The following is a 111,337-nucleotide window of genomic DNA, read 5'->3' on the forward strand; positions in this document are numbered from 1 at the left end:
CGCATGAGCCGGGCGGGAGCAAGGAAACGCGGTGCTGGCATTCCGGCCGCCGACTGAGCTGCCATCGTTCCCGCGATGCGGCAGGGGATGCGCCCCGGCACTGGTGGCATAGGCCCAAAACCCCGGCCGGCCGGCGAGGCGTGAGCCTCTTTCATCTGCGGACTACCGCTACGGGGCAAACGCCTCGCCGGTCCCGCTTCGTTCCCCACGGGGAACGGCTCTTTGAAACTCCGAAGCCCCTGGGGCTGTCGGATGCAGCGGGTTGTCCGGTCGTGAGCGGCCCCCTCAGACCTCGCCACGCCCTTGCCTATGACAGCAAAACCCCCTATATGCGCGGCGCGTCCGGAAAACCGGGCGTAATTCACACGCGAGCGAGGCGCCGCGGCACTAAGGCCGATGGTTCCAACCGGTGGCGGGACATCCCGTCGCAAACGCTCGCGGAGGCAAAACCGGTAAAGGAGCCATTTCATGGCATTGCCCGACTTTTCCATGCGTCAGCTGCTCGAAGCAGGTGTTCACTTCGGTCACCAGAAGCACCGCTGGAACCCCAAGATGGAGCGCCACATTTTCGGCGTTCGCAACGACATCCACATTCTCGACCTGTCGCAGACCGTTCCGGCCCTGCAGCGCGCGCTGCAGCTGATCTCGGATACCGTCGCTGACGGCGGTCGCGTGCTGTTCGTCGGCACCAAGCGCCAGGCCGCTCCGGTCGTGGCCGAGGCTGCCCGTCAGTCGGCCCAGTACTACGTCAACTCGCGCTGGCTCGGCGGCACGCTGACCAACTGGCAGACCATCTCGAACTCGATCGCGCGCCTGCGTGAACTCGAGGCGCAGCAGGCCGAAGGCGGCCAGGGTCTCACCAAGAAGGAGCTGCTGCTGCTCAGCCGTGAGCAGGAGCGCCTCGAGCGCGACCTCGGCGGCATCAAGGACATGGGCAACCTGCCGAACCTGCTGTTCGTGATCGACACCAACAAGGAAGCGAACGCCATCAAGGAAGCCAAGCGCCTTGGCATCCCGGTGATCGCGATCGTCGACTCGAACTCGGATCCCGACACTGTCGATTTCGCCATTCCGGGCAATGACGACGCGGCTCGCGCCCTCGAGCTTTACTGCTCGCTGGTGTCGCGCGCGGCCATCGACGGCATCGGCCGTTCGGCCGCCGGTCGCGGCGCCGACCTCGGGGCCTCTGCCGAGGCTCCGGAAGAGCCGGCGCTGAGCGCCGAAGACGCCGACACGTCGTCTGCCGCCAACTAAGTCCGGCTCGCCGGACTGAGAATTCCGAACAAAGGCGCGGCTCCGGTGCGGGGCCGCGGAAAGGTGATATCGAAATGGCTGTTACCGCTCAGCAGGTTAAAGAGCTCCGCGAACTGACCGGCGTGGGGATGATGGACTGCAAGAAGGCGCTCGAGGAGACCGCCGGCGACATGGAAGCCGCGGTCGATTGGCTGCGCACCCGTGGTCTCGCCAAGGCCGCCAAGAAGGCTGGCCGCGTTGCGGCTGAGGGCCTGGTCGGCGTGTCGATCGACGGCACCCGCGCCGCGATCGTCGAAGTGAACTCCGAGACCGACTTCGTTGCCCGCAACGACCAGTTCCAGTCGATCGTCAGCAACATCGCCAAGCTCGCGCTCGACGCGAACGGCGACGTGGGCAAGCTCAGCGAGATGCCGTACCCGGGTTCGGGTCGCTCCGCTTCGGCCGAGCTCACCGACGCGATCGCCAAGATCGGCGAGAACATGAACCTGCGCCGCACCGGCACCCTCGTGGTGAAGGATGGCGTGATCGGCTCGTACGTGCACAACACCGTGGCGCCGGGCCTCGGCAAGCTCGGCGTGATTGTCGGGCTCGAGTCGACCGGTGACAAGGGTGCGCTGAATGCCCTGGGCAAGCAGCTCGCTATGCACATCGCCAACACCAAGCCGCTGAGCGTGTCGCCCGACGACATCGATCAGGACGTGGTGGCCCGCGAGCGCGCCATCTTCACCGAGCAGGCCAAGGAATCCGGCAAGCCGGCCGAGATCGTCGAAAAGATGGTCGAGGGCCGCGTGCGCAAGTTCTACGAGGAAGTGACCCTGCTTTCGCAGGTGTTCGTGATCGACGGCGAGACCAAGATCGCCGACGTGGTCAAGAATGCCGAGAAGGATGCCGGCGCTCCGATCAAGGTGACGGGTTTCGTCGCCTATGCGCTCGGCGAAGGCATCGCCAAGGAAGAGACCGACTTCGCCGCTGAAGTTGCCGCCACTGCCGGCGTGAAGTAAGACGCGGGATAAGTTTCGGACGGGCTGGTCACCGGCCCGTCCGAATATGCCATAACCGCCTGCGATGCCCTGAGATTCGGGCACCGCTGCGCACCTCGGGAGACTGACGAATGGCCAAATCCGCCTACAAACGGATTCTGCTGAAAGTCTCCGGCGAAGTGCTTGCCGGCGACCAATCCTTCGGCATCGAGCCGAAATTCCTCCATGCCATGGCTGACCAGATCGCGGAAGTCGCCAAGAGCGGCGTCCAGGTGGCGATCGTCATTGGCGCGGGCAACATCTTCCGCGGCATGGCCGTGGCCGCCAAGGGCGGCGACCGGGTCACCAGCGACCTGATGGGCATGCTGGGCACCGTGATCAACTCGCTCGCCCTCGGTGACGCCATCGAGCAGAAGGGCCTGAAGGTCAAAGTCTATTCCAACGTGCCGATGGAAACCGTGGCCGACACGTTCACCGCCCGTGACGCGAACCTCGCGCTGGCAGACGGTTACGTCGTGGTGTGCGCCGGCGGCACCGGCAGCCCGTTCTTCACCACTGATACGGCTGCTGCGCTCAAGGCGATCGAACTGCGCTGCGACGTGCTGCTCAAGGGCACCAAGGTGGATGGGGTCTACTCGGAAGATCCCAAGAAGAACCCCAAGGCGCAGCGCTACGAGACGATCAGCCATGAAGAAGTGATCGCCCGGGACCTGCGCGTCATGGATACGGCGGCCTTCGCGCTTGCCCGCGACAACGGCTTGCCGATAATTGTTTATGCGCTCGACGACAAGGAAGGCCTAAAAGGCGTCCTGGCCGGCCGGGCGAGGAGTACGCGCGTCGGCTAAGACGCGGATATATCGAGGAGTTTACTATGGCTGAGGCTTTTTCTCTGCCCGCACTCAAGGACCGGATGCAGAAGACGATCGCTTCGCTGCGAGACGAACTCGCCGGGCTTCGTACCGGACGCGCCAGCGCCAGCCTGCTCGAGCCGGTTCAGGTCGAGGCCTATGGCGGCAAGATGCCGCTCAACCAGGTTGCGACCGTCACGGTGCCGGAATCCCGCATGCTCAGCGTCCAGGTGTGGGACCGTACCCTCGCCGGGGCCGTCGAGAAGGCCATCCGCAACTCCGGTCTCGGGCTCAACCCGGCGGCCGAAGGCGTGGTCATCCGCGTGCCGCTGCCGGAGCTCAACGAGGAACGCCGCCGCGAACTGACCAAGGTCGCGCACAACTATGCCGAGGGTGCGCGCGTTGCCGTGCGGCATATTCGGCGCGACGGCATGGATCTCCTCAAAAAACTCGAAAAAGACGGCGATATCAGTCAGGACGACGGACGCAAGCTCGGCGAACAGGTACAGCAGGCGACCGATGCCGCCGTTGCCGATGTCGACAATGTGCTCGCCGTCAAGGAACAGGAAATCATGCAGGTCTAGTATAGACCTGTAACGCGCTGCCCCTGGAGGGCGTCAATGTCCGCCGATACTGCCGTCGCCACGACGCTCAACGAGAAGCCTGGCCTCAAGATTCCCGCTCACCTGGCGGTCATCATGGATGGCAACGGCCGGTGGGCCAAGGCACGCGGCAAGGTGCGGACCGAGGGGCACGTCGAGGGCGTCAAGGCCCTGCGACGGCTCGTCGACCTCTCCATTCGGTATGGCGTCAAGCATCTGACGGTATTCAGTTTTTCATCGGAGAACTGGAGCCGACCGCGCGACGAGGTCAACTTCATCTTCGGCCTGCTTCACCGGTTCGTCGCATCCGATCTCGCGACCCTGCTCCAGAACAACGTCAGGGTGCGGATCATCGGGACCCGAGCGGGCCTCGACGACGCGCTGAAACGGCTGATCGACGAGGTCCAGTCCAAGACCGCCCGCAACACCGGTCTCGAGCTGATCGTCGCCTTCAACTACGGCGGCAAGTCCGAGTTGACCGAGGCGACGAGGGCGATAGCGCGAGCCGTGGCCTCGGGGGAACTCCGCGTCGAGGACATCACCGAGGAGACGATAGAGCAGGCGCTCTATACCTCGGGTATCCCGGATCCTGACCTGATCATCCGCACCAGCGGCGAGCGGCGGGTGTCGAACTTCCTGCTCTGGCAAGGCGCCTACTCGGAGCTGGTATTCGTCGAGGAGAACTGGCCAGACTTTGGCGAGCAGGTGTTCCTGAAGGCGCTCGACGAATACTCATCGCGCAGCCGGCGCTTCGGCGGGATCGAGTCGAGGAGCCAGTGAGCGCACCGGAGGACCAGCGTCCCCAGTTCAATCCGCTCGCCCGCCGGTCCTGGACGGACCTCGGCCCCCGCATCGCTTCGGCGGCCGTCCTGCTGCTGATCACCGCCGTTGGCCTCTATTTCGGATCCTACATTTTCGCCGCGCTCGTCGGGGCCGTATTCGCGGGCTGTTACCGCGAGTGGGAACGGATGGTCACGTTGCGGCCGCTTACCTCGATCGGTGGCGCCTTGATCGGTCTTCTCGTCCTGGCAGCGCTGATCTACCCGGCAGCCGGACCGCTGGCGTCACTTGCGGCCGTCGCCGTGGCGGCCATCGTCGCGGGCTTCGGCGCTCAGGGAACGCGGCTGTGGCGCGTCGCTGGCGTGGTGTTTTACGGCATCGTCATCATCGTGCTGATGATCATCCGGGGCGACGCGACGTGGAACCAGCCCGGCGTCTTCGACTCGGGGCTGTGGGCCGGGGTGCTGCTCGGCTCGGTGATCTGGGCCACGGATACCGGCGCCTACTTCACGGGTCGGCAGGTCGGCGGCGAGAAGCTGGCACCCGATATCTCGCCCTCCAAGACCTGGTCGGGAGCAATCGGCGGCTTCGCTCTCGGTACGCTGGTCGGGTTGGTGGTGTGGCTGCTGGTGGTGCCGCAGTCGCCCTGGTGGATCGGCCTAGTGCTATCCGCCGCGCTCAGCGTTCTCGGCCAGGTAGGGGATCTAGCCGAGAGCGCCATCAAGCGCCGGTTTCGGATCAAGGATTCCGGCGACATCATTCCAGGTCACGGTGGGCTGATGGATCGGCTCGACAGCCTGACCTTCGGCTCGCTTTTCATGTTTGCCGTGGGCGTGCTTCACGCGGGGTTTGGTGCCGTCGCTGCAGGCTTCCTGTTCTGGTAGGGCTGCGACGCTGCGCCGTATCGCATTCTTAACGCATTCGGCCCCTAGGTTCTCACAACTGCTGGGGCGCGCTCGGAACCGACGACATGGACTTTGCTTTCTGGCTGCTCTCGTACGTCGTGCCGTTTTTGGCGGTGCTGACCATCATCGTGTTCGTGCACGAGATGGGGCACTACCTGGTGGCGCGCTGGAACGGTATTGCCATCCAGGCCTTCTCGATCGGTTTCGGTCCCGAGCTCGTCGGTTTCAACGACAGGCACGGTACGCGCTGGAAACTCTCGGCAATTCCATTGGGCGGCTATGTCCGCTTCGTCGGCGACATGAACGCCTCGAGCATGCCGGATGAGGCTTTCATCGAGCGTGCCGGCCCGGAACTGGCCGGCCAGCTGTTCGTCAACAAGAACGTCTGGCAGCGCATTTCGGTGGTGGTCGCGGGTCCGGTGGCCAACATCATCTTCACCCTGCTGGTGCTTTACGCGCTGCTGCTCGGCTATGGGCGCTACACCATTCCAGCCGTGCTCGACACCGTTCCGGTTGAATCGGTCGCGGGGCAGGCGGGGCTTGCCGATGGCGACCTGATCCTGTCGGTCGACGGCTATGCCGTCCGCGGCTTCGAGGACTTTCAGCGCCTGATAGCTACGGCCCCCGAGCGTCAGGTGAGCATCACCTTCGAACGGGCAGGGCGTACCGAGACGGTCACGGCAGTACCAGAAGCGGTCTCGACCACAGATCGGTTCGGCAACGCGCATCGGATCGGCCGGCTCGGCGTGACGAAGAACGTCGAGCAGTCCGACGTGGTGCTCTACCGGCCCAACCCGGTCGAAGCGGTCGGCATGACCTTCGAGGAGGTCCGCTTCATCGTCGATCGCACGGTAGCCTTCCTCGGCGATTTCTTCGTCGGGCGCGGCGACGTCGAGCAGTTGGGCGGGCCGGTGAAGGTGGCCAAGGTTTCCGGTGAGGTGGCGAGCCTGGGCATTGTCGCGCTGATCAACCTTATGGCGCTGCTGTCGCTGAACATCGGCATTTTCAATCTCTTGCCGATTCCCATGCTCGATGGCGGACACCTGGCCTACTATCTCGTGGAAGCGATCCGCGGCCGCCCGCTGAGCCAGAAGGTTCAGGAGATCGGCTATCGGTTCGGCCTCGTCATCGTCTTCAGCCTGATGGCCTTCACGCTGATCAACGACCTGTTCTGATCGAATCCTTCGTTGGCCGGTACGCCAAACCGATCTGGTCACATTCCTGCCGCCCCTCGGACGCATTTGCCCGAATACCCCCGGGTGCCTGTTAACCCTTGGATAAGCTTAGTTTTCTAGGTGTTGCAGGAATGCACGAGGGCCAATCTTTCGCTAACCTCGAAGGCTGTCGCGGCTTGTCCGTGGTTAAAATTCCAGTAAAAGCTTTTGATGGAGTTAGCTGGGGACGCTGTGCATGGCGATTCCCGGCGTAGGTCGCACGAGGCAATAAGAATCATGACGAACCCGAAAAAGCTGATGCGCGGTATCTATCTGGCGCTCGCCCTCGTGGTGGCGGCGCCGCTTGCCGGCATCGGCGGTACATTCATCGGGGTCGATGCGGCCCAGGCCCAGCAGCAACGCCTCATCTCGGCGGTGCTGTTCGAGGGTAACAGTGGCTTCTCAGACGCTCAGCTGCTGGCGATGGTCAACGTCGCGGAGCAGGGGAGCTTTACCGAGGCCGGTCTTGCTGCGGATGCCGAGTCGATCCGGCAGGCCTATGTCGGCAAAGGCTACATGGGCGTGACGGTAACGCCGCGGGTCGAGCAGACCGAGAACGGTCGCTCGCGCATCACCTTCGTGGTCAACGAGGGTCAGCGTACCGGCATTGCCGCGATCAATTTCACTGGCAACAATGCGATCAGCTCCGGCACTCTGAAGTCCATCATCCGGACCCATGAGACGAGCCTGTTGAGCTGGCTGTTCCGCGACGACTCGTACAGCGAGGATCTGCTGACGATCGACCGCGGCCTGATCGAACTCTACTACATGAACCACGGTTACCCGGATGCGCAGGTAACGTCGGCAGTCGGTGAGTTCGACGCGGCCCGCAACGCGTATTTCGTGAACTTCACCATTTCCGAAGGCGAGCGCTATCGCTTCGGCGAGATCGGCGTCGAGACGTCGATCCCGGGGCTCAACCCCGATGCGCTGACGGGCACGATCCGCACCGGCAAGGGCGGTACCTATTCGCTCGCCGACCTGCAGAAGTCGCAGGAAGAGATGGCGTTCGAGGCGACGGCTCAGGGCTACGCCTTTGCAGACGTCCGCCCGCGTGTCGATCGTGACGTGGCCAACAGCACCTTCAACGTCACCTACCTGGTGGACGAAGGCGCACGCGTCTATGTCGAGCGCATCAACATCAGCGGCAACACCAAGACCCGCGACGCGGTTATCCGTCGTGAGCTGGATTTCGGCGAAGGCGACCCGTTCAACCGCTCGATGGTCCAGCGCGGCAAGTCCCGCATCGAAGGCCTCGGCTTCTTCAAGGTCGTCAATCTCGACCTGCAGCCTGGCAGCGCGCCTGACAAGGTGGTGATCAACATCACCGTCGAGGAGCAGTCGACCGGTGACTATGGTCTGACCGCGGGCTTCGACTCGAGCGCTGGCCTGCTGGGCGAAGTGTCGGTCACCGAGCGTAACTTCCTCGGTCGCGGTCAGTATGTCCGTGCCGCGGTGAGCGCCTCGGAGTCCGGCCAGAGCTTCGACTTCTCGTTCACCGAGCCCCGCTTCATGGGCCTGCGTGTCTCGTCGGGCTTCGACGCCTACTACAAGGTCGTCGGTGAGACCGACAGCAACATCTACGGCACCACCGCCATCGGCGGCCAGGTTCGCCTGGGGGCGCCGATTACCTCGGACCTCAATGGATCGGTGTTCCTCGGCCTCGAGCAGAAGACGATCGCAGACGTTGAAGGTACGCCGTCGGAAATCGTCGCGGACGGCGAACAATACGAGAAGGCCTGGGTTGGTTATTCGCTGGTCTACAATACTCTGGACGATACCAAGCATCCGACCGAAGGCCTGTATGCGACGTTCACGCAGCAGTACATCGGCTGGGACTACAACTTGCTCAAGAGTGAGGCCAAGGCGCGCTACTTCATGCCTCTGATGTCCGACTGGAATGTCATTGGCAGTGTCAAGGCCCAGGCAGGGTACATCACCTCGCTGGACAATAGCGGCGTGTTCCCCCTCGAAGCGTTCCGCAGCGCGGGTTCCCTCGTTCGTGGGTTCCAGAGTGGTGGCATGGGTCCGAGGACCACGGTCTCGGGCGAACGCCTGGGGTACACCGCTTATGTTGGTGCATCTGCTGAGATCGAGTTCCCAATTCCGGTGCTGCCGGAGACCTATGGCGTGCGTGGCGCAGTTTGGGCCGACGCGGCGCTGATCGACGGGAACGGGTCGTTTGACGCCCCGACCACGATTGCCGCCGGTAGTATCGACGACAACTTCAAGTCGTCGGTTGGTGCCTCGATCATCTGGGACAGCCCGTTTGGTCCGCTGCGTGGCGACTTCGCCTACGTGCTGAACAAGGCGACCGACGACAAGACTCAGGTCTTCTCGCTGACGCTGCAGCAGCTGCTGTAAATCGGTCGGCCGGCGCTCTGCGCCGGCTTCCCTCTCGGTATAGAGGCCGCGGCGCGGTTGCCCCGCGGCCTCTTTGTTGTGTAATGACAGCCATGGTCGACACGCGCTTCCACACATCGTCCGGTCCGATCGCGCTGAACGCGCTGCTGCGAACGCTTGCCAATCCGCCGACTGTCGAGGACGCGCGAGCCAACGGCTTGATAGTATCCGGTGCCGAGGAGCTTCATCTCGCCGACGGGGGCGAGCTGGCATTGGCCGCTCAGGCGAGCTACCGCGACGCCCTGGCGAGCACCGATGCCGGTGCGGTGATCGTTCACCCAAGCCTCGCGGCCTTCGTTCCAGAGACCGCTATCGCGATCGTCGACCCGCGGCCGCACGAGCTATTCGTCGACCTGCTCACCCGGCTTTACCCACTGGGGGTACGCGGAGAGGCCGGCGGGATGCTGGACGGAGCTGGTCCCGCACCGCTGGTCGAGGAGGGCGTGCGCCTCGGTGCCAATGTCGTGCTCGGCTCAGGCGTGGAGATCGGGCGCGGAACCGTCATCGGTGCGAACACCGTGATCGGAGCCGGCGTCACGATCGGCCGAAACTGCATCATCGGCGCCAACGTCAGCATCGAATTCGCGCACATCGGCAACAACGTAGTGCTGCATGCCGGCGCGCGGATCGGGACCGAAGGTTTCGGCTGGCTCGATCTCGGCCGCTCGAACCGCAAGATCCCGCAACTGGGCCGCGTGATCCTGCAGGACGCTGTGGAGATCGGCGCCAACACCACCGTCGACCGCGGCGCGCTGGGAGATACCGTGGTTGGCGAGGGCAGCAAGATCGATAATCTCGTGCAGATCGGCCACAATTGCCATATCGGCCGGCACTGCCTGATCGCCGCGCATTGCGGTCTCGCCGGATCGACGATACTGGAAGACTCGGTGATGCTGGGCGGGCGAGCTTCGTCGGCGGGGCATCTCACCTTGGGGCGCGGCACCATCGTGCTGGCGGGCTCAGGCGTGAACCGGGACTTTCCCGCGGGCTCGCGGATTGGCGGCAATCCAGCCCAAGATGCACGCAGGTGGTGGCGGGAAATCGCAACGCTAAGGCGGCTAGCGAAAGGGGACAAGAGTGGACGTGAAGACTGAGGCACCACCGGAGTCGGCCCATGAGCTGACGTCGATGGACATCCAAGACATTCTGCAGCACCTGCCGCACCGCTATCCGTTCCTGATGATCGACCGGATCATCGACGTCGATGGCGACAATTCGGGCATCGGCATCAAGAACGTCACCTTCAACGAGCCGATCTTCCAGGGCCATTTCCCGGGCGAACCGGTGTTCCCGGGCGTGCTGATCATCGAGGGGATGGCCCAGACAGCAGGCGCCATGGCAATCGCGGCGGGGGCCGACGGCGGCCAGAAGCACATCGTCTATCTGCTCACCGTGGACAAATGTAAGTTCCGCAAGCCGGCAAAGCCGGGCGACCGGATCGAATATCACATCAAGAAGCTGCGCCGTCGCATGACGATGGGATGGTTCGAAGCTAAAGCAATCGTCGATGGCGTGGTCATAGCCGAGGCCGAGGTCGGCGCTATGGTGAGCCTGTCAGACCGGTAATGGCGATCCATCCAACAGCGATCGTCGAGGCGGGCGCACAGCTCGGCGCGAACGTGAAGGTAGGGCCATTCTGCGTCGTCGGCAGCGACGTGGTGCTCGGAGACGATGTCGAGCTGGTCTCGCACGTCGTCGTGGTCGGGCGCACAACCGTCGGATCGCGCACGCAGATCTATCCCTTTGCCTCGGTCGGTCACCGGCCGCAGGACCTGAAATATGCAGGCGAGCCGTCGACGCTATCGATCGGCGCCGATTGCGTCATCCGCGAGCATGTGACGATCAATCCGGGGACGGCCGGTGGCGGCATGAAGACGGTGATCGGCGACCACTGCCTGCTGATGATCGGCTGCCATATCGGTCATGACTGCGTCCTCGGCAACCACATTATTCTCTCGAACAACGTTGGTATCGCCGGGCATTGCACCATCGACGACTACGTCATCATGAGCGGGCATTCCGGCTCGGCGCAGTTCGTCCACGTCGGCGCCCACGCCTTTATCGGCGGCATGACGAAGCTCGAGCGCGACGTCATTCCCTACGGCACCGTGCTCGGCAACCCCGGTAGCCTCTCGGGCATCAACCTCGTCGGGCTGAAGCGCCGCGGCTTCGATCGCGAAGCGATCCACAAGCTGCGCACCGCCTACCGGATGATCTTCGCCAGCGAGGGCACATTGCGCGAGCGTGTCGATGACGCAGCGGCGCTGTTTCCGGACGATGTACTCGTACAGGACGTCGTCAAGTTCATCACCAGCGCGGAGCGTTCGCTGACGCTGCCGACCAACGTCTTGAGCGACGACTGATGCCGAGGCGGCTCGCCGTGCTGGCAGGCTCCGGCGGGCTGGTCGCGCAGGTCGTCGAAGCCGCGCAACGGGCTGGCGATCGAGTGCAGGTGCTCACTTTCGAGGAGCGAGAGGCTATCCCCGGCGCGAAAATGGCGCGGGCGGATATCAGCAACCCGCTCGGCATCGTTTGGTCGCTGAAGACCTTTCGTGCCACGCATGTCGTGATGGCTGGTGGGTTGCATCTCAGTGACCGGCAACGCGAGGGGCTGGCGAAGTTCGCCACCGGTGGTGAGGCATCCGCCGCGCTTGGCGATGCGGCGCTGTCTGGCCTTGCAGGGGCGGTGAAGAAGTTCACCGGCGCCGACCTCCTCGGGGTGCACGAGATTGCGCCCGAACTCCTCGCCGAGGCCGGCTTGATCGCTGGTCCGGCGCCCGATGAGGCCGCCATTGCTGCGGCGCGGCTGGCAATAGCGGCGGCGCGGGAGGTGGGCAGGCTCGATATGGGGCAGGCGGCCGTAGTAGCCGGTGCGCGCGTCGTCGCGGCAGAGGATGTCGGCGGCACTGCGGAGTTGCTGAGCCGCGTGGCGGCGTATCGCCGGGCCGGGTTGATCGGCGACGGGCAGGGGCCGATTGTCCTGGGCAAGACCAGCAAGCCGCAGCAGCCGGCCTATGTAGATTTGCCCGCCATCGGTCCCGACACAGTGAGTGAAGCCGTCGCGGCGGGCGTCACCGTCATCGCGGTCGAGCCGCTCCGCACCCTGCTGATCGACCGGCTAACGCTGATCGCCGCGGCCGAGGCTCAGCGCGTGACTATCCTCGGCCTTGCACCAGATGCCTGAGGCCGTGCGGCTGTTCATCCTGGCCGGCGAGCCTTCGGCTGATCGCATCGGGGCCGACCTGGTGCAGCGGCTGCGGCGACGCACCAGCGTCGAACTCAGCGGTGTCGGCGGGCCGGAGTTGCGGGCCGAAGGTCTCGGCAGCCTCTTCCCGATGGAAAATCTCTCCGTCATGGGCTGGAGCGACGTGCTGAAGCGGCTGCCGTTGCTGCTGTGGCGCGTTAGGCAGACCGCCAAGGCCATCATCAGGCAGCGACCTGAAGTGGTGGTTCTCATCGATTCCCAGGTGTTCTCCAAGGCTGTCGCCAGTCGTGTGCGTCGGGCCGGTCTCGATATGCCGATCCTGCTCTACGTCGCGCCAACCGTGTGGGCGTGGCGCCCCGAGCGCGCTGTCGAACTGAAACCGCTATACAACGAAGTGCTCGCGGTGTTGCCGTTCGAGCCCAAGGTGATGGCGGAGCTCGGCGGGTCGCCGACCAGCTATGTCGGTCACCCTGCCATGGCTCGTTTCCCGATGCGGCCGGCGCAGCCGGAGCGCGGTCCGCTGCTACTGCTCCCGGGCAGCAGGGTTGGCGAACTGCGACGACACCTGCCGCTGATGCGCCAGGCGGCGGGGATGCTGCAGGCACACCCGCGCCTGACCGGCTTTGTCATTCCGACGCTGCCCTCGCTTGCCGATCAGTTGCGCGCCGAAGTGGCGACCTGGCCGGTGCCAGTGGAGATCGTCACCGGCGAGGCCAGGCAGGAGGCCTTCGCGTCCGCCTATGCTGCCTTCGCAGTAAGCGGCACGGTGACATTCGAGCTGGCGATGTCAGGCGTCCCCATGGTGGTCACCTACGTCGCCGACGCACAGCAGGCGAAACGCTATCGTGCGCTCGGGAGACGCGTGCAGATCGCGTTGCCGAACATCCTGCTCGGTCGCGAAGAGATACCGGAACTGCAGTTCGCGCCGGACGATGTGCGCTCACTTGAGCCGCTGGCGGCGCTGCTCGATAACCCTGAGATCGTGGCCGGGCAGGTCGAGGCATTTCACCATATCCGGACCCTGATGCAGAAAGGGGCGCCTGAGGCGCCCCTTGTCGATCCCGCCGAGCGGGTTCTGGCTCACACCGATCAGCGGCCGCTGATCGGCTCGTAGTCGCGGACCGGCGAGCCGTTGTAGAGCTGGCGCGGGCGGCCGATCTTCTTCTGCGGGTCGGCGATCATTTCCTTCCACTGCGCGATCCAGCCCACGGTGCGGCTGAGCGCGAAGATGGCGGTGAACATCGAGGTCGGGAAGCCGATCGCGTCGAGGATGATACCCGAGTAGAAATCCACGTTGGGATAGAGCTTCCGATCAACGAAATACTGGTCGGAGAGCGCGATCTTCTCCAGCTCCTTGGCAACCTGCAGCGTCGGCGACAGGTTGTCGGCACCGAGCTGGGCCAGCACCTCGTTGGCGGCCTGCTGCATCACCTTGGCGCGCGGATCGTAGTTCTTATAGACGCGGTGACCGAAGCCCATCAGGCGGAAGCCGGAGTTCTTGTCCTTGGCCTTGGCGATGAACTCGGGGATGCGGTCGACGGTGCCGATCTCCTTGAGCATGTTCAGCGCCGCCTCGTTGGCGCCGCCATGGGCAGGGCCCCAGAGGCACGCAACGCCCGCCGCGATACAAGCAAACGGGTTGGCGTCGGACGAGCCGGCGAGCCGGACCGTCGAGGTCGAGGCGTTCTGCTCGTGGTCGGCGTGGAGCGTAAAGATCAGGTCCATCGCACGCGCGACGACCGGGTTCACCACGAAATCCTCGGCCGGGACCGAGAAGCACATGCGCAGGAAATTCGACGCATAGTCGAGGTCGTTGCGCGGGTACACGAAGGGCTGGCCCACCGAGTACTTGTAGGCCATGGCGACGATCGTCGGGATCTTGGCGATCATGCGGATCGAGGCGATCTCGCGCTGCTGCGGATCGTTGATGTCGATGGAGTCGTGATAGAACGCCGCCATGGCGCCGACCACGCCGCAGACGATGGCCATCGGGTGCGCGTCGCGACGGAAGCCGCGGTAGAAATAGTGCATCTGCTCATGCACCATGGTGTGGCGGGTGACGCGCTGCTCGAAGTCCAGCATCTGCGCCTTGTTGGGCAGCTCGCCATAGAGCAGCAGGTAGCAGACCTCGAGGTAGTTCGACTTCTCGGCCAGCTGTTCGATCGGGTAACCCCGATACATCAGCTCGCCCTTGTCGCCATCGATATAGGTGATGGCGCTGTCGGTCGCGGCGGTCGAAGTGAAGCCCGGATCGTAGGTAAACATGCCGGTCTTGGCGTAGAGTGAGCGGATATCGATGACATCCGGCCCAACCGAGCCCGATAGCACCGGGAACTCGAAAGTCTGGTCCCCGATGGTGAGTTTGGCGACGGTATCGCTCATCTTCGCACTCCATGTTGGCCTTCTAGGGGCCCGCGGAAGGTGGGAGCGGGCAAGGCCGGATCGTCGTTAAGAGGCAGGTTCGGTTGGCGTAACCCATATACCCCACCTCTGCAACAGGTGGGTGAACAACGCTGACCTAATCAGTTTTCTCAATATGCATCAGCTGGCCTGATCGCCCAGTCGTGCCAGTGTTTCGTCGCGTCCGATCAGCACCATGACCTCGAAAATGCCCGGCGAAATGGTCCGGCCGGTCAGTGCTGCCCGCAGTGGCTGCGCCACCTTGCCGAGCTTCAGCCCACGGGCCTCGGCGAAGGCGCGAGCCGCTGTGTCGATTGCTTCCACCGACCAGTCGTTGAGGCCCTTGAGGATGTCTGCGAAGGCGCCAACGTTGGCGCGCGCGTCAGCGGTCAGCTGGTCGGCGGCTGCCTGGTCGATGGCGAGCGGGCGTACGGCATAGATGAACTGCGCCAGGTCGATCAATTCGAGCACGGTCTTGGCGCGCGGCTGCAGCTCGGGCAGGGCGGCCAACACCGTGGCCTTGTTGGCGGCAAGGCCATCCATGTCGAAGACGCGGTTGAGCTCCGTCGCGGTCTCCAGCATCACGTCATAGAGCCGCTGCGGCGCCGCCTCGCGGATGTAGTGGCCGTTGATGTTCTCGAGCTTGACGAAATCGAAGCGAGCCGCCCCCTTGTTGAGGGCATCGAGCGTGAACCACTCGACCATCTGCTGGGTGCTGAACAGCTCTTCATCGCCATGGCTCCAACCGAGGCGAGCGAGATAGTTGCGCAGCGCCTCCGGCAGGTAACCCATCTGGCGGTAGGCCTCAACGCCGAGGGCACCGTGCCGCTTCGACAGCTTGGCGCCGTCAGGGCCGTGGATCAGCGGGATGTGCGACATCTCCGGCACGGACCAGCCCATCCCGTTGTAGATGACGATCTGGCGCGCGGCATTGGTGAGGTGGTCGTCACCGCGGATGATGTGGGTGACGCCCATGTCGTGGTCGTCCACCACCACCGCCAGCATGTAGGTCGGCGTGCCATCGGAACGCAGGATGATGAAGTCGTCGAGGTTCTCGGCCTTGAACACGACCTCGCCCTGCACGTGATCCTGCACCCGGATCTCGCCCGACTGCGGCGCCTTGATGCGGATCACCGGGGCAACGCCGGCGGGCGCCTCGGACGGGTCGCGGTCGCGCCAGTAGCCGTTGTAGCGCGGCGGCAGGCCGTTGGCGCGCGCGGTCTCGCGCATCTCGGCCAATTCCTCGGGGGAGCAGTAGCAGTAATAGGCCTGGCCGCGCGATAGCAGCTCGTTGGCGACCTCGGCATGCCGGGCAGCGCGGGAAAACTGCATGAACGGCTCGCCGTCCCAATCCAGCCCCAGCCACTTCAGGCCGTCGAAGATCGCCTTGACGGCGCCTTCGGTCGAGCGTTCGCGATCGGTGTCCTCGATGCGCAGCAGCATCTTGCCGCCGGTATGACGCGAGAAGGCCCAGTTGAACAGGGCCGTGCGGGCGCCGCCGATGTGGAGGTAGCCGGTGGGCGAGGGGGCGAAGCGGGTGACGACTGGAGTAGCCATGGGTCGGTGAAACATCCCGGAGAATTGGCGTTTGGCGGTGTGTAAGCACCCCGGAGCCGGAGCGCAAGGGCGGCAGTTGGCATGGCGCCCACGCCCGGCTAGCATCCCCGCCGTGATCGTGCAGAGCGGGGGCTCGGCGGGTGACCGTGACTGTCGTGGAGGCGGTGTCTGAGCGACTGGTTCCGGTACCCGCCGGACCGGATGCGATGCGTGCGTTGCCTCTGGCGCTTCGGCCGCGCGTATCCCGGTGGCACCAGTTCGCGGCCAGTATCGCCACGGCGCTCGAGCAGCGGCGCCTGTTCCTGCTCTGGCCTTATGCTGTCATCGCCGGACTCATCGTGTCGTTGGCGACGCCGACAGCGCCGGACCCAATCGTATTGGGACTGGTAGGTGCGGTTTTTGCCGTGGGCCTGCTGTTAAGCCGCCGCCAGCTTGCCATCTTCCGCACTCTGACCATGGCCGGTGCCTTCTGGGCCGGGTTCTCGCTGCTCGCGGTCCACGCCACCCTGTTCGGCACCACGATGCTGGCGCGACCCGTCTATGGCACGTACGAGATGCGCGTCGACGAGATTGTCTCCGAGGCTGAGAGCGGCGTGCGCGCGATCGTCTCGGCCATCACGCCAACCGGCACGTCACGCACAGTCCCTATGCGTCGAGCCCGGATCGTCGTGGCTGCTGGTCCGGCACTCGGGCCCGGCGACATCATCCGGGCGCCAGTGCGCTTCTACGCGGTTCCGGGGCCCATGGTGCCAAATGGCTTCGACACGCAATTCCATGCCTTCTTCGACGGTGTCGGCGCCTATGGGAACACGACCGGCACCGTCGAGCGGGTCAGGTCGGGAGACAGCTCGGCGCCCGAGCGCATCATAGACGCCGTCCGTCGCGGCATCGCCGCACGCATCGATGCCGACCTGCGGCAGCCGGCTGCCGGCATTGCCCGGGCGCTGATCACCGGCGACCAAAGCGCAGTCTCGGATGAAGCACGCGAGACGATGGCAGCCGCAGGCCTGGCACACGTGCTTTCGGTATCGGGGCTGCACCTCACCATCGTGGCCGGGCTGGTGCTGGTGACCCTGCGAGGCGGCCTGGCGCTGGTCGGCAGCATCCACCGGCTGGTCTCGGTGAAGCGGGTCGCGGCGGCGGGGGCCGTGCTCGCGTCGTTGGCCTACTTTGCCATTTCGGGCGGCAACGTCGCCGCACTCCGTTCGACCATCATGCTGGTGCTGGTGCTCGGCGCTATCGTGTTCGGCCGACGGGCATTGACGATGCGGAACGTAGCGATCGCCGCGTTGATCGTCATCGCCACCGATCCCGCCAGCGTCTTTCGTCCCAGCTTCCAGCTGTCATTCGCCGCCGTGGTGGCGCTTATCGGTGCCTGGGAGCTGATGCGACCGCCGGAGGGCAGGGAGCAATCGCTGCTGGCGCGCACCGGCGGCTACCTCTGGGGCATCGTGCTCACCAGCCTGATCGCCGGCGCGGCGACACTCCTCTTTTCGGTCTACCACTTCCAGCAGACCTCGCCGCTCGGCGTCCTTGGCAACCTGTTCTCACTTCCCTTGGTCGGCTTCGTCATGATGCCCGCCGCGGTGCTCGCGACGCTGGCCATGCCGTTCGGCTGGGAGGCGCCCTTCGTGGCCGTGATGGGCTGGTCGATTGACCGGATGCTCGATCTCGGCGGGATCGTGGCGAGTTGGAGCAGCGCCCTCGACTACAGTCCACTGCTGACGCCTATGGCCCTATTGCTCGGTCTCGCGGCGCTGGCGTGGTTCACCTTTATCCCCACGTGGCACCGGCTGATCGCGCCGATCCTGCTGCTACCCGCAGTGTTGATGTTTGCACTCGATCAGCCACCCGATGTGCTGATCGCGGACACCACGCAGGCGGTGGTGATGCGTAGCGAGACCGGGCTGGGACTGGTTGCGGGAAAAGGCAACAGCTTCGCTGTCGACGTGTGGCGGGAGACCTATGGCGAGCCGATCGAGGCGATCTCGCCGCTCGGTTGTGACAGCGTCGGATGCTTCGGAGCCAGCACGCGCGGCTTCACGATCGCCATCGTCCGGGATCCGGCCGGCTTCCATGAGGATTGCGGGCTAGCAGACTTGGTGATCACCCACCGAACTGTGCCGGCCAGTTGCTCGGCAAGCGCCGTCGTCGATGCGGATACGCTGGTACGGGGCGGCGTGCATTGGCTGCGCTGGGATGCGGCGCGGGGCGGTTTTGAGATCCGCCCCGCCATCCCGCCGCTCAGCCGGCCGTGGCGAGCAGTGCTACGGTGACGCCTGCAGCTTCGATCTGGGCGTTGCCCAGCACGTAGCCCTTCTCGTCCGGAGCAGTGGTCAGGTTTGCCGCGGTGTCGCCGTAGTTAAAGTAAACGCGCCATTTACCACGCGTCCGGCAGCGCACGCCGGCAGGCAGGTTCAGCGTCGGCACCTCAGCTTCGGCAAGCAGGTGGTCGATGATGCGCTGCATCAGTGCCCGATCGCCGCTCGCGGCGAGGTAGTTGAGCTTTCCCTGCGCCACGAGCACCGGGAAATCCTCCTCGTCCTCGATGACGATCTGGGCGCGGGTATCGAGCCGTTCGCGCCAATGGCCGACGGCCCCGCCACCCTTCACCGAGACGGTGCGCCGCGGATCGGTGCTGTCGACGCGGGCTACCTTGGCGTCGAGCAGGTTCTGCGGCAGGTCGGGACCGAGGCCGGCAGGGATCGAGAAGTTCTGGGTCTTCGAGCCCGTGCGCGGACCGATCAGCAGGTGGCCATCGAAGTTCTCGATTGCCGTCCGCAGGGCATCGTTCCAAGCGAACAGCGCCGGGATGACCACCAGGTCGTAGCCTGAGAAGTCGGTGGTCGAGGGCGGCAGGATGTCGACGTCGATGCCGCGCTTCCGCAGCGGCACGTAGACGTTGCGCACGTGCTGGTGGTGCGTGAAACCCTTGGCTTGCGGCTGGATGCGCCAGGCCCACTCGCTCTGGTAGTCGAAGACGATTGCGACGCGGCCTTTCCGCGCCTCGCCATCGAAACCCAGCTCCTTCAGCTCCCGTGCCACCTGCTTGGCTTCATGGTAGCCGGGCGTCGGCACGCTATCGGGCCGCAAGAGCCCGGCATGCATCTGCTCCTGCGCGAACGGGGCCTGCCGCCAGCGGAAGTAGCTCACCACCTCCGCCCCGTGCGCGAAAGCCTCCCAGGCCCAGAGCCTCGCCATGCCGGGCAGGGGATCGGGGTTGTAGTCGGCCCAGTTCACCGGTCCGGGCTGCTGCTCCATGATCCACCAGCGGCCATGGCCCACGGCGCGGTAGAGATCATGGTGCAGTCCAGAATTGTCGGGGTCGCCCTGCCGGAAGTACGGAATCTTGCTTTCCTCGGGCTCCGGAACGCCCTCCAGATGTCCCAGCGGATAGGAGTCCCAGCTCGCGACGTCGAGCGTCTCGGCCAGTTCGTAGTGGTCGAACTCGGTCGAGCGCGACATGAAATTGTGGATCACCGGCAGGTCTGGACGCGCCGCCTTCATCAGGTCGTACTGCGTCTTGTTGAACGCGGCGACCTGCGCCGACGAATAGCGGCGAAAGTCGAGGCAGGCAGCCGGCGCGGCCTCGGTCACCGTGAGGTTCGGCGGATCGATCTGCTCGAAGTTGTTGTACTCCATCGACCAGAAGACATTGCCCCAGGCGACGTTCAGCGCCTCGATGGTCTTGTACTTGTCCTTCAGCCAGAGCCGGAAACCCATGGCTGCGGCGTGCGAGTAGGAGTGTACCGTGTCGTGGCAGCCGTACTCGTTATCGGTCTGCCAGCCGGCGAGTGCCTTGTGCTGGCCGACATGGTCGATCAGCAACCGGGTGATGCGGGCGCATTCGCGCCGATAGCCCAGGTGCGAGAAATCGTAGTGCCGGCGGGAGCCGAAGCCGCGCGGCCGGCCGTCGCGATCGACCGCCAGCATGTCGGGCATCTTGTCGATCAGCCAGCGGGGCGGAGTCGCCGTGGGCGTGCCGACGATGACCTTGAGCCCGTGCTTGTCGAGCACGTCCATTGCCGCAACCAGCCAGCCGAAATCCAGCTCGTTCGGTCGCGGCTCGAGGCGGGACCAGGCAAACTCGCCGATGCGGACATATTCGATGCCGACCTCCGCCATGCGGCGGGCGTCGTCATCCCATTGCTCGACGGACCAGTGTTCGGGGTAATAGCAGACGCCGATAGCGGGAAAAGACACGTTAGACTCAGAGTTTGAGGAAAGGTTCGGCGATGCCGGGGACGTCGAGCGCCACGGCGAAGACGCTGCCGGCATGCGGCTCGACTTCGAGTTGCTCGGGCGTCATATGCTCGCGCGCGGTGGTGATGTAGAGGGTCTTGAGGTCGCTGCCGCCAAAGGCGGGGCAGCTCACCTGGCTGACGCCGGGAACCTCGACCACCTTGTCCAGCTTGCCGTCAGGGGAGATGCGGATGACCTTGCCGCCACCCCAGCGGGCGTTCCAGAGGTAGCCTTCGGAATCGACCACCGAGCCGTCGGCGCCGCCCGGCCCTTCCATGGTGAAGAAGTCCTCCCATGGTCCCGTCGGCTGGCCGGTTGCCGGATCGAGGGCGCAGCGGACAATCATCTTGCCGGCGTCGGTGAAGTAGGCCGTGCGCCCGTCGGGGGAGAAGCAGATCGAGTTGGGGATGCGGATGTTCTCGATGACCTTGGTGGTCTGTCCGGCGCGGTACTGATAGACGCCACCGACCCCCGCCTCGGCCTTCCGGCCCATCGTGCCGATCCAGAAGCCCCCGGTGCGATCGACACGGCTGTCATTGGTCCGGTTGGTCGGAACGTCCTCCTCGATCTCGGCGATCACGGTGCTCGTGTCGGAGGCAAAATCGTAGCGGAGCAGGGCGCCCGACTGCACGATGCCGAGCGTGTCCTTGTCGATCACGGCACCGGCGCTGACCGTGTCCTTGAAGGTAATGCGGTCGACGATGTGGCCGTCGGTGCCGGCGCTCAGCATGGTCTGGTTGAGGATATCGAACCAGAACAGGCGTTCGAGCAAGGGGTTCCAGAACGGGCCTTCGCCCAGCTCGCAGCGGCTATCGACGAACAGTTCGGCCTTCGAGTTCATCGTGGTCTTCCCTGATCATAGGCGGCGACGGCGGTGGTGGCGCGCGATGCCACATCGGCGGCCGACATGCCGGGCTTGAAAATGTAGGTGCCGAGCCCGAAGCCGGCGCAGCCGGCCGCGAAGTACTCGGCGAAATTGTCGGGGTTGGCGCCTCCGACGGCGTAGAGCGGGATAGCCGGCGGCAGCACCGCCTTCATCGCCTTGATGCCCTTGGGGCCAAGCACTTCGGCGGGGAAAAACTTGAGGCCTGTGGCGCCGGAGCGGATAGCGGTGAACGCGTCGGTGGGCGAGAACACACCCGGGTACGAGGTCATGCCGCGCTCGATTGTGGCGCCGATAACTGCCGGGTTGGTGTCCGGCGACACAACGAACCGGCCGCCCGCATCGGCGACCGCGTCGACATCGGCGCGGTTCAGCACCGTGCCCGCACCGACCAGGGCGCGACCGTCGAAGGCCTTGGCGGCGTCTTCGATCGAGCGCAGCGCTTCGGGCGAATTGAGTGGGACCTCGATCATGGTGATGCCGGCGAGCACGAGGGCGTCGCAAACTTCGAGGGTTTCGGGAGGCGTGATGCCGCGAAGGATCGCGATGATGTGGCGGTGGTCCATGAACTTCTATGCCTGTCTTGCTGCCTTGAGTCCGGCGAGGGTGGCGTCGGTCGCATCGACGATGCGGGTCCGGGCGCCGAGCCGTTCAAAGCCCATCTGGTACAACCCGCAAAGGCCGACACTGCCCACCAGCGGAATCTCCGCCTCGCCGATCCAGTCGCGCTGGCCCCCGATCTCGGCGCCGATCAACAGGCCCGAGAGGAAACCGGCACACCATGCCGGGCTGCGGCCCGACAGCAGGGAGCCGGCGCGGACCTTGAACAGCGTCGCGGTCAAGCGCTGGGGGCGCTCGAGCCCCTGGTCGAGACCGGCAGCGAAGCCGACATCACGATCTTCGCCCTCGAGCTCACCACCGAGCGAATGGCGCAGCACCGAGTGGGTGCGCAGCAGCTCGAAGATCTCGCCGGTCATAGCGCTGGAGAAGCGCTCCAGCTTGGTGCCGGAAAGCAGCGCCCACTTGCTGTGGGTGCCCGGCATAACCGCGAGGCCGGAGAAGTTGGGGATCAGTGCCGAGAGCCCAAGCAATTGGGTTTCCTCGCCGCGCATCACGTCCTCCGCACCCAGATCGCGGAGGCAGACGCCAGGCAGGATGCGCGGGTTGTGCGGGCCGGGCATGTCGGGCGCAACGGCGCCGGCAGCGATGCGACCGAGTTCGGCGGGGGCGTCGAGATAGGGGGCCTCGATCCAGCCCTGCCGCGCGCCCGCCATGCCGCAGATCAGTACGTCCTCGACGTCATCGGCGACGCCGTTGAGCAGTGAGGTCAGCACATCGGGGTATTGCTCGCGACTGAGACGGCCCATGCCGTCCGGCGATGAGCGGGAGAAGGCGATCTCACCGGCGGAATCTATTCCCCATGCCCGCAGATTGGAGGTGCCCCAATCGACGGCGACCCATTCGACCTGTCCTGCCAAAACCCTCTCCCTTGCGCCGCCAGTTTGCCGCGCATCAAGCCATGCCGCTACATCGCAATCGGGAAGGTGGTCCACTCTCCTGGTATGATCGCGAAAGCCGCTCGCAGGCGGCGCCTCAGATCCGATGCGCCACTTGCTGCCAGCGGCGCGGAACGTAACGTCTTTGCCAGCCCAGCCCTAGTGCAATTGTTGTCCGCAGCGTCCGGATTCATAAGAAAAAGGGCCGGCTGAGGCAGCCGGCCCGAAGACCCGATTGGCGGCAGGTCAGGAGTTCAGTACTTGCGGAGCAGGCCAACCAGGCGGCCCTGCACCTTCACCCGGTCGGGCGGGAAGATGCGGGTTTCGTAGGCTGGGTTGGCGGCCTCGAGCGCTACCGAGTTGCCGCGACGGCGCAGCCGCTTCAGCGTCGCCTCCTCGTCATCTACGAGGGCGACGACGATCTCACCGGTCGAAGCGGCGTCCTGTTTCTTGATGAGCACGGTGTCGCCATCGAAAATCCCGGCATCGATCATCGAATCGCCGCGCACTTCCAGGGCATAATGTTCACCCGCACCGAGCATCTCGGGCGGCACCATGATGGAATGGCTGTGGGTCTGGATGGCCTCGATCGGAGTGCCGGCGGCGATCCGGCCCATCACCGGGACGGTGACCGCGCGGTAGGCGTCGGCGTTGGCCACCTGAGCCGCGGGGCGTGCCGGCGGGGTCGCGACCCGGCCAAGATTACCCTCGATGACGCTCGGCTCGAAGCGCGCCTTGCGGCCGCCGAGCGATGGATTCATCGAGTCCGGCAGTTTGATCACCTCGAGCGCCCGGGCCCGGTTGGGCAGGCGCCGGATGAAGCCGCGCTCCTCGAGCGCAGTGATCAGCCGGTGAATGCCCGACTTGCTGCGAAGATCGAGCGCATCCTTCATCTCGTCGAACGAGGGTGGGATGCCGGATTCTTTCATCCGCTCGTGGATGAACATCAGAAGTTCGTGTTGCTTGCGCGTCAGCATGGCGGCCCCGTGAGCAGAATCGGAACAAAGACTGAACGTGTTATACGTGTTCCAGTTATGTTCTGCAATCGGACGATGAATATTGCGTTACGATGGCGCTCCTGACGCGCCGAAAGAGAGGACGCGTGGCCGCGAAATCCTCTCGACGTCGAGGCCTTGCGTTTCGTTGACCTGCTGTCCACCAGGGCATACCGTCGAGAGATTGGCGTGTCGAACCCGCACACCCCAACCTTCTCAGCTGGAGCTGTGCTCGTTTCCACGGGCCAGTGAACTGGACTGTTTCTGAGGAGGAAAACATGTCTATGAAGTCAAGCCGTTATGCCATATCCGCAATGATCCTGGGGATCTTGCTCAGCCCCACCGTGGCGGCCGAAATGACCGATGCGGAATTGGTCGCCAACGCGCTGTCGGCAGCGCCGGTGGCGGTGGGCCAGAATGCCACGGTCGTGAACTTCGATGCTCAGATGCAGATGAAGACGCTCAAGGAGGGAACGAACGGCTTTACCTGCATGCCGGACAACCTGGCTTCGCCCACCAATGATCCAATATGCGTCGATGCCGGAGGCATGGCGTGGTTGACGGCATATAGCGAGAAGAAGGACCCACCCGAGGGCGTGGTCGGTTTCGGCTACATGCTGCAGGGCGAGTCGGCGCCCGACAACGTGGATCCGTTCGCGACCGCGCCGCCTGCAGGTCACGACTGGATGGTCGATGGGCCGCACGTCATGATCTTCAACGTCGCAGACGAGATGCTGGCCGGCTATCCCAAGGAAGAACATCCCGACCACACCCAGCCCTATGTGATGTGGCCAAACACTCCCTATGCCCACCTGATGATCCCCGTGCACTGACGACGGGATTGACTGGCGCGTGCCGGCGCATTGGTCGGCGCGCGCCACGGCCGGACTATTGCGGCTCGGCCGGTAGGGTAAGCTGCACGCTGAAGCCTTTGCCAGGCTGCGATGCAACCGTCAGTTCGCCACCGAGCAGACCCGCGATCTCTTCGACTATGGGCAGCCCAAGGCCGGCTCCGGGCTTGTCGCTGTTGCCGCGGCTGAAGCGCTTGCGCACTGCCGCCAGCTGCTCGGCGGCGACGCCCTTGCCGGTGTCGGCCACCTGCAGCACCACCACGCGGTCCCCTGTGGCGACGCCAACCGTCGCTTCAGAACCAGGTCCGGCGTAGGCGATGGCGTTCTCGATGAGGTTGCTCAGCAGTTCACCGAGCAGCATCGGGTCGCCGCGGACCAGCGCCGGTCCTTCGCCCTCGAGGCCAAGATCGATGTCGGCGGCATGGGCCCGGACGACATAGTCGCCTGTGCGCTCCCGGGCGAGCTCGAACAGATCGACAACCTGGAACTGCAGCCGATCGGACGCAGCCTCGTCGATCCTGGCGAGGAGCAGCAGTTGCGCGAGGACGCGCTCGGCGTGCACCACCGCGGCATCGGCGGTGCGGGCCGCCTCCCGTGCCGCGGCAGGGCTATCGGCGCGGAGCGCCAGCGCCAACTGAGTGCGGATGATGGTGAGCGGCGTGCGGAGCTGATGGCTGGCATTGCCGGTGAAATGGCGCAGGGCATCGAGAGCTGACGACAGCCGCGTCATGAACGAGTTGATCGTGTCGACCAGGCCCTGCACCTCGCGGGGAACCTCCTGTTCGATGGGGCTGAGGTCATCGAGGGCCCGCCGCGAGATGGCGTCGCGGAGGCGATAGAGTGGGGCGAGCGAGAAACCGACGGCCAGCCAGAGGATCACCGCGGCGGCGAGGATGAGCAGCGCAAGGCGAATGGCAGAGCGGAGGAGCAGGGTCTGGGTCAACTGCGTGCGGGCGATGGTGGTCTCGGCGACAGTGACCGTGAACGGGATGGCGCTGACGCCGGAGGATGCTGCGCGTCGCAGCACGGCCACGCGGATCGGCTCACCGCGGAAGCTGGCGTCCGAATAGGCGATGTCGGCCGTCGCTGCATCAGAGGTCGGCAGGGTCTGATAGCCCGTGATGAAGCCCTCCGGACCGTCGACGCGGTAGAAGACCCGGTCCTGCGCCGCCGAAGTCAGCATCTCCAGGGCGACATAGGGCACGTCGACCTCGAGCGCGCCATCCTCGGTGACGATCACCCGCTCGGCGATGGCGAGGACAGAGCCGGCGAGGACGCGGTCCGAGAGCGAGGTTGCGGTGTCCTTGGCCTCGCGCCAGGTATCGACCACCGCGAGCGCGGCGACAGCCAGCAACGCGATCATCAGCCACAGCAGCAGGCGCCGGCGCAGCGAGTAGGGGCGCACCATCAGTCGGCGATCCGATCGAGGTAATAGCCGAGGCCGCGGGCGACCCGCACGGTGAGCGCATAGGGAGCGAGGCGGCGGCGCAGGCGCGAGATGTACTGTTCCACGGCGTTCTCGCTGAGGTCATCGTCGAAGGCGGCCAGCGATTCAATGATCGATTGCTTGGCGACCACCTTGCCGGCCCTGCGCAGCAGGGTCTCAAGCACGCTGAGTTCGCGGGCCGGCATGTCGAGGGTCTGCCCAAACGCCGAGAGGGTGCGCGACAAGGTGTCGAGTTCGATGTTGCCGAAGGCGATGCTCGAGTTGTGCAGCCCGGCCTGCCGGCGCAGCAGCACGCGGATGCGCGCTTCCAGTTCCGACACTTCGAACGGCTTGGTCATGTAATCGTCGGCACCGAGGTCGAGGCCGCGCACCCGCTCGTCGAGGGCGCCGCGAGCGGTGAGGATCAGTACGGAGGAGGCGTTGCGACGGGCCCGCATGCGGCGCAGGACGTCGAGCCCGTCCATTTCGGGCAGGCTGAGGTCGAGCACGACGAGATCGAATGTTTCCGTCGACAGCACGGCATCGGCGGAGATGCCGTCATGAACGACATCCACCGCGTAGCCGGCGACCCGCAGGACGACGGCAAGGCCGTCGGCCAGGGTCCGGTTGTCTTCGACCACCAAGATGCGCATCATTGGCTCCCCGACCGCACGGTAGTTTGACGGCGCGGCGTTGCCCATAGCCCTTGTGGAGCGGGCAGGGGGCGGGCATGGTCCGGAAATGCTCCGACTTCTCGCCATTCTCGTCCTCGTCGCAACGCCCGCCTTGGCCCAGGAGGCGAAGGTCTATCCGGCGCTCGACGATGCGGTCGGCAACCGGACTGTCACGGTCTACTCGTCGCTCGACGAGCCGCTGGCTCGGCCGATGATCGCGGCGTTCCAGGCCGCCAATCGCGACATCGCAGTGGCCTATGAGGACCTGCAGACCGTCGACATCTACGATCGCGTGGTGGCCGAGACCGATGCCGGTGCCCCCACTGCAGATTTCGCGTTCTCTTCGTCGATGGACCTGCAGGTCAAGCTCGCGAACGACGGTTATGCGCAGGAGAGCAGCCTACCGCTGTCAGCCAGTTGGCCGCGCTGGGCCAACTGGCGCAACACGGCCTACGCGCTGACCTATGAGCCGGCTGTGTTCATCTACCACAAGCCGAGCTTTGCCGGATCGAAGCCACCCTCGACGCGGGCGGAGCTGATCCAGTACCTCAAGGCCAATGCGGACACGATCCACGGCCGGATCGGCACTTACGACATCGAGCGATCCGGCGTCGGCTTCATGTTCTTTTCGCGCGACCAGGAGCAGTATTCCGACCTCTGGACGCTTGTCGGGGCCATGGGCGCGGCCGGCGTAAAACTCTACTCGACCACCTCGGCGATCGTTGATCGCGTGGCCGATGGCCGGTTCGTCTTCGGCTACAACATTCTTGGCTCCTACGCCGCCGAGACCGCGGCCCGGAACCCCGATCTCGGCATCATCCTCCCCGCCGACTACACCATCGTCACCTCCCGCATCGGGCTGGTGCCGAAGGCCGCGGCCAACCCCGATCTCGGCCGCCGCTACCTGGCGTTCTTCATGTCGGCCGAGGGGCAGACGATCATGGCGCAGCAGCTGCAGATCGCCGCGCTCAACCCCAACGTCACCGGCGACAACACCGCCAATGCCATGCAGCAGGCGCTCGGCAACCAGTTGCGGCCCGTGCCGGTGAGCCCCGGGCTGATGGTCTATCTCGACCAGGTGAAACGCGCCCGGCTGATCCGGCGCTGGAACGACGCGCTCAGCATCCAATAGGCAGCGACAGGTTCGCGACAGCTTCGTGTGGTCTGGTCCACGCTAGCCGAGGCGTAAGAGCGTCCGGCTGAGGAGTCTGGGAGGACCCCGCAGTTTTGATCAGCGTTGCCGCAACCGCGCGGCAGCCCGCGGTGTTTCATCGCGGGGCATTCCCCCCAGGTTGAGATAACGCCGGTCGGCAACGCTTCGACCGCAATGGAGGACAACAAATGAAGCATCTCGTAGCGACTGCCCTGCTGGCCGGCGCCCTGGCGCTGCCCACAGCGGCGTTTGCCGCCGACTACTCGATCATGGCGCCTGCCGCGCCTGGCGGCGGCTGGGACCAGACCGCCCGCTCGATGCAGGAGGCGATGACTGCCGAGGGTATCTCTGGCAACGTGCAGGTTACCAATGTGCCCGGCGCCGGCGGCACCATCGGGCTGGCGCAGTTCGTGCAGGAAGCCAATGGCAATCCGAGCAAACTGATCGTCGGCGGTTACGTGATGGTCGGCGCCATCCTCACCAACAAGGCGCCGGTGACGCTCGATGCGGTGACGCCCATCGCGCGGCTGACCGGCGAGTACGAAGTGATCGTGGTGCCGGCAGCGTCCGATATCCAGACGCTGGCCGATCTTGTCGCCAAGCTGAAAGCCGATCCGGGTGCGGTGTCGTGGGCCGGTGGTTCGGCCGGTGGCACCGACCACATCACGGCGGGCTTGTTCGCCAAGACCGTCGGCGTCGATCCGAAGCTGGTGAACTACGTCGCCTTCTCGGGCGGTGGTGAAGCGCTCGCGGCCGTTCTGGGCAACCAGGTGACGGTCGGTATCTCGGGTTATGGCGAGTTCCAGTCGCAAGTCGAGGCCGGCGCACTGCGCGTCATCGGTGTATCGGCGCCTGAGAAGGTGGCGATCATCAACGGCCCGACCTTCAAGGAAGGTGGCGTGGATCTCGTCGTGCAGAACTGGCGCGGCGTGTGGGCTGGTCCCGGCCTCAGTGCCGAGCAGACGACTGCCATTGGCGCCGACATCGAGAAGATGGTGAACTCGGAGTCGTGGAAGAAGATCCTCGAGACCAAGGGCTGGAACAACACCTACCTCCCTGCCGACGCGTTCAAGACCCAGCTGGCCACCGAGATTGCCTCCACCGAGGCAATTCTCAAGGACGTCGGTCTCGTGCAATGATCGAGCCCATGGCTCAGGCAAACAAGCAGCGCCGCCCAGACTGGGCGGCGCTGGTCATCGCTGCGGGTCTGCTGGCTCTCGCGCTGCTGGTCGCGTGGGATGCCTCGCGGCTGGGCAGCGGCGGCGCCTACGCCCGCATCGGCCCTCAGACCATTCCCTATGTGATCGCCTTCTGTCTCGCCGTCCTTGCCGTCTCCACCGTCATTGCGGCGTATCGGCATAGCTTCCCGGAGCGCGACGAGCAGGATATCGCGCCGGTACTGTGGATCGTCGGCGGGCTAGTGGCACAGATGGTGCTGATCAAGTTCACCGGCTTCTCGATCGCCACCGGCATCCTGTTCGGGATGACGGCGCGCGGCTTCGGCGCGCGGCGGCTGTGGTTCTCCATTCCCGCCGGCATCCTGATCGCCGGCGTCGTCTGGCTGATCTTTGCCCGCGGGTTGTCGCTGACCCTGCCGGCTGGCCCGCTCGAGGCGGCGCTGACTGGTGTCCTGCAGACGCTGGTGCAGTTCGTCGCGCTGGTCATTACCAGCATTCTCGGCTTCTTCCGGAGCTTTGCCTGATGGATACGTTCATGCTGCTCTGGCAGGGCCTCGCGGTGGCCGTGCAGCCGATCAACCTGCTGTACGCGCTGGTCGGTGTAACGCTCGGTACCGCGGTCGGCGTACTGCCCGGCATCGGCCCCGCAACCACGGTCGCGCTGCTGCTGCCGGTGACGTACAAGCTCGATCCGGCCGGCTCGCTGATCATGTTCGCCGGCATCTACTATGGCGGCATGTATGGCGGCTCGACCACGTCGATCCTGCTGAACACACCCGGCGAGAGCGCCTCGATCGTCACGGCGCTCGAGGGCAACAAGATGGCCAAGGCGGGCAGGGGTGGTCCGGCTCTAGCCACTGCCGCCATCGGCTCGTTCGTCGCCGGGCTCATCGCCACCATCGCGCTGGCGTTCCTCGCGCCGTGGGTGGTGAAGTTCGCGCTCGCCTTCGGGCCGCGTGAGTATTTCGCACTAATGGTGCTGGCCTTCGTCACGGTGTCGGCGGCCTTCGGCGATTCCGCCCTGCGCGGGCTGACCTCGCTGTTCATCGGGCTGACGCTTGGGATCATCGGCATCGACCTGCAGACCGGCCAGGCGCGACTGAGCTTCGGCATCCCCGACCTGCTCGACGGCGTCGAAGTCACGACACTGGCCGTCGCCATGTTCGCCATCGGCGAGACGCTGTTCGTCGCCGCGCAGGGCAAGCGGGCGCCCGAGACGGTGGAGCCGGTGCGTGGCTCGCTGTGGATGAGCGCCAAGGACTGGTCGCGCTCGTGGAAGCCATGGCTGCGCGGCACGATCATCGGCTTCCCCATTGGCGCCATGCCGGCCGGCGGCGCCGAGATCGGCACGTTCTTTTCCTACGCCGCCGAAAAGAAGCTCTCCAAGCACCCCGAGGAGTTCGGTAACGGCGCCATCGAAGGCGTCGCCGGCCCCGAGGCCGCCAACAACGCGTCCGCCGCTGGAACGCTCGTGCCGCTGTTGACCCTGGGCCTGCCGACCTCGGCGACCGCGGCCATCATGCTCGCCGGCTTCCAGCAGTATGGCCTGCAGCCCGGCCCGCTACTGTTCACTTCGAACCCGCAACTGGTCTGGGGCCTGATCGCCAGCCTGTTGATCGCCAACCTGATGCTGATCGTCCTCAACCTGCCGCTGATCGGGCTGTGGGTGAAGCTGCTGACCATCCCGAAGCCGTGGCTCTATGCCGGCATCCTGCTGTTCGCGACGCTCGGTACCATCGGCGCCAACCCGTCGGTGTTCGAACTCGGCATGCTGCTGGCCTTCGGCCTCCTTGGGTATGGCCTTCGCCTTTTCCACTTCCCGATCGCGCCGGTCGTCGTCGGACTGATCCTCGGTCCGATGGCCGAGCAGCAGTTGCGACGGGCGCTCGCTATCTCGCAGGGCGACGTGATGGTGCTGCTCACCTCGCCCATCTCAGCGACGCTGCTGACGCTGGCCGCCCTGGCGCTGATCGTGCCGCTGATCCTCAGGGTGCGCGGCAAGGGCCAGGTGTTGGCGGAGGTGGCGTCCGACGGGGACTGATGTTTGCGTCATGCGCATGGCTTGCCTGCCCTCGGCCCCTCTGCCGAAGGCAGGCGACGCTTCCCACATCAGGAGCAACGAAAGGCGCTTCCGATGACCCGCAAATCCAGTCTGCTTCGTGACTTCTTCACGCTGTTTGGTGCAGCCAATGCCGCTGCCGCGGCCACCCACGAAAGCCGCAGCCCGAGGGCTCGCGACCTTCGGGTGCTCGGCATCAAGCCGGAACAGTTCCGGTCAATAGGCCGCTAAGCTAGCCCCAACTGAGTGGGATGACGTCGACGATCTCGCCGGGCGGCACGCCGGGCGATTCCTCGGGCACCACGATCAGCGCATCGGCGAGCGCCAGGGACATCGAGTGGCTGGAGTCGGTCTCGAAGATCGGCTCGACCTGCATGTACCCGATGTCGTTACGGCTGAGACTGGCGCGCATGTAGTGGCGACGCGGGCCGTTTGCCGGCAGGCCGAGCAGGGTAGGCACGCCGATGCGTGGCCAGAACGGATCGATGTGGCCCGTCATGGCGCGCAGCGCCGGCTTCAGGATCACCGTCGCCGTCACCAGCGCCGACACCGGATTGCCGGGTAGTCCGAACACCAGCGTCTTGCCGCGCGTGCCGAACATCAGCGGCTTGCCAGGACGCATCCTGAGCTTCCAGAAATCCAGCTCGACGCCCAGGTCACGCAGCACTTCCTGCACATAATCGCGCTCGCCGACGCTGGCGCCGCCAGTGGTCACCAGCATGTCGACACCCTGGTCGAACGCGCCAAGCAGCGCCGCCTCGAGCTTGGGCTTGTCGTCGGCGACGATGCCGAGATCGATCACCTGGTCGGCCCAAGGCGCGAGCAGCGGGATCAGTCCGTACGAGTTCGAGGCGATGATCTGGTCCGGGCCGAGCACGCCACCGGGGGCTACCAATTCGTCGCCGGTCGCCAGCACCGCAATCTTCGGGCGCCGGTTCACGGTCAGGCTGGGATGGTTGGCCGAAGCCGCGAGGTTCAGCATGGCCGGGGTGAGTGCAACCCCTGCCGGCAGCAACTCGGCGCCGCGCTTGAAGTCAAAACCCTGCTTGCGGACGCTCTGACCGACAGGCGGCGTCTTCGCGAAGCTGATCTGGTTGCCTTTAGCCGTCGCTTCTTCCTGCATGATCACCGCATCGGCGCCGATCGGCAGCGGTGCACCGGTGAAGATGCGGACGCATTGGCCGTGCTCCATCATGCCGACGAAGCGAGCACCCGCCTGCGAGGTGCCTGCGAGCTTCAGTGGCCTGCCGGGAACGACTTCGGCGGCGCGTACAGCGTAGCCATCCATGGCGCTGGCGTCGAAAGGCGGCTGGCTGTGCCTCGCAATCAGCGGCTGGGTCAGCACCCGGCGATGCGCCCGGGCAAGCGGCACGCTCTCGCTGCCGAGCACCGGCAGCTTCTTGAAGATCCGCTCGATGGCCTCGTCGACCGGCATCATCGGTGGAAATCACCCGACTTGCCGCCCGACTTTTCCTCGAGCTGGATGGATGTCACGCGCATGGCCCGGTCATGCGACTTGGCCATGTCGTAGAGCGTCAGTGCCGCGACCGATGCTGCCGTCATCGCTTCCATCTCGACGCCAGTCTGCGCCGTCGTCTCGGCGGTGGCGGTGATGAGCAGGGCGGGGCCATCGCCCACGATCTCGACGCTCACCTTGGTCAGCGGGATCGGGTGGCAGAGCGGGATTAGTTCCGAGGTCTTCTTCGCCGCCATAATGCCGGCAACGCGGGCCACCGCCAGGGCGTCGCCCTTCTTCAACTCGCCACCTAGGATCAGCGCCACGGTCTCGGGCTTGGCCTCGAGGCGTGCGGTCGCAACGGCCCGTCGGCGCGTTACCGCCTTGTCGCCGATATCGACGATATGCGCTTCCCCCCGCTGGTTGAGGTGGGTGAGCGCCATGTCAGCCGCGCAGCAGCTTGATGGTCGCGGCAGTGACGTCGTCCTGCCGCATCAGGCTCTCGCCGACGAGGAAGGTCCCGATGCCCGCCTGCTCGAGCCGCACCAGATCGGCATGCGTGTTGACGCCGCTTTCGGACACCAGATGCACGCCCTGCGGCACACCGCCGGCGAGGGTCACCGAGGTGTTGAGCGTCGTCTCGAAGGTGCGCAGGTTCCGGTTGTTGATGCCGATGAACTCGGCGTTCAGCCCAAGCGCGCGGTCGAGCTCGATCTGGTCGTGCACTTCCACCAGCGCGTCCATCCGCCATTCTTCGGCGGCGTCGAGCAGGTAGCGGGCCGTATCGTCGGTCACTGCGGCAAGGATCACCAGGATGCAGTCGGCACCCCAGGCGCGACTCTCAGCCACCTGGTAGGTCTCGAACAGGAAGTCCTTGCGCAGCACGGGAAGCTTCGTCGCGTTGCGCGCCTCGATCAGGTAACCCGGCGCGCCCTGAAAGCTCGGGCGGTCGGTGAGCACCGACAGGCACGCGGCGCCGCCAAGCTCGTAGGCCCGGGCGATCTCGGCAGGGTTGAAGTCAGGACGGATTAGACCCTTGGATGGGCTGGCCTTCTTCACCTCGGCGATCAGCGCAAACTGGTTGTCGGCGCGCTTCTTCTTCAGCGCCGAGAGGAAACGGCGGACTGGCGGCGCGTCATGCGCTTCGGCCACCACTTCGTTCCATGGCCGGAGGGTCTTCGCCGCGGCGATCTCCTCACGTTTGTAGACTTCGATCTGCGAGAGGATGTCGGACATGGATCAGCTGTTCGAAACGGAGATAAGTTTGTCGAGGGTGGCCTTGGCGCGGCCGGAGTCGATCTCGCGGGCGGCGAGGTCGGCACCCAGCTTCAGCGTGTCGGCGCGACCAGCGACGATGAAGGCGGCAGCGGCGTTGAGCAGCACGATGTCGCGGTAGGGGTCCTTGACACCATCCAGCAGTCCGCGCAGCCGCGAGGCGTTGTAGGCCGGGTCCGCGCCTTTGAGGTCCGCCATGGTGGCGCGCGGCAGGCCGGCGTCCTCAGGGGTGATCTCAAAGCTGCGAAGGTCCCCGCCCTTGATAGAGGCGACGAAGCTCGGCCCGGTGGTAGAAAGCTCGTCGATGCCATCGGCACCGTGCACGACCCAGGCGGAGATAGCTCGGTTGGCGAGCAGCGCTGCCGCGACCGGCTCGACCCATTTCTTGTCGTAGACGCCGAGCATGTAGCGGCGTGCACCCGCCGGGTTGGACTGCGGCCCCAAGAGGTTGAACATCGTGCGGGTGCCCATCTCCATGCGAGTGGGACCGACATGCTTCATCGCCGGGTGATGCGCCGGCGCGAACATGAAGCCGATGCTGGCTTCGCGGATGCACTGGCTGATCTTGTCCGGCCCGATATCGGTCTTGATCCCGAGCGCCTGCAGCACATCCGAGGCTCCCGACCTTGAGCTCAGCGCGCGGTTGCCGTGCTTGGCCACCGGGACGCCCGCGCCCGCCACGACGATCGAGGTCGCGGTTGAGATGTTCAGCGTTTCCGCGCCGTCGCCGCCGGTGCCGACGATGTCGATGATGCTGTCCGGCGCATCGACCGCCACCGGCACCATCTTGTCGCGCAGGATCGACACGGCCGCGGCGATCTCGCCCACCGTCTCGCCCTTAACCCGCATCCCCATCAGGAACGCGCCGATCTGGCTGGGAGTCGCCTCGCCATCCATGATCGTGGTCATCACCGAGCGCATCTCTTCGCCTGTCAGATCCTGGCGCGACGCGATCTTGTTCAGAGCCCCCTTGATGTCCATCACGCGGCCTTCCTGAGGTTGAAGTCGCGGGCGATGTTGAGGAAATTCTGCAGGATCGCATGCCCGTTTTCCGACGCGATGCTCTCGGGGTGGAACTGCACGCCGTGGCTCGGATAGCGCCGGTGCTGCATGCCCATGATCAGTCCATCATCGGTGGACGCCGTAACCTCGAGCACGTCGGGCAGGCTTTCCGGCCTGACGATCAGCGAGTGGTAGCGCGTCGCCTCAAAGCCGGAATTGAGGCCGCGGAACAGGCCCTTGCCGCTGTGATTGATCTTCGACGTCTTGCCATGCATCAGGTGTGGCGCGCGGATCACCTCTCCACCCATCGCCTGGCCAAGCGCCTGGTGCCCGAGGCACACGCCGAGGATCGGTGTCGTCGGGGCAAACCGGTCGATCAGGCTGAGGCAGATGCCGGCCGTGTCAGGCGTTGCCGGGCCCGGTGACAGCACGATGGCCTCAGGCGCCAGCGCGTCGATTTGATCGAGGGTGATCTTGTCGTTCCGCCACACCTCGGACTCGCCGCCCAACTCGCCCAGGAAGTGGACGAGGTTGTAGGTGAAGCTGTCGTAGTTATCGATGACGAGGAGGCGCATGTCTCAGGTTCCAGGCTCGGACGTTATGTAAAACACCGGGTCATTGCCGCGAAAGCGGAAATGTCAGAATCAGAGCTGCCCCCGCCATCGTAGATTGCTCATTGGCCCACCCGCGCTTCGCCGGCGTAGCGGAGCGCCTCTTCGGCCGCGCTGAACAGGGCACGGGCCTTGTTCTCGCACTCGAGCTGCTCGAGCTCGGCCTTGCTGTCGGCGACGATGCCCGCACCGGCCTGCACGTAGATCTTGCCGTTCGAGACGATCGCCGTGCGCAGCACGATGCAAGTGTCCATCGTTCCATCTGCACCGAAGTAGCCGACGCAGCCGCCATAGATGCCGCGGCGCGATTTCTCCAGCTCGTCGATGATCTCCATCGCCCGCACCTTCGGCGCACCCGACACGGTGCCGGCCGGAAAGCCCGCCGCCAGTGCGTCGACGAAATCGTGCTTCGGGTCGAGGTCACCAACGACGTTCGAGACGATGTGCATGACGTGCGAGTAGTACTCGAGGAAGAACTTGTCCGTAACCTCGACGCTACCGATCTTGGCGACCCGGCCGACATCGTTGCGGCCTAGGTCCAGCAGCATCAGGTGTTCGGCCAGTTCCTTCGGATCGCTCAGAAGTTCGTCAGCCAGTTCCTTGTCGCGCGTCGGCGTGGCGCCGCGCTTGCGGGTGCCGGCTATCGGCCGGATGTTGACCTTGCCGTTTTCGACCTTCACCAGGATTTCCGGGCTCGAGCCCGCGACGGCGAAATCGCCGAAATCCAGCATGTACATGTAGGGCGAGGGGTTGGTGCGGCGCAGCGCGCGATAGAGCGCCGTCGGCGGCAGCGTGAACTCCGCCTCGAAGCGCTGGCTCAGCACCACCTGGAAGATGTCGCCCGCCCGGATGTACTCCTTGGCGTCTTCGACCATCCGCGCGTACTCGGCGACCGAGGTGTTGGACTTTACGGCGATCAAATCGATGTCCGGCGGCGTCGAGGTGTAGGGCAGGGTGCGCCCCATGCGGCCGACGGCATCGTCGATCCGGCTTTGCGCGCCTTCCCAGGCCTGCTTTGCGGTCACGCCGGGCCGGATGTAGACCGGCGCAGTGAGATACAGCTCGTCCTTCAGCGTATCGAACACCGCGAGCACGGTCGGACGCATCAGGATCGCTTCCGGGAACCCAAGCGGGTCTTCGTGACGATCCGGCAGCACCTCCATCAGGCGCACCATGTCATAGCCGAGATAGCCGTAGATGCCGGCTGCAGTGGACGGCAGGCCCGGCGGCACTTCCGCCTGACTCTCGGCCACCAGAGAGCGCAGCACATCGAGCGGCGGCTCGCTGACCGGCACGAAAGCGTCCGGCGTCAGCCCGGCATTGCGGTTGATGCTCGCCTGGCCTTTTTCGACCTTCAGGATGATGTCCGGGTCGAACCCGATCATCGAGTAGCGGCCGACCGTCGCGCCGTCCTGCACGCTTTCGAGGAGGAACGTATTCTTCCGCCCCTCGGCGAGCTTCAGGTAGGCGCCGATCGGCGTCTCCAGATCCGCCACGACGCGGCGGAAGACGATCTGAGCGCGACCAGCGTCGTAGCCGGAAGCGAAGGCCCCAAACTGGTCGTCAGTGGTCATTTCAGGGCGCCGGTGTCGGTAAGCTGCCTGAGCACCTGATCGTTGATCCGCATGCCGGCCTCGGACTTCAACCCGGTCAGGAAGTCGGCATACAGGGCGTCGCGTCCCGACTCCTCGACATACTTCTTGATGTCGGCCGGGGCCTCGGCGACGCCGGCATTCACTTCGACCACCTGGAACACCACGTGGTCGCCGTCGCCGTTGATGGCAGAGCCGAAATGCGTCGGCCCGCCGTTGAAGATCTCGTTGGCAACGGTCTGGTTCAGCACCGAGGTTCCGTCGCCCGAACGCTTCAGCGGCTGGCTGAGGATCGGGAACTGGCCGATGCCCGTGGCCACGTCGGCAAACGGCGTGCCCGCCTTCAGCTGGTCCGTCAGCTTGGCAACTTCAGCGACGAGCGCCTCGTCGGTCTTGGCGTTGGTCCAGGCGGTAGCCACGGCATCGTGCACTTCGGCCAGCGTCTGGTCGCGCGCATCGTCTACCTTCTTCAGGTCGAACCAGACATTGCGGTTGGAGCTCAGCTGGATGGTAGGGGCAAGGTCGCCCAGTTCGGCCTTGAACACGGCGTCGGCGATGCGGGTCGCATCCTCGGGCGGGATATCGGGGCTGGTGGCCAGTTCGGCGCCGCCTTCGGTCAGCGGGACGCTGAACGTGTTCAGCCCGAAGCGAGCAGCAATCTCGGGGAGCGGCTTGAAGGCGGCCCGCAGCTCCTCGATCTGGTCCAGGATGTCCGCGTACTCATTGCGAGCCTGGGTCAGCGCCAGTTGCTTGGCGATCTCGGCCTTCGAGTCCTCAAGGCTGATCGCGCCGCCCGGCTCGATCGCCGAAACGGTGATGGCGCGCTTCGAACCGATGCCCTCGATGATCACGAAATCGTTGAGCGCGAGGCTGAACGCCGCGTCAGCGAGGCTGGTGTCCGTAACCTCATTCTTGCTGAGGGTCCCCAGATCCTGCGCCGTGGCGCCGGCCGCGGTCAGGATGTCGGCGAATGGCGTGCCGGCAGCCTTGCCGTCGGTAAAGGCTTTCTCGAGTTCGGGCGTCGTCAGCGCGACCTGCTTGATGGTGCGGCGCTCGATCTTCACCCGGCTGTCCTTGGTGCGCTCGTATTCGGCGGCGACCTCTTCGTCCGTGATCTTCTTGGTGGCGGCGATTGCATCGGGCGACAGCGCCAGCAGTTCCACGGTGCGGGTCGCCTTGGTGCGGAAGTCGGCCTGGTGGTCCTTGAGGTAGGTCGCCAGCTCTTCTTCAGTCGGCTCGGCAACCGGGGGAAGGGCCTGGGCGTTCAGCACAAAATAGTCGACGGTTCGCGTGTCGGACGAAAATCGCGTCAAGAGCTCAGTCGCCGCGGCCGGCGAGGGCGAACCCGCGAACAGGCCGCTTGCCAATTGCTGGCGCCGCGATGCCTTGGTCTGGAGGTCGAAATACTCAGCTTCGGTAAGGCCGTTCTGCTGCAGGACGCGCAGGAAGTTGTTGCGGTCGAAGGCGCCCAGCGTGCTCGAAAAGCTCGGGTCCTCGCGCAGCATCTTGCCAAGACGGTCGTCGGATACTCCGAGCCCCATATCCTCGCCGAACTTGTTGATGGCGGCTTCACCGGCCAGCCGATCCAGCACCATGCCCGGCACGCCGAACGTCACGGCCTCCTCGGCCGTCGGCACCCGGCCAATCTGCTGGGAGACCGCGTTGAGCTGCGTGTCATAGGCGCGCTGGTAGTCGCGGACCGAAATGTCCTGTCCCGCGACGGTGGCGACGGTGTTCGATCCAAAGCCGGTGATGACGTTCGAAATACCGAACCCCGCCAGGCCGACGATCAGAAAAGCACCAAGAATCTTGCCGAACCAGGTCTTGGTCAGGTGGCGAAAGCTATCGAGCATCGAGACAAATCCAACAACAGCCGCCTCCCCGGCGGGCGGCGGATACTAGACAGGGTCGAGTTTGTGCCGCAAGGCACATGGAACGGGGGTTATGGGAAACTCCCACAATAGGCAAGTAGAAGGAGCGTCAAGGTGACGGCAGAGATCACGCCGCTGATCGCGGGCAACTGGAAGATGAATGGCACCACCGCCTCACTGGGCGAGGTGCAGAAGCTCGCGAGCCTCCTGGCACAGGGCGGCGGCCCGCGCTGCACCGTGGTGATCTGCCCGCCGTCAACGCTCCTCGAACGGCTCAACGAACTGGCCTCTCCGGCAGGCATCGTCACCGGCGGTCAGGATTGCCACCCAGCCGCCAGCGGCGCCCATACTGGCGATGTCAGCGCCCAGATGCTCTCCGATGCGGGGGCGCAGTATGTCATCGTCGGACATTCCGAACGCCGGACCAACCATGGCGAAACCGATGAGCTGGTGCAGCTCAAGGCACTGGCTGCCCATGCAGCGGGGCTGGTGCCGATCATCTGCGTAGGCGAAACCGAGGCCCAGCGCGATGCCGGCGAGGCGGAGAGCGTCGTCGCGGCCCAGCTCGCCGGGTCCATTCCCGACGATTGGGCGGGGCATCAGATCGTCGTCGCCTATGAGCCGGTCTGGGCCATCGGTACCGGCCGCACGCCCAGCTCAGCTGACATCGCTGAGATGCACGACGCCATCCGCACCCGCCTGGTAACCCGCTTCGGCGAGCACGGGGCCGCGACCCGCATCCTCTATGGCGGCTCGATGAAACCGTCGAACGCCAGCGAGATCCTGCGCATCTCGAACGTCAATGGCGGGTTGGTCGGCGGCGCCAGCCTCTTGGCAAACGACTTCCACGCCATTATCTCCGCTGTCTAGAACAGGCATCCGGCGCCGATAGAAAGGCGGCGGATGGCGCTGGCATTTGTCTTGGCGCGCGTGTAGAAGGCGCGCCAACCCGATATCGAAAGCCTGAAGGTCCAATGGCCAACGTCCTGATCGTCGCCTATCTCCTAATCGTGCTCGCGCTGATTGCAGTCATCCTGCTGCAGCGGTCCGAGGGCGGCGGGCTCGGCATGGGTTCGAATTCCAACGGCTTGATCTCCGTTCGCGGCTCGGCGAATCTGCTGACCCGCACCACGGCGATCCTTGCGGCGCTGTTCTTCGCTTCGGCGATCGCGCTCACCGTGCTCTCCTCGGTGGACCGTGGCACCAGTTCGATCCTCGATCGCGCCAGCCAAGGCGGTGAGACGCCGACGACCGTGCTCGACGCCATCCAGCAGATGCAGCAGCAGACGCAGGGCGACCTGCCGGTGCCGGCCGGTGGCACTACCACTGCGCCCGCGACGACGACCACTCCGTCGACGACGACCGAGGGCACGACGACCGCCCCGGCCACCGGCTCCGATCTGCCTGTGCCGACGGAAACGGCTCCGGCCACCGAGACGCCGGCAACGACAGAACAACCAGCGGCGCCCGCCAACTGAGGCCGCCGCGACAGCGAACCAAAGAAGGGGATGGCAACATCCCCTTCTTCTTTTTGTGTGGGGCCATGCCAACATGATCGGCATCGCCCTTGAGAATCAGAATTTCGACCGCTTAAGGTAAAAGCCCATGGCACGGTACGTTTTCATCACCGGCGGCGTGGTTTCCTCATTGGGTAAAGGCCTCGCTTCCGCGGCTCTCGGCGCGGTTCTGCAGGCTCGTGGCTATAAAGTCCGCCTGAGGAAACTCGACCCTTACCTCAACGTCGATCCGGGCACGATGTCGCCCACGCAGCACGGCGAGGTGTTCGTCACCGACGACGGCGCGGAAACCGACCTCGATCTCGGCCACTACGAGCGCTTCACCGGCCGCCACGCCAACAAGCGCGACAACATCACCACCGGCCGCATCTATTCCGACATCATCGCCAAGGAACGCCGCGGCGACTATCTCGGTGCCACCGTGCAGGTGATCCCGCACGTCACCGACGCCATCAAGGACTTCATCCGCGAGGGCAACGAGGACTTTGACTTCGTGCTCGTCGAAGTCGGCGGCACCGTCGGCGATATCGAGGGCCTGCCGTTCTTCGAGGCGATCCGCCAGTTCGGCAACGACCTGCCGCGCGGCCACGCCATCTACGTCCACCTGACGCTGATGCCGTTCATCCCGTCGGCGGGCGAACTGAAGACCAAGCCGACCCAGCACTCCGTCGCGACGCTGCGCTCGATCGGCATCGCGCCGGACATCCTGCTGATCCGTTGTGACCGCCCGATTCCGCAGTCGGAGCGCAAGAAACTCGCGCTGTTCTGCAACGTGCGCGAAAGCGCCGTGATCCAGGGCCTCGACGTCGCCTCGATCTACGACGTGCCGCTCGCCTACCACAAGGAAGGCCTCGATCGCGAAGTGCTCGCTGCCTTTGGCATCGAGGACGCGCCGGCGCCTGATCTGCAGGCCTGGGAAGATGTGTCGTCCCGCCTCCACAATCCGGAGGGCGAGGTCAACATCGCCATCGTCGGCAAGTACACCGGCCTCAAGGACGCCTACAAATCGCTCAGCGAAGCCTTGGTGCATGGCGGCATCGCCAATCGCGTGAAGGTCAACCTCAACTGGATCGACTCCGAGATCTTCGAGCACGAGGACCCGGCGCCCTATCTCGAGCACATCCACGGCATCCTGGTGCCGGGTGGGTTCGGCGAGCGCGGTTCAGCCGGCAAGATCCAGGCGGCCCGTTTCGCGCGCCTCAAGGACGTTCCGTATTTCGGCATCTGCTTCGGCATGCAGATGGCGTGCATCGAAGCTGCGCGGAACACCGCCGGCATCAAGAACGCCAATTCCACCGAGTTCGGCCCGACCAAGGAACCGATCGTCGGCATCATGACCGAATGGGTCAAGGGTAACGAGCAGGTTACGCGGACCGCGGAAACTGATCTCGGTGGCACCATGCGGCTCGGCTCCTATCCCGCGCAGCTCGCCAAGGGCAGCCGCGTGGCCGATATCTACGGCTCGACCCGGATCACCGAGCGGCACCGCCACCGCTATGAAGTGAACATGAACTACCGCAAGGTGCTCGAGGCTAACGGCCTGCTGTTCTCCGGCGTTTCGCCCGACGGCAAGCTGCCGGAGATCGTCGAGCGGACCGATCACCCGTGGTTCATCGGCGTGCAGTTCCACCCGGAACTGAAGTCGAAGCCGTTCGAACCGCACCCGCTCTTTGCCAGCTTCATCGAAGCGGCGAAGGAACAGAGCCGGCTGGTCTGATGGAAATCGGCACGGCGCGGCTGGTGCTGCGCCGCCCACGGCCCGACGATCTGGATGCCTTCTTCTGGATCATGTCGGATACCCAGGGCATGCGCTACTGGTCGACGCTTCCACACGCCGATCGTGAAGTCACCCGCATCTGGCTCAATCAGAAGATCGAGCGGACGGCAGCGGGAGGCCAGGATTTCGCCATCGAGTTCGACGGCCGCGTCATTGGCGACGTAGGCGCCGGGCGCCTGCCGGATTTCGGATTCATGATCCACCCCCAGCACTGGGGAAAGGGAATAGCCACCGAAGCGTCGGCGGCCTTCATCGACCACGTATTCTCGAGCAAGCTGACCGACCAGTTGCTGGCCGATGTCGATCCGCGGAACGTCGCGTCACTCCGGGTATTGGAGAAGCTCGGCTTTGCCCGGACCGGCGAAGCCAAGAACACCTTTCTCCTCGGCGACGAATGGTGCGACAGTGTCTATCTGGCGCTGCCGCGCCCAAGCTGAGCCGACGGGAGCACGCAATGGCCGAGATCATTTCCCTCTCCAAAGCGCGCAAGGCCAAGGCTCGGCTGGCGAAAGAGCAGACTGCGTCCGAGAACCGCGCCAAGTTCGGGCGCACCAAGGCCGACAAGCAGCGCGATACGGCAGAGGCCGCGCGCAAAGGCAAGGGGCTGGACGGTCACCTGCTGAAAGATGAGTGATTCCGCGGCAATCGTCGCTGTGGAGCGCGCCATCGCCGCGGCGCATATGAGCCTCCACCTCAAGCCTAGCTGGTCCGCCGGTACATGAGGAAGCCGTAAGAAAACTAACGGAAAAGCGACTGGACGCGACCATACGCGAGGAATAGGGCAGGGGCGTTGCCGCTCTTCCCCGGAGTATTACCGTGACCGTGCTTTACGATTTTTCCGCTCCGCTGCTCGGCGGGGCCGAGCAGCCATTGTCTGCCTATCGCGACAAGGTCGTCATGGTGGTCAACGTCGCCAGCAAGTGCGGCTTCACTCCGCAATATGCCGGTCTCGAGAAGCTCTACGAAACCTACAGGGATCGCGGCCTCGTCATCCTCGGCTTTCCGTGCAACCAGTTCGGTGACCAGGAGCCGGGCACCGAGAGCGAGATCGCGGCGTTCTGTGATCTCAACTACAACGTCACCTTCCCGCTCTTCGCCAAATCCGACGTAAACGGGCACGATGCGCTCCCGCTCTACAAGTGGCTGAAGCGCAAGGCGCCAGGGCTGCTCGGGCTGCAGAAGGTGGCCTGGAACTTCACCAAGTTCCTCGTCGATCGCAGCGGCAAGCAGGTGCAACGCTTCGCATCGGCTGTGGAGCCGGCCGACCTCGCCGGTCCTATCGAGAAGCTGCTCTAGCCTTTGTGATGCAGCCGCCGCCGCTCGTGCCGCGTCTCGTGACGCAGCTCGTGCTCCGCCACACGGTCGACGATACGACCCCGCCAGAACAGCACTGCGCCCCAGGCTACAAAGCCCAGTAGCACCACCAGTCCCAAGACCACCCCACCAGGCATCTTCGCCACCTCATTTGGGTTGCTGAGGGGGAGGATATGCCGGTTGCGGTGCGGTGAACAGAGGCGAGTGCGGAGGCCAGCTACCGCCCCCGCTGGGCGGCGCCGCCCGACTAGTCTCGCTCGAGCCCCCACGACGCGTAGAGCCGGTTCAACTCCTGCTCACCGTCGGCAAATACGTGCGGCAGACCGGACGTCAGCGCCAGTTGCCGGTATTTCTCGGCGGAGTTCCGAGTCTTCCACAGCCACCCGATCATCCTCAAATTGACCGAGTCCTGTTCCCCGTCCAGGGCGCCAGCCCGCGATTTCTGGAACAGGGTGCGATGGAAATAGCGTCGATAGCGCGTGCCAAGGCTGGCGTTGATGACGAGAATGGCGGTGGCCCGCCGAACCCGCTGCGGCGCAAGCCTCGAATAGCACCCATCCATCACCCAACCGGGCTCGAGGATGGCCTTGTCGTGGAGGGCGGCGAACTCCTCCTCGGGACACACCTTCCAGTTGGTGTTGGGCAAATGCTGAAGGCGGTCGAGGTGAATGGCAGGGATATCGAGCTTCTGAGCCATGGCTACGGCCAAAGTCGATTTTCCCGAATTGGTCGGGCCCATGATCATGATGCGGTGGCCGAGGCCGGCGAGTGGAGGCACGTCCTTCATGGCAGTCCCTCCCAGAGACAGAAAAGCCGCCCCGGCACTTGGCTGGAGCGGCATAAGAGCAGGGAGGAGCCTTATTCCGGCTGCTGGTCCTTGCCCGTGTAGACCTCGTCCACCCAGTACTGATCCCGGCGCCAGAAGCCGTTGAACGGGGTCAGCGAGGCCTGGGTGTAGGCACCCATCAGGCCGAACTCCACCCAGTCGTCCTCGTCGATGTCGGACGGCAGCGTGAACACCTGGGGCAGCACGTCGTAGCTGTCGCAGGTCGGGCCCCAGACGGTGAACTCGGAGAAATCCTGGTCGTTGTCGTGGACACGCGGACCGCGCCAGACACGCACCGGCGGCGTGAAGTGCATGAACTTCACTTCCATCAGCGAACCATAGGCGCCGTCGTTAAGATATACCGACTGCCCGCCGCGCTGATGTTTTACGCGCAGCAGCAGCGAGGTGGACGAGGTCACCAGCGCGCGGCCGGGCTCGATGATCAGCTCGGGCTTCGACTTGCCGAAGTTGTCCTTCACCGCCTGCGAGATGGTCTCGAAATAGTAGTCCATCGGCGGCGCTTCGGAAGTCGGATAGGGGGCCGGGTAGCCGCCGCCGATGTTGAGGCGCTTCAGCTCGATGCCCGACTCTTCGCAGATCTTCGCCGCGGCGGCGATGTGCCGCTCGTAGGCATATGCGTCCTCGCACTGGCTGCCGACGTGGAAGCACAGCGACGGGGTGTAGCCCATCTGGTCGACGAGGCTGACGATCTCGGCCGCGCCGTCCTGCATGACGCCGAACTTGATGCCGAAATCGTACGACTTCAGCGCCTTGCCGGCCTTGAAGCGGGTGGTCACCTCGATGTCGCGCGAGGGCGACACCACCGCGGCCAGCTGGTCGAGCTGCTGCGGGTGGTCGATGGTGAAAGAGCGGACGCCGAACTCCTCGTAGGCGCGCTCGATCTCGCGCTTGTTCTTGATCGGGTTGTTGTAGTGCATCACCGCGCCGGGGGCGTAGTCGCGCACCAGCTCCATCTCCATGTTGGAGGCGACGTCGAAGGCCTTCAGGCCCTCTTCGTGCAGTTGCTTGATGATGTGCGGCGACGGGTTGCACTTGACCGCGTAGGTCAAGAGGCCGTCGAAGCCCTTCTTGAACACCTTGGTCGCCCGGTGCAGCTCCTTGGAGCAGAACAGGAAGCTCGGAAAATCCGGCTCTTCGCTGGCGATAAGCTGCGACGTGTTGGCGTAGACCGTGGTCGGCTCAGTCATTGGGCGGCTAACCTTTCAGGGGTCTTGTACGAGAAAGTCCTCGAGGGGCAGAAAAGTGAGCGCTGCATATAGGGTCGATTGACCCACTGGGCAACGTCATATTTCAGGGATTACCAATCCGTAAGCCCAGCACCTAAAAGGCGCCAGATTCGCGGCGTTTGTCGGGTCATCGCAGCGCGTTGTCCGCGCAGTATCGCCTGAGGATGTGACGATGTCGAAACAGGGTTGGATTATGGCGCTCGGCGGGGTCGCCGCCGGTGCCGCACTGGTGTTCGGGTATGCGGAGATTTCGAGTCGAACGACGCCATCAGCGCCGGTCGCGATCGCTGCCCAGGCCGCTGAGACGGCAGCGCCGGAGACGAGGGCTGTGCCAGCCACCCGGACCGAGATGCAACTGAGCTTCGCGCCGGTGGTCAAGTCGGTGACGCCCTCCGTGGTCAATGTCTACGCCACGACCATAAGTCAGCAGGCGACGTCACCGTTCCTCAACGATCCATTCTTTTCGCAGTTCTTCGGCGGCGACAGCCCGTTCATGGACAGCCGCCCGCAGAAGTCGCAGTCGCTGGGCTCGGGCGTCATCGTCGATGGTGCCGGCGTGATCCTCACCAATCACCACGTGATCGAGGGCGCCACCGACATCCGCATCTCCACCAACGATGGCCACGAGTACGCCGTTGACCTGGCGCTCGATGACCCCAAGACCGATCTCGCAGTGCTGAAGGTGAAGGATGCCAAGGGCGCGACCTTCCCGGCACTGACCTTCGCCGATTCCGACCAGCTCGAAGTCGGCGACCTGGTGCTGGCCATCGGTAACCCGTTCGGCGTCGGCCAGACCGTCACCTCGGGCATCGTCTCGGCGCTGGCGCGGACCGGCGTCGAAAGCTCGAACTACGAGTTCTTCATCCAGACCGATGCGGCCATCAATCCGGGCAATTCGGGTGGCGCGCTGGTCGACCTGCAGGGCCATCTCGTGGGAGTTAACACCGCGATCGTCTCCCGCTCCGGCGGCTCGGTCGGCATCGGCTTCGCTATCCCCGCCAATATGGCGAAGCTCGTGGCCGAGACCGGCATTTCCGGTGGCGCGCTGGTTCGCCCATGGTTCGGCGCTCGCATGCAGCCGGTGACCGCCGATCTCGCCGACAGCCTCGGCCTGGGCCAGGCCCGCGGTGCGCTGATCAGCGAACTCGCGCCGGGCGGTCCCGCCGAGAAGGCCGGCTTCGCCGATGGCGATGTCATCCTCTCCGTCGATGGTTTCAACATCGAGCAGCCGAGCGCCTTCGATTTCCGCCTCGCCACCAAGCCGGTCGGGGCCACGGCGGACCTGCAGTACTTCCGCAGCGGCAAGACCGAGGACAAGATCATCACGCTGGAAGCCCCGCCGGGCGCCAGCAAGCCGGTGTCGGTCTCCGGTAACACGCGCTTCTCCGGCACGTCGGTCGAGACCGTCACTCCTGCCGTGGCGCAAGAGCTGGGGCTGCCCTACGATACCCACGCGGTGCTGGTTCGCGGAGTCGAGGCCGGCTCTCCGGCTGACGACATGGGCCTCAGGGCCGGGGACCTTATCCTCAGCCTCAACGGCGACCCGACCGACAGCGCCGAGAGCTTCGGCAAGCTGGCCAACGATCGTCCGCAGAGCTGGCGTGTTGTGCTACAGCGGGGTGGCCGGATTGTCCGGGCCGAGGTGAGTGGTTGATGCTTTCGCTGTTCGATGATGCCGCGCCGCGTCCGCTCGCCGAGGCCCTGAGGCCGCAGCGGCTCGCCGACGTCATCGGGCAGGATCATCTGCTCGGGCCCAACGGTCCGATCGGCCGCATGGTCGCCGCCGGTCGCGTTTCGTCGTTCATCCTCTGGGGCCCACCCGGGGTCGGCAAGACGACGATTGCGCGGTTGGTCGCCAAAGAGGTCGGGCTCGACTTCGTGCAACTGTCGGCAGTGCTCTCGGGCGTAGCCGACCTCCGCAAGGTCATCGCCGACGCCAAGGCGCTGCGCCTCGGGGCAGGGCGGCAGACGGTGATGTTCGTCGACGAGCTCCACCGCTTCAACCGCACGACGCAGGACGCGCTCCTGCCCCACGTCGAGGATGGCACCGTCATCCTCATCGGCGCCACCACCGAGAACCCCAGTTTCTCGATGGTCGCAGCGCTCCTCTCGCGCGCCAAAGTCTACACCCTCCGCCGGTTCGAAAAGCCCGACCTCGCAATCCTCGCCGAACGCGCCGAGGCGCATGTCGGCCGCAAACTCCCGATCACCGCCGAAGCCCGCGACGCTTTGCTGGAGATGGCCGATGGCGATGGCCGCTACCTGATCGGCCTTGCCGAAGAGCTGTTCGCACTCCCCGAGGACGCGATGCTCGACGTCGCCGCGCTCGCCGAAACGGTCCAGAAGCGCGCCCCGGTCTACGACAAGGGGCAGGAGGAGCACTACAACCTGCTCAGCTGCTTCCATAAGAGCCTGCGCGGCTCCGATGTGCAGGCCGCCATGTATTGGGCACAGCGCATGCTGGTCGGCGGCGAGCACCCCGACACCATCTTCCGGCGTCTCGCCTGCGCCGCCTCCGAGGATGTCGGCATGGCCGACCCGCAGGCGATGGTGCAGGTGATCACCGCCTGGAACGCCTTCGAGCGCACCGGCTTCCCCGAGGGCGAGCTGTTCATGGCGCAGGCCATCGCCTATGTCGCGACCGCACCCAAGTCCAACGCCGCCATGGTCGGCTTTGCCAACGCCAAGGCGCTGGCCCAGCAGACCGGTTCGCTGCCGCCGCCCAAGCACATCCTCAACGCCCCGACCAAGCTCATGAAGGAGCTCGGCTACAACAAGGGCTACCGCTACGACCACGACTATCCGGATGCCTATTCCGGCCAAGAGTTCTTCCCGGACGAACTCGCCGGTGACAGGCGGCCGGAGTTCTACCAGCCGAACGAACGCGGCTTCGAACGCGAGGTGATCAAGCGCCTCGATTTCTGGTCCAGCCGCCGCGAACAGCGCCGCGAGGAGGAGGGAGACAACTAGCGCTCCCGCCTTTGCTTGGCGGCATCTGAACAACCAAGATTAGCCATATCGAGAATCCGCGCCCCGAAGTCCTTGCGCCCCATGGAAAACTGTCACAACAGTCCCATATGACCTGAAGGGATCAGGGGAGGGGCCAGATAGAACTGTTCGCGCCAGAGTTCGCACCGTTCACGGTTGCATTGATCGTCATGCTGGCGATCGGCGTGATCGAGTTGCTATCCCTCCTCATCGGCTTTTCACCCTCCGCCTCCATCGAAGCGGCGCTGCCCGGCATCGATGTTCCCGACCTCGATGCGCCCGAGCTCAGCGGCGCCGAAGTCGGCCCGCTCTCCCATGTTCTCAGCTGGTTCTCGGTCGGGAGGCTGCCGTTCCTCGCGCTGCTCGTCATCTTCCTCACCGGGTTTGCGCTCTCGGGCTATCTCGTCCAGTGGGTGGTAACCGGAGCCGCCGGCAACCCGCTGAGCCCCTGGCTAGCCGCCGTACCGGCCGTTGCCGGCGCCAGCTTCGCCACGCGCCACCTCGGCCGCTGGCTCGGCGACATCTTCCCCCGGGATCAGTCCGAGGCGGCCAGCCGCTCCGAGCTCGTCGGCAGCTACGCAACGATCATTCGCGGCGAGGCTAAGCAGGGCCAACCTGCCGAGGCCAAAACTACCGACCTTCGCGGTCGCACCCATTACATCCTGCTCGAGCCCGGCGAGCCGGGCTCGACCTATGCCGCGGGCGACCGCGTCTTCATCGTCGGTCGCGACAAGAACGTCTATCGCGCCATCACCCGCCTCACCCCGCCACAGGAATAGCCCCGCATGTACGACCAGCTCATTTCGACCCTGATCGTGGCCGCCATCATCATCGTCGCGATCTTCGTGATCGGCATGATCATTGCCCGGCTCTATCGCCGCGCCAGCAAGGAAGTGTCGTTCGTCCGCACCGGCTTCGGCGGGCAGAAGGTGATCATGAACGGCGGCGCCCTGGTGCTGCCGGTGCTGCATGAAACCATCCCAGTCAACATGAACACCCTCCGCCTCGAAGTGGTGCGCACTGCCGAGCAGGCCCTGATCACCAAGGATCGCATGCGCGTCGACGTGCAGGCGGAGTTCTACGTCCGCGTGCAGCCGACCGCCGAGGCCATTGCCGACGCGGCCCAGACGCTGGGCCGCCGCACCATGGAGCCGCAGGCGCTCAAGGAGCTGGTCGAAGGCAAGTTCGTCGATGCGCTCCGGGCCGTCGCCGCCGAGATGGCGATGGAGGAGCTGCACGAGCAGCGGGTCAACTTCGTCCAGAAGGTGCAGGCCGCGGTCTCTGAGGACATTCTCAAGAACGGCCTTGAGCTCGAGTCGGTGTCGCTCACCGGCCTCGACCAGACCAATCGCGAATTCTTCAATCCCAACAACGTGTTCGATGCCGAAGGTCTCACCAAGATGACCGAAGCGATCGAGGACCGGCGCAAGACCCGCAACGAGATCGAGCAGAACACCCAGGTGGCCATCGCGCGCAAGAACCTCGAGGCGCAGCAGGAGCAATTCACGATCACCCGTGACTCCGAGTATGCCCGCCTCAACAACGAGCGCGAAATCGCCATCCGCATCGACCAGCAGAACGCCGAGATCGAAAGCCTCCGCGCCCAGCGCGCTACCGAAGCCGAGGCCGCGCGTACCCTCTCGCGCCAGCAGATGAAGGAAGCGGCGATCAAGGCCGACCAGGCCATCGCCATCTCCGAGCAGACCAGCGCCACCGCGGTGGCCGCCAAGTCCGAGGAGCAGTCGAAGGCTGAGGCCAAGGCCGACGTCGCCCGTGCTCTGGCCGCCAAGGCCGCCGAAGAGGTGGAGACGGCGCGAATGACCGAGGTGGCCGAGCGCACCAAGCGCATCCAGTTGATCGAAGCCGAGCAGGAGGCCCAGAAGGCCTCGATCAACATCGTGGTCTCCTCCGACGCCGAAAAGCAGGCCGCCAAGAACCGCGCCGAAGCGGCACGCACGCTGGCCCAAGGCGAGGCGGAAGCCGCCAAGCTCAGGGCCGCCGCCACCGAGGTCACTTACGCGGTCGAGGCCGAAGGCAAGCAGAAGCTCAACGAGGCCGCCAACCACCTGTCGCCCGAGCAGATCGCCATGAACATCCGCATGGCCCTCATTCAGGCCCTACCGTCAATCATAGCCGAGTCCGTCAAGCCGATGGAGAACATCGAGGGGATCAAGATCCTGCACGTCGATGGCCTGTCGGGTGGCGGCGGCGGCAATGGTGGGATGAACGGCCATGCCGGCGGTGGGATCGCTGATCAGGCGGTCGATGCCGCGTTGCGCTACCGCAGCCAGGCGCCGCTGATCGATGCGCTCCTGGCCGAACTCGGCCTCAAGGGCGGCACGCTCAGCGGCCTGGTCTCGTCGGCGGTCGCACCGGCGCTCGAGATCGACGGCGATGACGATGACGATGACGACGAACAGGCAGCTTCGGCGACCTGACGCAAACCGCCTCGCATAGGGCTGGTCTTCCGCGGGCGCTGCCCGTAGAAGTCAGCCCATGCAAGCTTATCTTCTCGTTGGAATTGGCGGCGCGCTTGGCGCCTTGGCGCGCTTTGGTGCGCAGAACTGGATCGGCGCGCTCGCCAACGGCTTCCCGGTGGCGACGTTCCTCGTCAACATCGCCGGGTCGATCGCTATGGGCGTGCTGATCGGCATCCTCGCCAAGTTCACGCCGCAGTACCAGAACGAGATTCGGCTGTTCGTCGCCGTGGGCATCTTCGGCGGCTTCACCACCTTCTCGAGCTTCTCGCTGGACGCCATCACGCTGATCGAGCGCGGCGATGTCATGCTGGCGGCGATCTACATCGTCGGCTCGGTGCTGCTGTCGCTTGCCGGCCTCTGGATGGGCATGCTGGCCATGCGGGTGATTGCATGAGCGGCGTACGACAGCAGACCGTCGCTCGCGACGAAGACGGCATGCGGCTCGACCGCTGGTTCGCGACGCACTTTCCTCAGGTCACCTTCGGTCACCTCCAGAAGCTGTTGCGCTCGGGCCAGATCCGCGTCGACAGCGGCCGGGTGAAGGCCAATGCCCGCCTTGCCGCCGGGCAGGTCGTCCGCGTGCCGCCGATCGAAGCCGCGCCGGAGCGGGCCGAAGGCGAGATCAACTCGAAGGATGCCGAGTTCCTGCGCGACATCATCCTCTATGAGGACGACGACCTCTACGTCTTCAACAAGCCGCACGGCCTCGCCTCGCAGGGCGGCAGCGGCACGAAGCGCCACATGGATGGGCTGCTGAAGAGCCTCCCGAACAAGAAGGGCGAGGCGCCCCGCTTGGTGCACCGGCTCGACCGCGATACTTCGGGGTGTCTCGTCGTCGCCAAGACCAAGGCGGCAGCCGCCCATTTCGGCGAAGTGTTCTCGTCGCGCCAGGCGCGGAAGATCTACTGGGCCGTGGTGTGGGGCAACCCGCACCCCAAGCAGGGCTCGATCTCCTGCTTCCTTGCGAAGCAGGCGACTACCGATGGCGAGCAGATGGTGGTGGTGCCACAGGGCACGCCCGGCGCGCAGCATTCGATGAGCTACTACTCGACCACCGACACCGCCGCCCGCCGCTTCGCCTGGGTGACACTGAAGCCGGTGACTGGCCGCACGCACCAGCTGCGCGTACACATGGCGCAGTTGCACAACCCTATCATGGGCGATCCGCGCTACTTCAACATCGAGAACTGGGAAGCGCCGGAGCAGATCAGCAAGGGCCTGCACCTGCACGCCCGCCGCATCCGGCTGCCGCTGAAGAGCGGCCAGTTCCTCGACGTCTCCGCGCCGCTGCCGCCGCACATGCAGGCGACGTTCGACGTGCTCGGCTTCGATGCCGACCGCTACGACGCGCAGGACCAGGACCCCGAGCAGGACTGATCAAATCGGCGCGAGCGCCGGACGAAACGTCGGCCCCGTGTGTTCACCTGTCGCGGCCCATTGCGGGCGCACAGGGAGATGCCAATGAAAACGATCGTTCTCGCCGCTGTCACCGCGGCGACCCTCGCCATTGCTGCACCGGCCATTGCGCAGGACGCAACCACCATGACCTTTTTCGTCACCAGCGTGGGTGTGGGGGACGGTGCCAATCTCGGCGGCCTCGATGGCGCCGACGCGCATTGCGCGAAGCTGGCGGAGGCCGCAGGCTCCATTGGCAAGACCTGGAAGGCTTACCTCAGCGCCGAAGGCGTCAACGCCAAGGACCGGATCGGCGCCGGGCCGTGGCAGAACTTCAAGGGCGACGTGATCGCCACCGATGTCGCCAACCTCCATTCGGACGCGAACAACATCAACAAGCAGACCGCGCTGTCGGAGACGGGGGCCATAACCAAGGGCCGTGGCGACGAGCCGAACCAGCACGACATCCTCACAGGCTCAAATGCCGACGGCACACTGGCCGTCGGCCAGACCTGCGGCGACTGGACCCTCAACGGCGAAGGCACGGCGATGCTCGGCCACGCCGACCGCCTGGGACCCGACACGCTCGCGACTGCCACATCGTGGAACGCGGCCCACCCGTCGCGCGGCTGCAGTCAGGACAACCTTATCGGCACCGGTGGCGCCGGCCTGCTCTACTGCTTCGCGGCCCACTGATCAGCGTCTTCGCGCGGGGCGTGACATGCCCCGCGTTTTGTGGTTCTGAACGGGCCGAACGAGGACCACTCGCATGCGGCTCATTGTCTTCGATATGGACGGCACGCTGATCGACACCCAGGCGCTCATTTCCGAGCACATGGGCGCAGCATTCGCGTCGCTCGACCTGGTGCCGCCGACTGCCGCGCAGGTGCGTCAGATCATCGGCCTGTCTCTCCCGATCGCCGTCGGGCAGTTGGCGGGCACCGACGATATCGATGTGATCGAGGGCATCGTCGGCCAGTACCGAAGCTTCTACAAAGCCTCGCTGGAGCACGATGTCGATCGGGAGCCGCTCTATCCTGGCGCGCGCGAGGCACTCGACCGGCTGAAGGAGAAGAAGGGCACGGTGCTGGGGATCGCTACTGGCAAGGGTCTCACCGGCGTCGCCCGAATCCTGGGAAATCACGGCATTGAGGGCCATTTCGTCACCCTGCAGACGCCCGACCATAATCCCTCCAAACCCCATCCGGGCATGCTGCTCAGCGCCATGGCCGATACCGGCGCCGAACCGCACCAGACGGTGATGGTGGGCGATACGGTCTACGACATGGAGTTGGCGCGGGCCGCCGGCACCCGGGCCATCGGGGTCAGCTGGGGCTATCACGAGGCAGCCGAGCTGCTGAAAGCCGGGGCAGGGACGCTGATCCACGATTACGCCGAGCTCGATGCCGCCATCGAGCGCGTGCTGGAGTAGACCGATGCGCGAGTTCCTCGACGACGCCCACCAGCACCGCAATGATGGCTACGGTCGCGCCCAGCACCTCAACAAGGTCGAGCTGCCCAAGCGCTTCTACAAGGATGTCGGGGTCGGTACGGCCGCCGGTGGCTTCGCCGTGACGCTGGACGGCCGTTCGCCGCGCACGCCCGGGCAGACCCCGGTGGTGGTGCCCCAACGCGTCCTGGCGGAGGCCATGGCCGAGGAATGGGCGGCGCAGGGCGAGTTCATCGATCCCAAGGTCATGCCGATGGTGCGGCTGGTGAACTCAGCCATTGAGGCCGGCGAGGAGCGCCTCGGAGCGCTCCGCGACGAGATCGTCAAGTATTCCGGCAACGACCTTCTGCTCTACCGCGCCGATACGCCGCGGGAACTCGTCGCCGAGCAGGAGCGGGTCTGGGACGCGGCGCTTGTTCGCATCGCCCGCCATTTCGACATCAGCTTCCAGCCAACCATCGGCATCGTCCACCAGCCGCAGCCGGCAGCAACCCTTGAGCGTCTCGGTCAGTCGCTCGCTGGGACCAACCTGATCGAAATCGTCGCCCTCAACTCCCTCACCGGCATCACCGGCTCGGGCCTGCTCAGTATCGCGCTGCGCGAGAAGCTGATGACGCCGGAAGAGATCTGGGCCGCTGCCCATGTCGACGAAGACTACAACGTCCGCCTGTGGGGCGAGGTCGAAGAAGCCACGGAACGGCGTGTGAAACGCCGGCTGGACTTCGATGCCGCCGTGCGGGTGCTGGAGATGGTGCGCTAGGCCCCACTACTTGGGGTGGATGATCGCCCAGCCGTAGCGCACGCTGGTCTTGTCGTTCACCGGTACGGTGACGTCACCACCAACTTCCAACTGCCTGCCGTCGGCCAGGGCAACCAGTCCCTCCGGCGGCTCAAGCTTGTCGCCCCATTCGCGCCATACCGCCAAGGCGCCGTCGCGGTCGAGCTGTCCTGGCGTGATCCACGAGCTGTGCTGCAAGTCGAAATCGATCAGCACCAGCGGACGTGGCTTGGCGTAGAGCGAGACCGGACCGGCATCGATCGAACGGCCGGCCACGATCTGCAGGGGCGTCGACATGCGCGATTTCCAGTTCGCCTCCATCGCAGCCGAAAGCATGCGGTCAGGGATCAGCTCCGGGGCAACGCGACCAGCGTTGGCGCCCAGATGCAGCGACACCACCCAGCCGATCGGTGCCCCGATCATCAGCACCGCCCACACGATCCCGGCCAGCAGCGGCCGCCTTACCTTGAGAGGCGTCGGAAGCAGCAGCACCAGGACGAGGCCCGATAGTGCGACGAGCGAGCCGCCCACCTCAGGCCGGATCGAGCTTCCGGACCAAACTGACGACAGGCCCACCAGCACGATCGGAGCGACACCGGAGAGCATGATCAGCCAGAAATCGGAACGCGACGTATCCGCGCCCGCCAATGTCATCTTCTCGCGACCCTTGCGCCAGCCGACAAGGCCGAGGGCCAGTACTAGCAACATGGGCAGGTGAAAGGCGACCTGTGCCAGCACGAACATCACGGGGGAGATGGCGCGGTCCACCAGGTTGGTGAACCGCGGCATCGACTCGAACGGATAGCGGAACGGCAGGAAGTCGTTTGCCACCAGCCAGTAGAGGTGTGGAGACAGGATCAGCAGCCCCGTCACCGCGGTGACGTAGGGGCCGGGCGAAGTCAGCCGTCGGCGGTAGTTCGGCTCCACCGCCGCAAAGGCGGCGAGCAGAACAAGGAGGATGCCCCCGCTATACTTCGCATACATCAGCAGCGCCGCTGCGACCCCGAGCAGCACCCAGGCGATACGGCTGTTGGCGAGGAATGCCCGACGGAAATAGAACACCGTCATCACCCAGAGCGGCAGCTGCACAATGTTGTGGTTCAGCGTTTCGATCGGGCGGGTGAAGTAGTAGTTGACCATCGAGATGGCCACGGCCAGCAGTGCGAGTTGGGCGCCCTTGATGTCGCGCGACAGCCGGAACAGATAGACGAGCGTCAGCCCGGCAGCACCGACCGCCAGGACCGACTGCGACTGCGGCCAGCCACCGGTTGCGACGAAGCCGATTTCGGCCAGCCAGGCCGGCAGGGGCGGATGCTTCCAGTAACCCAGCTGCCAGCCTTGGCCGAAGGCGAACATGTCGTAGGTATCGAGATAGAATCCCGGCAGGGTCAGCAGGCACGCAATCCACGCGGCGCAATACACCGCGATGACGAACGCCGCGTAGCGTTCGTACTTGTCCTGCATCCAATCCACCAACATCGCCCCGATCTGCTTAGTCCCCCGTGAGATCGCACGAAGCCGAAGCGGACGTAAAGGGTAGGGGGCGTCCGAAGGCCGAATTACTGAGCGCGCGAGCGGCTGATGATCCACTCCGCGACATCAGGCGCAATCTCGCGGAGCGGGTCGAGGACGAAGTCTCGGTCGTGTGCGAACCGGTGCGGCAAGTGCAGCCACTCGCTGTGCAGTTCCAACCGCTCGTAGGCCACGATGTCGATATCGATACGGCGCGGGCCCCACCGGATGTCGCGAACCCGGCCCATTTCGAGTTCGACTCCGAGGCAGGCGTCGAGCAGCTCGTGCGGCCCCAGGTGCGTCTCGATCTCCACCACCATGTTGGAGAAGTCGGGCTGGTCCGTCTTACCCCAGGGCTTGGTGATCAGCATCGTCGATTGCGCTACCACATCGATGCCCGGGTGCGCGTCGAGCCGCAGCACCGCCTCGCGCACCTGCGCCGGCGGATCGCCGATATTGGCCCCGAGCCCTAGCCAGGCGCGCGCCATCAGCTGATGTCCCGGTGGCGGTGCAGCTCGATCGCGGCTTCGCCGGCTACCATGGCAATCGGTGCCGATGGCTTACGCACGCGAACTTCGATCCAGCGGATCGCGGAAAACGCCTCGAAGAGCCGATCGACGACATGCTGGCCGACCGCCTCTATCAGCTTGAACCGCCGCTCCTCGAACGCTGCCTTCGCGACGTTGTAGATCTCGGCATAGGAGATCGAATGCTCCAGCTCATCGCTGCGTCCTGCCCGGCCGAGGTCGACGCCGCATTTCAGGTCGACGAAGAAGCGCTGACCCAGCACCGCTTCCTCCGGCATCACACCGTGATAGCCGAAGAACCCCAGGTCCCTGAGGATGATGCGGTCGCCGTCGAAGTCTCTGGTCACGTCACTAGTCCTGACTATGCGGTCCATATAGGGCCGCTTCAGCGACGCGCAAGGCGTCGCGGTTGGGCCTGATGTCGTGGACGCGGAAGATATGTGCACCGGCCGCGTAGCCGAGCACCGAAGTCGCCACCGTCCCCGCCAGCCGCTCGTCGGCCGGCACATCCAGCAGCTTGCCGATCATCGACTTGCGCGAGGTGCCGACCAGCACCGGAAAGCCCAGCGCCACCAGCTCTGGCAGCCGTCGCAGGATTTCATAGTTCTCGCTGAGCGACTTGGCGAAGCCGAAACCCGGATCGAGCACGATTTGGCTGCGTTGGACGCCTGCCTTGTCGGCAATCGCCAGCGTCACATCGAAATACCGGGCCATCTCGGCCATCACGTCGCGCGACGTGTCCCGGCCTCTGTCCCAATGCATCACCACCAGCGGCGCACCGTATTGCGCCGCCACGGCCGCGACCTCCGGCTCGCGCTGCAGCCCGTGAACGTCATTGATGATAGTCGCCCCGGCGGCAATCGCCCGCTCGGCCACCTCGGCCTTGTATGTATCGATCGAGATCGGCGCCGTGATCCCGTCAGCCCGCAGCGCGCCGATTGCCGGCAGCACTCGCGACAACTCGTCGGCTACCGACACCTCCTCAGCCCCCGGCCGAGTACTCTCGCCACCGATGTCGATGATATCAGCGCCCTGGGCCAGCATCAGCCGCGCCTGCGTCAGCGCCGCCGGCAGCGCATCGAAGCGCCAGCCGTCCGAGAAACTGTCAGGGGTGACGTTGAGAATGCCCATGAGCCGGGCCGTACGACCAAGGCGCAGGGCGGTGTCGCCCGGCGCCAGTTCATACTCGCGGTGGCTGGCCATCAGCTGGCGACGGCGGCAGGCTTCCGGTCGCCCTTGGCGGCAACTGAGGACGGCACGGCGAACAGGTCGTACTCGTCCGACTCGGTCACCAGCACCGACACCTTGTCGCCGACCTTGATGCCGTCGGCTTCATGGATGATCACGGTGCCGTCGATCTCCGGCGCGTCCCACTGGCTGCGGCCAACGGCGCGGCCGGTATCGGGCTCGACGTCGTCGACCAGCACGTCGATGGTGCGCCCGACCTTCTTCGACAGCACATGAGCTGAGATGTCCTGCGCCACTTCCATCAGCCGCTCGTAGCGGTCGCGCTTCACCTCGTCGGGGACGATGCCCTCGATGTCGTTGGCAGGCGCGCCGGTTACCGGCTCGTATTCGAAGCAGCCGATGCGGTCGATCTCGGCCTCTTCCAGCCAGTCGAGCAGGAACTCGAAGTCCTCCTCGGTCTCGCCGGGAAAGCCGACGATGAAGTTGGAGCGGATGGCGAGGTCAGGCGCCATGGCACGCCAGGCCTTGATCCGGTCGAGCGTCTTCACCTGGTTGGCCGGGCGGCGCATCGACTTCAGCACCTGCGGCGAGGCGTGCTGGAACGGGATATCGAGATAGGGGAGGATCTTGCCCTCGGCCATCAGCGGGATGACGCTGTCGACATGCGGGTAGGGGTAGACGTAGTGGAGGCGGGTCCACACGTCCATCTGGCCCAGTTCCTCGGCCAGCGTCTGGAACTTCGCCGAGACGTCGCGGCCGCGGAATTTTGAGTTCGCATACTTGATGTCGACGCCGTAGGCCGAGGTGTCCTGCGAGATCACCATGATCTCCTTGACGCCGGTCGCCACCAGGCGCTCGGCCTCATACAGCACGGACGCGATCGGACGGGACACCAGGTCACCGCGGATCTGTGGGATGATGCAGAATGTGCAGCGGTTGTTGCAGCCCTCGGAAATCTTCATGTAGGCGTAGTGCCGCGGCGTCAGCTTGAGGCCGGCCTCCGGCACCAGGTCGACGAACTTGTTCGGCACCGGCGGCAGGTGGGTGTTCACCGCGTTGACCACATCCTCGTACTGGTGCGGGCCGGTGACGGCGAGCACGCTCGGATGGGTGTCGCGGATCATCTGCTCCTCGACGCCGAGGCAGCCGGTGACGATGACGCGGCCATTGGCGCCGACGGCCTCGCCGATCGCCTCCAGGCTTTCCTTCTTGGCGCTGTCGAGGAACCCGCAGGTGTTCACCAGCACGATATCCGCGCCCTCATAGTCGCGCGAGAACGCATAGCCCTGCGATCTCAGCGTCGTCATGATGCGTTCGGAGTCGACGAGGGCCTTGGGGCAGCCGAGGCTGACCAGGCCGATTTTTGGAGCTTGTGTCATTGGCGCGTGCCTATGCGCCAAACCGGCGGAAAAAGCAATGATCGGCAGTCTGCGATGGAAGCAGGGCAGCCCTGATCACGGCCGATCACAAGCCTGTCAGGTTACCAACCTGTAAGTTGACCCGAATCCTGAGCCTGAGGCTCTTGTTTCCTGATGCGCCCACCTCCGAGGCGTCCAGCAGGAAAAAAGACCAATGAATCTCGAAGCACTCAACAGGTACCAGCCGCAGGCGCTGGCCGTCCTTCGCGTCGTCACCGCGCTCTGCTTCATGGCCCATGGCACCCAGAAGCTGTTCGGCTTCCCGGCATCGGACATGGGCGGCGTCGATATCTTCTCGCTGATGGGCCTTGCGGCCATCCTCGAAGTGTTCGGCGGGCTCGCCATCATCCTTGGCCTGTTCACCCGCCCGGTCGCCTTCATCCTCGCCGGCGAAATGGCCTATGCGTTCTGGATGATGCACGTGCCGATGGGCGGCAGCATCATCCCGGCCGCCAATGGTGGTGATGGCGCCGTGCTGTTCTGCTTCGTATTCCTCTATCTCGTATTCGCCGGCGCCGGCGCCTGGAGCCTCGACGAAGTGCTCAAGTCCCGGCGCGGCAGCCCGGTCGCAGCCTAGAACTGAAAAGGCCGCCCTCAGGCGGCCTTTTTTGTTTCAGATGTCGGGCTTGGCGGTCGGGGGCGGCGTCCGCTTGGCCGTCCGCCGCACAGCCGGCGTCGTCGGGGCAGGGGGTGGTGTACCGTCACTGCTCTCGTCGTCCTCGTAAGGCTCGTCCTCGGCGATATCGTGGATCGCGTCGCGCACCTCGTCGATCAGCGAGGTCGGCACGCGGCTCAGGCTGACCGTTCGTGTCACAGTCTCGTTCGCCTTGAAGAATACCAGCAGAACTTCGCAGACGATGCGCAGAACAATGAGGAACAACGCGCCATAGACCGCGATCTCGAGCAGCCCCCAGAGCCCATCGCCAAAATTGCGGCCGAAGCTCGCGAACAGGTGCCCCACGGACCACAGCAGCAGCGCAGCGAGGCCGGTCGCATACAGCACCGGCACAAGTCGCGGCGAAAGGATGGTCTCGAGCCGGAACAGCGTCGGGCTAAGGAAGATTTTCTTGAGATCGTCCAGCGTCATGGCCTCACCCCTGATGGAATCGGTCAATCAGAAAATGCGTGTATCAGGCGGCACTTACAAGTGTTTCCGGACGCAGGTCTGCTGTCGGCCCGAAGCGACGCTCGAACGCCGCACGCAGTGCACCGTCAACCTCGGCCATCGAGACGAGCTGCCCGAGGTCCTCGAAACTGGTCACCCCCTGGTCGGAGATGCCGCACGGCACGATGCCATCGAAGTGTGAAAGGGTCGGCGACACATTGATCGCAATGCCGTGGAACGTCACCCAGCGGCTCACTCGCACGCCGATTGCCGCCACCTTGTCCTCGCGGCCCGGCCCCTTGTCCGGCCGAGCCACCCACACGCCGATTCGTCCGTCGCGCCGCTCGCCCTTGATGTTGAAGGCCGCGAGCGTATTGATGATCAGCCCTTCCAGGCCCTGCACCAGGCAGCGCACGTCCCGGCCGCGCTGTCGCAGGTCGAGCATGAAGTAGACCACCCGCTGGCCGGGGCCATGGTAGGTGTACTGCCCACCGCGGCCCGCGTCGTAGACCGGGAAGCGATTGGGCGAGAGCAGGTCCTCGGGCGCCGCTGACGTGCCGGCGGTATAGAGCGGCGGATGTTCCAGCAGCCAGACCTGCTCGCCGGCCGCGCCTTCCGCTACCGCGGCGGCTCGCTCCTTCATCGCCTCCAGCGCCTCGAGATAGGGGACATACCCCTCCGAGATTCGCCATTCGACCGGCACGCCGTCGCTCCGGAACAGTTTCGTCCCGGTGTCGCAAGTTGGGTCAGTCGTTAACGCTTCGGTAAGCATGGGCAGCCGATGCTCTCTCACAAGGGGCCCGGCGCGATTCAGCCGGGATGGTCGTTCGCGGTTTATGTATGAACACTCTAGACAATATTGAAGTCGATATCACCGTGGAGCTTGGCGCTGCCAGCATGCCGGTGCATCACCTGCTGCGCATGGGCCGCGGGGCGGTGATCGAACTCGACACCGGCGAGAACGACCCGCTGCGCATCTACGCCAACAACACCCTTATCGCCCGCGGCGAAGTGAAGGTCGAGGATGGCCGGCTCAGCGTCGAGCTCACGGAAAAAGTCCGCCGCCCGGCCTGATTTGCCAATTGGCAACCTGCCTTGGCATATCGGCAATTAATCGCTTGCGCCCCGGACCGACCATTGCTACACGCTGCCTCGCTTCGCCGGTTCGGCGCTGCATCTACCTCGGCGTGCGGTCGTGGCGGAATTGGTAGACGCGCAGCGTTGAGGTCGCTGTGCCGCAAGGCGTGGAAGTTCGAGTCTTCTCGACCGCACCAGGGTCCCAGCTGATCCTGCAGTCCAAAACAGACGGCTCCCCTCGGGGAGCCGTTGTTGTTTCAGGCCTAGAGCGTGGCGGCGATCAGCGCCACCATGATCAGGCTCTCGCAGGCAATCAACATTCCGAGGGCAATGTTCCACCGGGTCATCGCTGGCCTCCTCCTGCACCGGACAATAGAGGATGGCCGCTGACAAGATGCTGACAGCCGATTTGCTTTGCTAGCGAGCCTTCCAGCCAAGCAAACGCATCGCGTTGATCGTCACGAGCACTGTCGCGCCAGTATCAGCGAGGATGGCCGGCCACAGACCGGTAATGCCGACGATCGTCGTCACGAGGAATACCGCCTTCAGCCCGAGCGCAACGGTGATGTTCTGGGCGATATTGCCCATGGTGGCCTTCGACAGGCCGATCATGTTCGCGATATCGGCGACGCGGCCGTGAAGGATCGCGGCGTCGGCGGTTTCGAGCGCCACATCCGTGCCGCCGCCCATGGCGATGCCGATATCGGCAGCCGCAAGGGCAGGGGCGTCGTTGATGCCGTCGCCCACCTTGGCCACCACGCGGCCCTGCTGCTGCAGTTCGCGCACGATCCGCTGCTTGTCCTCGGGCAGGAGGCCGGCACGGACCTCGATGTCGAGGTCGGCGCCGATGGCCCGGGCGGTCCGCTCATTATCGCCGGTCAGCATGACCGTCGAGACACCTTCGGCCCGCAGCCGGCTCAGTCCCTCGGCGGCATCGGCGCGCGGCTCGTCGCGGATGGCGAGGAGGCCCGCCACCTGATCGCCGACCAGAAGCACGGAGACGGTCTTGCCGGCATCGTTGAGCGCCCCGATCCGCTCACGCAGCACCGCGTCGAACGGCACGCGCTCTTCCGCTGCCTTGGGTGAAGCGAGAAACAGTTCCTCGCCGCCGACCTTGCCGGTGACACCCTTGCCGGGTACCGCCTTGACATTGGTCGCCGGGGGCACGAATGCCTTGTCGGCACCGGCGCGCGCCAGCACGGCCACCGCCAGCGGATGACTCGAGCCGGTCTCCAGCGCCGCCGCGATCGACAGCACCTGGGATTCGGTCCGGCCGACGCCGACAATGTCGGTCACCTCCGGTTTGCCCTCGGTCAGGGTACCGGTCTTGTCGAGCGCCACGGTATCGATCTTCCGCAACTGCTCCAGCACCGCGCCCCCCTTCAGCAACAGCCCGCGCCGGGCACCAGCTGAGAGGCCGGCAGCGATGGCCGCGGGGGTCGAGATCACCAGCGCGCATGGGCAGCCGATCAGGAGGATCGCGAGGCCCTTGTAGATCCACTCGTCCCAGGGCTGGGCAGCCAGCAACGGCGGCAGGATGGCGACCAGCGCGCCGACCACCAGCACGCCGGGGGTGTAGTAGCGCGAGAACTTGTCGATGAACCGCTCGGTGGGTGCTTTACTCTCCTGCGCTTCCTCGACCAGCCGCACGACGCGCGCGATGGTGTTGTCGGCAGCAGCAGCCGTCACCCGCACGCGCAGCACCGCGTCGGCATTGATCGTGCCCGCGAACACCTCGTCGCCAACCCCCTTGGTCTTTGGCACGCTCTCGCCGGTCACCGGCGCCTCGTTGATGGCCGAACTGCCCTCGACGATGACGCCATCTGCGGCAATCCGGTCGCCCGGACGGACGAGGATGATCGTACCAACCGCCAGTTGTGCCGCGGCCACCTCGCTGGTCGCGCCGTCGCGCTCGACCAGCGCCAGCTTCGGCACCAGGTCGGCAAGGCCGCGGATGCTGGCTCGCGCCCGGCCAGCTGCCACGCCCTCGAGCAGTTCGCCGACGAGGAACAGCACCACCACCGTGGCCGCTTCCTCCGTCGCGCCGATGAACACTGCGCCAACCGCCGCAATCGTCATCAGCGTCTCGATGGAGAACGGCGTGCCGGTCATCGCCGCAACCACGGCGCGCCGAGCCACAGGAATCAGCCCGACCGCCATGGCGACGAAGAATGCCCAGTGGCCGATCTGCGGGAACAACTGTCCCACGATGTACGCAGCCAGCAGTGCTCCGCCCGAGATGAAGGTCAGGAGCGCCTTGCGGGTCCGCCACCACGGCCCGTCGATGATCTCGGCATGCCCGGAGTGATCGTGCTCACGGTCATGATTGTGGCTGTGGTCACCGTGGTCGTGATCGGCGTGGCTATGATCGTTTGTGGCCGGCGCCACGGACTTTGCGGGCGCAATGGAGTAGCCCAGCGCCTTCACCTGCCGCTCGATAGCGCCCTTGGCGATGTCGCCCGAGTGCGTCACCGTCAGCGTGCCGTTCGGCAGCGACACCCCCACCTCGCCGACGCCCGGAAGCCGCCCGACAGCGTTCTCGATCTTGGTCACGCAGGCGGCGCAATCCATGCCGCCAATGCGGAACTTCAGCTTCTCAGCGGCCTCGGACATGGGGCGCTCCTTGGATTCTTCATCATGTCCGCATACATCTAGGACCTCTAGCCACTAGAGGATCAAGGGGTGAATGCGATGAATCTGCCGATCGGCGAATTGTCACGACTGACCGGCGTAAAAGTGCCGACAATCCGCTTCTACGAGCAGATCGGGCTGCTGTCGTCGCCGCCGCGTACGGAAGGCAACCAGCGTCGCTACGGCAAGCCGGAAGTCGAACGGCTGAACTTCATCCGCCATTCGCGCGAGCTTGGCTTCGAGGTCGACGATATCCGCGAACTGCTGGATATGGCCGGCGCCCCGCAAGCGTCCTGCCATCAGGCCGACAGCATCGCCCGCAACCATCTCAGCGAAATCGACCGCCGCATCGCCAGCCTCACCGCGCTACGCGGCGAGCTGGCGCGAATGGTCGAGGAATGCGGCCACGGGCGCATCTGCGACTGCCGCATCATCGAAGTGCTGGCCGATCACGGCGAGTGCGTCACCGAGCACGCGCATTAGGAGCGGGAGCGCGGGTACTTTCCCTGGGCATAGCCGAGAAACAACCCGGCGATCAGGCCGACGACCACGCCAACGATCGCCAGCATGATTCCCGGCACTATGGCGCCGATGATCCTCGCCGGACCGGGATCGGGCTCCGGTGCGGGACTGAACGCCGTCGCTATGGGCAACAGGATGATGGCCACCACACCGAGGCCCATGAGCATGACGGCGCCGAAAAGCAGCTTGCTCCCGACATTGATCGAGAACGGTTCATGTGGGTCTGACAATTGACACGCCCCCTCAAGCGTACGCGCGACGCGCCACCAACGGTGGCCGTCCACGATACCCAAGCGTGGCAGGATTTCACTGCGAAAACAACACGGACGTGCCCGTGAAAGGTTCGGGTTGAGCGGTCAGGCCTGCCAATCCAGCACGGTGTTGCCGTCGCGGCAGAAGGTGACGGTCAGTTGGCCCGCCTCGCCGCGCCACGCGTGAGACTGGGCGTCATCGCCCTCGCGCCGTAGTTCGTGGCCATTCCGGCGCAGGTCGGCGACGATCATGCCGATCTGGTTACGCCAATCAGGTGGGTCGCTGGCCGCCGCCAGCCGGGAGCGGATCTCGGACTGCAGGTCGCCCAGCCGCCGGCCGCGCTCAGCGTCGCCGAGCGCCAATAATGCGGCTCGGCTTGTCGGGGAGGTGTCATCAACCGATCGCCGGACGAAGAAGTCGAGGGCGGCCATCAAATCACCTCCGCCAGATGAAAGTTACGGGCCACGGTGTGGTCCCTCAGGCCGAACGCCGGGAGCTTGCCCGGCACGATCGCATCGGCGACGGCGTCCCGGTCGCTGACGTCGGTCGCATCGACGACGACGCGCACGAACGGCTCGGCCATCCCGAGCCGCACCTTTTCCTGCAGCTCGAACAGCAGCACCCGCACATTGCCGCGGCTCTCGCAGGCGATGCACTCGGTTCCCGGCTCATGGGCGTGCAGCGGCGGATCAAGATGCACCACGGCGGTATCACGCCCGCCGAAGCGCGCGAGCGCCGCCTTGTCGGTGACCACGGTCACCGGCACGGAGCGGTCGCGACGCGCGAACGGAGCGGGGGAGGTCATACCGCCTCCTTGTCCGCGCTCGGCGTGTAGTTGAGGATCGGCCCGAGCCAGCGCTCGACCTCGCGGATCGCCATGCCCTTGCGCCGGGCATAGTCCTCCACCTGGTCACGCTCGACCTTCGCCACGCCGAAGTAGAAGCTCTCTGGGTGGCTCAGGTAGATACCCGACACCGAGGAGCCCGGCCACATGGCGTAACTCTCGGTAAGCTCCACACCGATCCGCTGCTTGGCGTTGAGCAGGTGGAACAGCGTCGTCTTCTCGGTGTGGTCCGGCTGCGCCGGATAGCCGGGGGCAGGGCGGATACCCTGGTAGGGCTCGCCGACGAGGTCGGTCGGCGCGAAGGCCTCGCTGGCGCCGTAGCCCCAGAATTCCTTCCGCACCCGCTCGTGCATCAGTTCGGCGAACGCCTCGGCGAAGCGGTCTGCCAGTGCCTTGATCAGGATCGACGAGTAGTCGTCGTTCCGCCGCTCGAAGCGCTCGGCGATGACGTTCTCCTCGAGCCCAGCCGTGACGACGAAGCCGCCTAGATAGTCCGGGGTGCCCTCGGGCGCCACGAAGTCGGCCAGCGCCATGTGCGGCTTGCCGCCGGTCTTCGACAGCTGCTGGCGCAGGGTGAAGAACGTCGCCAGCTGATCCTTGCGGTCGGCGTCGGTATAGAGCCGGATATCGTCGCCAACCTGATTGGCGTGCCAGAAACCGATCACCGCCTTGGGGCGGAACCAGTTCTTCTGGATCACTTCCTTCAGCATCTTCTGGGCATCGTCCCAGAGCTGGCGCGCAGCCGGGCCCTGGTCCTTGTCCTCGAGCACCGCCGGGAAGCGGCCTTTGAGCTCCCAGGCCTGGAAGAACGGCGTCCAGTCGATGTATTTGGCGATCTCGGCCAGGTCGTAGTTCTCGAACACACGCGTGCCGAGGAAGGTCGGCTTGGGTGGCGTGTAGTTGCTCCAGTCCGGCTTGAAGCGGTTGTCGCGTGCCTTGCTGAGCGGCGTCCGCTGCTTTTCGGCCTCGCTCTGCCGGTGCTTTTCGGCCAGCCGCTCGTACTCGGCCTTCACGTCGCTGACATAGGCCGGACGCTGTTCCTGCGACAGCAGCGACGACACCACGCCAACGGCGCGGCTCGCGTCGTGCACGTGCACCGTCGGACCGCCGTGATACTGGGGGTGGATCTTCACCGCCGTGTGGACGCGCGAGGTCGTCGCGCCGCCGATCAGCAGCGGCACGGTAAAGCCCTCGCGCTCCATCTCGGAGGCGACGTGCACCATCTCGTCCAGCGACGGGGTGATCAGGCCCGAAAGCCCGATGACGTCGACTTTCTCGGCCTTGGCGGTCTCGAGGATCTTCGCCGTCGGCACCATCACGCCAAGGTCGATGATCTCGTAGTTGTTGCAGCTCAAAACCACGCCGACGATGTTCTTGCCGATGTCGTGCACATCGCCCTTCACCGTCGCCATCAGGATTTTGCCGGCGCTCTTCCGACCGGTCGCATTGCCGTCGGCGTTCTTCTCCGCCTCCATGAAGGGGAGGAGATGCGCCACGGCCTGCTTCATCACGCGGGCGGACTTCACCACTTGTGGCAGGAACATCTTGCCAGAGCCGAACAGGTCGCCGACCACGCTCATCCCGGCCATCAGCGGGCCTTCGATGACATGCAGCGGCCGTGCCGACTCGAGGCGGGCCTCCTCAGTGTCCTCGTCGATGAACTCGGTGATGCCGTTGACCAGCGCATGCGAGATGCGGTCAGCCACGGGCTTGGTCCGCCAGGTCAGGTCCTTGGCCTTCTGCTCGCCACCGGCCTGGCCTTTGAACCGCTCGGCAATCTCCAAGAGCCGCTCGGTCGAATCCGCGCGACGGTTGAAGATCACATCCTCACAGGCCTCGCGCAGCCCCGGCTCCAGCGAGTCGTACACTGCCAGCTGACCGGCATTGACGATGCCCATATCCATGCCAGCCTGGATGGCGTGGTAGAGGAACACCGAGTGCATCGCCTCGCGCACCGGCTCGTTGCCGCGGAACGAGAAGCTGAGATTGCTCACGCCACCAGAAATATGCGCGTGCGGAAGGGTTTGCCGGATCGTCTTCGTCGCCTCGATGAAGGCGATGCCATAGCCCACATGCTCCTCGATGCCGGTGGCGATCGCAAAGATGTTGGGATCGAAGACGATGTCCTCGGGCGGGAAACCGACCTCCTCGGTCAAGAGCTTATAGGCCTTGGTGCAGATCTCGACCTTCCGCTCATAGGTGTCGGCCTGGCCCTGTTCGTCGAACGCCATCACCACCACGGCGGCGCCATAGGAGCGCACCAGCCGAGCGGCCTCGAGGAACTTCTCGACGCCTTCCTTCATGGAGATCGAGTTGACCAGTGCCTTACCCTGCACGCACTTCAACCCCGCCTCGATCACCTCGAACTTCGAGCTGTCGATCATCAGCGGAACGCGGGCGATATCCGGCTCGGCTGCGAGCAGGTTGATGAACTCGACCATCACCTTCTGGCTGTCGAGCAGGCCCTCGTCGACGTTGATGTCGATGACCTGCGCGCCGTTTTGCACCTGGTCGCGTGCCACTTCGAGCGCTGCGGTGTAGTCGCCGGCGGTGATGAGCTTCCGGAACTTGGCCGAGCCCGTGACATTGGTCCGCTCGCCGATGTTCACGAACGGGATGTCCTCGGTCAACGTGAACGGCTCGAGCCCGCTCAGCCGCAGGAAGGTCGGCACCTCGGGGATTTTCCGCGGCTTGTATTTCGACACCGCTTCCTTGATCGCCCGGATGTGGTCCGGGGTCGAACCGCAGCAGCCTCCAACGATGTTGAGGAAGCCGTCGCGGGCAAAACCCTCGAGCTGGCGCGCCATAAACTCCGGCGACTCGTCATAGCCGCCGAACTCGTTGGGCAGCCCGGCATTCGGATAAGCGCAGATCAGCGTGTCCGCGACGTCGCTGAGCTCGTTGATGTGGGCGCGCATGGCATTGGCGCCGAGCGCGCAGTTGAGCCCGATGGTGAAGGGCTTGGCATGCCGCACCGAGTACCAGAACGCCGTCGGCGTCTGACCGGAGAGCGTGCGACCCGACAGGTCCGTGATCGTCCCAGAGATCATCACCGGCAACTCATAGCCGCGCTCGGTGAAAATGCGCTGCGCCGCGAAGATGCCAGCCTTGGTGTTCAGCGTATCGGTGATCGTCTCGAACAGCAGCACATCAGCGCCGCCGTCGATCAGTCCGTTGATCGCCTCGGCATAGCCCTTGACGATTTGGTCGAAGGTGATCGCCCGGTGACCCGGCGAATTGACGTCCGTCGACATCGATGCGGTCTTGTTCAGCGGCCCGAGCGCGCCGGCAACGAAGCGGCGCTTGCCGTCGATGTCGAACGCCTGCTGCGCCGCCTCACGAGCCAGCTTCGCTCCGGCATAGTTCAGCTCGTAGGCGAGCTCCTGCATGCCGTAATCGGCCATCACCACGTCGGTGGACGAGAACGTGTTGCTCTCCACCATGTCGGCGCCGGCGAGGTAGTATTGCAGGTGGATGGCTCGGATCGCGTCCGGCTGGGTCAGGTTGAGCAGGTCGTTGTTGCCCCGCACATCCTTATGCCAGTCCGTGAAGCGCTCGCCGCGATAGGCGGCCTCATCGAGCTTCAGCTGCTGAATCATTGTGCCCATGGCGCCATCGAGGATCAGGATGCGTTCGGAGGCCGCTTGGGTAAGCGCTGCCCGAACCTCCTCGCCATTCGGCAAGGAATTTCTATCGATCTCAATGTGTTGAGCTTCAGTCATCGCTCGACTTTCCAACGTCTGTCACGCCAAAATGCGTTCACCGCCGGCAAGGTCGCACGGCGGGATATAAAGATATCTTTATATGATTGCCGACCGCCCGGCAAGCAAGGCTGTTTCCGCACGAATTGCGGAACTGGAACATCCGATCAGGACTTTCGCTTTCATGACAATGCCAATCCTCCTCGTACCCGGTCTCAACTGCACCGCCGAGATTTACGCCCATCAGATGCCGGCACTGTGGCGGTTCGGTCCGGTTACGGTGGCGAACCACACCGAGGGCACGTCGATGGAGGAGATCGCCGCGTCGATCCTCCGCGATGCGCCGCCGGAGTTCGCGCTCGTCGGCTTCTCCATGGGCGGCTACCTGGCATTCGAGATTCTCCGGCAGGCGAGGGGGCGGGTGCCGAAGCTGGCGCTGCTCGATACCTCGGCACGGCCGGACACGCCGGAAGCCAAGGATAAGCGCCGCGCCGCCATCGCCTTGACGGAGCAGGGGAAGTTCAACCTCGCCGTCGCTCAGTCGTTCCCGAACGCCGTCCATCCCGACCATGTAGGCGACGCCGCGCTCAAGGCTCTGCACGTCCGCATGGCGACGGCCGTCGGTGGCGAGACGTACATCCGCCAGCAGACCGCGATCACGAACCGCCCGGACTCTCGCCCCGAACTCGGCGCCATCGAGGTTCCGACGCTGGTGGTCGTCGGCGACAAGGACGCCATCACCGTTCCCGATGCCGCCCGCGAGATGGCCACCGGCATTGCCGACGCAAAGCTCGTCGTCGTGCCGAGGGCAGGGCACATGGCGCTGGTTGAGCAACACGCCATTGTTACCGGGGAACTCGCGGAGTGGGCGGCTAAATAGCTGGTATTTGAAGCAAATTAACCCGGCTGCAACCACGTTGCGGTTCCCTGAGACCATCCCCGCACGGCTTTCGGTATGGTGCGGAAATCTCTGTTTTGGGTTGATCTGGTTTTGGCAGTGTTCTCTCGCGACCTTCGCGCGGCCGCCCGGCTGCTTGTTCTTGCCGTGCTCGTCCTGCCGGTCGTAGCTGCCTGCAGCAGCGACGGGGGAGGGGTGCCGCATATCAAGCGGTCCGCCTTCAGCTCCAAGGAATTCGGCGTCGCTGTCAGCCCGCGCGTCACCAACGCCAAGAACCCGCCCAAGGGCGGCGGCCGCTACATGGTCGGCAAACCCTATACGGTGCGCGGCGAACTGTACGAGCCGATCGAGAACCCGATCGGCTACGTCGCGTCCGGCGGCGCCTCCTGGTACGGCAATGACTTCCACGGCCGCCGCACCGCCAACGGCGAGATCTTCTCGGCCAATGCCATTTCCTGCGCCAGCCCGGTGCTGCCGCTCCCGAGCTATGTTCGCGTCACCAATGTCGAGAATGGTCGCTCCATCGTCTGCCGCGTCAACGACCGCGGCCCGTACCTGCATGGCCGGGTAATGGACCTGAGCTACCGCACCGCCGAAATCCTCGGGTACGCCGGCAACGGCGTCGGCAATATCCAGGTCCAGTATATCGGCCCCGCGCCGCTCAACGGCGATGACACCCGCATGCTGCTCGCCAGCGTAGACCGGCCGACCCGCATGGAGCAGGGCACCACTCGCCTCGCCATGGTTGACACACCTACCCAGGTCAGCGTTACCGGCGGCCGGATCAATTTCGCCGACTACAATCAGCAGGCGAGCACGGAAGAGCGCCCGAGCCTGCTCGGCGGCATCATGGACATGTTCGGCTATGCCGACACCGGCGCTGCCGACCAGGCGATCAACGAAGCGCACGCTGCCGCCAACGCCATGGCCACCCGCTCGGGCTCGCTGGATGCCTGGGTTGCCACGGTCGACGAGGACAAGCGCGCCATCAAGCTCGAGCTCGGCGTTTTCGCTGATGCCGCACAAGCCGACGACGTGGCACTGCAGTTCGCCATGCTGGGCGCTGTCGACGAGGAGGCAGTCCGCATCCCCGGCGCCGATGCCACACGCCTGACACTGACACACCTTAAGCCCGGCGTGGCGCGAGATGATGTGATGTCGCTCGCCAGGAACCTTGGACTCAAGGATTTGGTGCTCTATTAGTCGAAGGGTGGCCCGCACTGGCCGCCATCGGGGTTGAGCTTGCGGAACGTCGTCCTGAAACTGCTGGTGTCGTTACTCACTGTCCTGTGGGCCCTGTCGGCGCACGCGCAGGATTTCGACACCAAGGCGCCATTTGCGGTGCTGATGGACTACGAGTCGGGCACGATCCTCTTCCACAAGGCTGCTGACGACCAGCTCGAGCCTGCCAGTATGGCAAAGCTGATGACGCTCGCCGTGGTGTTCGACCAGTTGCAGCGCAAGAAGCTCAATCCAACCGACGAGTTCTTCATTTCCGAGCATGCCTGGCGGGACGGGGGTGCGTCCTCCGGCGGCTCCACCATGTTCGCGGAGCTCAACTCCAAGATTCAGGTGATGGACCTGGTCCGCTCCGTCATCATCCAGTCGGGCAATGACGCGGCGATTGCGCTCGCCGAAGGCATCGCCGGGAGCGAGCTCAGCTTCGCCCAGATGATGAACCAGCTCGGCAAGGAGATCGGCCTCACCGGCTCGAACTTCGTCAACGCCACGGGGCTACCCGATCCGGCGCAGTTCTCGACGGCCCGCGACCTCGCGATCATCGCGCGCTTCATCATCGCCCAGTTCCCCGAGTACTACCCCATTTTCTCCGAGAAGGAGTTCACCTGGAACAAGATCCGCCAGATGAACCGCAACTCGCTGCTCGAGATCGGCATCGGTGTGGATGGCCTGAAGACCGGCCACACCGAGTCGGCCGGCTACGGCGAAGTGGTCTCGACCGCCGCCACCGGCCGCCGGTTGATCGCCGTGCTGCACGGGTTGAAGTCGATGACCGAGCGCACCGAAGAAGCGCGGAAGCTCGTCACCTGGGGTACCCGCGGCTTCGAGCTGATTCCGGTCTATCCCGAAGGCGCCGCCATCTCCCATGCCGATGTCTATGGCGGCAGCGCCGGGCAGGTGTCGCTGGTGGGCAAGGGCAGTATCGACCTGTTCCTGCCCAAGGGCGCGCAGAACTGCCCGCAAGCCACCGTGACCTACAAGGCGCCGATCCGCCCGCCTGTGCAGAAGGGCGATCAACTCGCCCAGCTCAATGTCATGTGCAACGGTGCCGTGGTACAGGTCACCCCGCTCTTTGCAGGCGAGGACGTCGGTGACGGCGATATCGTGCGCAAGGCGACCGACGCGCTCAAGGAACTGGCGCTCGGCTGGCTCTAGTACTAGAGACCGGCAGAAGTTCATGGACTTTTACCGGACCAAGCAGCGAGGAACCCGCGCCTAATGCTCGATATTCCAGCCAAGGCAGCGGCCCGTTTCATCACCTTTGAGGGCGGCGAAGGTGTCGGCAAGTCGACTCAGGTGAAGCGCTTGCTGGTCCGGCTCAACCGCATGGACATCGAAGCCGTTCGCACCCGCGAGCCCGGCGGCACGCCTAAGGCCGAGGCCGTCCGCGCCTTCATCCTGCAGGGTCGTTCCGAAAGCTGGGGCGCCGGCGCCGAGGCCGTCCTCTTCGCCGCCGCCCGCTACGACCACGTCAGCAGCCTCATCGCCCCCAGCCTCAACAGCGGCAAATGGGTGATCTCCGACCGCTTCCACGACTCGACTCGTGCCTATCAGGGCCTCACCGGCGGCGTAGACGACAAGCTGATCCGAGGCCTCGAGACGCTGGCGCTCGACGGCCACCAGCCCGACATCACCTTCATTCTCGATATGGACCCGGCGGTCGCCTTCGCCCGCGTCAACAACCGCGAGATCGAGAAGGCGCTGGCGGAGACCGGCGACCGTTTCGAGAAGGAGGACCTCGAGTGGCATCGCCGGCTGCGGCAGGCCTTCCTCGCCATCGGAAAGGCCAATCCGGAGCGCTGCATCGTGCTGCCGGCCGGGCAATCCGAGGATGCGCTGGAGCAGGAGATCTGGGATACGCTGATCCGGCGCTTCCCCGAGCTCGAGGCAAAGGCCGGCTGAATTGGACTATCCCGAACGCGAACCCGACCAGCTCGAGGGCGTCCCGCTACCCGAGTTCCAGACCGGCGTTTCCGGCCACGGTTCCGCGCGCACTACATTGCTCGATCGCCTCGATGCCGGCCGGCTGCCCGGCGGCATCCTGATTCACGGTCCGCGCGGCATCGGCAAGGCAACGCTGGCCTTCGACCTCGCGCGCCGCATCTTCGAGCACACGGGTGACGAGTCATCCGAGCACATCGCCGCCCAGGTGGCCGCTGGCGCCTATCCGAACCTCTTCGTCATGCGTAAGGCCGCCCGCGACACCGGCAAGGGCTACTACACCGCCATCCGCGTCGAGGAAGTCCGCCGCTTCATCGAGGAAATGCGGATGACCCGCGGTCGCGCCGGCCACCGCATCGCCATCGTCGACCCGATCGACGACTGCAACGTCTCGTCGTCCAACGCGCTGCTCAAGATCCTCGAGGAACCGCCGGCCGACACGACGTTCCTGCTCGTTTCACATCGCCCAGGCTCGCTGCTGCCCACGATCAAGTCGCGCTGCTTCCAGGTGGCGCTCCGTCCAATCGCCGATGGCGACGTCCGCACCGTGCTCGAGCACGTCGGCGGTCAGGCCGTCGCCATCGATCGCGCCGTGTCGCTGGCGGGCGGCCGCCCGCGCCGCGGCTTCGAGGCGATGCTGCTGGGCGAGGGGGGCGCGCTGCAGCTCCTCCAGTCCTGGTTGGTTGACCCTGTCGCCGCACCATCCGCAGCCCGCATCGCGCTCGCCGATGCGCTCGGCGCCGATCGCGACTCCGCCGAACTCCGCTTCGCCCGCGACATCCTCAACGACTGGCTGGCCGACGCCGCCAAGTCCGCCGCGGCGGCCGGGGACCGGGTGCGTCTTGCCTCTGCCAACGAGCTATGGGACAAGGCCCAGCTTTCACTCGCCGATGCCGATGAATACAACCTCGACATGCGGCAGACCCTGGTCGCCATCTTCGACGCGATCCGGAAACACCAGCAGTTGAGCGTCACCTCGTCCGCCCCATGACCGATTCCTTCTACGTCACCACCGCCATCGCGTATCCCAACGGCGAGCCGCACATCGGCCACGCCTACGAGATGATCACGACCGACGCGATCGCGCGCTGGGCGCGGCTGGAAGGCAAGGACACCTTCTTCCTCACCGGCACAGACGAGCACGGCATCAAGATGGTGCAGACGGCCGCCGCGCAGGGCATCACCGCTCGCGAGCTGGCCGACCGCAACGCGGCCCGCTTCAAGGAGCTGGCAGCCCGCCTCGACGTCTCGAACGACGATTTCATCCGCACCACCGAGCCGCGCCACTACGAGTCGAGCCAGGAACTCTGGCGCAAGATGGCCGCCGCCAACAACGGCGACATCTACCAGTCGACCTACAAGGGCTGGTACTCGGTCCGCGACGAGGCCTATTTCGACGAGGAGGAGCTCACCGACGGCGAAGGTGGCAAGAAGTTCGCGCCGACCGGCGCCGAGGTGAAATGGGTCGAGGAAGACAGCTTCTTCTTCCGCCTCTCCGCCTACCAGGACCGGCTACTGAAGCTCTACACCGACCGCCCGGACTTCATCGCGCCCGAAGAGCGCCGCAACGAGATCGTCTCGTTCGTGAAGGCGGGCCTGCGCGACGTCTCGATCAGCCGGACCACCTTCGACTGGGGCATTCCCGTGCCGGGCGCCTCCGGCCACGTTATGTACGTCTGGGTCGATGCGCTCACCAACTACATCACCGGCGTCGGCTTTCCCGATGGCGCCTCCGAGCAGTTCAAGAAGTTCTGGCCGGCGAACCTGCACGTCATCGGCAAGGACATCATCCGCTTCCACACCGTTTACTGGCCGGCCTTCCTGATGAGCGCCGGCATCGATGTGCCACACCGTGTTTTCGCCCACGGCTTCCTGACCTCCGAGGGCAAGAAGATGTCGAAGTCGGTCGGCAACATCGTCGACCCGCACGAGCAGCTCGACCTCTACGGCACCGACCCGGTCCGCTGGTACTGCCTGCGCGAGATCAGCTTCGGCCAGGACGGCGACTGGGGCCGCGAGAAGTTCATCAACCGCAACAACTCCGACCTCGCCAACAATTTCGGCAACCTGGCGCAGCGCTCGCTGTCGATGATCCAGAAGAACTTTGGCGGCGCGCTCCCTGAGGCGCAGCCCACCGAGGCCGAGCGCGCCATCGTCGCCACGGCGATCGAAGCCATCGGCAAGATGGACCTCGCCATGAAGACCCAGCAGATCCACGAGGCTGCCGGCGAACTCACGACGCTGCTCAATGCTGCCAACCTCTATTTCGCGGACCAGGCGCCGTGGGGGCTGAAAGCGGATCTGCCGCGCATGGGCACGATCCTTGCGACGACCGCTGACATCGTCCGCCGCGCTGCCATCGCTGCCCAGGCGTTCGTGCCGGGCTCCGCTGCGAAGTTCCTCGATGCATTGGCCGTGCCGGCTGACCAGCGCCTGCTGAGCCATGCGCTCAGCGCGTCCGGCGTTCCCGCCGGAACCGTCTTGCCGCCGCCCGAGCCGGTGTTCAAGAAGTTCGAGCACGCCAAACCGGCCGCCTGAGCCATGCTGATCGACTCGCACTGCCACCTCGATTTCCCCGAGCTCGCCGCCGATCGGGCCGGCGTGCTGGCCCGCGCGAAAGCGGCGGGGATCGACGGCATGGTCACCATCTCGACCCGGGTGAAGCGCTTCGACGAGATCAAGGCCATCGCCGAGGAGAATCCCGAGGTCTGGTGCTCGGTCGGCACCCATCCGCATCACGCTGACGAAGAGCTCGACATCTTCACCGAGGACCTGGTCCGTCTGAGCGAGCATCCGAAATGCGTCGCCATCGGCGAGGCCGGGCTCGACTACTTCTACGACAATGCGCCCAAGGAGGCGCAGGAGACTGGTTTCCGCCGGCACATTGCCGCGTCGCGCCTCACCGGCTTGCCGCTGGTGATCCATTCCCGTTCAGCTGACGTTCATATGGGTGGCATCCTGGCAGAGGAAATGGGGCAGGGGACCTTCCCTTTCGTGCTCCACTGCTTCACCGGCGGCGCCGATCTCGCCCGTAGGGCCCTCGATCTCGGCGGCTACATCTCGTTCTCCGGCATCATCACCTTCAAGAATGCCGAGGAGATCCGCGAGGTCGCGAAGTTCGTTCCCGCTGACCGTTATCTTGTTGAAACAGATGCACCTTATCTGGCTCCCGTGCCGCATCGTGGCGGCACCAACGAACCGAGTTTCGTAGCCCATACTGCCGCCAAGGTCGCCGAGGTTCGAGGCATTGCCATCGAGCAACTCGCGACCGAGACGACCGATAGCTTTTTCCGTTTATTCTCAAAGGCTAAGGCGTAATGCCTGAAGCACACCGTATCGTAGCGACGATCATGGGCTGCGGCTCGTCCGGCGGCGTGCCGCGCATCGGCGGGCACTGGGGCGTCTGCGACCCGGACAACCCGAAGAACCGCCGCAGCCGCTGCTCGCTGCTGATCGAGGGCTATTCGGACGGCTCGGACCAGCCGACCCGGATCATCGTCGACACCGGTTGTGACCTGCGCGAGCAGCTGCTGCGCGCCGAGGTCGATCGGGTCGAGGCCGTGCTCTACACGCACGAGCACGCCGACCATACCCATGGCATTGATGATCTTCGCGTTTTGGCGCTGAACCACCGCAAGCGCGTCGACGTTTACTTCACCGCTGAGGCGGCCAACCGCATCGTTCCGAGCTTCGCATACTGCTTCACAGCACCGCCGGGTTCCGGCTATCCGCCGATCCTCAACCAGCACCTGATCGAAGCCGGCACGCCGCTGACCGTGGATGGGCCAGGGGGCTCCATCACGGTTCTGCCGTTCCGCCAGGATCATGGCGACATCTTCTCTTTGGGCTTTCGCATCCGGAATTTCGCCTATTCCTGCGACCTCAGCGGCATCCCAGATGGCTCGCGCGAGGCTGTCAGAGGTCTCGACACCTGGGTGCTCGACGCACTCCGGCCGACGCCGCATCCGAGCCACCTAAGCCTCTCCGAAGCACTTGAGCTGGTTGAGGATTTGAGCCCGCGCCATGCGGTGCTGACGAACCTGCACATTGATCTCGACTACGCCCAGACAGACGCGATGACGCCGGATCACGTCCGGCCGGCCTATGACGGACTACAGGTCGACATCACCACCGGCGAGATCATCAGTCCTCGCTAGCCCACGCCGGCGCTATCATAGCGCAACACAACGACGGAGCTGCGCCGCCATGATTGAAGTCATCGACACAGGCATCGCGCCGTCTAGTGGGCCGATCAACGACTGCGTACGAGCCGGGAATCACGTGTGGCTCGTGGTGTTGGCCGAGGATCCGAAAACCGGCGTGATCACCGACGGCGACATCGAGCTGCAGACGCGCCAGGCGCTGTCGAACCTCAAACAAGCCATCAACGCCGCCGGCGGCGAGCTGACCAACATCGTCCAGGTGCAGATATTCCTGATCGACAGCGCCGACGCGCCGGGCATGAACCGTGTGTACGCCGAGTTCTTCAACACCAAGCCATATCCGATCCGTGCCACAGTGGTGGTCAAGGAGCTGCTGGCCAAGGGGCTGAGGATCGAGATCACGGCAACGGCCGTGCTGGGATAGAGCTGCACGAAACAGCCGCCAGCCGTTCAGTTCGTTCAATACGATAGTTCCATAATATATCTTATGCGAATGGAGGATGCGCCCAGATGCCGACCGAAACCGATCTGATCCAGCAGCTTATTGAGGCCCAGCGTTCCAGCAGCCAGAACGTTGACGCGGTGCCCTATTCCACCCTCGACCGCGACGCCGCCCAGCGGATACAGGTCGCGACCATGACCGGGCTCGGCGAAGGCGCCGGACTGCTGAAGACGCTTATCACGCCCGATGGCGTCGGCACCTGCGCACCGATCTATCGCTCGCGCTTCGGCCGGAGCGGCGCATTCCAGTTGCCGTCGGCGACAATCACCGGGCTCGAGGTCGAGATCGGTCTGGTGTTGGCCAGCGATCTCACCAGCGAGGCCGCCAACCGCGACGAGATCGATATCATCGAGGCCGTCGACTATTACTTTGTCGGCGTCGAAGTTTGTGGCACGCGCTATGTCGATCGCGCGGCCGCCGGGTTTATCGGCGGACTGGCCGACAACGCCTCGGCTTTCGGCTACGTCATGGATCCGAGCCATCGCGATGCAGGCGCCGAGATCGCCAACTACGACGTCCACCTGGAGTTCGCTGGCCAGCAAATCTGGAACGGTCCGGCCAAACACTCGTTCGGAACCGTGCTCAACTCCTTCATTGCCTATGCCAAGAACCAACGTCCTGAGTTCCAGCTGAAGGCCGGTACGATCGTCACCACCGGCTCACTCTGTGGGCTCGTGCCCGCCAGCGGCCCGGGCCATGTAGTGGCCCGCGTCGGCAGCCACACCGTCGAGTTCGATATCGTCTGATCGGAAACCCCATGCAGCCCTCACGCGACATCTCCCGCCTCATCGAGATCATGGCGGCGCTTCGCAACCCCGACGGCGGCTGCCCGTGGGACCTGGAACAGGACTTTGCGAGCATCCGGCACTACACCATCGAGGAAGCCTACGAGGTCGCGGACGCCATTGAGCGCGAGGACTTTGATGACCTCCGCGAGGAGCTGGGAGACCTCCTGCTCCAACCGGTCTATCACGCGCAGATGGCGTCTGAGCAAGGCCTGTTCGATATCGGTGATGTGGTTTTCTCTATCACAGAGAAGCTGATACGACGACACCCTCATGTGTTTGGCGAGGACGCGGCGCGTGGTGCCGGCGGCGCCAAGGCAAAGTGGGATGAGGTTAAGGCCGACGAGCGTGCTAGGAAGGCTGAACGCAAGCAGGCGCCCTCGTCCATCCTCGACGACGTCCCGCACGTCCTGCCAGCACTCGCGCGCGCCGAAAAGCTCAGCAAACGCGCTGCGTCGGTACAGTTCGATTGGCCGGACTGGCGGCAGACGCTGGACAAGGTGCAGGAAGAGCTCGGCGAAGTCCGCGAGGCGGCCGATGCCGAGGACAAAGCCAAGCTGCACGAAGAGCTCGGCGACCTGCTCTTCGCCACTGCCAACCTCGCCCGCAAGCTCGGCGTCGATGCTGAAGCCGCCCTGCGCGACGCCAACCTCAAGTTCGACCGCCGCTTCCGCTACGTCGAGGCCCGCGCCGGCGAAGACGCGGTGCCACTGGCAGAGGCTGGTCTCGACAGATTGGACGGCTATTGGAACGAGATTCGTGCCAAGGACCGCTCAAGCGGCGTCTGAGCCCTCGATGCGGCCGGCAAAGCGCTCGGTGAAGGCGTTCTTGTGCCGGGCTTCGACCCGGACCTCGTAGACCTGCCCGTTCTCGTCCGGCTCATCCTTGCCGATGATCTCGGCATGCCCATAGAGCCAGCCGACATCGGCGCCGGCCGTGTGCGGCACCAGCACGCGGTAGGTGCGGCCCTGCCCGGCCAAGACCTTCTCGATGGTGTCGAGCAGCTTATCCAGCCCCTCGCCCGTCTGCGCCGATACCGGCACCGAAGCAGCGACCTTTCCGAGCGGCGACAGAGTGGCCAACGCCGGGTAGCTACCGTCGGCATCGCGCTCCAGCAGGTCGACCTTGTTCCAGACCTCGATGATCGGCGTGCTGTCGGCCGACATGCCGAGTTCTTCAAGGACCTTCAGCACGTCCTGCGCCTGCGCCTGATGATCCGGATTGGCGACGTCGCGGACGTGCAGGATCACGTGCGCTTCGAGCACTTCTTCCAGCGTGGCGCGGAAGGCGGCGATCAGGTCGGTGGGTAGATCAGAGACGAAGCCCACGGTGTCCGACAGCATCACCTCGCGGCCATGCGGCAGGCTTATCTTGCGCACAGTGGTATCGAGGGTCGCGAACAGCAAGTCCTTCGCGAACACCGCTGCCCCGGTCAACGCATTGAATATGCTGGATTTACCTGCGTTTGTATAACCAACAAGCGCCACCACCTGGAACGGCACGGCATCGCGCCGTCCCTTTTGCTGGCCGCGCGTCAGGCGGACCTTCTCGATGCGCTCTTCGAGCATCTTGATCCGGTCCTGCAACTGCCGCCGGTCGCTTTCGAGCTGCGTCTCGCCTGGGCCGCCCATGAAGCCCATGCCGCCCGACCCGCGCTGGCGCTCCAGGTGGGTCCAGCTGCGGACCAGCCGGCTCTTCTGGTAGTTGAGATGGGCCAGTTCGACCTGCAGCACGCCTTCGCGGGTCGCGGCGCGCTCGCCGAAGATCTCGAGGATCAGCCCGGTGCGGTCCAGCACCTTGGTGCCGGTTTCCTTCTCGAGGTTGCGCTGCTGGATGGGGTGCAAGGCAGTGTCGACGAGCAGGAGTTCGATTTCCTCCTCCTTCACGCGCTTGGCGATCTCGTCCACATGTCCGCCGCCGATGAAGGTGGCGGGCTTGATCTCCCGAACCTTGGCCACCTCGGAGAACACGATCTCGACGCGGATGGCGCCTGCCAGTCCCTCGAACTCGGCCTTCCGCGCTTCGATGCTGTGGTTGGTGGCGCGGCCTCGGACGTCGGGTATGACGAGGCCGACGCGGGTCGGCGCCGCGCGCTGATCTATGAATGCCTGAGGGCCGCCCTTGCGGGCGGCCTCGTCGTCGAAGTCATCGGTCAAGGTATGAATCAGTCCTCGCCGGTGTGCTCGGGATCGAACAGCTGGATCGGAGCACCCGGCATGATGGTCGAGATGGCATGCTTGTAGACGAGTTGCGATTGCGCATCGCGTCTCAAGAGCAGGCAGAAGTTATCAAACCAGGTGATCACGCCCTGCAGCTTGACGCCGTTCACGAGGAAGATCGTGACCGGTACCTTCTGCTTGCGGACATGGTTGAGGAACGCGTCCTGGAGATTCTGGGTCTTTTCGCTGGGCATTTCCTGGCCTCTTTTCGCGGGATACTAGGGGCATTGGCCAGCGGCCACGCCCTGTTAATGGAGCAACGGCCGCCACCGCCCCTGCCCCTTTTTGTCGTCATTCTCCCATCGCAGGTGAAGTATGGCACAGAAGAAACCGAGTGCCTACCCGTACGGATGGACGGGCCTAGAGCCCGAGCGATTTGATTTTGCGGTGCAAAGCGCTTCGCTCCATACCGACGAACTCGGCGGTTTTCGAGATGTTGCCGCCAAAACGCTCGATCTGCGCCATCAGGTACTGCCGCTCGAAAACCTCGCGGGCATCGCGCAGCGGCAGGCTCATCAGGTGGGCCGATGAGTCGCTGTCGCCGACCGTGGGCAGCACCTCGCCTATATCCGGCGGCAGCAGCGCGGCGGTAATCACCCCATCGGCCGGTGTCTGGTCCTTGACGAGGATCAGCAGCCGTTCGATCGAGTTGCGAAGCTGGCGGGCGTTGCCCGGCCAATCCTGCGCTTGCAGCACCGCCACGGCATCGTCGCCGATCGAGAGGCTCTTGAGGTTGTGCAGGCGACAGACCTGCTCGATGAAGACTTCCACCAGCGGCGGAATGTCCTCGCGGCGCTCTTTAAGCGGCGTCAGGTGCAGGGGCACGATCGACAGGCGGTGGAACAAATCGGAGCGGAACTGGCCCTGCTCGATCAGTCCGGCGACGTTCTGTGAACTGGACGAGATGATGCGCACATCGATGGGCACCGCGACGGCGCCGCCGACGCGATTGAACTTGCTCTCGACCAACGTGCGCAGCAGCGCCTGCTGAGCAGCCTGCGGCAAAGCCGCCACCTCTGAGAGGTAGAGCGTCCCGCCATGGGCTCGCTCCAGTGCGCCAACCTCTGTTCGCAGCGTGCCGGTCTTCTCGCGGGTCTCGCGGCCGAACAGGACGACGCCAACCTCTTCCGGCGAGTAGAGCGAGCAATTGATCTCGACGAACGGCGCTTCTGCGCGGGTGCTTCGCTGATGGATCAGGCGGGCCGACAGGCCTTTACCGGTTCCGGATGACCCGGAGATGAAGATACGCGAGTTGGTCGGAGCCGATTTCTCGATGACGCCCCTGACCGCCTGCATGGCCTGCGAGTTGCCGACCAGCTCGACCGTGTTGCTCGACCGCTCGCGCAGGTCGGCGACCTCGTTCTTCAGCCGTGCGGCTTCCATCGCGCGCTGCGTGATCAGCAGCAACCGGTCCACCTTGAACGGCTTCTCGATATAGTCGTAGGCGCCGCGCCGGATGGCGCTGACGGCCGTTTCGACGTTGCCATGCCCGGAGATCATCACCACCGGCATGTCGGGGTGCTGGCTCTGGAACTCATCGAGCAGTTGCAGGCCGTCGAGGCGGCTGCCCTGCATCCAGATATCCAGGAAGACCAGGCTCGGCCGACGCCGGGCGATCTCGTTCAGCCCGGAGTCGGCGTCATGCGCCTGCCGGGTCTGGTAGCCCTCGTCCTCGAGGATGCCGGCGATGAGGTCACGGATGTCGTCCTCGTCATCGATGATCAGAATGTCGAGGGCCATCAGGTATTATCAACCGCTTGCAATTGCGGCTCCTCTTGCTGTCCGCTTTCAGGGTCTGCCCCACCCGCTGCGTCGCTACTCGTCTCGGTAGCGGCCTGCTGCTCCGCTACCGTCGTCGGGGAAGCTGCTGGCTCCCCCTCGTCTGCTTCACCCGGCTGCCGTAGCGGCAGGGTGAACGTAAAGCAGGCGCCGATGCGCCCGTTTTCATCCGGCTCGGCGTCGACCAGGTCGACCTTGCCGCCGTGCTGTTCGATGATCTTGGCGACGATCGCGAGGCCCAGGCCGGTGCCCTTCTCGCGTGTCGTTACGTAGGGCTCGAGCAACCGATGCCGGTTCTCCTTCGGCCATCCCTTGCCGTTGTCCGATACCGAGATGCGCACCATTTCGCCTTCGGCGCCAGCCTCGACAGTGATCACCGGATTCTTGATACCCTCCAGCCCCGCCCCTTCGATCGCTTCCACCGCGTTCTTGATCAGGTTGGTCAGCACCTGGCTGATCAGCCGGTTGTCGAACCACGCCGTGATCGGCGCCTCGGGCAGTTCCATGTTGATAGTGACTTCGGGCAGCCGGACGCTTTCGAGGAAGACCGCCTGGCGGATCGACTCCGTGAGATTGCCCTTGTCGAGCTTGGCTTCCGGCATGCGGGCGAACGAGGAGAACTCGTCGACCATGCGACCGATATCGCCGACCTGTCGGATGATGGTGTTGATGCACTTGTCGAAGACGTCGAAGTCGTCGGCGAGCTTGCTGGCGTAGCGACGGCGCAGCCGCTCGGCGCTGAGCTGGATCGGGGTCAGCGGGTTCTTGATCTCGTGCGCGATGCGGCGGGCTACGTCGGCCCAGGCGCCGGTGCGCTGGGCGGAGAGCAGGTCCGTGATGTCGTCGAGCGTGACGACGAAGCCCTTGCTCTCGGTCATTGTCCCCTCGCGGGTCAGCTGCACCTGGTAAGTTCGGTAGTCCGGACCCGAGCCGATCTCGATCTGATCGCGGATGGTGCCGCGGCGGGCCGAACGGGCGCGTTCGATGACCGGTGCCAGCGCAGGAATGACCTCGTCAATGCGCTTGCCGACGAGTTCGATTTCGTCGGAGCCCACCATTTCGGCGGCGCGCAGGTTCACCAGCGTGATGGCGCCGAAGGGGTCGAGGCCGACGATGCCGGCAGACACGCCCTCCACCACGGCCTCGGTGAACTGGCGGCGTTTCTCGTTTGTCTCGTTCGCTTCGACCAGGGCGACCCGCTGCGTTTTCAGCTGCTGCGTCATGGTGTTGAAACGGTTGGAGAGATCGCGAAGGTCGCCCCTGCCCTGTTGCACCGGAACCCGGACATCGAGGTCGCCGTCCGAGACACGGCTCGACGCAATCATCAGGTTCCTGATCGGATCGACGAACCGGTTCGCCAGCGCGATGCCGATCCACACGGCAGCGAGCAGCAACACCAGCGCCAGGGCGATGTACATCAGCGTGAAGGTGATCTGGAAGACCAGCCGGTTACTCGCGTAATTGCGGTACTCGGTGATGTTCTCGTCGGTGAGCCGCATGAACTCGCGTACTTCGGGATCCACCGGCCGGGCGACAAACAGGAAGGTGTTGTCGTAGCCGCGGAGCTTGACGACCGAACCGACGAGATTGGTGCGGCCGGGAGCGATCTCGGTCGGCGTGCCCTCCACGACGCCTTGCGTCAGTCCTTCGGGAACGCGCGGCGCGGTGCCCGGGGCATTGATCTGGGCCTTCATCAACGTATCGCCATCGGCCGAGATCAGCGAGGCGAACGGCAGCGAACGGTTGACGGCAAGGGCGGTCAGGATGCGCTGGTACTTGACGCGGTCGGTCTCGAAGGTGCCGCGGGCCTGCTCGAGTTCGGTGGCCACCCAGATGATGTCGTCGCGGAGCACCTGTGAGTGCTCGCGCATGTAGGAGTTGGCGACGATGCGCGAACTATCCACCATAGTGCGGGTGCGTTCGGAGAACCATTGGTCGAGGCCCTGGTTCAGCGAGATCATTGCCACCACGGCCACCAGCAATGCCGGGATCGCGGCCACCGCGGCGAACATCGCAACCATGCGAACCTGGAGGCCTGCACCCGCCTGCCCGCGCATCCGCGCCTGGATCAGCAGCGTCGCTTCGGTGAGGACAAGCGCGACGACCGACAGCACCAGCAAGCCATTGACGAACCAAATGATCGTCCAGACCTCGGGGGTCGGCTCGATGTCGGTGGCGCCGGTCATGATCAGGAACGATCCCGACGACACGAACACCGACAGCAGAACGATGATCAGCCCGACTGTACGGATCGCCTTGCGGCCGGTGTCGCCAAACAGCAACGGGCGCGTCCGGGGCTGGGATGGCGCCGAAGTCGACTCGGGTTGTGCGTCGCCGATGAGCGTTGCGTCGTGCATCCAGAGGCCGGGTTGTGGGCGGATCGTGGGCTCCCCCACTCCGATTCACCCTTCAGGACAATTGTTGCTGAAATGTGACACCAGCGGGAGGCGCCGGGACTAGTCTCCGCCTTCCGTAACCTTATCGATGCATTTTTGCAACAGCCGTCGGTCCGCCGCTCTACAACGTGATCAGCCCTGGCGGCGCGACTGTTTGACGATCTCGATGCTGTGCGCCCGGATCTTCTTGCGCAGGGTGTTGCGGTTGAGGCCAAGGAGATCGGCAGCCCGAATCTGGTTGCCACCACAGGCGTTTAGCGCCATCGCGATCAGCGGCGCTTCGACCCGGTCGAGCACTCGCTGATAGAGGCCGGCCGGTGGGAGATTGGGTTCGTACTCGCGCAGCACCTGCGCAACATGGGTTTCCACAGCCGTCGACACATCGACCGGGCCGGAGTTCGTCTGGACCGGTTGGCGGTCGGCGAGGTTGAGCTCGCTCTGGACGATCTCGAGCGAGATGTTCTCGTCGGCGTAAAGCGCCGACAGGCGGCGGACCAGGTTCTCCAACTCGCGGATGTTGCCGGGCCAGGAATAGTTGTGCATCAGCCGGATCGCTTCGGCGGAAATGGTCTTGACCGGCTCGCCCTCGCGCTGGGCGGCACGCAGGAAGTGCTGCACAAGGTCGTTGATGTCGTCGACGCGCTCGCGCAGGGGCGGCAGGCGGATGGGGACGACGTTGAGGCGGTAGTAGAGATCCTCGCGGAACAGGCCCTGGCGGATCATCTGGCTCAGGTCGCGGTGTGTCGCGGCGACGATGCGGACGTTGGATTTGATCGGGGTGCGGCCGCCGACCATGGTGTACTCACCCTCCTGCAGCACGCGCAGCAGGCGGGTCTGAGCGTCCATCGGCATGTCGCCGATTTCGTCGAGGAACAGTGTGCCGCCCTCGGCCTGCTCGAAGCGGCCGGAGGAGCGAGCAGTGGCGCCGGTGAAGGCGCCTTTCTCATGGCCGAACAGTTCGGCCTCGATCAGGTCGCGCGGGATGGCGGCCATGTTGATGGCGACGAACGGGCCGTTGCGGCGCTTGCCGAAGTTGTGCAGCGCGCGGGCCACTAGCTCCTTGCCGGTGCCGCTCTCGCCCGTGATCATCACGGTGAGATCGGTCTGCATCAGGCGCGCCAGGGCCCGGTAGATGTCCTGCATCGCGGGCGAGCGGCCGACCAATGGCATGGTCTCGCCGGGTTCGTCGGCCTTCTTCTCACCCGAGGGAGCCTTCTTGGCATCGGCCAGGGCTCGAGCGACGACCGACAGCACCTCGGTGATGTCGAAGGGTTTTGGCAGGTACTCGTAGGCGCCGACTTCGTTGGCGCGGATCGCCGTCATGAAGGTGTTCTGCGCGCTCATCACCACCATGGGCAGGTCGGGGCGCAGCTTCTTGATCTTGGGCATGATGTCGAAGGCGTTGCCGTCGGGCATCGCCACATCGGTGATCAGCAGGTCCCCTTCCCCGCGGCTCACCCAGTTCCACATGGTGGAGAGGTTGCCCGTGGGGCGGACTTCATAGCCGGCGCGGGTCAGTGCCTGGTTGAGCACCATGCGGATCGCGGCATCGTCGTCGGCGAGCAAGATAGTGTGGCTCATTCGGCCGGAACCTCGTGGGAGATCGTCTCAGGCATGGTCGCCTTGGCGGCGACCGGCAGAAGGATGCGGAAGCGGGTGCGGCCCGGGCGGCTGTCCATGTCGACGACACCGCCATGGTCGCCGATGATCTTGGCGACGAGAGCGAGGCCGAGACCCGACCCGTTGGCCTTGGTGGTGACGAACGGATCGAACAGGATCGGCACCATGTCCGGCGGGACGCCGGGGCCGTTGTCCTCGATGATGATCTCGAGCGGCAGCGAAATGCGCTCGGAGACGCCCTGCACCGAGATGCGGATGCCCGGACGAAACGCGGTCGAGAACCGAATTTCCGGTTTCGGTGTCCGTTCAAGGGCTTCCGCTGCGTTCTTCACCAGGTTCAGGAAGACCTGAATGAGCTGGTCGCGGTTGCCGCCGACCGGCGGGAGCGAGGGATCGTATTCCTCGTGGAAGGTGATGCCCTTGGCGACACCGTTCTTGGCGAGCAGCTTCACGCGGTCGAGAATGACGTGGATGTTGATCGGTTCGCGCTCGATAGGGCGATCGTCGCCGAACACCTCGACGCGGTCGATCAGGTCGACGATGCGGTCCACCTCGTCGCGCACCAGGCGGGCGAGCGGCAACTCGTCGGCGGTGACACTCTGCTCGAGCAGTTGCGCCGCTCCGCGGATGCCGGAGAGCGGGTTCTTGATCTCGTGCGCCAGCATCGAGGCGAGGCCGGTGACCGAGCGCGCGGCGCCGCGGCTGACCAGTTGCCGGTCGATCTTGTCGGCCATGGTGCGCTCCTGGAACAGCAGCGCGATGCGACCGTCGGAATCGGAGAGCGGCGAGGCGAAGACGTCGACGACACGATCGTCGCCGACATCGGAGAAGCGGGACGAGCCGACGCGGACGCGGTACTCGGTCATCGGGCCGCGCCGGTCGGCGACGGCCTGCATCAGGCCGATGATCGGGGAACCGAAGGCGATGAGGTCGTCGAGGCGCTGGCGCGACAGGACGCTCATCGAAGCGCCGAAGAAGGCCTCGGCGGCGTAGTTGACGAAGACGATGGTGCGGTCTTCGGTGCAGACGATGACAGGCTGCGGCAACGCCTGCAGCACGGCAGTGCTGAGGGCCGGCGGTGGAACCTTGCTCATGCAGCGAGCCTCCAGTCACCGGAATAGACTTCGCCGATCATCCTGGTGACCTCGGCGGGCTCCAGCGAGTTGAGCAACTGGCTGCGTACCAGCTTCTCCAGCGCGATGTTTGCGGCCTCGAGATACCAGTCGAGATGCTTGCGGGCGACGCGGACGCCGAGCTGGCTGCCGTAGTCCGTCAGCATGGCGTCGTAGTGTTCGGCGACGAGGTCCGACAAGGCGGTGCCGGTCGGGGTAGAATCGGGCTCCCTGCCCTCAAGTTGCGCACCGATCTGGCCGACCGCCCAGGGCTGGCCCTGGGCACCACGGCCGATCATCACAGCCGCCGCGCCAGACTGGCTCAGGGCCTCGCGGGCGGCATCAATGCTGGTGATGTCGCCGTTGACGACGACGGGCACACTGACGGCCTCAACGACGGGACGGACGAGATGCCAGCGGGCTTCGCCCTTGTAGAACTGCTGCCGGGTGCGGCCGTGGACCGTGATCATCTGGGCTCCGGCATCGACGGCGCGGCGGGCCAGGTCGGCGGCATTGAGACTGTCATCGTCCCAGCCGAGGCGCATCTTCACCGTGACGGGGAGCGGCGTGGCGGCAACGACGGCGTCGATCAGCTTCAGGGCCTCGTCGGGTACGCGCATCAGCGCCGAGCCGGCGTAGCCGTTGGTGACGCGCTTGGAGGGGCAGCCCATGTTGATGTCGATGATATCGGCGCCGGCCGCGTAGGCGATCTCGGCACCCTTCCTCATCCACTGGGCTTCGCAGCCGGCGAGTTGGACGACGTGCGGCAGCGAGCCGGATTTGTTGAGGCGGCGAACCATGTCGTCGTTGTTGGTCGCCAGCGCATTGCTGGCGATCATCTCGGACACGACCAAGCCTGCGCCGAAGCGCTCGGCCAGCTTACGCATCGGCGCGTCGGTAATCCCGGCCATCGGCGCGAGGAAGGCGCGGTTCGGCAACGCATGGCCGGCAATGCTTAATGTGCAGGCAAAATCAGACACACCCTGCCCCAGATTTGCTCATTTCCACGAAATGCCCGCAGAATAGTCAAAAGCTTGCCGCGCGCAACCACATATCGCGTCTGATTGCGCAATGTTTGGCGTCGGGCTTGCTGCGGGGAAAAGCCGCCGATAGACCATGCTCGCGCCAACTAAGGGCCTCATACGAAACGACAATGACAGCCACAAGGACCATCGCGGTGATCGTGGTCGCTGCGGGCCGCGGCGAGCGGGCTAGCACCGGGCAGGACACAAGCCCGAAGCAGTACCGCACGCTGGCCGGCAAGCCGGTGCTTAGCCGGAGTATCGAGGCATTTTTGGGACGCGAGGATATCTCGTGGGTCGTGCCGGTGATTCACTCCGAGCAAGTGGAGCGCTATGCCGCCCTCGGCCTCGAGGACGCGCGCCTGTTGCCGCCGGTGAGCGGCGGTGAGACGCGCCAGGCTTCGGTGCTCGCGGGGCTTACGGCGCTGGGCACAAAGCGCCCGGACCTCGTGCTGATCCAGGACGCGGCGCGGCCGCTGGTGTCGTCGGACGTGATCAGCGGGGTTATCGAGGCGTTGCGGAGCAGCGAAGCCGCCCTGCCCGTGGTGCCCGTGACTGACACGATCAAGCGCTCGATCGATGGGCGCACTGTCACCTCGACTGAGGATCGCAGGACCCTGTTCGCGGCGCAGACGCCGCAGGGGTTCCGGTTTCCGCAGATTCTGTCCGCGCACTTGCGTGCAGGCCGAATGCCGCGGGAGTTCACCGACGACGCGGCGATCGCCGAGTGGGCCGGGCTGACGGTGGCGCTGACACCGGGCAGCACCCACAACATCAAGATTACGCATCCCGAGGATTTTGCCCGGGCGGAGCGGCTGCTGGGCAAGGAGACGACCATGGAGACGCGCGTTGGGACAGGGTTCGATGTTCACCCGTTGGAACCGGGCAAGGCGGTGTGGCTTGGCGGGGTGGAGATTGCGCATACCCATAAGCTCAAGGGGCACTCGGATGCCGACGTGGCGCTGCATGCGCTGACCGACGCGATCTACGGAGCGCTTGGTCTCGGTGACATTGGGTCGTTCTTCCCGCCGTCCGACCCGCAATGGCGCGGCGCGGCGTCGTCGGTGTTTCTGGCCCATGCCGCGGCACAGGTTGCCGAGCGGCGCGGCCGGATCGTCAATCTCGATATCACAATCGTCTGCGAGGCGCCGCGAGTTGGACCGCATGTGGAGGCCATGAAGGCAGCGATCGGCGGGGTATGCGGGATTTCCGCGAGCCGCATCGCCATCAAGGCGACGACCAGCGAGCAACTGGGCTTCACCGGCCGTCGCGAGGGCATCGTCGCCATGGCGAGCGCCAGCATCGAACTCCCCAGGGAAGACTGAAATGAAGCTGCCCGATGACATCGCTACCCTCGCTGAAGAGACGATAGGGGCTCTCAAGGCCGCGGGGATAACCGTGGCGACGGCGGAGAGCTGCACCGGTGGCTTGATCGCCGGCGCGCTGACGTCGGTCTCGGGATCGTCGGACGTGGTCTATGGCGGGTTCGTGACCTACGCCAATGAGGCGAAGATCGCGATGATCGGGGTGCCGTTCGGGCTGCTGAGGCAGTTCGGCGCGGTGTCGAAGGAAGTCGCGATGGCGATGGCTGATGGGGCGATGGGTGCTGCGGGCACGCATCTCGCCGTGGCCGTGACGGGGATCGCCGGGCCGAATGGCGGCACGGCGGAGAAACCGGTCGGGCTGGTGCATTTCTCGGTGGCGACGGAGGACGGCACAACACATCTCAAGAAGGTGTTCGCGGGCAACCGCGACGAGGTGCGGCATGCGACGGTGGTGCAGGCGCTGAAGCTGGTGCTGAAGGCAGCGAAGGCCTAGGTCGCCCCCACGCTATGCGCCGACCAGTACGAAGACGTTCCCGTCGGGAGCTTCCATGACGGCGACATGGCCTGACTCGGTGGCGAAGGGTTGGCGGATCCAGGTTATGCCGTCGTTGCCCTGCATCTGGGCAAACGTTGCGCGAACGTCATCGACGCCCAGCTCGATCTCGGTGAAGTTGATGTCGGGATTGTCGCTGAGGACCAGTTCCGAGCTGGTTCCGTCGGGGAACTTCATCCCGACCAGCGTCCATACACCTCCATCCGGCAACGGGCGTTCGATCTTCCAGCTCTGCGTTAGCCCAAGGGACTCATAGAACGCTACTGATGCCGCCACATCTTTGGTCGGCATGCATACGCACTCGATCCTTCGGATCATGCTGTTCTTCCTCCACCGCCGCTCCGGAACAAATCAGGAACGCAGTGCTGGTAGCATCGCGCCGCACCATTGGCAAACGGCGATGTGGAGGCGGGCGACTTAGCCGAAACGGCGGTCGGCTTCGTCCTCGAAAGCGTCGATGATCTCGGTCTGCTTGGCGGCGAAGGCCGGCTCGGCGACCGCGGCGACCAGCGGGTTGGCGATCTTGAAGTCGATGTCGAAGCGGATGCGGGTCCCCTCGCCTTCCGGCTCGAAGCTCCACTTACTGTCGAGATAGGCGAACGGGCCGTCGACGGCCTTGGCAGTGATGGTCATCGCTACCGGGTCGGCCACCACCCGGCTGGTGTAGGCCTGTGTCACCGGGCCGAACTGGATGGTCATTCGGGCGAGGATGGCACCGCTCGCGTCGTCGCGGACATCCATCGCCTTGCAGTTGGGGATGAAGCGCGGGTAGGCCTCGAGATCCGAGACCAGATCGAACATGCGCTGCGGCAGGTGCGGCGAGTGCCGCTCGAGGAAGAGATCAGGCATGGGCGAGTTTGGCCATCCGGTTGGCGCGCAGTTGCTCGAAGTCTTCACCGGCGTGGTGCGACGAGCGGGTGAGCGGGCTTGAGGAGACGAGCAGGAAGCCTTTGGTCATCGCCACGGTGGCGAAGGACTTGAACTCCTCCGGGGTGACGAAGCGCTGCACCGGGTGGTGCTTCTTGGTCGGCGCCAGGTACTGGCCGATGGTCAGGAAATCGACGTCGGCCGAGCGGAGGTCGTCCATCAGCTGCAGGACTTCGTTCCGCTCCTCGCCGAGGCCGACCATGATGCCCGACTTGGTGAACATGGTGGGGTCCAGTTCCTTCACCCGCTGCAAGAGGCGGATGGAGTGGAAGTAGCGGGCGCCGGGACGGACCTTGAGATACTTCGACGGCACCGTCTCGAGGTTGTGGTTGAACACGTCGGGCTTGGCCGCAACGACGATCTCGAGCGCGCCCTCCTTACGAAGGAAGTCCGGCGTCAGGATCTCGATGGTGGTCTTCGGAGTACGGGCGCGGATGGCGCGGATCACCTGGGCGAAGTGTTCGGCACCGCCATCGGGAAGATCGTCGCGATCGACCGAGGTGATGACGACGTGAGCCAGGCCGAGCTTCTCGACGGCAATGGCGACGTTCTCGGGTTCCTTGGGATCGAGGGCGGTCGGCAGGCCGGTGCGTACATTGCAGAAGGCGCATGCACGGGTGCAGATCTCGCCCATGATCATCATGGTCGCGTGCTTTTTCGACCAGCACTCGCCGATGTTGGGGCAGCCGGCCTCCTCGCACACAGTGACGAGGCCGTTCTCGCGCACGATCTGCTGGGTCTCCTTGTAGATTGGAGAACCCGGCGCCTTGACGCGGATCCAGTCCGGCTTTCGCAGCATCTCGTTTTCGGGCCGGTTGGCCTTTTCGGGATGCCGCGGACGGGTGTCGAGACTGTCGATCAGAGTGACCAAGAGACGTTCCTAGCCGGCAATAAGCCTGGCGATGACGACAACGATAATAGCACCAACCGTCGAGGTAATGATCTGCGTGACGATCGGGCTCTTGATGCCGAGGTTGATATTGAGGGCAGTGAACAGATAGCCGCCCACGAACGAACCGATGACACCGCTCACGAGGTACGTGATCAGTCCGCCGCCACCGACGATGAGGCTGGCAAGGAAGCCAGCGACCAGACCGATGACGAGAAAGATGACCAGCGAGCGAGTATCCATACGACCCATTTGAACTTCTCCCCCAAATTGCTTTTCCGGCAGACCCATTGTCTTACCCCCGTTTGACCCAATGTCGATATCGCGTCTCGACATGGCGGGTTCAACCCCGGCGCGTCGCCCCTATTTGTTGATCAGCCTTGCAACCAACAGCACCACGATGGCGCCAATGGTTGCGGTGACGATCTGGCTGACCAGGGCGTTGCCGATCGGCAGCTCGACCTTGGCGAGAGTCAGCAGGTAGGCGCCGACGACCGAGCCGATGACGCCGACGATCAGGTTCCTCAGCAAGCCGCCGCCGCCGAGAATCAGGCTCGCGATCCAGCCGGCGACAAGGCCGATGGCGAGGAAGATGAGGAGCGAGGTGATTTCTGGCGACATGAACGGGATGTCCTTCGGAGGGATGGGATGATCCATCAGATGTTGAGGGCGCGACCGTAGGCGTCCAGCACGCTTTCCTTCATGGTCTCAGAAAGCGTCGGGTGCGGGAAGATGGTGTGCATCAGGTCTTCCTCGGTGGTTTCGAGGCCCATCGCGACGACGAAGCCCTGGATCAGCTCGGTGACTTCCGCGCCGACCATATGGGCGCCGAGCAGCTCGCCGGTCTTGGCGTCGAAGATGGTCTTCACCAGACCCTCCGGCTCACCAAGCGCGATGGCCTTGCCGTTGCCGACGAACGGGAAGCGCCCGACCTTGATCTCGCGGCCGGCTTCCTTTGCCTTCGCCTCGGTGAGGCCAACGCTCGCCACCTGCGGCTCGCAATAGGTGCAGCCCGGGACCTTCAGCTTGTCGAGGCCATGGACGCCTTTGAGCCCTGCGATGGTCTCGACGGTGACGACGGCTTCATGCTCGGCCTTGTGGGCCAGCATCGGCGGGCCGGCAACATCGCCGATGGCCCAGACGCCCGGCACGTTGGTGCGGCCGTAGTTGTCGATGACGACCGCGCCGCGATCGATCTTCACGCCGAGCTTCTCGAGCCCGAGATTCTCGGTGTTGCACTGCACGCCGACAGCGGAGATCAGCGCATCGGCCGAGATGGTGAGCTTGTCGCCGGTCTTGGGCTCGATGTGGGCGGTGATGCCGTCCTTGGTCTTGTCGACCTTCGACACCTTGGCGTCGGTGATGATCTTGATGCCACGCTTCTCGAAGCGCTTCTTCACATGCGCGGCGATCTCGGCATCCTCGACCGGCAGGATGGTCGGCAGCAGCTCGACCACGGTCACCTCAGCGCCGAGCGAGCGGTAGAACGAGGCGAACTCCATGCCGATGGCGCCGGAGCCCATGATCACCAGCGATTTCGGGAACTTCGCCGGCTTCATCGCCTCGAAATAGGTCCAGATCTTCTCGCCATCGGGCTCGATTCCGGGCAGCACACGCGGCCGGGCGCCGGTGGCAATGATGATGTTCTTGGCCTTGTAGGTGCCCTCGGGCAGCACGGTCTTGGGCTGCGGCCACTGCGGCTCGACCGGCTTCTTGGTCATCTTCTTGACCACGATCTCGCCCGGTGCCGTCAGCTGCGCCTCGCCCCAGATGATGTCGACCTTGTTCTTCTTCATGAGGAACTGGACGCCGTTATTCATCTGCCCGGCGATCTTGCGCGAGCGATCGACGATGGCAGCGATGTCGAAGCCGAACTCACCAGCCGAGAGTCCGTAGTCCTTGGCGTGGCCCATATGGCCGTAGATCTCAGCTGAGCGGAGCAGCGCCTTGGTCGGGATACAGCCCCAGTTGGAGCAGATGCCGGCCATGTGCTCGCGCTCGACGATGGCAGTCTTCAGGCCCAGCTGCGCGGCGCGGATGGCGGCTACGTAGCCGCCCGGACCGGCGCCGATGACGATGAGATCGTATGAGTCAGCCATCTTGTTGGTCCTTCACCATCAACAACCAGTCTTTCCCCGGCGTCGTGCCGTCCGGGAGCTTGCGCATCGGCCGGGTCGCGGAGACCGCGAAGCCTTCGCGTTCGTAGAGTTGCCTTGCCCGCACGTTCGCGTCTTCAGCGATCAGCGTCAGACCGCGGCTGCCAGCCTCGGCGCGCTTGTTCTCTGCGACATCGAGCAGCTTGGCGCCGATCCCCTGCCCTCGCCACGGTGTGTGTACGGCAAGCATCGAGATGAACCAGTGCCCGGCGGAAAGCCATTCGAGTTCGACGATGGGGACTAGGAAATCCGGCAGGTCCTCTGGCATCGGCGGCATGATTTCGGGTTCGGGATACCCGAGCAACAGGCCGACGACCTCACCATCGCTCTCGGCGAGGCTGGCGTTGCGCCAGTTGAGGCCGTCGCTCTCGTCGAGCATGTCGAGCCGGCCGACCTCGATCGGATCGTAGGTGCCTTTGGCACGCCTGTCGTGCGCCCAACCCATGCCGATGCCACCATGCGTCGCGATATTGACCAGCAGCGCGACTTCACTCGCGTCTGTCTTGGTCGCCGGGCGAATGGCGATCGGGGCGGTCACAGGCCCAGCACCTGCTTCACTAGCGGGACTAGGCCCTCGCCGATGGCACGCGTGTTGGCAGCATCGAGATGCACGCCGTCGGCCGGATCGGCTTCGGCGACACTCGAGGCATCGAAGAAGCCGGTGCCGTATTCGTCGGCGCGCAGCTTGTACCATTGGGCGAAGAGCCTGGACTGCGCGATGGCCTCATCGCCGAAATGCAGCAGCATCTCGGGATGGTCGGTGTCGCGGATATGCGGCGGCGCGACGAGGATGATCCCGGGCGCGACGTCGCCGGGCTTCTGGTAGTGGCCGCGGATGATCTGCACCAGCCGCCGCATGCCGTTGGCCGCTTCCTGCGCCGTGCGGCCGTGGAACGGCTTCAGGTCGTTGGTGCCCAGCATGATGACGACGAGGTCGAGCGGCGAGTGCGACTCGAGCAGCGTCGGCAGCAGGCGCGCGCCGTTGCGGTCGGCAGCAGCCCAGCCGTCGTCGTGCACGGTGGTGCGCCCGCCGAGGCCTTCAGCGATGACGCGGGCCCTGCCGTCGAGGGCGCGCTCAAGAGCCGTCGGCCACCGATCCTCATACGGGTGGCGCTGGCCTCCCGGGATCGGATTGGCGCCGAAGGTGAGGCTGTCGCCGAAAGCGAGGATGGTTTTCATCGCCTACAGTCCCAGCTTCTTGGCGACATTGCCGAGCGAGACGCCGAACCGGCCCAGATCGTATGGCACGGCGGCATTTGCCTTCAGCCCGAATGGGTTACCTTTGGTGCTCTCGAGAAATTGCGGGCCGCCGAAGATCAGCACGGTACACATGCCCGCGCCCCGTCCTTTGTCGAAGAATATGCACAGGTCGTTGCCGTTCGGCGCGGTTTTCACCTGCCAGGTGCCGCGCTCCACGATGTCGCTCTTGTCCGACCAGCCGAGCAGCGTGCCATCCGGTGCAAAATAGAGGATGGCAACTGTGGAGATAGGCAGAATGTTGAGGACACGCTTCTGCACGCGGCCGAGCTTTGCCAGAACTGTGTAGCCCGCCAGGTAGCCCTTCGCCTGTGCCGGTGCAGCATATTGGAAGCCCCGCACAAGCTCCTTGCCTACCTTCGTAATCTGCAAGGCCTCGCTGCCGCCGACCAGGGTCAGCGACAGCAGCAGCGTCAGCAGTGCCAGTTTGAGGGACCGGAGCATGGCGCGGCTCAAGCCAGCATCATCACGGGGTTTTCGATCAGGCCCTTGAACGCCGCCAGCACCTCGGCGCCGAGCGCGCCGTCGACAGCGCGGTGGTCGCAGCTGAGGGTGACGGTCATGAAGTTCGCGACCTTCACCTGGCCCTTTTCGGCGTAGACGCGCTCTTCGCCGACGCCCACCGCAAGGATGGTGCCGTGCGGCGGGTTGATGACGGCCTGGAAGTTCTTGATGCCGTACATGCCGAGGTTGGACACTGAGGACGTGCCGCCCTGGTATTCGGCGGGCGACAGCTTCTTGGAGCGGGCGCGGCCGGCGAGGTCCTTTACCTCTTCGGAGATCTGGCGCAGCGACTTGGTATCGCAGGCCTTGACCACCGGTGTGAACAGACCGCCCGGGACGGCTACGGCGACGGCCACATCGGCGTGCTTGTGATAGAGGATCGAGTCACCGGCCCAGGTGGCGTTGGCGGTCGGCACCTTCATCAGTGCGGCGGCCCAAGCCTTCATGACGAAGTCGTTGACCGAGAGCTTGTAGGCGGGCTTGCCGTCCTTCACCGGGGCGGCGGCATTGATCTGTTCGCGGGCTTCGAGCAACGCATCGATCCTGCAATCAAGCGACAGGTAGAAGTGCGGAATGGTCTGCTTGGCCTCGGTGAGGCGTGCGGCGACGACTTTGCGCATGCCGTCGTTCGGCACGATCTCGTAGCTGCCCTCAGGATAGAGGGCCAGCACCTGCGCCTTGGTCATGCCCCCGGCGAGTGCTGCACCACCCGAGGCCGCAGCAGCGGGAGCCGGAGCGGCCTTGAGCGGGGCCTTGCCGGAGCGGGCGGCTTCGACGTCGGACTTCACGACGCGGCCGTGTGGGCCGGAGCCGGAGATGGCGTTGAGCTCGATGCCGGCTTCCTTGGCGAGGCGCTTGGCCAGCGGGGAAGCGAATACGCGGGCGCCGTTAGCTGCGGGTGCGGTCGTGGGCTTCGGAGCGGCAGGAGCAGGCGCAGCAGCGGCCGGCGCGGGACTAGCGGCGGGCGCCGGAGCTTCGGCCTTGGTCGGCTCGGGTGCCTTGGCTGCCGGGGCAGCGGCGGGAGTTGGAGCCGTCACGTCGGCGGCGGTTTCGCCTTCAGTGAGGATCACGGCGATCACCGCGTTGACCTTCACGCCCTCGGTGCCTTCCGGCACCAGGATCTTGCCGATCCTGCCCTCGTCGATCGACTCGACTTCCATCGTCGCCTTGTCGGTTTCGATCTCGGCGATGACGTCACCGGAGGAGACGCTGTCGCCTTCCTTGACGTGCCACTTGGCAAGCTTGCCCTCTTCCATGGTGGGAGAGAGCGCGGGCATGGTGATGTTGATGCTCATAGGTGCCTCACTCGCCGATATCTTCGTTCCAGAGTTGCGGGTGCTTCTCGATGAAGTCCGCCATCATGTGCTCGCAGCGCGGCTCGTGGTAGTCGACCACGTTCACGCCGGCCAATGACAGGACGTCCTGGAAGCCTTTGAAATTCTTCGATTCCGCCACCACGACGCGGGAGATGCCGAACTGGATGATGGTGCCGGTGCACATCATGCAAGGGCTGAGCGTGGTGTAGCAGGTCACGTCGCGATAGGTCCGCTGCCGGCCGGCGTTCTGGATCGCATCCATCTCGCCATGCAGGATCGGATCGCCCTTTTGCACGCGGCGGTTGTGACCGCGGCCGATGATCTCGCCATTCCGCACCAGCACCGAGCCGATCGGTATCCCGCCCTCGGCGAGGCCCTTCTGAGCCTCCTCGTACGCGGCATCGAGGAACTTCTGGTCGAGCTCGGACTGCGTGGGCATCCGCCTAGCTCCGGTACGTCACGGCGTTCACCGCCGCGATGACTTCATCGACGTTCGGCAATGCCAGCTTCTCGAGGTTGGCGGCGTAAGGCATCGGGACGTCCTTGCCCGTGACGCGGGTCGGCGGGGCGTCGAGATAATCGAACGCCTCGGCGACGACGACGGCGGCCAGCTCGGCGCCGATGCCGCCCTGCGGCCAGCCCTCCTCAACGGTAACGAGGCGGCCGGTCTTCTTCACCGACTCGACGACGGTTTTGGTGTCCATCGGACGCAGGGTACGCAGGTCGATCAGCTCGACGTCGACGCCGGCGGCGACCAGCTTCTCAGTGGCCTGGGTGGCGTAGCGCATGCCCATCGAGAACGAGACGATCGTCACGTCCTTGCCCTCACGAGCGATGCGGGCCTTGCCGATCGGCAGCACGTAGTCGTCGACCTTGGGGACGAGCCCGGTCGAGCCGTAGAGGATTTCGTTTTCGAGGAAGACGATCGGGTTGTTCGAGCGGATCGCTGCCTTGAGCAGGCCCTTGGCGTCGGCGGCGCTATAGGGCGCGACGACGTAGAGGCCGGGAACGTGGCTGTACCAGGCCGAATAGTCCTGGCTGTGCTGGGCGCCGACGCGGGCGGCAGCGCCGTTGGGGCCGCGGAAGACGATCGGCGCGGTGACCTGGCCGCCCGACATATAGAGCTGCTTGGCGGCGGAGTTGATGATCTGGTCGATCGCCTGCATGGCGAAGTTCCAGGTCATGAACTCGACGATCGGACGGAGGCCGGCGAACGCGGCGCCGACTGCAAGGCCGGCGAAACCGTGCTCGGTGATCGGGGTATCGATGACGCGCTGCGGGCCGAACTCCTGCAGCAGGTTCTGGCTGATCTTGTAGGCGCCCTGGTACTCGGCAACTTCCTCGCCCATGAGGAAGATGTCCTTGTCGCGGCGCATCTCTTCGGCCATCGCCTCGTTCAGCGCCTGGCGGACGGTCATTTCGACCATCTCGACGCCGGCCGGCAGGTCCGGATCCGACGCGACTTCGAGGATGGATACTGGCGCGACGCCGGCAGGTGCGGTCGGTGTTGGTGATGCGACTGCTTCCGCGACCGCCGCGGCGGAGACAGCTTCGGGCGCACGCTGGGCCGGCTGGGCACTGACATCGCCCGGCTCTTCGCCTTCACCTAGAACCACGGCGATCGGAGCGTTGACCTTCACGCCCTCGGTGCCCTCGGCGACGATGATCTTGTTCACCACGCCGCTATCGACGCTCTCGACCTCCATGGTCGCCTTGTCGGTTTCGATCTCGGCCAATACGTCGCCGGGCTTTACCGTGTCGCCTTCCTTGACCAGCCATTTGGAGAGTTTCCCCTCTTCCATGGTCGGCGAGAGGGCGGGCATGAGGATTGTGGGCATCTAGCTCTCCGGCGGAGATCGAAAAAAGGGAAACGCGAGAAACGCCGATCAGGCGGCGTAGATGTCGGTCCAGAGCTCGGACGCGGCCGGCTCTGCGTCAGCGGTGGCAAAGTCTGCGGCCTCGGTGACGATGGCGCGGATCTCGGTCTCGAGTTCCTTGAGGCTTTCCTCGGTGCCGTAGCGCTTCTCGAGGATGCGCTGCTTCACCTGCTCGATCGGATCGTGCTCGGCGCGCATGGTCGAGACTTCATCCTTGGAGCGGTACTTCGCCGGGTCGGACATGGAGTGACCCCGGTAGCGGTAGGTCAGCATCTCGAGGATGTACGGGCCCTTGCCGGAGCGGGCATGCTCGATGGCGCGCTTGGCGGCGTCGTAGGTCATGCGGATGTCCATGCCGTCGACCTGTTCGCCGTCGATGCCGAAGGAGATGCCGCGCTTGGAGAAATCCGGCTGGCCGGAGGCGCGCTCGACCGAGGTGCCCATGCCGTAGCGGTTATTCTCGACGATATAGACGGCCGGCAGGTTCCAGAGCTTGGCCATGTTGAAGCTCTCGTAGACTTGGCCCTGGTTGGCCGCGCCGTCGCCGAAGTATGAAATCGAAACCGTGTTGTCGCCGCGGTATTTGCTGGCGAAGGCGAGGCCGGTGCCGAGCGAGACCTGGGCGCCAACGATGCCGTTGCCGCCATAGAAGCGGTGCTCGTTGGAGAACATGTGCATCGAGCCGCCTTTGCCCTTCGACAGGCCGCCCTGGCGGCCGGTCAGCTCAGCCATGACGCCCTTGGGATCGAGGCCCATGACCAGCATGTGGCCATGATCGCGGTAGCCGGTGATCTGGGCATCCTGGCCCTTCTTCGATGCCATGGTGACGCCGGTGACCACGGCTTCCTGGCCGATATAGAGGTGGCAGAAGCCGCCGATCAGGCCCATGCCGTACATCTGGCCGGCCTTCTCCTCGAACCGGCGGATCAGCAGCATTTCGCGGTAAGCGGCGAGTTCCTGTTCCTTGGTGAGTTCGGGGACATTGGACTGGGCCGTTTTGGCCGCCGCTTTACGCGCCATGGGCGAGAGCTCCGAAATAGGGATAAGCCGCATCGTCGTCGCGCGGCGGTTGGGCCGCGAACCGGCGGAGCTTAGCGCAATATTGTGACGGACGCGAATCCGCGTGTCGCGTGAAGAAACGGCGCTATCAGTCTATGCCGTCATCGATATCTTCGGTTAACTCGTCTGTGGTTGACGAAGCATTTGAACCGGAAGCCGGTTTACCGGTCGCGGGATCGACCATCACCACAACGTCGTCTGCCTGGGCCATGGAGAGCAGCGCCCTCGCCCGCTCGGACACCAGATCGGGATCCATCTTGGTGGTCTGGAACAGATCGATCCGGTGGCGGAACGAATCGATCTCCGCCTGCAGCGCTCCAGACTTCGCACCCAGCTCGTCGATCTCGGCCTCGAGCACGTCCTGGCTCTCGATGCCGAACTGGCCGGTGACGACACTGTAGCCCAGGTAGCCCTGGAAGGCGATGAGCCCGAGCGTGAGGGCGACATGGCGCCAGAAGGCCGGGCGTTTCAAACGGGTGGGCATGGGTGCGGCTACGCTTGGTTTGCTTGGTACCTCTTATAGTTCACCGCGGCTTAACGGGTGGTTGCAAGATAGTTGGATACGGCCGGGTGGGGATAAGTTTCGAGGTGTTGTACGCCGCTCAGGGTGCCTGCTCCATCACCGTCATTCCCGCGAAAGCGGGAACCCAGTGGGATGGGCCTACCAAGCCTCGACCACGATCTCCGGCCAGACCGTCATCGCCCTTGCGCCCTTCTTCTCATGCGTCGCGCGGTTGTTCATCCGCCGGTTGGGGACGATGCGGAAGCTGAAGAGGTCGTCGAGGCCGAAGGGGGTGTAGAGCTCGATTGCCCCTGCACTATCGAGGCGTGCGCCGACGGCATGGGTTAGCGAGGCGAAGCGATCGATGGCTTCGCAGGAGGAACTCAGCGCCGGATAGGGTTCGCCGAAGCGCTCGGGGTACCAGAGGTGGACGCGGGCCTGGTTGCGAAGCTGCACCGGCAGCGGCGCGCCGGCGAAGGCCTGGTCGGCAGCCTTGATGGCGCGGTCCTCGGCCTCGTAGCTCAGGTCGGAGGCATCGAAGTAGAACAGGTCGATGTCGTTGATGCCGGTGAGTGACGGGCGACCGGTCAGGTGGTTCCAGACGGTGTTGTAGATGGCACCGGAGACCAGCCAGGTGTCGGGGAGCGCGAGGCGATGTGCGCGTTCGAGGGCGTCAAGCAGCATCGGCGTGGCGCGGATGATGTCGCGGAGCGCTTGCGTCTGATCATCGGCCGATTGGCCGGAATAGCGGAGGTGGTGGGTCATCACGCGACGGTAGCCGATTCAGCTACCGCCGCATGTCAGGGTTTCTCGATCAGGCCTTCAAAATGCTGCGGCCGGCGTACTTGGCCGAGGTGCCGAGCTGCTCCTCGATGCGGATCAGCTGGTTGTACTTGGCCAGCCGGTCGGAGCGCGAGAGCGAGCCGGTCTTGATCTGACCGCAGTTGCAGGCGACGGCGAGGTCCGAAATGGTCGAGTCCTCGGTTTCGCCCGAGCGGTGCGACATCACCGAGGTGTAGGCGGCACGGTGGGCGGTATCGACGGCGTCGAGGGTCTCGGAGAGCGAGCCGATCTGGTTCACCTTGACGAGGATCGAGTTGGCGACACCCATCTTGATACCGGAGCGCAGGCGCTCGGTATTGGTGACGAACAGGTCGTCGCCGACCAGCTGCACTTTCTTGCCGAGCAAGTCGGTAAGCGCCTTCCAACCCTCCCAGTCGTCCTCGGCCATGCCGTCTTCGATGGTGATGATCGGGAACTTGTCGACGAGGCCGGCGAGGAACTTGGCGTTCTCCTCGGAGGAGAGGGTCTTGCCCTCGCCTTCCATGGCGTACTTGCCGCCTTTGAAGTACTCGGTCGAGGCGCAATCGAGGCCGAGATAGACGTCCTTGCCGGCGGCGTAGCCGGCCTTCTCGATCGACTTGACGATGTACTCGAGCGCCGCCTCGGCGGACTTGAGGTTCGGCGCAAAGCCGCCTTCGTCACCCACATTGGTGTTGTGGCCGTCGGCAGCGAGACCCTTCTTCAGGGTATGGAAGATCTCGGAGCCGATCTGCACCGCATGCGCCATGCTCTCGGCGCCGACCGGCAGGATCATGAATTCCTGCATGTCGATCGGGTTATCGGCGTGCGCGCCGCCGTTGATGATGTTCATCATCGGCACGGGCAGAACGTGGGCGTTGGGGCCGCCGACATAGCGGTAGAGCGGCAACTCGCTCGATTCGGCGGCGGCCTTGGCCACGGCGAGCGAGACGCCGAGGATGGCATTGGCGCCGAGACGCGACTTGTTCGGCGTGCCATCGAGTTCGATCAGGGCGCGATCGACGCCGATCTGGTCGAGGGCGTCGAGGCCCTGAATCTCGGCGAAGATCTCGGTGTTGACGAAATCGACCGCCTTGGTGACGCCCTTGCCGAGGAACGGCTTGCCGCCGTCACGGAGTTCCACGGCCTCGTGGGCCCCTGTCGAGGCGCCCGAGGGCACCATGGCGCGGCCGAAGCTGCCGTCATCGAGCACCACGTCCACCTCGACGGTGGGATTGCCGCGGCTGTCGAAGACCTGCCGGCCGGTGATGTCGATGATGGTAGACATGTGCGTGACCCCTTGTCCGTGCAATCGATTGCTCGGCCCTTGTTAGAGAAGGGCAATGACACAGTGAAGAGGGCCGGGGATAATTTTTGCTCCCCTGCCCTCGCCCGTCACTGCAGGTTCTGCGGCAGGCCGTCGGCGATGTCGTAGTAGTCGCCCTTGTCGGCGACGAAGATGTGCATCGCGAGGCGGGTGTGGGTGGGCGTGTCGAAGGCCCCCATGTAGATGCCGATCCTGTGGTGGTGGACCGGGTCGAAGAACAGCGACGAGCCGCAGATCGAGCAGAAACCGCGGCGAACCTTCTCCGAAGAGTGGTACCAGCCAACCTTCTCCTCACCGAAGATGGTTAGGGCGGCCTTGGGTACATCCGTGCCCGCTTCGTAATGGCCGGTGTGCTTGCGGCATTTCGTGCAATGGCAGGCGGTCGGTGGCGTCAGTTCGCCAGTGACCTCGAAATGCACCGCGCCACATAAACATGATCCCTTATGCATCATCGCCCCCTCCTCGACGGCAGGACGATAGCGTTAGGCGACGCTGTGGAGAACCCTCAGCGTTCGGCGGCCCGGCGGGCTGCGACGAAGGCTGGGCCGTTGGGGAGGCGGCCGGTGGTGGGGCTCTGCTCGTCCAGCACGCGCCAGAACGGGGTGATGGCTTCGACGGGCATGCCGGCGGCGTAGGCTTCGATGGCGGCTTCGGCGACGGTGCGCAGGTGATAGCCGGTGTAGATCGGACAGGTCACCTCGGCGTTGTGGATGGTTGCGAGGTCGCGGCGCATCGCCTTGGTGTCGATGGTCTGACCCCGTGGGATCGCCGACATGAAATCGGCGATCATTTGGGGTGTCGGCACCAGCATGACCTGGCCGGCGTGCATGCCGGCGATGCTGATCGGGGCGGGTTTGATCACCGGCTCGGCCGGTGCGTTGAGCTTCTCAGTCCAGGACTTGGCCATGGTTCAGACGAGAGGCAGGTAGAGGATGGTGAGGAGGTCTGACGGCGCGGTGTCGCGCGGGCTGTTGAGATATTCCTCGAGCACCGGCGCATCGGCGATGTCACGGCCCGACTGTGGTAGCCAGGTGCCGAACATCCAGTTGTACTCGGCGAGCATGTCGGGGTACGGCCCCTTGTGGCGGAGGACGGCGTAGTCGCCGGCGCGTGTGGTGGTGACTGGCAGGCCTGCTGGCGGCGAACTCAGCGTGGCGGCTGCCGCCGAGCGGAGCTCGTCCACCGGCACGGCGCTCGGATCGTCACCGTAGATCCCGAACATGCGGGTGTTCTGGTCGATGAGGCCAGCCGTGGCGAGGCGGCCAAACAGCAGGTCGAAGGCCATCCCGATGTTCATGTAGTCACCGACATGCGGCTCGGTGGCGATGGTCATCGCCGGGAGATGACGGATCTCGACATCGTAGTGTGGCGTCGGAGCGCCGTTCTGCGCCGGGTTGAATACGGTGTGACTGCCTTCGCGGCGGTAGCGGGCCGGCGGCATGCCGTAGGCGTCGGCGAAGATGCGGGTGAAGGATTGGCGATTATCGTAGCCTGAACGCTTCGCGATGGCTTCGACCGGCGCATCGGTGTTGGCCAGTTCGTTGGCGGCGCGCATCAGGCGGAGGCGACGGACGGCGGCTGCGGCGGTTTCGCCGCGCATAGCGGAATAGATGCGATGCCAGTGCCAGGGCGACATGGCGGCCACGTCGGCGAGGCGCTCGAGATCGAGCGGCTCGTCGAGGTGATCGTAGATGTAGGCGGTGACGCGGTTGATGCGGGCTTCGTAGCTCTGGGTCATGGGCTTACCTCGTGTGCCACGTGGTGTGCCATGAGCCGATTTCACTAGTCTTGCGGACCTTGCACGCGGCCGTTGGCGATGAGCCACGTGAGCGCCTCCTGCACGGCTTCGAGCGAGGAGTAGCGCGGGGTGAAGCCGAGGAGGCGCCTGGCCTTCTCCATAGAGTGACTGGGGCTGCGGGCGATGTGCTCCCAGGTGGCGTTGGCCTCGTCGGGATCCTGCCCCACCTTCCACTGGTCGAACGGCAGGTAGCGCAGTTTTGGCTCGTGGCGGAACCAGCGGTACATGGCTTCGGCGTAGCCGCGCAGGTTGATCGCCTGCGGGGAGACGGCGTTGAAGGCTTCGCCGACGGCGGTGGAGCGGCTGGCGATGATGGCCATGATCTGCCGAGCCAGGTCGTCGGCGTGGACGTGGTGGACGGTTTCGAGGCCGAAGTTCGGGAGCGTGAGCTCCTCGCCGCGGGCAATCTTCGAGAAGACTTCGGAGTTGAAGTGGCCGGCCGGGTTCAGCGGGTCCCAGCCGGGGCCGACGATGTGGCCCGGGCGGAAGACCGTCGCCGGGAAGCCGGTGCGGCGGGCCTCGTCGAGCAGGTAGGTTTCGATGGCGGCCTTCTGGGTGCCGTACTCACCGAAGGGGTTGAGTGGCTGGTCCTCGGTGGCGGGCACAGCGGTGTTGTGGCCGTAGACCCAGATGGTGCCGCAATGGAGGAAGTGCTGGACCTTGCCGCGCAGGGCTTCGACCAGATGCTGGGCGCGCGGCAGCACGAAGCAGATCATGTCGATGACGATGTCTGCCTCGAGAGCGGCAATGGCAGCACCGAAGCTCCCCTCGTGCTCGGCGGCATCGCGGTCGATGAGGACGGTCTCCACCTTGCCCCAGGCGGCGTTCGGGGTGTAGGGCGCGCGGTGGCCGCGGGTGACGTTGACGACGTGATGGCCGGCGTCGACCAGGCGGGGCACCAGGTAGGTACCGACGTGGCCGCTGCCACCGATGATGACGACTTTCGACAAGGCTTCCTCCGAGTTGCGCAAAGCTTAGTCCGTTGCGTTGCAAGGGGAAAGCCGGCCGCGGTACACAGACGTGCGAAGGCGCCCGACGGCCCTGGCCTCGGGGTTTCCAGTCAGTCTTGCCGCTACTGGATGAGCGGCACGGGCGGGACTTCGTCCCTGTGGCGGTCGTCCGCCGAACTGTACAAGGCTTGGGACTCTCGCCCCGCCCATTGCGAACGGTCTTTTGGCCCGATGGTGCGCAAAGCGGACGCTTCCACCAAACCCTGGCCAGGACGCCTCCCAACCAGCCCGAACCCTCCCCGCGACGCCGCGTAGCGCCTCGCATCGGGAAAGTAGATGCAGTATAAGCCCCTCCCCCAGCACGGGGATAAGTTGGAAGAAGGGGCGCGAAAATGAGCATGCTGCCGCTTTTGGCGCTCGGCGACCGTATCATGATCTGCGGCCCGTCGAACGCCGGCAAATCCACGCTGGCGAGGGCAATCGGCCGCAAGCTGGAACGCCCGGCCATTCATCTCGATCTGCTTTATCACCTGCCCTACACGAACTGGGAGCCGCGCCCCAGGGAGGAGTTTGTGGCTCTGCACGACGCGCAGACCGCTACGGATAGCTGGGTGATTGAAGGCAACTACTTCGCCACCGTGCCGCAGCGGCTTCAGCGCGCCAGCGGGATCGTCATGATGGGGAGCGAGCCCTGGCGAGCTGCGCTGCGCAATTTCAGGCGTACGCTATTCGAGACCGGCAGTCGCGCGGGGCAACTCGAGGGCAATATCGACAAACTGAACTGGCGGCTCTTCCGGTTCATCCTGTTCGAGCAGCCCAAGAAGCGGCAGCGCGATCTGGCGATCCTGCGCGCCGCTGGCCTGCCGATGATCGAGCTCAACTCGATGGCTGAACTGAAGCGTCTCTATGCGGCGTGGGGGCTGGACCGCTAGGCGGGTTACGAGGTCTTCGGTTTCACTAAGCCGAGCCGGATGACGCTTTCGGCGGTGGCGAGGATCGAATCCTTGGCCGAAATGAACTTGCGGCCCAGCAGCTTCTCGCCTTTCGAGCCGTCGAACACCTTCTCGTTGCCGATATCGTTGATGATCTGGCGGGCCGGACCGCCGAAGCTGGCGATGATCTTGATGATCCAGTCTGGCACCTTCTTCATGGTGATCTCCCAGGTCGGATAGGCCTCCCGGAGGATCTCGGCGACCTTCGGGAACGGGGTATACTCGCTGGTGGCGAGATAGCGCTGGTTGGCCGCCTCGGGCTTGTCGAGTGCTGCGAGGTGCAGGGCGGCAACATCGCGCACATCGATGATCGAGAAGCCGTTGCTGGGCATGGCCGGCACCGCGCCGGCGAGCAACCCGGACACCATGCCGAGCGAGATGCTGGCGTCCACATCGAGTGCGGGGCCGATAATGGCGCCGGGATGGATGGTGGTCAGGGCGATGCCGTTGTCGTTGGCGAAGGCCCAGGCGAACTGCTCCGCCTTGGTCTTGCCGACGCAATAGGCCCAGGTCCAGCGCATGCCCTCGAGATTGGTGAAGTAGGTCTCGTCGTAGACGCGACGGCCGCTGGTCTGGCCGTGGCCATAGCCGACCGTGGCGATCGACGAGGTCATGATGATGCGCTTGATGCCGGCGGCGTTGGCGAAGCGGAAGACGCGCTGCGTACCTTCGAGCGCCGGGCGGATGACGAGGCTCTGGTCCTTGGGCTCATCGGCTCGGATGGCCGTTGCGATGTGCATGACGGTGGCGACGCCCTGCATCGCCTCTGTCCAGCCCTTGTCGTCGAGGAGATCGGCTTCGACCAGTTCGAGGCGGTCGAGGGCGCCCTGCCCCAGCTCAGTGGCGAGCGTGGCGCGAACTTCGTCGGCGCGGCTCAGCGATCGGATCGTGCCCCGGACCCGGTGGCCCGCCCGCAACAGCTCGAGGATTGTCCACTTGCCAACAAAGCCAGTCGCACCGGTGACAAGGATGAGGCCCTGGTCCGTCATTTCACTCTCCCCAATCGAGTGCCGCCATTACGGCGCAGATTATGTTCTGCGGTCAAACGAAAAGGCGGCCCGGATGAACCGGACCGCCCTGAACTTCGCCGAATGCCTAGGGCTTACGCCGCTACGGATTCGTCGTCGGTCTCGCGCACTTCCACCGGACCCGAGTCGAGGCCCTTGGCGTCGACGTCGCGATCGACCAGCTCGATGACCGCGAGGGCGGCATTGTCGCCGTAGCGGAAGCCGGCCTTCAGGATGCGGATGTAGCCGCCGTTACGATCCTTGTAGCGCGGACCGATCGTGGCGAACAGCTTCTGGACCTGGGTCTCGTCCTTCATCTGGGCGATGGCCTGGCGACGGGCATGCAGATCGCCGCGCTTGCCGAGCGTGATCAGCTTCTCGACGATCGGACGCAGTTCCTTGGCCTTGGGCAAGGTGGTCACGATCTGCTCGTGCTTGATCAGCGAGGCAGACATGTTGGCGAACATGGCCTTGCGATGAGCAGAGGTCCGGTTGAGCTTACGGTTCGAATTACCGTGGCGCATTTTGTTACTCCCTAAGGCCCGGGCGTCTCACGACGGGCGGTTAGTGGCTTTTGGCCAGCTTAATAGTGATCTTCGTAGCGCTTGGCCAGATCGTCGATGTTCTCAGGCGGCCAATTCGGCACGTCCATCCCGAGGTGCAGGCCCATCTGAGCCAGCACTTCCTTGATTTCGTTGAGCGACTTGCGGCCGAAGTTCGGCGTGCGCAGCATCTCGGCTTCGGTCTTCTGGATCAGATCGCCGATGTAGACGATGTTGTCGTTCTTCAGGCAGTTGGCCGAACGGACCGACAGCTCGAGCTCGTCGACCTTCTTGAGCAGCGCCGGGTTGAAGGCGAGTTCCGGGACGCTGTCCTGGGCCTTTTCCTTGGTGGGCTCTTCGAAGTTGACGAACACCGACAGCTGGTCCTGGAGGATGCGGGCGGCGTAGGCCACCGAATCTTCCGGGGAGATGGCGCCGTTGGTCTCGACGGTCAACGTCAGCTTGTCCTTGTCGAGGCTTTCACCGGCACGGGTCGCGTCGACCTTGTAGGACACGCGGCGAACCGGGGAGAACAGCGCATCGACCGGGATGTAGCCGATCGGGGCGTCGTCCGGACGGTTCTTGTCGGCCGGGACGTAGCCCTTGCCAGTGTTGACCGTGAACTCGATGTTGATCTCGGCACCGTCGTCGAGGTGGCAGATCACGAGGTCCGGGTTCAGCACTTCGATGTCGCCGGTGACCTTGATGTCGCCGGCAACAACTGCGCCCGGGCCCTGCTTGGTGAGGGTCAAACGCTTCGGACCTTCGCCGCCCATCTTCAGGGCGATTTCCTTGACGTTCAGCACGAGGTCGGTAATGTCTTCGCGCACGCCCGGAAGCGACGAGAATTCGTGCAGGATGCCGTCAATCTGGATCGCGGTAACGGCCGCGCCCTGGAGCGAAGAGAGCAGCACGCGGCGCAGAGCGTTGCCGAGCGTCAGGCCGTAGCCGCGCTCAAGCGGCTCCGCCACGACCGAGGCCGTGCGCACGCTATCGCTGCCCGAAACGATGTCCAGTTTGGTCGGCTTGATGAGTTCCTGCCAGTTCCGCTGGATGGTCACGGTGGTGTCCTTTCAAATGGGCGGTCCGCCTAACCGCCTGTCCGCTATGCAATGTACCTATCCCGGCGCGAGGGGCGCGCCGGGAGATCTACCGTAACGGAGGTTAGACGCGGCGACGCTTGCGCGGCCGGCAACCGTTGTGCGGGATCGAGGTGACATCGCGAATGCTGGTGACGTTGAAGCCAGCAGCCTGCAGCGCGCGAAGCGCCGATTCACGGCCCGAACCAGGACCGCGGACCTCGACCTCGAGGGTCTTCATGCCGTGTTCCTGGGCCTTCTTGGCCGCGTCTTCCGCCGCAACCTGGGCGGCATACGGGGTCGACTTGCGCGACCCTTTGAAACCCATCACGCCCGAGGACGACCAGGAAATGGTGTTGCCCTGCACGTCGGTGATGGTGACCATGGTGTTGTTGAACGACGCATTCACATGCGCAACGCCATTGGTGATGTTCTTGCGCTCTTTGCGACGAACGCGCGCGACTTCAGCTTTTGCCAATTTGCTTCCTCAGTTCGATATCGACGCTGCCGTAGTTCCAGCAGCTACATCAGGATGGCGGAGAGGTGCTCCGCTACCCGGATTACTTCTTCTTGCCGGCGATCGGCTTGGCCGGACCCTTGCGGGTGCGGGCATTGGTGTGCGTGCGCTGACCACGGACCGGCAGGCCCTTGCGGTGACGGAGGCCACGGTAGTTACCGAGGTCCATCAGGCGCTTGATGTTCATCGCCACGTTGCGGCGCAGATCACCCTCGACGACGTAGTCGCGGTCGATCGCTTCGCGGATCTGGATCACTTCGGCGTCGGTCAGGTCGTTGACGCGACGCTCGGCCGGGATGCCGACCTTCTCGGTGATCTCTTTGGCGAACTTGGCGCCGATCCCATGGATGTACTGAAGCGCGATAACCACGCGCTTATTGGTCGGAATATTGACGCCAGCAATACGGGCCACGTCCGCTCTCCTATAGTCGGCAGCTCACGCTGCCCGTTTGATAACGACAAGGGACCGGAATCCGCCCCCTCACTCAGTTGAGGAACCGAATCCAGCCCGATAATCCATGAGACTGGCGCGGTTCATAGAGGCAAGGTTCCACAGAGTCAACTGCGGAGCCCCTGCCCCGAGGTATACTAGTTATGCACGGCCCGGCGGATGGCCGCCGTAACCTCATCGACCGGCTGCATGCCGTCGACAGACTTCAAGAGGCCCTTGCCGCGATAGAACTCAACAAGCGGCGCGGTCTGCTCGCGATAGACATTGAGGCGGTTGCGAAGCACGTCCTCGTTGTCGTCGCCGCGAGCAACACCAGATTCCTTTGCCCGTTTGGCGATGCGCCCGACCAGCACGTCGGCGTCTGCGGTGAT

116 protein-coding genes and 1 tRNA gene (1 of these 117 cut by a window edge) are annotated in these 111,337 nt (G+C 64.9%); 53 read left to right on the plus strand and 64 right to left on the minus strand.

All coding sequences use genetic code 11. The annotated features are described in order from the left end of the window. The first annotated feature begins 468 nt into the window (after window positions 1-468). From rpsB to AC1DYL_RS03095, 13 genes are all read left to right on the plus strand, one after another. Entirely contained in the window at window positions 469-1,254 is a 786-nt protein-coding gene (rpsB, locus tag AC1DYL_RS03035) for a 30S ribosomal protein S2 (RefSeq protein WP_477158006.1), read from the plus strand. A gap of 74 nt (window positions 1,255-1,328) precedes the next feature. Next, window positions 1,329-2,255, plus strand: a complete 927-nt coding sequence (tsf, locus tag AC1DYL_RS03040) for a translation elongation factor Ts (RefSeq protein WP_477172032.1) — start codon at window positions 1,329-1,331, stop codon at window positions 2,253-2,255. A 110-nt stretch (window positions 2,256-2,365) separates the two neighbouring features. Further along, window positions 2,366-3,079: a UMP kinase gene (gene pyrH / locus AC1DYL_RS03045; RefSeq protein WP_477149404.1), complete on the plus strand. Its 714-nt coding sequence runs from the start codon at window positions 2,366-2,368 to the stop codon at window positions 3,077-3,079. A gap of 26 nt (window positions 3,080-3,105) precedes the next feature. Next, window positions 3,106-3,666 (plus strand): ribosome recycling factor, encoded by a 561-nt coding sequence (gene frr, locus AC1DYL_RS03050; RefSeq protein ID WP_477149403.1) that lies wholly within the window; start codon window positions 3,106-3,108, stop codon window positions 3,664-3,666. Window positions 3,667-3,702: 36 nt separating this feature from the next. After that, window positions 3,703-4,464 (plus strand): isoprenyl transferase, encoded by a 762-nt coding sequence (locus AC1DYL_RS03055; protein ID WP_477149402.1) that lies wholly within the window; start codon window positions 3,703-3,705, stop codon window positions 4,462-4,464. Further along, a complete protein-coding gene (locus tag AC1DYL_RS03060; protein WP_477149401.1) occupies window positions 4,461-5,348 on the plus strand; it encodes a phosphatidate cytidylyltransferase in 888 nt (295 codons plus the stop codon). The genes AC1DYL_RS03055 and AC1DYL_RS03060 overlap by 4 nt, the downstream gene beginning before the upstream one ends. 86 nt (window positions 5,349-5,434) lie before the next feature. Continuing rightward, the gene (gene rseP, locus AC1DYL_RS03065) at window positions 5,435-6,544 is read left to right on the plus strand and encodes an RIP metalloprotease RseP (protein ID WP_477172033.1); all 1,110 of its coding nucleotides are present in this window, start codon (window positions 5,435-5,437) and stop codon (window positions 6,542-6,544) included. A gap of 276 nt (window positions 6,545-6,820) precedes the next feature. Beyond that, a complete protein-coding gene (gene bamA / locus AC1DYL_RS03070; RefSeq protein ID WP_477172034.1) occupies window positions 6,821-8,947 on the plus strand; it encodes an outer membrane protein assembly factor BamA in 2,127 nt (708 codons plus the stop codon). A 92-nt stretch (window positions 8,948-9,039) separates the two neighbouring features. Beyond that, complete coding sequence (gene lpxD, locus AC1DYL_RS03075; RefSeq protein ID WP_477172035.1) at window positions 9,040-10,080, plus strand: UDP-3-O-(3-hydroxymyristoyl)glucosamine N-acyltransferase; 1,041 nt, start codon at window positions 9,040-9,042, stop codon at window positions 10,078-10,080. Window positions 10,081-10,114: 34 nt separating this feature from the next. Then, entirely contained in the window at window positions 10,115-10,552 is a 438-nt protein-coding gene (gene fabZ, locus AC1DYL_RS03080; RefSeq protein WP_477149417.1) for a 3-hydroxyacyl-ACP dehydratase FabZ, read from the plus strand. Continuing rightward, window positions 10,552-11,349, plus strand: coding sequence for an acyl-ACP--UDP-N-acetylglucosamine O-acyltransferase (gene lpxA / locus AC1DYL_RS03085; protein WP_477172036.1), 798 nt, complete (start codon window positions 10,552-10,554; stop codon window positions 11,347-11,349). The genes fabZ and lpxA overlap by 1 nt, the downstream gene beginning before the upstream one ends. Beyond that, entirely contained in the window at window positions 11,349-12,170 is an 822-nt protein-coding gene (gene lpxI / locus AC1DYL_RS03090; RefSeq protein ID WP_477172037.1) for a UDP-2,3-diacylglucosamine diphosphatase LpxI domain-containing protein, read from the plus strand. The genes lpxA and lpxI overlap by 1 nt, the downstream gene beginning before the upstream one ends. After that, a complete protein-coding gene (locus AC1DYL_RS03095) occupies window positions 12,163-13,305 on the plus strand; it encodes a lipid-A-disaccharide synthase (RefSeq protein WP_477172038.1) in 1,143 nt (380 codons plus the stop codon). The genes lpxI and AC1DYL_RS03095 overlap by 8 nt, the downstream gene beginning before the upstream one ends. Here the strand turns inward: AC1DYL_RS03095 and AC1DYL_RS03100 are convergent. Both AC1DYL_RS03100 and gltX read right to left on the minus strand, forming a co-directional pair. After that, window positions 13,281-14,573: a citrate synthase gene (locus AC1DYL_RS03100; RefSeq protein ID WP_477158016.1), complete on the minus strand. Its 1,293-nt coding sequence runs from the start codon at window positions 14,571-14,573 to the stop codon at window positions 13,281-13,283. The genes AC1DYL_RS03095 and AC1DYL_RS03100 overlap by 25 nt on opposite strands. Before the next feature lie 159 nt (window positions 14,574-14,732). Continuing rightward, complete coding sequence (gene gltX, locus AC1DYL_RS03105) at window positions 14,733-16,148, minus strand: glutamate--tRNA ligase (protein ID WP_477149393.1); 1,416 nt, start codon at window positions 16,146-16,148, stop codon at window positions 14,733-14,735. Between the two features lie 206 nt (window positions 16,149-16,354). On the opposite strand from gltX, the gene AC1DYL_RS03110 reads away from it, so the two are divergent. After that, complete coding sequence (locus AC1DYL_RS03110; RefSeq protein WP_477172039.1) at window positions 16,355-18,424, plus strand: ComEC/Rec2 family competence protein; 2,070 nt, start codon at window positions 16,355-16,357, stop codon at window positions 18,422-18,424. Here the strand turns inward: AC1DYL_RS03110 and AC1DYL_RS03115 are convergent. From AC1DYL_RS03115 to lexA, 5 genes are all read right to left on the minus strand, one after another. Beyond that, on the minus strand, window positions 18,393-20,351 hold the full coding sequence (locus AC1DYL_RS03115) for a beta-galactosidase (RefSeq protein WP_477172040.1): 1,959 nt from the start codon (window positions 20,349-20,351) through the stop codon (window positions 18,393-18,395). The genes AC1DYL_RS03110 and AC1DYL_RS03115 overlap by 32 nt on opposite strands. Window positions 20,352-20,358: 7 nt before the next feature. Further along, window positions 20,359-21,231: an SMP-30/gluconolactonase/LRE family protein gene (locus AC1DYL_RS03120; protein ID WP_477172041.1), complete on the minus strand. Its 873-nt coding sequence runs from the start codon at window positions 21,229-21,231 to the stop codon at window positions 20,359-20,361. Next, window positions 21,228-21,839 (minus strand): 2-dehydro-3-deoxy-6-phosphogalactonate aldolase, encoded by a 612-nt coding sequence (locus tag AC1DYL_RS03125; protein WP_477172042.1) that lies wholly within the window; start codon window positions 21,837-21,839, stop codon window positions 21,228-21,230. Before AC1DYL_RS03125 ends, AC1DYL_RS03120 begins: the two co-directional genes overlap by 4 nt. 6 nt (window positions 21,840-21,845) lie before the next feature. After that, the gene (locus AC1DYL_RS03130; RefSeq protein ID WP_477158021.1) at window positions 21,846-22,751 is read right to left on the minus strand and encodes a 2-dehydro-3-deoxygalactonokinase; all 906 of its coding nucleotides are present in this window, start codon (window positions 22,749-22,751) and stop codon (window positions 21,846-21,848) included. A 272-nt stretch (window positions 22,752-23,023) separates the two neighbouring features. Further along, window positions 23,024-23,746, minus strand: a complete 723-nt coding sequence (gene lexA / locus AC1DYL_RS03135; RefSeq protein ID WP_477158022.1) for a transcriptional repressor LexA — start codon at window positions 23,744-23,746, stop codon at window positions 23,024-23,026. Between the two features lie 302 nt (window positions 23,747-24,048). On the opposite strand from lexA, the gene AC1DYL_RS03140 reads away from it, so the two are divergent. Further along, a complete protein-coding gene (locus tag AC1DYL_RS03140) occupies window positions 24,049-24,597 on the plus strand; it encodes a hypothetical protein (RefSeq protein WP_477172043.1) in 549 nt (182 codons plus the stop codon). 55 nt (window positions 24,598-24,652) lie between these two features. Here the strand turns inward: AC1DYL_RS03140 and AC1DYL_RS03145 are convergent, their stop codons facing one another. Then, a complete protein-coding gene (locus AC1DYL_RS03145; RefSeq protein ID WP_477172044.1) occupies window positions 24,653-26,023 on the minus strand; it encodes a sensor histidine kinase in 1,371 nt (456 codons plus the stop codon). Then, a complete protein-coding gene (locus AC1DYL_RS03150) occupies window positions 26,023-26,694 on the minus strand; it encodes a response regulator (protein WP_477172045.1) in 672 nt (223 codons plus the stop codon). Before AC1DYL_RS03150 ends, AC1DYL_RS03145 begins: the two co-directional genes overlap by 1 nt. An 88-nt stretch (window positions 26,695-26,782) precedes the next feature. On the opposite strand from AC1DYL_RS03150, the gene AC1DYL_RS03155 reads away from it, so the two are divergent. The 5 genes from AC1DYL_RS03155 to AC1DYL_RS03175 all read left to right on the plus strand — a co-directional run bounded on the left by AC1DYL_RS03155 (window position 26,783) and on the right by AC1DYL_RS03175 (window position 31,336). After that, window positions 26,783-27,847 carry an ABC transporter substrate-binding protein gene (locus AC1DYL_RS03155; RefSeq protein WP_477172046.1) on the plus strand — a complete coding sequence of 355 codons (1,065 nt, stop codon included), beginning with the start codon at window positions 26,783-26,785 and terminating at the stop codon, window positions 27,845-27,847. 209 nt (window positions 27,848-28,056) lie between these two features. Continuing rightward, entirely contained in the window at window positions 28,057-29,007 is a 951-nt protein-coding gene (locus AC1DYL_RS03160) for a Bug family tripartite tricarboxylate transporter substrate binding protein (protein WP_477172047.1), read from the plus strand. A gap of 8 nt (window positions 29,008-29,015) precedes the next feature. Continuing rightward, window positions 29,016-29,570, plus strand: a complete 555-nt coding sequence (locus AC1DYL_RS03165; protein WP_477172048.1) for a tripartite tricarboxylate transporter TctB family protein — start codon at window positions 29,016-29,018, stop codon at window positions 29,568-29,570. Then, window positions 29,570-31,087, plus strand: coding sequence for a tripartite tricarboxylate transporter permease (locus AC1DYL_RS03170; protein WP_477149380.1), 1,518 nt, complete (start codon window positions 29,570-29,572; stop codon window positions 31,085-31,087). Before AC1DYL_RS03165 ends, AC1DYL_RS03170 begins: the two co-directional genes overlap by 1 nt. A gap of 93 nt (window positions 31,088-31,180) precedes the next feature. Further along, window positions 31,181-31,336: a hypothetical protein gene (locus AC1DYL_RS03175; protein WP_477172049.1), complete on the plus strand. Its 156-nt coding sequence runs from the start codon at window positions 31,181-31,183 to the stop codon at window positions 31,334-31,336. 1 nt (window position 31,337) lies between these two features. Here the strand turns inward: AC1DYL_RS03175 and AC1DYL_RS03180 are convergent, their stop codons facing one another. The 7 genes from AC1DYL_RS03180 to AC1DYL_RS03210 all read right to left on the minus strand — a co-directional run bounded on the left by AC1DYL_RS03180 (window position 31,338) and on the right by AC1DYL_RS03210 (window position 38,894). Further along, the gene (locus AC1DYL_RS03180; RefSeq protein ID WP_477172050.1) at window positions 31,338-32,543 is read right to left on the minus strand and encodes a molybdopterin molybdotransferase MoeA; all 1,206 of its coding nucleotides are present in this window, start codon (window positions 32,541-32,543) and stop codon (window positions 31,338-31,340) included. Further along, window positions 32,540-33,004 (minus strand): cyclic pyranopterin monophosphate synthase MoaC, encoded by a 465-nt coding sequence (gene moaC, locus AC1DYL_RS03185; protein ID WP_477172051.1) that lies wholly within the window; start codon window positions 33,002-33,004, stop codon window positions 32,540-32,542. Before moaC ends, AC1DYL_RS03180 begins: the two co-directional genes overlap by 4 nt. 1 nt (window position 33,005) lies before the next feature. Next, the gene (gene trpC, locus AC1DYL_RS03190) at window positions 33,006-33,797 is read right to left on the minus strand and encodes an indole-3-glycerol phosphate synthase TrpC (protein ID WP_477172052.1); all 792 of its coding nucleotides are present in this window, start codon (window positions 33,795-33,797) and stop codon (window positions 33,006-33,008) included. Between the two features lie 3 nt (window positions 33,798-33,800). Next, window positions 33,801-34,820 (minus strand): anthranilate phosphoribosyltransferase, encoded by a 1,020-nt coding sequence (gene trpD / locus AC1DYL_RS03195; protein WP_477149375.1) that lies wholly within the window; start codon window positions 34,818-34,820, stop codon window positions 33,801-33,803. Further along, complete coding sequence (locus AC1DYL_RS03200) at window positions 34,817-35,413, minus strand: anthranilate synthase component II (protein ID WP_477149374.1); 597 nt, start codon at window positions 35,411-35,413, stop codon at window positions 34,817-34,819. The genes trpD and AC1DYL_RS03200 overlap by 4 nt, the downstream gene beginning before the upstream one ends. Before the next feature lie 98 nt (window positions 35,414-35,511). Beyond that, window positions 35,512-37,023 carry an anthranilate synthase component I gene (gene trpE / locus AC1DYL_RS03205; protein WP_477172053.1) on the minus strand — a complete coding sequence of 504 codons (1,512 nt, stop codon included), beginning with the start codon at window positions 37,021-37,023 and terminating at the stop codon, window positions 35,512-35,514. Continuing rightward, window positions 37,020-38,894, minus strand: a complete 1,875-nt coding sequence (locus AC1DYL_RS03210) for a peptidylprolyl isomerase (protein WP_477172054.1) — start codon at window positions 38,892-38,894, stop codon at window positions 37,020-37,022. The genes trpE and AC1DYL_RS03210 overlap by 4 nt, the downstream gene beginning before the upstream one ends. Window positions 38,895-39,026: 132 nt before the next feature. Here AC1DYL_RS03210 and tpiA point away from each other — a divergent pair, with 132 nt between their 5' ends. From tpiA to AC1DYL_RS03240, 6 genes are all read left to right on the plus strand, one after another. Next, window positions 39,027-39,782 (plus strand): triose-phosphate isomerase, encoded by a 756-nt coding sequence (tpiA, locus tag AC1DYL_RS03215; protein WP_477172055.1) that lies wholly within the window; start codon window positions 39,027-39,029, stop codon window positions 39,780-39,782. 104 nt (window positions 39,783-39,886) lie between these two features. Next, window positions 39,887-40,390 carry a preprotein translocase subunit SecG gene (gene secG / locus AC1DYL_RS03220; protein WP_477158032.1) on the plus strand — a complete coding sequence of 168 codons (504 nt, stop codon included), beginning with the start codon at window positions 39,887-39,889 and terminating at the stop codon, window positions 40,388-40,390. 127 nt (window positions 40,391-40,517) lie between these two features. Continuing rightward, the gene (locus tag AC1DYL_RS03225) at window positions 40,518-42,146 is read left to right on the plus strand and encodes a CTP synthase (RefSeq protein ID WP_477158033.1); all 1,629 of its coding nucleotides are present in this window, start codon (window positions 40,518-40,520) and stop codon (window positions 42,144-42,146) included. Then, the gene (locus AC1DYL_RS03230) at window positions 42,146-42,643 is read left to right on the plus strand and encodes a GNAT family N-acetyltransferase (protein ID WP_477172056.1); all 498 of its coding nucleotides are present in this window, start codon (window positions 42,146-42,148) and stop codon (window positions 42,641-42,643) included. Before AC1DYL_RS03225 ends, AC1DYL_RS03230 begins: the two co-directional genes overlap by 1 nt. A 17-nt stretch (window positions 42,644-42,660) precedes the next feature. Then, a complete protein-coding gene (locus AC1DYL_RS03235) occupies window positions 42,661-42,840 on the plus strand; it encodes a DUF4169 family protein (RefSeq protein WP_477149367.1) in 180 nt (59 codons plus the stop codon). Window positions 42,841-43,022: 182 nt separating this feature from the next. Beyond that, the gene (locus AC1DYL_RS03240; protein WP_477172057.1) at window positions 43,023-43,502 is read left to right on the plus strand and encodes a glutathione peroxidase; all 480 of its coding nucleotides are present in this window, start codon (window positions 43,023-43,025) and stop codon (window positions 43,500-43,502) included. Here AC1DYL_RS03240 and AC1DYL_RS03245 read toward each other — a convergent pair. The 3 genes from AC1DYL_RS03245 to AC1DYL_RS03255 form a co-directional block, all read right to left on the minus strand. Further along, window positions 43,499-43,657 carry a hypothetical protein gene (locus AC1DYL_RS03245; RefSeq protein WP_477149365.1) on the minus strand — a complete coding sequence of 53 codons (159 nt, stop codon included), beginning with the start codon at window positions 43,655-43,657 and terminating at the stop codon, window positions 43,499-43,501. The two genes, AC1DYL_RS03240 and AC1DYL_RS03245, sit on opposite strands and share 4 nt — an antisense overlap. A gap of 110 nt (window positions 43,658-43,767) precedes the next feature. Beyond that, window positions 43,768-44,307, minus strand: a complete 540-nt coding sequence (locus tag AC1DYL_RS03250) for an isopentenyl transferase family protein (RefSeq protein ID WP_477172058.1) — start codon at window positions 44,305-44,307, stop codon at window positions 43,768-43,770. Window positions 44,308-44,378: 71 nt separating this feature from the next. Continuing rightward, entirely contained in the window at window positions 44,379-45,554 is a 1,176-nt protein-coding gene (locus AC1DYL_RS03255; protein ID WP_477172059.1) for a type III PLP-dependent enzyme domain-containing protein, read from the minus strand. A 211-nt stretch (window positions 45,555-45,765) separates the two neighbouring features. On the opposite strand from AC1DYL_RS03255, the gene AC1DYL_RS03260 reads away from it, so the two are divergent. From AC1DYL_RS03260 to AC1DYL_RS03300, 9 genes are all read left to right on the plus strand, one after another. Continuing rightward, window positions 45,766-47,247 carry a DegQ family serine endoprotease gene (locus AC1DYL_RS03260; RefSeq protein WP_477172060.1) on the plus strand — a complete coding sequence of 494 codons (1,482 nt, stop codon included), beginning with the start codon at window positions 45,766-45,768 and terminating at the stop codon, window positions 47,245-47,247. After that, the gene (locus tag AC1DYL_RS03265) at window positions 47,247-48,563 is read left to right on the plus strand and encodes a replication-associated recombination protein A (RefSeq protein ID WP_477149362.1); all 1,317 of its coding nucleotides are present in this window, start codon (window positions 47,247-47,249) and stop codon (window positions 48,561-48,563) included. Before AC1DYL_RS03260 ends, AC1DYL_RS03265 begins: the two co-directional genes overlap by 1 nt. A 143-nt stretch (window positions 48,564-48,706) precedes the next feature. After that, complete coding sequence (locus tag AC1DYL_RS03270) at window positions 48,707-49,360, plus strand: YqiJ family protein (RefSeq protein ID WP_477172413.1); 654 nt, start codon at window positions 48,707-48,709, stop codon at window positions 49,358-49,360. 6 nt (window positions 49,361-49,366) lie between these two features. After that, on the plus strand, window positions 49,367-51,019 hold the full coding sequence (locus AC1DYL_RS03275) for a flotillin family protein (protein WP_477172061.1): 1,653 nt from the start codon (window positions 49,367-49,369) through the stop codon (window positions 51,017-51,019). Between the two features lie 58 nt (window positions 51,020-51,077). After that, complete coding sequence (gene crcB, locus AC1DYL_RS03280; protein ID WP_477172062.1) at window positions 51,078-51,455, plus strand: fluoride efflux transporter CrcB; 378 nt, start codon at window positions 51,078-51,080, stop codon at window positions 51,453-51,455. Further along, entirely contained in the window at window positions 51,452-52,438 is a 987-nt protein-coding gene (locus tag AC1DYL_RS03285) for an RluA family pseudouridine synthase (RefSeq protein WP_477158039.1), read from the plus strand. The genes crcB and AC1DYL_RS03285 overlap by 4 nt, the downstream gene beginning before the upstream one ends. Before the next feature lie 84 nt (window positions 52,439-52,522). After that, window positions 52,523-53,152 carry a hypothetical protein gene (locus AC1DYL_RS03290; protein ID WP_477172063.1) on the plus strand — a complete coding sequence of 210 codons (630 nt, stop codon included), beginning with the start codon at window positions 52,523-52,525 and terminating at the stop codon, window positions 53,150-53,152. A gap of 73 nt (window positions 53,153-53,225) precedes the next feature. Beyond that, entirely contained in the window at window positions 53,226-53,888 is a 663-nt protein-coding gene (locus tag AC1DYL_RS03295; protein WP_477172064.1) for an HAD-IA family hydrolase, read from the plus strand. Between the two features lie 4 nt (window positions 53,889-53,892). Then, on the plus strand, window positions 53,893-54,666 hold the full coding sequence (locus AC1DYL_RS03300) for an ATP12 family chaperone protein (RefSeq protein ID WP_477172065.1): 774 nt from the start codon (window positions 53,893-53,895) through the stop codon (window positions 54,664-54,666). A gap of 6 nt (window positions 54,667-54,672) precedes the next feature. Here the strand turns inward: AC1DYL_RS03300 and AC1DYL_RS03305 are convergent, their stop codons facing one another. From AC1DYL_RS03305 to rimO, 5 genes are all read right to left on the minus strand, one after another. Continuing rightward, window positions 54,673-56,148, minus strand: coding sequence for a glycosyltransferase family 39 protein (locus AC1DYL_RS03305; protein WP_477172066.1), 1,476 nt, complete (start codon window positions 56,146-56,148; stop codon window positions 54,673-54,675). Window positions 56,149-56,243: 95 nt separating this feature from the next. Beyond that, complete coding sequence (gene folK, locus AC1DYL_RS03310; protein WP_477149354.1) at window positions 56,244-56,684, minus strand: 2-amino-4-hydroxy-6-hydroxymethyldihydropteridine diphosphokinase; 441 nt, start codon at window positions 56,682-56,684, stop codon at window positions 56,244-56,246. Further along, a complete protein-coding gene (gene folB / locus AC1DYL_RS03315; RefSeq protein WP_477172067.1) occupies window positions 56,684-57,070 on the minus strand; it encodes a dihydroneopterin aldolase in 387 nt (128 codons plus the stop codon). Before folB ends, folK begins: the two co-directional genes overlap by 1 nt. A gap of 4 nt (window positions 57,071-57,074) precedes the next feature. Continuing rightward, window positions 57,075-57,926, minus strand: a complete 852-nt coding sequence (gene folP, locus AC1DYL_RS03320) for a dihydropteroate synthase (RefSeq protein ID WP_477172068.1) — start codon at window positions 57,924-57,926, stop codon at window positions 57,075-57,077. Next, window positions 57,926-59,290, minus strand: coding sequence for a 30S ribosomal protein S12 methylthiotransferase RimO (gene rimO, locus AC1DYL_RS03325; RefSeq protein WP_477172069.1), 1,365 nt, complete (start codon window positions 59,288-59,290; stop codon window positions 57,926-57,928). Before rimO ends, folP begins: the two co-directional genes overlap by 1 nt. Window positions 59,291-59,483: 193 nt before the next feature. Here rimO and AC1DYL_RS03330 point away from each other — a divergent pair, with 193 nt between their 5' ends. Further along, entirely contained in the window at window positions 59,484-59,906 is a 423-nt protein-coding gene (locus AC1DYL_RS03330; RefSeq protein WP_477172070.1) for a DoxX family protein, read from the plus strand. A 36-nt stretch (window positions 59,907-59,942) separates the two neighbouring features. Here AC1DYL_RS03330 and AC1DYL_RS03335 read toward each other — a convergent pair whose 3' ends face one another. Continuing rightward, window positions 59,943-60,416, minus strand: a complete 474-nt coding sequence (locus tag AC1DYL_RS03335) for a DUF4282 domain-containing protein (RefSeq protein ID WP_477149349.1) — start codon at window positions 60,414-60,416, stop codon at window positions 59,943-59,945. A 43-nt stretch (window positions 60,417-60,459) separates the two neighbouring features. Next, window positions 60,460-61,206, minus strand: coding sequence for a lipoyl(octanoyl) transferase LipB (gene lipB / locus AC1DYL_RS03340; RefSeq protein WP_477172071.1), 747 nt, complete (start codon window positions 61,204-61,206; stop codon window positions 60,460-60,462). A gap of 68 nt (window positions 61,207-61,274) precedes the next feature. Between lipB and AC1DYL_RS03345 the strand changes: the two genes are divergently transcribed. Next, the gene (locus AC1DYL_RS03345) at window positions 61,275-61,508 is read left to right on the plus strand and encodes a FliM/FliN family flagellar motor switch protein (RefSeq protein WP_477149347.1); all 234 of its coding nucleotides are present in this window, start codon (window positions 61,275-61,277) and stop codon (window positions 61,506-61,508) included. Between the two features lie 115 nt (window positions 61,509-61,623). Next, a tRNA-Leu gene (locus AC1DYL_RS03350) sits at window positions 61,624-61,708 on the plus strand. Window positions 61,709-61,928: 220 nt separating this feature from the next. On the opposite strand, the gene AC1DYL_RS03355 is transcribed toward AC1DYL_RS03350, so the two are convergent. Next, entirely contained in the window at window positions 61,929-64,124 is a 2,196-nt protein-coding gene (locus tag AC1DYL_RS03355; protein ID WP_477172072.1) for a heavy metal translocating P-type ATPase, read from the minus strand. Window positions 64,125-64,202: 78 nt separating this feature from the next. Between AC1DYL_RS03355 and AC1DYL_RS03360 the strand changes: the two genes are divergently transcribed. Next, entirely contained in the window at window positions 64,203-64,625 is a 423-nt protein-coding gene (locus AC1DYL_RS03360; RefSeq protein ID WP_477172073.1) for a MerR family transcriptional regulator, read from the plus strand. On the opposite strand, the gene AC1DYL_RS03365 is transcribed toward AC1DYL_RS03360, so the two are convergent. From AC1DYL_RS03365 to metH, 4 genes are all read right to left on the minus strand, one after another. Continuing rightward, window positions 64,622-64,894, minus strand: a complete 273-nt coding sequence (locus tag AC1DYL_RS03365; RefSeq protein WP_477158049.1) for a hypothetical protein — start codon at window positions 64,892-64,894, stop codon at window positions 64,622-64,624. The two genes, AC1DYL_RS03360 and AC1DYL_RS03365, sit on opposite strands and share 4 nt — an antisense overlap. Before the next feature lie 126 nt (window positions 64,895-65,020). After that, window positions 65,021-65,347, minus strand: a complete 327-nt coding sequence (locus AC1DYL_RS03370; RefSeq protein WP_477172074.1) for a hypothetical protein — start codon at window positions 65,345-65,347, stop codon at window positions 65,021-65,023. Then, window positions 65,347-65,721, minus strand: coding sequence for a hypothetical protein (locus AC1DYL_RS03375; RefSeq protein WP_477158051.1), 375 nt, complete (start codon window positions 65,719-65,721; stop codon window positions 65,347-65,349). The genes AC1DYL_RS03370 and AC1DYL_RS03375 overlap by 1 nt, the downstream gene beginning before the upstream one ends. Next, complete coding sequence (metH, locus tag AC1DYL_RS03380; protein WP_477172075.1) at window positions 65,718-69,482, minus strand: methionine synthase; 3,765 nt, start codon at window positions 69,480-69,482, stop codon at window positions 65,718-65,720. Before metH ends, AC1DYL_RS03375 begins: the two co-directional genes overlap by 4 nt. A 163-nt stretch (window positions 69,483-69,645) precedes the next feature. On the opposite strand from metH, the gene AC1DYL_RS03385 reads away from it, so the two are divergent. The 11 genes from AC1DYL_RS03385 to mazG all read left to right on the plus strand — a co-directional run bounded on the left by AC1DYL_RS03385 (window position 69,646) and on the right by mazG (window position 79,777). Next, entirely contained in the window at window positions 69,646-70,341 is a 696-nt protein-coding gene (locus AC1DYL_RS03385) for an alpha/beta fold hydrolase (RefSeq protein ID WP_477172076.1), read from the plus strand. 213 nt (window positions 70,342-70,554) lie between these two features. After that, window positions 70,555-71,562 (plus strand): septal ring lytic transglycosylase RlpA family protein, encoded by a 1,008-nt coding sequence (locus AC1DYL_RS03390; RefSeq protein WP_477172077.1) that lies wholly within the window; start codon window positions 70,555-70,557, stop codon window positions 71,560-71,562. 39 nt (window positions 71,563-71,601) lie between these two features. Next, window positions 71,602-72,753, plus strand: coding sequence for a D-alanyl-D-alanine carboxypeptidase family protein (locus tag AC1DYL_RS03395; RefSeq protein WP_477172078.1), 1,152 nt, complete (start codon window positions 71,602-71,604; stop codon window positions 72,751-72,753). 63 nt (window positions 72,754-72,816) lie between these two features. Beyond that, window positions 72,817-73,500 carry a dTMP kinase gene (gene tmk, locus AC1DYL_RS03400; protein ID WP_477149337.1) on the plus strand — a complete coding sequence of 228 codons (684 nt, stop codon included), beginning with the start codon at window positions 72,817-72,819 and terminating at the stop codon, window positions 73,498-73,500. A gap of 1 nt (window position 73,501) precedes the next feature. After that, window positions 73,502-74,530, plus strand: coding sequence for an AAA family ATPase (locus tag AC1DYL_RS03405; RefSeq protein ID WP_477172079.1), 1,029 nt, complete (start codon window positions 73,502-73,504; stop codon window positions 74,528-74,530). Next, window positions 74,527-76,077, plus strand: coding sequence for a methionine--tRNA ligase (metG, locus tag AC1DYL_RS03410; RefSeq protein WP_477172080.1), 1,551 nt, complete (start codon window positions 74,527-74,529; stop codon window positions 76,075-76,077). The genes AC1DYL_RS03405 and metG overlap by 4 nt, the downstream gene beginning before the upstream one ends. Before the next feature lie 3 nt (window positions 76,078-76,080). Next, window positions 76,081-76,857, plus strand: coding sequence for a TatD family hydrolase (locus AC1DYL_RS03415; protein WP_477172081.1), 777 nt, complete (start codon window positions 76,081-76,083; stop codon window positions 76,855-76,857). Continuing rightward, complete coding sequence (locus AC1DYL_RS03420; RefSeq protein ID WP_477172082.1) at window positions 76,857-77,696, plus strand: MBL fold metallo-hydrolase; 840 nt, start codon at window positions 76,857-76,859, stop codon at window positions 77,694-77,696. Before AC1DYL_RS03415 ends, AC1DYL_RS03420 begins: the two co-directional genes overlap by 1 nt. Window positions 77,697-77,745: 49 nt before the next feature. Further along, complete coding sequence (locus tag AC1DYL_RS03425; RefSeq protein ID WP_477172083.1) at window positions 77,746-78,126, plus strand: RidA family protein; 381 nt, start codon at window positions 77,746-77,748, stop codon at window positions 78,124-78,126. A gap of 86 nt (window positions 78,127-78,212) precedes the next feature. Next, window positions 78,213-78,950, plus strand: coding sequence for a hypothetical protein (locus AC1DYL_RS03430; RefSeq protein ID WP_477172084.1), 738 nt, complete (start codon window positions 78,213-78,215; stop codon window positions 78,948-78,950). An 11-nt stretch (window positions 78,951-78,961) separates the two neighbouring features. Further along, the gene (mazG, locus tag AC1DYL_RS03435; RefSeq protein ID WP_477172085.1) at window positions 78,962-79,777 is read left to right on the plus strand and encodes a nucleoside triphosphate pyrophosphohydrolase; all 816 of its coding nucleotides are present in this window, start codon (window positions 78,962-78,964) and stop codon (window positions 79,775-79,777) included. Here the strand turns inward: mazG and hflX are convergent. From hflX to dusB, 7 genes are all read right to left on the minus strand, one after another. Continuing rightward, window positions 79,763-81,145 carry a GTPase HflX gene (hflX, locus tag AC1DYL_RS03440; protein ID WP_477172086.1) on the minus strand — a complete coding sequence of 461 codons (1,383 nt, stop codon included), beginning with the start codon at window positions 81,143-81,145 and terminating at the stop codon, window positions 79,763-79,765. The genes mazG and hflX overlap by 15 nt on opposite strands. 8 nt (window positions 81,146-81,153) lie before the next feature. Continuing rightward, a complete protein-coding gene (gene hfq / locus AC1DYL_RS03445; protein WP_055049125.1) occupies window positions 81,154-81,402 on the minus strand; it encodes an RNA chaperone Hfq in 249 nt (82 codons plus the stop codon). Between the two features lie 166 nt (window positions 81,403-81,568). Continuing rightward, entirely contained in the window at window positions 81,569-82,948 is a 1,380-nt protein-coding gene (ntrX, locus tag AC1DYL_RS03450) for a nitrogen assimilation response regulator NtrX (RefSeq protein ID WP_477149329.1), read from the minus strand. Then, the gene (locus AC1DYL_RS03455) at window positions 82,948-85,269 is read right to left on the minus strand and encodes a sensor histidine kinase NtrY-like (RefSeq protein WP_477172087.1); all 2,322 of its coding nucleotides are present in this window, start codon (window positions 85,267-85,269) and stop codon (window positions 82,948-82,950) included. The genes ntrX and AC1DYL_RS03455 overlap by 1 nt, the downstream gene beginning before the upstream one ends. Window positions 85,270-85,515: 246 nt before the next feature. Beyond that, window positions 85,516-86,964 (minus strand): nitrogen regulation protein NR(I), encoded by a 1,449-nt coding sequence (gene ntrC / locus AC1DYL_RS03460; RefSeq protein ID WP_477149327.1) that lies wholly within the window; start codon window positions 86,962-86,964, stop codon window positions 85,516-85,518. Beyond that, window positions 86,961-88,097, minus strand: a complete 1,137-nt coding sequence (locus AC1DYL_RS03465) for a two-component system sensor histidine kinase NtrB (protein ID WP_477149326.1) — start codon at window positions 88,095-88,097, stop codon at window positions 86,961-86,963. Before AC1DYL_RS03465 ends, ntrC begins: the two co-directional genes overlap by 4 nt. Then, window positions 88,094-89,095: a tRNA dihydrouridine synthase DusB gene (gene dusB, locus AC1DYL_RS03470; RefSeq protein WP_477172088.1), complete on the minus strand. Its 1,002-nt coding sequence runs from the start codon at window positions 89,093-89,095 to the stop codon at window positions 88,094-88,096. The genes AC1DYL_RS03465 and dusB overlap by 4 nt, the downstream gene beginning before the upstream one ends. A 173-nt stretch (window positions 89,096-89,268) precedes the next feature. Between dusB and AC1DYL_RS03475 the strand changes: the two genes are divergently transcribed. Together AC1DYL_RS03475 and AC1DYL_RS03480 are read left to right on the plus strand one after the other, a co-directional pair. Further along, window positions 89,269-90,462: a bifunctional 2-C-methyl-D-erythritol 4-phosphate cytidylyltransferase/2-C-methyl-D-erythritol 2,4-cyclodiphosphate synthase gene (locus AC1DYL_RS03475; RefSeq protein WP_477158066.1), complete on the plus strand. Its 1,194-nt coding sequence runs from the start codon at window positions 89,269-89,271 to the stop codon at window positions 90,460-90,462. A gap of 1 nt (window position 90,463) precedes the next feature. After that, a complete protein-coding gene (locus tag AC1DYL_RS03480; protein WP_477172089.1) occupies window positions 90,464-90,955 on the plus strand; it encodes a CinA family protein in 492 nt (163 codons plus the stop codon). Window positions 90,956-90,967: 12 nt separating this feature from the next. Here AC1DYL_RS03480 and AC1DYL_RS03485 read toward each other — a convergent pair whose 3' ends face one another. The 20 genes from AC1DYL_RS03485 to AC1DYL_RS03580 form a co-directional block, all read right to left on the minus strand. After that, on the minus strand, window positions 90,968-91,306 hold the full coding sequence (locus tag AC1DYL_RS03485; RefSeq protein WP_477172090.1) for a VOC family protein: 339 nt from the start codon (window positions 91,304-91,306) through the stop codon (window positions 90,968-90,970). A 126-nt stretch (window positions 91,307-91,432) separates the two neighbouring features. Beyond that, entirely contained in the window at window positions 91,433-91,864 is a 432-nt protein-coding gene (locus AC1DYL_RS03490; RefSeq protein WP_477172091.1) for a type II toxin-antitoxin system RatA family toxin, read from the minus strand. Then, on the minus strand, window positions 91,857-92,813 hold the full coding sequence (gene lipA / locus AC1DYL_RS03495; RefSeq protein WP_477172092.1) for a lipoyl synthase: 957 nt from the start codon (window positions 92,811-92,813) through the stop codon (window positions 91,857-91,859). The genes AC1DYL_RS03490 and lipA overlap by 8 nt, the downstream gene beginning before the upstream one ends. 9 nt (window positions 92,814-92,822) lie before the next feature. Next, the gene (locus tag AC1DYL_RS03500; RefSeq protein WP_477149415.1) at window positions 92,823-93,074 is read right to left on the minus strand and encodes a GlsB/YeaQ/YmgE family stress response membrane protein; all 252 of its coding nucleotides are present in this window, start codon (window positions 93,072-93,074) and stop codon (window positions 92,823-92,825) included. A gap of 120 nt (window positions 93,075-93,194) precedes the next feature. Then, window positions 93,195-93,452, minus strand: coding sequence for a GlsB/YeaQ/YmgE family stress response membrane protein (locus AC1DYL_RS03505; protein ID WP_477158070.1), 258 nt, complete (start codon window positions 93,450-93,452; stop codon window positions 93,195-93,197). Window positions 93,453-93,487: 35 nt separating this feature from the next. Continuing rightward, window positions 93,488-94,930, minus strand: coding sequence for a dihydrolipoyl dehydrogenase (gene lpdA / locus AC1DYL_RS03510; protein WP_477172093.1), 1,443 nt, complete (start codon window positions 94,928-94,930; stop codon window positions 93,488-93,490). Continuing rightward, window positions 94,923-95,525, minus strand: a complete 603-nt coding sequence (locus AC1DYL_RS03515) for a GNAT family N-acetyltransferase (protein ID WP_477172094.1) — start codon at window positions 95,523-95,525, stop codon at window positions 94,923-94,925. Before AC1DYL_RS03515 ends, lpdA begins: the two co-directional genes overlap by 8 nt. Then, on the minus strand, window positions 95,522-96,166 hold the full coding sequence (locus AC1DYL_RS03520; protein WP_477172095.1) for an SGNH/GDSL hydrolase family protein: 645 nt from the start codon (window positions 96,164-96,166) through the stop codon (window positions 95,522-95,524). The genes AC1DYL_RS03515 and AC1DYL_RS03520 overlap by 4 nt, the downstream gene beginning before the upstream one ends. Before the next feature lie 3 nt (window positions 96,167-96,169). After that, complete coding sequence (locus AC1DYL_RS03525; protein WP_477172096.1) at window positions 96,170-96,700, minus strand: hypothetical protein; 531 nt, start codon at window positions 96,698-96,700, stop codon at window positions 96,170-96,172. After that, window positions 96,697-98,043, minus strand: coding sequence for a pyruvate dehydrogenase complex dihydrolipoamide acetyltransferase (locus tag AC1DYL_RS03530; RefSeq protein ID WP_477172097.1), 1,347 nt, complete (start codon window positions 98,041-98,043; stop codon window positions 96,697-96,699). Before AC1DYL_RS03530 ends, AC1DYL_RS03525 begins: the two co-directional genes overlap by 4 nt. Window positions 98,044-98,050: 7 nt before the next feature. Beyond that, complete coding sequence (locus AC1DYL_RS03535) at window positions 98,051-98,503, minus strand: nucleoside deaminase (protein WP_477149314.1); 453 nt, start codon at window positions 98,501-98,503, stop codon at window positions 98,051-98,053. Window positions 98,504-98,507: 4 nt separating this feature from the next. Beyond that, window positions 98,508-99,902, minus strand: a complete 1,395-nt coding sequence (locus AC1DYL_RS03540; protein ID WP_477172098.1) for a pyruvate dehydrogenase complex E1 component subunit beta — start codon at window positions 99,900-99,902, stop codon at window positions 98,508-98,510. A gap of 48 nt (window positions 99,903-99,950) precedes the next feature. Then, window positions 99,951-100,961: a pyruvate dehydrogenase (acetyl-transferring) E1 component subunit alpha gene (gene pdhA, locus AC1DYL_RS03545; RefSeq protein ID WP_477149312.1), complete on the minus strand. Its 1,011-nt coding sequence runs from the start codon at window positions 100,959-100,961 to the stop codon at window positions 99,951-99,953. Between the two features lie 127 nt (window positions 100,962-101,088). Further along, window positions 101,089-101,484 (minus strand): FtsB family cell division protein, encoded by a 396-nt coding sequence (locus AC1DYL_RS03550; protein WP_477172099.1) that lies wholly within the window; start codon window positions 101,482-101,484, stop codon window positions 101,089-101,091. 177 nt (window positions 101,485-101,661) lie between these two features. Continuing rightward, window positions 101,662-102,267 carry a nucleotidyltransferase family protein gene (locus AC1DYL_RS03555; protein WP_477172100.1) on the minus strand — a complete coding sequence of 202 codons (606 nt, stop codon included), beginning with the start codon at window positions 102,265-102,267 and terminating at the stop codon, window positions 101,662-101,664. 49 nt (window positions 102,268-102,316) lie between these two features. After that, the gene (eno, locus tag AC1DYL_RS03560; RefSeq protein ID WP_477172101.1) at window positions 102,317-103,591 is read right to left on the minus strand and encodes a phosphopyruvate hydratase; all 1,275 of its coding nucleotides are present in this window, start codon (window positions 103,589-103,591) and stop codon (window positions 102,317-102,319) included. A 107-nt stretch (window positions 103,592-103,698) separates the two neighbouring features. Then, a complete protein-coding gene (locus tag AC1DYL_RS03565) occupies window positions 103,699-104,079 on the minus strand; it encodes a GFA family protein (protein ID WP_477172414.1) in 381 nt (126 codons plus the stop codon). A 56-nt stretch (window positions 104,080-104,135) separates the two neighbouring features. Continuing rightward, window positions 104,136-104,537 carry a hypothetical protein gene (locus tag AC1DYL_RS03570; protein WP_477172102.1) on the minus strand — a complete coding sequence of 134 codons (402 nt, stop codon included), beginning with the start codon at window positions 104,535-104,537 and terminating at the stop codon, window positions 104,136-104,138. Between the two features lie 3 nt (window positions 104,538-104,540). After that, window positions 104,541-105,368, minus strand: a complete 828-nt coding sequence (locus AC1DYL_RS03575; protein ID WP_477172103.1) for an AraC family transcriptional regulator — start codon at window positions 105,366-105,368, stop codon at window positions 104,541-104,543. A gap of 44 nt (window positions 105,369-105,412) precedes the next feature. Continuing rightward, complete coding sequence (locus AC1DYL_RS03580; protein ID WP_477172104.1) at window positions 105,413-106,378, minus strand: NAD-dependent epimerase/dehydratase family protein; 966 nt, start codon at window positions 106,376-106,378, stop codon at window positions 105,413-105,415. A gap of 392 nt (window positions 106,379-106,770) precedes the next feature. Between AC1DYL_RS03580 and AC1DYL_RS03585 the strand changes: the two genes are divergently transcribed. Further along, entirely contained in the window at window positions 106,771-107,310 is a 540-nt protein-coding gene (locus AC1DYL_RS03585; RefSeq protein WP_477172105.1) for a P-loop NTPase family protein, read from the plus strand. Between the two features lie 5 nt (window positions 107,311-107,315). Here the strand turns inward: AC1DYL_RS03585 and AC1DYL_RS03590 are convergent, their stop codons facing one another. The 6 genes from AC1DYL_RS03590 to AC1DYL_RS03615 all read right to left on the minus strand — a co-directional run. Next, window positions 107,316-108,359, minus strand: a complete 1,044-nt coding sequence (locus AC1DYL_RS03590) for an NAD-dependent epimerase/dehydratase family protein (protein WP_477172106.1) — start codon at window positions 108,357-108,359, stop codon at window positions 107,316-107,318. Window positions 108,360-108,472: 113 nt separating this feature from the next. Continuing rightward, window positions 108,473-108,901 (minus strand): 50S ribosomal protein L17, encoded by a 429-nt coding sequence (gene rplQ / locus AC1DYL_RS03595; RefSeq protein ID WP_477149303.1) that lies wholly within the window; start codon window positions 108,899-108,901, stop codon window positions 108,473-108,475. 59 nt (window positions 108,902-108,960) lie between these two features. Then, a complete protein-coding gene (locus AC1DYL_RS03600; protein ID WP_477149302.1) occupies window positions 108,961-109,980 on the minus strand; it encodes a DNA-directed RNA polymerase subunit alpha in 1,020 nt (339 codons plus the stop codon). A gap of 103 nt (window positions 109,981-110,083) precedes the next feature. Further along, window positions 110,084-110,476 carry a 30S ribosomal protein S11 gene (rpsK, locus tag AC1DYL_RS03605; RefSeq protein WP_055049094.1) on the minus strand — a complete coding sequence of 131 codons (393 nt, stop codon included), beginning with the start codon at window positions 110,474-110,476 and terminating at the stop codon, window positions 110,084-110,086. Between the two features lie 82 nt (window positions 110,477-110,558). Further along, window positions 110,559-110,927, minus strand: coding sequence for a 30S ribosomal protein S13 (gene rpsM / locus AC1DYL_RS03610; RefSeq protein WP_477149301.1), 369 nt, complete (start codon window positions 110,925-110,927; stop codon window positions 110,559-110,561). Between the two features lie 176 nt (window positions 110,928-111,103). Then, window positions 111,104-111,337, minus strand: the 3' portion of a protein-coding gene (locus AC1DYL_RS03615; RefSeq protein WP_477149300.1) for an adenylate kinase. The gene runs 336 nt beyond the window's last position; only the last 234 of its 570 coding nucleotides appear in the window; its start codon lies beyond the right edge, outside the window; it ends in the stop codon at window positions 111,104-111,106.

The organism is Devosia sp. P1_H9 (assembly GCF_056405135.1).

Bases quoted from the DNA above. Each gene is read 5' to 3' on its own strand.
- AC1DYL_RS03490 (WP_477172091.1), bottom strand. From the start codon at position 91,864: ATGCCTGATCTCTTCCTCGAGCGGCACTCGCCGCACCTGCCGCAGCGC.
- AC1DYL_RS03155 (WP_477172046.1), top strand. From the start codon at position 26,783: ATGCTCCGACTTCTCGCCATTCTCGTCCTCGTCGCAACGCCCGCCTTG.
- crcB (WP_477172062.1), top strand. From the start codon at position 51,078: ATGCAAGCTTATCTTCTCGTTGGAATTGGCGGCGCGCTTGGCGCCTTG.
- AC1DYL_RS03055 (WP_477149402.1), top strand. From the start codon at position 3,703: ATGTCCGCCGATACTGCCGTCGCCACGACGCTCAACGAGAAGCCTGGC.
- eno (WP_477172101.1), bottom strand. From the start codon at position 103,591: ATGTCTACCATCATCGACATCACCGGCCGGCAGGTCTTCGACAGCCGC.
- AC1DYL_RS03535 (WP_477149314.1), bottom strand. From the start codon at position 98,503: ATGCCCACGCAGTCCGAGCTCGACCAGAAGTTCCTCGATGCCGCGTAC.
- AC1DYL_RS03100 (WP_477158016.1), bottom strand. From the start codon at position 14,573: ATGAGCGATACCGTCGCCAAACTCACCATCGGGGACCAGACTTTCGAG.
- lpxD (WP_477172035.1), top strand. From the start codon at position 9,040: ATGGTCGACACGCGCTTCCACACATCGTCCGGTCCGATCGCGCTGAAC.
- AC1DYL_RS03420 (WP_477172082.1), top strand. From the start codon at position 76,857: ATGCCTGAAGCACACCGTATCGTAGCGACGATCATGGGCTGCGGCTCG.
- AC1DYL_RS03150 (WP_477172045.1), bottom strand. From the start codon at position 26,694: ATGCGCATCTTGGTGGTCGAAGACAACCGGACCCTGGCCGACGGCCTT.
- gltX (WP_477149393.1), bottom strand. From the start codon at position 16,148: ATGGCTACTCCAGTCGTCACCCGCTTCGCCCCCTCGCCCACCGGCTAC.
- folK (WP_477149354.1), bottom strand. From the start codon at position 56,684: ATGGCGCGCGCCTGGCTAGGGCTCGGGGCCAATATCGGCGATCCGCCG.
- AC1DYL_RS03575 (WP_477172103.1), bottom strand. From the start codon at position 105,368: ATGACCCAGAGCTACGAAGCCCGCATCAACCGCGTCACCGCCTACATC.
- pdhA (WP_477149312.1), bottom strand. From the start codon at position 100,961: ATGGCGCGTAAAGCGGCGGCCAAAACGGCCCAGTCCAATGTCCCCGAA.
- AC1DYL_RS03170 (WP_477149380.1), top strand. From the start codon at position 29,570: ATGGATACGTTCATGCTGCTCTGGCAGGGCCTCGCGGTGGCCGTGCAG.
- tmk (WP_477149337.1), top strand. From the start codon at position 72,817: ATGCTCGATATTCCAGCCAAGGCAGCGGCCCGTTTCATCACCTTTGAG.
- lpxA (WP_477172036.1), top strand. From the start codon at position 10,552: ATGGCGATCCATCCAACAGCGATCGTCGAGGCGGGCGCACAGCTCGGC.
- AC1DYL_RS03285 (WP_477158039.1), top strand. From the start codon at position 51,452: ATGAGCGGCGTACGACAGCAGACCGTCGCTCGCGACGAAGACGGCATG.
- AC1DYL_RS03300 (WP_477172065.1), top strand. From the start codon at position 53,893: ATGCGCGAGTTCCTCGACGACGCCCACCAGCACCGCAATGATGGCTAC.
- AC1DYL_RS03145 (WP_477172044.1), bottom strand. From the start codon at position 26,023: ATGGTGCGCCCCTACTCGCTGCGCCGGCGCCTGCTGCTGTGGCTGATG.
- AC1DYL_RS03295 (WP_477172064.1), top strand. From the start codon at position 53,226: ATGCGGCTCATTGTCTTCGATATGGACGGCACGCTGATCGACACCCAG.
- lipB (WP_477172071.1), bottom strand. From the start codon at position 61,206: ATGCTTACCGAAGCGTTAACGACTGACCCAACTTGCGACACCGGGACG.
- AC1DYL_RS03165 (WP_477172048.1), top strand. From the start codon at position 29,016: ATGGCTCAGGCAAACAAGCAGCGCCGCCCAGACTGGGCGGCGCTGGTC.
- AC1DYL_RS03370 (WP_477172074.1), bottom strand. From the start codon at position 65,347: ATGGCCGCCCTCGACTTCTTCGTCCGGCGATCGGTTGATGACACCTCC.
- AC1DYL_RS03485 (WP_477172090.1), bottom strand. From the start codon at position 91,306: ATGCCGACCAAAGATGTGGCGGCATCAGTAGCGTTCTATGAGTCCCTT.
- AC1DYL_RS03355 (WP_477172072.1), bottom strand. From the start codon at position 64,124: ATGTCCGAGGCCGCTGAGAAGCTGAAGTTCCGCATTGGCGGCATGGAT.
- rpsB (WP_477158006.1), top strand. From the start codon at position 469: ATGGCATTGCCCGACTTTTCCATGCGTCAGCTGCTCGAAGCAGGTGTT.
- trpC (WP_477172052.1), bottom strand. From the start codon at position 33,797: ATGTCCGACATCCTCTCGCAGATCGAAGTCTACAAACGTGAGGAGATC.
- AC1DYL_RS03505 (WP_477158070.1), bottom strand. From the start codon at position 93,452: ATGTCGCCAGAAATCACCTCGCTCCTCATCTTCCTCGCCATCGGCCTT.
- tsf (WP_477172032.1), top strand. From the start codon at position 1,329: ATGGCTGTTACCGCTCAGCAGGTTAAAGAGCTCCGCGAACTGACCGGC.
- AC1DYL_RS03540 (WP_477172098.1), bottom strand. From the start codon at position 99,902: ATGCCCACAATCCTCATGCCCGCCCTCTCGCCGACCATGGAAGAGGGG.
- fabZ (WP_477149417.1), top strand. From the start codon at position 10,115: ATGGACATCCAAGACATTCTGCAGCACCTGCCGCACCGCTATCCGTTC.
- pyrH (WP_477149404.1), top strand. From the start codon at position 2,366: ATGGCCAAATCCGCCTACAAACGGATTCTGCTGAAAGTCTCCGGCGAA.
- AC1DYL_RS03200 (WP_477149374.1), bottom strand. From the start codon at position 35,413: ATGCGCCTCCTCGTCATCGATAACTACGACAGCTTCACCTACAACCTC.
- moaC (WP_477172051.1), bottom strand. From the start codon at position 33,004: ATGGCGCTCACCCACCTCAACCAGCGGGGGGAAGCGCATATCGTCGAT.
- AC1DYL_RS03180 (WP_477172050.1), bottom strand. From the start codon at position 32,543: ATGATGCCGGTCGACGAGGCCATCGAGCGGATCTTCAAGAAGCTGCCG.
- AC1DYL_RS03430 (WP_477172084.1), top strand. From the start codon at position 78,213: ATGCCGACCGAAACCGATCTGATCCAGCAGCTTATTGAGGCCCAGCGT.
- rplQ (WP_477149303.1), bottom strand. From the start codon at position 108,901: ATGCGCCACGGTAATTCGAACCGTAAGCTCAACCGGACCTCTGCTCAT.
- AC1DYL_RS03265 (WP_477149362.1), top strand. From the start codon at position 47,247: ATGCTTTCGCTGTTCGATGATGCCGCGCCGCGTCCGCTCGCCGAGGCC.
- AC1DYL_RS03250 (WP_477172058.1), bottom strand. From the start codon at position 44,307: ATGAAGGACGTGCCTCCACTCGCCGGCCTCGGCCACCGCATCATGATC.
- metG (WP_477172080.1), top strand. From the start codon at position 74,527: ATGACCGATTCCTTCTACGTCACCACCGCCATCGCGTATCCCAACGGC.
- AC1DYL_RS03475 (WP_477158066.1), top strand. From the start codon at position 89,269: ATGACAGCCACAAGGACCATCGCGGTGATCGTGGTCGCTGCGGGCCGC.
- frr (WP_477149403.1), top strand. From the start codon at position 3,106: ATGGCTGAGGCTTTTTCTCTGCCCGCACTCAAGGACCGGATGCAGAAG.
- AC1DYL_RS03245 (WP_477149365.1), bottom strand. From the start codon at position 43,657: ATGCCTGGTGGGGTGGTCTTGGGACTGGTGGTGCTACTGGGCTTTGTA.
- AC1DYL_RS03375 (WP_477158051.1), bottom strand. From the start codon at position 65,721: ATGACCTCCCCCGCTCCGTTCGCGCGTCGCGACCGCTCCGTGCCGGTG.
- AC1DYL_RS03550 (WP_477172099.1), bottom strand. From the start codon at position 101,484: ATGCCCACCCGTTTGAAACGCCCGGCCTTCTGGCGCCATGTCGCCCTC.
- ntrX (WP_477149329.1), bottom strand. From the start codon at position 82,948: ATGGCCCTCGACATTCTGATCATCGATGACGAGGACGACATCCGTGAC.
- metH (WP_477172075.1), bottom strand. From the start codon at position 69,482: ATGACTGAAGCTCAACACATTGAGATCGATAGAAATTCCTTGCCGAAT.
- AC1DYL_RS03425 (WP_477172083.1), top strand. From the start codon at position 77,746: ATGATTGAAGTCATCGACACAGGCATCGCGCCGTCTAGTGGGCCGATC.
- AC1DYL_RS03255 (WP_477172059.1), bottom strand. From the start codon at position 45,554: ATGACTGAGCCGACCACGGTCTACGCCAACACGTCGCAGCTTATCGCC.
- hfq (WP_055049125.1), bottom strand. From the start codon at position 81,402: ATGCCCAGCGAAAAGACCCAGAATCTCCAGGACGCGTTCCTCAACCAT.
- trpE (WP_477172053.1), bottom strand. From the start codon at position 37,023: ATGACCACTGACGACCAGTTTGGGGCCTTCGCTTCCGGCTACGACGCT.
- AC1DYL_RS03110 (WP_477172039.1), top strand. From the start codon at position 16,355: ATGCGTGCGTTGCCTCTGGCGCTTCGGCCGCGCGTATCCCGGTGGCAC.
- lpxI (WP_477172037.1), top strand. From the start codon at position 11,349: ATGCCGAGGCGGCTCGCCGTGCTGGCAGGCTCCGGCGGGCTGGTCGCG.
- AC1DYL_RS03520 (WP_477172095.1), bottom strand. From the start codon at position 96,166: ATGAAAACCATCCTCGCTTTCGGCGACAGCCTCACCTTCGGCGCCAAT.
- bamA (WP_477172034.1), top strand. From the start codon at position 6,821: ATGACGAACCCGAAAAAGCTGATGCGCGGTATCTATCTGGCGCTCGCC.
- AC1DYL_RS03305 (WP_477172066.1), bottom strand. From the start codon at position 56,148: ATGCAGGACAAGTACGAACGCTACGCGGCGTTCGTCATCGCGGTGTAT.
- AC1DYL_RS03500 (WP_477149415.1), bottom strand. From the start codon at position 93,074: ATGGATACTCGCTCGCTGGTCATCTTTCTCGTCATCGGTCTGGTCGCT.
- AC1DYL_RS03385 (WP_477172076.1), top strand. From the start codon at position 69,646: ATGACAATGCCAATCCTCCTCGTACCCGGTCTCAACTGCACCGCCGAG.
- rseP (WP_477172033.1), top strand. From the start codon at position 5,435: ATGGACTTTGCTTTCTGGCTGCTCTCGTACGTCGTGCCGTTTTTGGCG.
- AC1DYL_RS03230 (WP_477172056.1), top strand. From the start codon at position 42,146: ATGGAAATCGGCACGGCGCGGCTGGTGCTGCGCCGCCCACGGCCCGAC.
- AC1DYL_RS03585 (WP_477172105.1), top strand. From the start codon at position 106,771: ATGAGCATGCTGCCGCTTTTGGCGCTCGGCGACCGTATCATGATCTGC.
- AC1DYL_RS03225 (WP_477158033.1), top strand. From the start codon at position 40,518: ATGGCACGGTACGTTTTCATCACCGGCGGCGTGGTTTCCTCATTGGGT.
- secG (WP_477158032.1), top strand. From the start codon at position 39,887: ATGGCCAACGTCCTGATCGTCGCCTATCTCCTAATCGTGCTCGCGCTG.
- AC1DYL_RS03345 (WP_477149347.1), top strand. From the start codon at position 61,275: ATGAACACTCTAGACAATATTGAAGTCGATATCACCGTGGAGCTTGGC.
- AC1DYL_RS03235 (WP_477149367.1), top strand. From the start codon at position 42,661: ATGGCCGAGATCATTTCCCTCTCCAAAGCGCGCAAGGCCAAGGCTCGG.
- AC1DYL_RS03335 (WP_477149349.1), bottom strand. From the start codon at position 60,416: ATGACGCTGGACGATCTCAAGAAAATCTTCCTTAGCCCGACGCTGTTC.
- AC1DYL_RS03175 (WP_477172049.1), top strand. From the start codon at position 31,181: ATGACCCGCAAATCCAGTCTGCTTCGTGACTTCTTCACGCTGTTTGGT.
- AC1DYL_RS03415 (WP_477172081.1), top strand. From the start codon at position 76,081: ATGCTGATCGACTCGCACTGCCACCTCGATTTCCCCGAGCTCGCCGCC.
- mazG (WP_477172085.1), top strand. From the start codon at position 78,962: ATGCAGCCCTCACGCGACATCTCCCGCCTCATCGAGATCATGGCGGCG.
- AC1DYL_RS03330 (WP_477172070.1), top strand. From the start codon at position 59,484: ATGAATCTCGAAGCACTCAACAGGTACCAGCCGCAGGCGCTGGCCGTC.
- AC1DYL_RS03570 (WP_477172102.1), bottom strand. From the start codon at position 104,537: ATGGCCAAGTCCTGGACTGAGAAGCTCAACGCACCGGCCGAGCCGGTG.
- AC1DYL_RS03480 (WP_477172089.1), top strand. From the start codon at position 90,464: ATGAAGCTGCCCGATGACATCGCTACCCTCGCTGAAGAGACGATAGGG.
- AC1DYL_RS03140 (WP_477172043.1), top strand. From the start codon at position 24,049: ATGAAGTCAAGCCGTTATGCCATATCCGCAATGATCCTGGGGATCTTG.
- AC1DYL_RS03530 (WP_477172097.1), bottom strand. From the start codon at position 98,043: ATGAGCATCAACATCACCATGCCCGCGCTCTCTCCCACCATGGAAGAG.
- AC1DYL_RS03210 (WP_477172054.1), bottom strand. From the start codon at position 38,894: ATGCTCGATAGCTTTCGCCACCTGACCAAGACCTGGTTCGGCAAGATT.
- folP (WP_477172068.1), bottom strand. From the start codon at position 57,926: ATGGCCAGCCACCGCGAGTATGAACTGGCGCCGGGCGACACCGCCCTG.
- rimO (WP_477172069.1), bottom strand. From the start codon at position 59,290: ATGACACAAGCTCCAAAAATCGGCCTGGTCAGCCTCGGCTGCCCCAAG.
- ntrC (WP_477149327.1), bottom strand. From the start codon at position 86,964: ATGAGCCACACTATCTTGCTCGCCGACGACGATGCCGCGATCCGCATG.
- AC1DYL_RS03555 (WP_477172100.1), bottom strand. From the start codon at position 102,267: ATGACCCACCACCTCCGCTATTCCGGCCAATCGGCCGATGATCAGACG.
- AC1DYL_RS03465 (WP_477149326.1), bottom strand. From the start codon at position 88,097: ATGAGCAAGGTTCCACCGCCGGCCCTCAGCACTGCCGTGCTGCAGGCG.
- lpdA (WP_477172093.1), bottom strand. From the start codon at position 94,930: ATGGCTGACTCATACGATCTCATCGTCATCGGCGCCGGTCCGGGCGGC.
- AC1DYL_RS03290 (WP_477172063.1), top strand. From the start codon at position 52,523: ATGAAAACGATCGTTCTCGCCGCTGTCACCGCGGCGACCCTCGCCATT.
- AC1DYL_RS03360 (WP_477172073.1), top strand. From the start codon at position 64,203: ATGAATCTGCCGATCGGCGAATTGTCACGACTGACCGGCGTAAAAGTG.
- lexA (WP_477158022.1), bottom strand. From the start codon at position 23,746: ATGCTGACGCGCAAGCAACACGAACTTCTGATGTTCATCCACGAGCGG.
- AC1DYL_RS03160 (WP_477172047.1), top strand. From the start codon at position 28,057: ATGAAGCATCTCGTAGCGACTGCCCTGCTGGCCGGCGCCCTGGCGCTG.
- AC1DYL_RS03095 (WP_477172038.1), top strand. From the start codon at position 12,163: ATGCCTGAGGCCGTGCGGCTGTTCATCCTGGCCGGCGAGCCTTCGGCT.
- AC1DYL_RS03275 (WP_477172061.1), top strand. From the start codon at position 49,367: ATGTACGACCAGCTCATTTCGACCCTGATCGTGGCCGCCATCATCATC.
- AC1DYL_RS03590 (WP_477172106.1), bottom strand. From the start codon at position 108,359: ATGACGGACCAGGGCCTCATCCTTGTCACCGGTGCGACTGGCTTTGTT.
- AC1DYL_RS03260 (WP_477172060.1), top strand. From the start codon at position 45,766: ATGTCGAAACAGGGTTGGATTATGGCGCTCGGCGGGGTCGCCGCCGGT.
- AC1DYL_RS03120 (WP_477172041.1), bottom strand. From the start codon at position 21,231: ATGAACTCGAAGGCCGAACTGTTCGTCGATAGCCGCTGCGAGCTGGGC.
- AC1DYL_RS03125 (WP_477172042.1), bottom strand. From the start codon at position 21,839: ATGGACCACCGCCACATCATCGCGATCCTTCGCGGCATCACGCCTCCC.
- AC1DYL_RS03565 (WP_477172414.1), bottom strand. From the start codon at position 104,079: ATGCATAAGGGATCATGTTTATGTGGCGCGGTGCATTTCGAGGTCACT.